At 34.8% G+C, this 115,343-nt stretch carries 99 protein-coding genes, 2 tRNA genes and 1 riboswitch (2 of these 102 only partly in view); of the genes, 67 read left to right on the top strand and 34 right to left on the bottom strand.

The genetic code is table 11. The features are described from left to right. Positions 1 to 414: the 3' end of a cytochrome P450 gene (locus BLQ19_RS01065; RefSeq protein ID WP_074537130.1), read on the top strand. Its footprint begins 915 nt before the window's first position; only the last 414 of its 1,329 coding nucleotides appear in the window; its start codon lies beyond the left edge, outside the window; its stop codon occupies positions 412 to 414. Between the two features lie 47 nt (positions 415 to 461). Here BLQ19_RS01065 and BLQ19_RS01060 read toward each other — a convergent pair whose 3' ends face one another. Both BLQ19_RS01060 and BLQ19_RS01055 read right to left on the bottom strand, forming a co-directional pair. Beyond that, positions 462 to 1,640 carry an ABC transporter permease gene (locus BLQ19_RS01060; protein ID WP_074537129.1) on the bottom strand — a complete coding sequence of 393 codons (1,179 nt, stop codon included), beginning with the start codon at positions 1,638 to 1,640 and terminating at the stop codon, positions 462 to 464. A 1-nt stretch (position 1,641) separates the two neighbouring features. Continuing rightward, positions 1,642 to 2,397 (bottom strand): ABC transporter ATP-binding protein, encoded by a 756-nt coding sequence (locus BLQ19_RS01055; protein ID WP_024481857.1) that lies wholly within the window; start codon positions 2,395 to 2,397, stop codon positions 1,642 to 1,644. Positions 2,398 to 2,525: 128 nt separating this feature from the next. On the opposite strand from BLQ19_RS01055, the gene queG reads away from it, so the two are divergent. The 9 genes from queG (at position 2,526) to BLQ19_RS01010 (ending at position 17,717) form a co-directional block, all read left to right on the top strand. Continuing rightward, positions 2,526 to 3,446, top strand: a complete 921-nt coding sequence (gene queG / locus BLQ19_RS01050) for a tRNA epoxyqueuosine(34) reductase QueG (RefSeq protein ID WP_074537128.1) — start codon at positions 2,526 to 2,528, stop codon at positions 3,444 to 3,446. A gap of 169 nt (positions 3,447 to 3,615) precedes the next feature. Continuing rightward, a complete protein-coding gene (locus BLQ19_RS01045) occupies positions 3,616 to 4,926 on the top strand; it encodes an MFS transporter (RefSeq protein ID WP_074537127.1) in 1,311 nt (436 codons plus the stop codon). Between the two features lie 124 nt (positions 4,927 to 5,050). Next, positions 5,051 to 7,336 carry an NADP-dependent malic enzyme gene (locus BLQ19_RS01040; protein ID WP_024481854.1) on the top strand — a complete coding sequence of 762 codons (2,286 nt, stop codon included), beginning with the start codon at positions 5,051 to 5,053 and terminating at the stop codon, positions 7,334 to 7,336. Positions 7,337 to 7,435: 99 nt separating this feature from the next. Next, positions 7,436 to 8,017 (top strand): Holliday junction branch migration protein RuvA, encoded by a 582-nt coding sequence (gene ruvA / locus BLQ19_RS01035; RefSeq protein WP_024481853.1) that lies wholly within the window; start codon positions 7,436 to 7,438, stop codon positions 8,015 to 8,017. 5 nt (positions 8,018 to 8,022) lie between these two features. Then, positions 8,023 to 15,180: a T9SS outer membrane translocon Sov/SprA gene (gene sov, locus BLQ19_RS01030; RefSeq protein ID WP_074537126.1), complete on the top strand. Its 7,158-nt coding sequence runs from the start codon at positions 8,023 to 8,025 to the stop codon at positions 15,178 to 15,180. 75 nt (positions 15,181 to 15,255) lie between these two features. Beyond that, positions 15,256 to 15,636, top strand: coding sequence for a glycine cleavage system protein GcvH (gene gcvH, locus BLQ19_RS01025; protein WP_074537125.1), 381 nt, complete (start codon positions 15,256 to 15,258; stop codon positions 15,634 to 15,636). Between the two features lie 37 nt (positions 15,637 to 15,673). Next, complete coding sequence (locus BLQ19_RS01020; RefSeq protein WP_029447136.1) at positions 15,674 to 16,021, top strand: VanZ family protein; 348 nt, start codon at positions 15,674 to 15,676, stop codon at positions 16,019 to 16,021. 61 nt (positions 16,022 to 16,082) lie between these two features. Then, on the top strand, positions 16,083 to 16,802 hold the full coding sequence (locus BLQ19_RS01015; RefSeq protein WP_024481849.1) for an energy transducer TonB: 720 nt from the start codon (positions 16,083 to 16,085) through the stop codon (positions 16,800 to 16,802). A 105-nt stretch (positions 16,803 to 16,907) separates the two neighbouring features. Beyond that, complete coding sequence (locus BLQ19_RS01010; protein WP_083332156.1) at positions 16,908 to 17,717, top strand: energy transducer TonB; 810 nt, start codon at positions 16,908 to 16,910, stop codon at positions 17,715 to 17,717. Between the two features lie 58 nt (positions 17,718 to 17,775). On the opposite strand, the gene BLQ19_RS01005 is transcribed toward BLQ19_RS01010, so the two are convergent. Next, a complete protein-coding gene (locus tag BLQ19_RS01005) occupies positions 17,776 to 18,672 on the bottom strand; it encodes an MBL fold metallo-hydrolase (RefSeq protein ID WP_074537124.1) in 897 nt (298 codons plus the stop codon). Between the two features lie 129 nt (positions 18,673 to 18,801). Between BLQ19_RS01005 and cyoE the strand changes: the two genes are divergently transcribed. The 17 genes from cyoE (at position 18,802) to tsaB (ending at position 34,451) form a co-directional block, all read left to right on the top strand. After that, on the top strand, positions 18,802 to 19,701 hold the full coding sequence (gene cyoE / locus BLQ19_RS01000; protein ID WP_074537123.1) for a heme o synthase: 900 nt from the start codon (positions 18,802 to 18,804) through the stop codon (positions 19,699 to 19,701). A gap of 9 nt (positions 19,702 to 19,710) precedes the next feature. Continuing rightward, positions 19,711 to 20,292, top strand: a complete 582-nt coding sequence (locus BLQ19_RS00995; protein WP_024481845.1) for a cytochrome c oxidase subunit 3 — start codon at positions 19,711 to 19,713, stop codon at positions 20,290 to 20,292. 149 nt (positions 20,293 to 20,441) lie between these two features. Further along, positions 20,442 to 21,416, top strand: a complete 975-nt coding sequence (locus tag BLQ19_RS00990; protein WP_074537122.1) for a cytochrome c oxidase subunit 3 — start codon at positions 20,442 to 20,444, stop codon at positions 21,414 to 21,416. A 55-nt stretch (positions 21,417 to 21,471) separates the two neighbouring features. Beyond that, positions 21,472 to 21,855, top strand: coding sequence for a cytochrome C oxidase subunit IV family protein (locus BLQ19_RS00985; protein WP_074537121.1), 384 nt, complete (start codon positions 21,472 to 21,474; stop codon positions 21,853 to 21,855). Positions 21,856 to 21,930: 75 nt separating this feature from the next. Next, entirely contained in the window at positions 21,931 to 22,569 is a 639-nt protein-coding gene (locus tag BLQ19_RS00980; RefSeq protein ID WP_074537120.1) for a hypothetical protein, read from the top strand. Next, positions 22,562 to 23,296 carry an SCO family protein gene (locus tag BLQ19_RS00975; protein WP_074537119.1) on the top strand — a complete coding sequence of 245 codons (735 nt, stop codon included), beginning with the start codon at positions 22,562 to 22,564 and terminating at the stop codon, positions 23,294 to 23,296. The genes BLQ19_RS00980 and BLQ19_RS00975 overlap by 8 nt, the downstream gene beginning before the upstream one ends. Next, on the top strand, positions 23,293 to 23,826 hold the full coding sequence (locus BLQ19_RS00970) for a DUF420 domain-containing protein (protein ID WP_074537118.1): 534 nt from the start codon (positions 23,293 to 23,295) through the stop codon (positions 23,824 to 23,826). Before BLQ19_RS00975 ends, BLQ19_RS00970 begins: the two co-directional genes overlap by 4 nt. Positions 23,827 to 23,838: 12 nt before the next feature. Further along, positions 23,839 to 24,063 (top strand): hypothetical protein, encoded by a 225-nt coding sequence (locus BLQ19_RS00965; protein WP_074537117.1) that lies wholly within the window; start codon positions 23,839 to 23,841, stop codon positions 24,061 to 24,063. 108 nt (positions 24,064 to 24,171) lie between these two features. Then, complete coding sequence (locus BLQ19_RS00960) at positions 24,172 to 25,419, top strand: ABC transporter permease (protein WP_074537116.1); 1,248 nt, start codon at positions 24,172 to 24,174, stop codon at positions 25,417 to 25,419. Positions 25,420 to 25,430: 11 nt separating this feature from the next. Continuing rightward, the gene (locus BLQ19_RS00955) at positions 25,431 to 26,690 is read left to right on the top strand and encodes an ABC transporter permease (protein ID WP_025615926.1); all 1,260 of its coding nucleotides are present in this window, start codon (positions 25,431 to 25,433) and stop codon (positions 26,688 to 26,690) included. 32 nt (positions 26,691 to 26,722) lie between these two features. Then, complete coding sequence (locus tag BLQ19_RS00950) at positions 26,723 to 27,835, top strand: efflux RND transporter periplasmic adaptor subunit (protein ID WP_074537115.1); 1,113 nt, start codon at positions 26,723 to 26,725, stop codon at positions 27,833 to 27,835. A 140-nt stretch (positions 27,836 to 27,975) separates the two neighbouring features. Then, positions 27,976 to 28,677: an ABC transporter ATP-binding protein gene (locus BLQ19_RS00945; protein WP_013550863.1), complete on the top strand. Its 702-nt coding sequence runs from the start codon at positions 27,976 to 27,978 to the stop codon at positions 28,675 to 28,677. Beyond that, positions 28,670 to 29,899 carry an ABC transporter permease gene (locus BLQ19_RS00940; protein ID WP_074537114.1) on the top strand — a complete coding sequence of 410 codons (1,230 nt, stop codon included), beginning with the start codon at positions 28,670 to 28,672 and terminating at the stop codon, positions 29,897 to 29,899. Before BLQ19_RS00945 ends, BLQ19_RS00940 begins: the two co-directional genes overlap by 8 nt. A gap of 1 nt (position 29,900) precedes the next feature. Continuing rightward, positions 29,901 to 31,157, top strand: coding sequence for an ABC transporter permease (locus BLQ19_RS00935; protein WP_024481835.1), 1,257 nt, complete (start codon positions 29,901 to 29,903; stop codon positions 31,155 to 31,157). Positions 31,158 to 31,181: 24 nt separating this feature from the next. After that, positions 31,182 to 32,291 (top strand): efflux RND transporter periplasmic adaptor subunit, encoded by a 1,110-nt coding sequence (locus tag BLQ19_RS00930; RefSeq protein ID WP_024481834.1) that lies wholly within the window; start codon positions 31,182 to 31,184, stop codon positions 32,289 to 32,291. A 41-nt stretch (positions 32,292 to 32,332) separates the two neighbouring features. Continuing rightward, positions 32,333 to 33,682 carry a TolC family protein gene (locus tag BLQ19_RS00925; protein ID WP_024481833.1) on the top strand — a complete coding sequence of 450 codons (1,350 nt, stop codon included), beginning with the start codon at positions 32,333 to 32,335 and terminating at the stop codon, positions 33,680 to 33,682. Positions 33,683 to 33,776: 94 nt separating this feature from the next. After that, a complete protein-coding gene (gene tsaB, locus BLQ19_RS00920) occupies positions 33,777 to 34,451 on the top strand; it encodes a tRNA (adenosine(37)-N6)-threonylcarbamoyltransferase complex dimerization subunit type 1 TsaB (protein WP_029447127.1) in 675 nt (224 codons plus the stop codon). Positions 34,452 to 34,453: 2 nt separating this feature from the next. Here tsaB and BLQ19_RS00915 read toward each other — a convergent pair whose 3' ends face one another. The 3 genes from BLQ19_RS00915 to BLQ19_RS00905 form a co-directional block, all read right to left on the bottom strand. Continuing rightward, the gene (locus BLQ19_RS00915; RefSeq protein ID WP_024481831.1) at positions 34,454 to 35,272 is read right to left on the bottom strand and encodes a mechanosensitive ion channel family protein; all 819 of its coding nucleotides are present in this window, start codon (positions 35,270 to 35,272) and stop codon (positions 34,454 to 34,456) included. A 186-nt stretch (positions 35,273 to 35,458) separates the two neighbouring features. Continuing rightward, complete coding sequence (locus BLQ19_RS00910; RefSeq protein ID WP_024481830.1) at positions 35,459 to 35,659, bottom strand: dodecin family protein; 201 nt, start codon at positions 35,657 to 35,659, stop codon at positions 35,459 to 35,461. 95 nt (positions 35,660 to 35,754) lie between these two features. Next, positions 35,755 to 36,657 (bottom strand): NifU family protein, encoded by a 903-nt coding sequence (locus BLQ19_RS00905; protein ID WP_074537113.1) that lies wholly within the window; start codon positions 36,655 to 36,657, stop codon positions 35,755 to 35,757. Positions 36,658 to 36,783: 126 nt separating this feature from the next. On the opposite strand from BLQ19_RS00905, the gene BLQ19_RS00900 reads away from it, so the two are divergent. After that, positions 36,784 to 37,800 (top strand): PorP/SprF family type IX secretion system membrane protein, encoded by a 1,017-nt coding sequence (locus BLQ19_RS00900; RefSeq protein WP_074537112.1) that lies wholly within the window; start codon positions 36,784 to 36,786, stop codon positions 37,798 to 37,800. A 71-nt stretch (positions 37,801 to 37,871) separates the two neighbouring features. Here BLQ19_RS00900 and BLQ19_RS00895 read toward each other — a convergent pair whose 3' ends face one another. Then, complete coding sequence (locus BLQ19_RS00895) at positions 37,872 to 39,077, bottom strand: VWA domain-containing protein (RefSeq protein ID WP_074537111.1); 1,206 nt, start codon at positions 39,075 to 39,077, stop codon at positions 37,872 to 37,874. A gap of 217 nt (positions 39,078 to 39,294) precedes the next feature. Between BLQ19_RS00895 and BLQ19_RS00890 the strand changes: the two genes are divergently transcribed. The 7 genes from BLQ19_RS00890 (at position 39,295) to BLQ19_RS00860 (ending at position 49,250) form a co-directional block, all read left to right on the top strand. Beyond that, the gene (locus BLQ19_RS00890; RefSeq protein ID WP_024481826.1) at positions 39,295 to 41,496 is read left to right on the top strand and encodes a histidine kinase; all 2,202 of its coding nucleotides are present in this window, start codon (positions 39,295 to 39,297) and stop codon (positions 41,494 to 41,496) included. A gap of 27 nt (positions 41,497 to 41,523) precedes the next feature. After that, entirely contained in the window at positions 41,524 to 42,255 is a 732-nt protein-coding gene (locus BLQ19_RS00885; RefSeq protein ID WP_024481825.1) for a LytR/AlgR family response regulator transcription factor, read from the top strand. Positions 42,256 to 42,289: 34 nt separating this feature from the next. Further along, positions 42,290 to 42,802 carry a gamma carbonic anhydrase family protein gene (locus BLQ19_RS00880; RefSeq protein WP_024481824.1) on the top strand — a complete coding sequence of 171 codons (513 nt, stop codon included), beginning with the start codon at positions 42,290 to 42,292 and terminating at the stop codon, positions 42,800 to 42,802. A gap of 63 nt (positions 42,803 to 42,865) precedes the next feature. Beyond that, complete coding sequence (gene fabD, locus BLQ19_RS00875) at positions 42,866 to 43,750, top strand: ACP S-malonyltransferase (RefSeq protein WP_074537110.1); 885 nt, start codon at positions 42,866 to 42,868, stop codon at positions 43,748 to 43,750. Positions 43,751 to 43,903: 153 nt separating this feature from the next. Next, complete coding sequence (locus BLQ19_RS00870; RefSeq protein ID WP_083332155.1) at positions 43,904 to 46,312, top strand: T9SS type B sorting domain-containing protein; 2,409 nt, start codon at positions 43,904 to 43,906, stop codon at positions 46,310 to 46,312. 19 nt (positions 46,313 to 46,331) lie between these two features. After that, the gene (locus BLQ19_RS00865) at positions 46,332 to 47,306 is read left to right on the top strand and encodes a PorP/SprF family type IX secretion system membrane protein (protein ID WP_226989962.1); all 975 of its coding nucleotides are present in this window, start codon (positions 46,332 to 46,334) and stop codon (positions 47,304 to 47,306) included. 9 nt (positions 47,307 to 47,315) lie between these two features. Next, positions 47,316 to 49,250, top strand: coding sequence for an OmpA family protein (locus tag BLQ19_RS00860; protein ID WP_254788163.1), 1,935 nt, complete (start codon positions 47,316 to 47,318; stop codon positions 49,248 to 49,250). A gap of 54 nt (positions 49,251 to 49,304) precedes the next feature. Here BLQ19_RS00860 and BLQ19_RS00855 read toward each other — a convergent pair whose 3' ends face one another. Continuing rightward, positions 49,305 to 49,940, bottom strand: coding sequence for a SanA/YdcF family protein (locus tag BLQ19_RS00855; protein ID WP_025615916.1), 636 nt, complete (start codon positions 49,938 to 49,940; stop codon positions 49,305 to 49,307). 218 nt (positions 49,941 to 50,158) lie between these two features. Here BLQ19_RS00855 and BLQ19_RS00850 point away from each other — a divergent pair, with 218 nt between their 5' ends. Continuing rightward, positions 50,159 to 51,652: a S41 family peptidase gene (locus BLQ19_RS00850; RefSeq protein ID WP_175444385.1), complete on the top strand. Its 1,494-nt coding sequence runs from the start codon at positions 50,159 to 50,161 to the stop codon at positions 51,650 to 51,652. Positions 51,653 to 51,923: 271 nt separating this feature from the next. Beyond that, a complete protein-coding gene (locus tag BLQ19_RS00845) occupies positions 51,924 to 52,145 on the top strand; it encodes a hypothetical protein (protein ID WP_024481817.1) in 222 nt (73 codons plus the stop codon). A gap of 86 nt (positions 52,146 to 52,231) precedes the next feature. Here the strand turns inward: BLQ19_RS00845 and BLQ19_RS00840 are convergent, their stop codons facing one another. The 7 genes from BLQ19_RS00840 to mutS all read right to left on the bottom strand — a co-directional run bounded on the left by BLQ19_RS00840 (position 52,232) and on the right by mutS (position 59,116). Continuing rightward, the gene (locus tag BLQ19_RS00840) at positions 52,232 to 53,206 is read right to left on the bottom strand and encodes a succinylglutamate desuccinylase/aspartoacylase family protein (protein ID WP_083332154.1); all 975 of its coding nucleotides are present in this window, start codon (positions 53,204 to 53,206) and stop codon (positions 52,232 to 52,234) included. Next, entirely contained in the window at positions 53,196 to 54,071 is an 876-nt protein-coding gene (rimK, locus tag BLQ19_RS00835) for a 30S ribosomal protein S6--L-glutamate ligase (protein WP_025615914.1), read from the bottom strand. Before rimK ends, BLQ19_RS00840 begins: the two co-directional genes overlap by 11 nt. 365 nt (positions 54,072 to 54,436) lie before the next feature. Then, positions 54,437 to 55,021, bottom strand: a complete 585-nt coding sequence (locus BLQ19_RS00830) for a phosphatase PAP2 family protein (RefSeq protein ID WP_074537107.1) — start codon at positions 55,019 to 55,021, stop codon at positions 54,437 to 54,439. Between the two features lie 45 nt (positions 55,022 to 55,066). Beyond that, entirely contained in the window at positions 55,067 to 55,945 is an 879-nt protein-coding gene (locus BLQ19_RS00825) for a phosphatase PAP2 family protein (RefSeq protein WP_074537106.1), read from the bottom strand. A 202-nt stretch (positions 55,946 to 56,147) separates the two neighbouring features. After that, positions 56,148 to 56,231, bottom strand: a tRNA-Leu gene (locus tag BLQ19_RS00820). A gap of 61 nt (positions 56,232 to 56,292) precedes the next feature. Continuing rightward, positions 56,293 to 56,364 (bottom strand) — tRNA-Gly (locus BLQ19_RS00815). 175 nt (positions 56,365 to 56,539) lie between these two features. Continuing rightward, positions 56,540 to 59,116, bottom strand: a complete 2,577-nt coding sequence (mutS, locus tag BLQ19_RS00810) for a DNA mismatch repair protein MutS (protein WP_139150189.1) — start codon at positions 59,114 to 59,116, stop codon at positions 56,540 to 56,542. Between the two features lie 151 nt (positions 59,117 to 59,267). On the opposite strand from mutS, the gene BLQ19_RS00805 reads away from it, so the two are divergent. Next, a complete protein-coding gene (locus BLQ19_RS00805) occupies positions 59,268 to 59,798 on the top strand; it encodes an RNA methyltransferase (protein ID WP_074537104.1) in 531 nt (176 codons plus the stop codon). 172 nt (positions 59,799 to 59,970) lie between these two features. Here the strand turns inward: BLQ19_RS00805 and folK are convergent, their stop codons facing one another. After that, entirely contained in the window at positions 59,971 to 61,116 is a 1,146-nt protein-coding gene (gene folK, locus BLQ19_RS00800; protein WP_074537103.1) for a 2-amino-4-hydroxy-6-hydroxymethyldihydropteridine diphosphokinase, read from the bottom strand. Between the two features lie 71 nt (positions 61,117 to 61,187). On the opposite strand from folK, the gene sppA reads away from it, so the two are divergent. From sppA to BLQ19_RS00785, 3 genes are all read left to right on the top strand, one after another. Then, positions 61,188 to 62,948, top strand: a complete 1,761-nt coding sequence (gene sppA, locus BLQ19_RS00795) for a signal peptide peptidase SppA (protein ID WP_025615909.1) — start codon at positions 61,188 to 61,190, stop codon at positions 62,946 to 62,948. A gap of 15 nt (positions 62,949 to 62,963) precedes the next feature. Beyond that, complete coding sequence (locus BLQ19_RS00790; RefSeq protein ID WP_025615908.1) at positions 62,964 to 63,674, top strand: queuosine precursor transporter; 711 nt, start codon at positions 62,964 to 62,966, stop codon at positions 63,672 to 63,674. A 133-nt stretch (positions 63,675 to 63,807) separates the two neighbouring features. Continuing rightward, positions 63,808 to 66,546 (top strand): AsmA family protein, encoded by a 2,739-nt coding sequence (locus BLQ19_RS00785; protein ID WP_074537102.1) that lies wholly within the window; start codon positions 63,808 to 63,810, stop codon positions 66,544 to 66,546. On the opposite strand, the gene BLQ19_RS00780 is transcribed toward BLQ19_RS00785, so the two are convergent. Beyond that, the gene (locus tag BLQ19_RS00780) at positions 66,536 to 67,333 is read right to left on the bottom strand and encodes a DUF2797 domain-containing protein (protein WP_074537101.1); all 798 of its coding nucleotides are present in this window, start codon (positions 67,331 to 67,333) and stop codon (positions 66,536 to 66,538) included. The genes BLQ19_RS00785 and BLQ19_RS00780 overlap by 11 nt on opposite strands. Before the next feature lie 108 nt (positions 67,334 to 67,441). Here BLQ19_RS00780 and BLQ19_RS00775 point away from each other — a divergent pair, with 108 nt between their 5' ends. After that, positions 67,442 to 68,956: a GH3 auxin-responsive promoter family protein gene (locus tag BLQ19_RS00775; RefSeq protein ID WP_074537100.1), complete on the top strand. Its 1,515-nt coding sequence runs from the start codon at positions 67,442 to 67,444 to the stop codon at positions 68,954 to 68,956. 72 nt (positions 68,957 to 69,028) lie between these two features. Then, positions 69,029 to 69,574, top strand: a complete 546-nt coding sequence (locus BLQ19_RS00770) for a hypothetical protein (RefSeq protein ID WP_025615904.1) — start codon at positions 69,029 to 69,031, stop codon at positions 69,572 to 69,574. Here BLQ19_RS00770 and clpX read toward each other — a convergent pair. The 6 genes from clpX to BLQ19_RS00740 all read right to left on the bottom strand — a co-directional run bounded on the left by clpX (position 69,571) and on the right by BLQ19_RS00740 (position 75,051). After that, positions 69,571 to 70,806 (bottom strand): ATP-dependent Clp protease ATP-binding subunit ClpX, encoded by a 1,236-nt coding sequence (gene clpX, locus BLQ19_RS00765; RefSeq protein ID WP_025615903.1) that lies wholly within the window; start codon positions 70,804 to 70,806, stop codon positions 69,571 to 69,573. The genes BLQ19_RS00770 and clpX overlap by 4 nt on opposite strands. 98 nt (positions 70,807 to 70,904) lie before the next feature. Continuing rightward, on the bottom strand, positions 70,905 to 71,585 hold the full coding sequence (clpP, locus tag BLQ19_RS00760; protein ID WP_025615902.1) for an ATP-dependent Clp endopeptidase proteolytic subunit ClpP: 681 nt from the start codon (positions 71,583 to 71,585) through the stop codon (positions 70,905 to 70,907). 87 nt (positions 71,586 to 71,672) lie between these two features. Next, positions 71,673 to 72,995, bottom strand: a complete 1,323-nt coding sequence (tig, locus tag BLQ19_RS00755) for a trigger factor (RefSeq protein ID WP_034664696.1) — start codon at positions 72,993 to 72,995, stop codon at positions 71,673 to 71,675. A 102-nt stretch (positions 72,996 to 73,097) separates the two neighbouring features. Beyond that, the gene (locus BLQ19_RS00750; protein ID WP_074537099.1) at positions 73,098 to 73,445 is read right to left on the bottom strand and encodes a phage holin family protein; all 348 of its coding nucleotides are present in this window, start codon (positions 73,443 to 73,445) and stop codon (positions 73,098 to 73,100) included. 107 nt (positions 73,446 to 73,552) lie between these two features. Next, the gene (locus BLQ19_RS00745; protein ID WP_074537098.1) at positions 73,553 to 74,323 is read right to left on the bottom strand and encodes an alpha/beta fold hydrolase; all 771 of its coding nucleotides are present in this window, start codon (positions 74,321 to 74,323) and stop codon (positions 73,553 to 73,555) included. Then, positions 74,323 to 75,051 (bottom strand): pyridoxine 5'-phosphate synthase, encoded by a 729-nt coding sequence (locus BLQ19_RS00740; RefSeq protein WP_074537097.1) that lies wholly within the window; start codon positions 75,049 to 75,051, stop codon positions 74,323 to 74,325. Before BLQ19_RS00740 ends, BLQ19_RS00745 begins: the two co-directional genes overlap by 1 nt. An 86-nt stretch (positions 75,052 to 75,137) precedes the next feature. Here BLQ19_RS00740 and BLQ19_RS00735 point away from each other — a divergent pair, with 86 nt between their 5' ends. The 8 genes from BLQ19_RS00735 to murI all read left to right on the top strand — a co-directional run bounded on the left by BLQ19_RS00735 (position 75,138) and on the right by murI (position 83,344). Further along, positions 75,138 to 75,794, top strand: a complete 657-nt coding sequence (locus BLQ19_RS00735; protein ID WP_024481798.1) for a CBS domain-containing protein — start codon at positions 75,138 to 75,140, stop codon at positions 75,792 to 75,794. Between the two features lie 5 nt (positions 75,795 to 75,799). Next, complete coding sequence (locus BLQ19_RS00730; RefSeq protein ID WP_024481797.1) at positions 75,800 to 76,681, top strand: NAD kinase; 882 nt, start codon at positions 75,800 to 75,802, stop codon at positions 76,679 to 76,681. A gap of 116 nt (positions 76,682 to 76,797) precedes the next feature. Beyond that, complete coding sequence (gene porG, locus BLQ19_RS00725) at positions 76,798 to 77,493, top strand: type IX secretion system protein PorG (protein ID WP_029447100.1); 696 nt, start codon at positions 76,798 to 76,800, stop codon at positions 77,491 to 77,493. A gap of 5 nt (positions 77,494 to 77,498) precedes the next feature. Further along, on the top strand, positions 77,499 to 78,239 hold the full coding sequence (gene uppS, locus BLQ19_RS00720; protein ID WP_025615896.1) for an undecaprenyl pyrophosphate synthase: 741 nt from the start codon (positions 77,499 to 77,501) through the stop codon (positions 78,237 to 78,239). Beyond that, a complete protein-coding gene (locus BLQ19_RS00715; RefSeq protein ID WP_074537096.1) occupies positions 78,211 to 80,868 on the top strand; it encodes a BamA/OMP85 family outer membrane protein in 2,658 nt (885 codons plus the stop codon). The genes uppS and BLQ19_RS00715 overlap by 29 nt, the downstream gene beginning before the upstream one ends. Before the next feature lie 197 nt (positions 80,869 to 81,065). Beyond that, positions 81,066 to 81,857, top strand: coding sequence for an OmpH/Skp family outer membrane protein (locus BLQ19_RS00710; RefSeq protein WP_024481793.1), 792 nt, complete (start codon positions 81,066 to 81,068; stop codon positions 81,855 to 81,857). Positions 81,858 to 81,933: 76 nt separating this feature from the next. Continuing rightward, on the top strand, positions 81,934 to 82,443 hold the full coding sequence (locus tag BLQ19_RS00705) for an OmpH/Skp family outer membrane protein (RefSeq protein ID WP_024481792.1): 510 nt from the start codon (positions 81,934 to 81,936) through the stop codon (positions 82,441 to 82,443). Positions 82,444 to 82,564: 121 nt separating this feature from the next. Beyond that, entirely contained in the window at positions 82,565 to 83,344 is a 780-nt protein-coding gene (murI, locus tag BLQ19_RS00700) for a glutamate racemase (protein WP_074537095.1), read from the top strand. On the opposite strand, the gene BLQ19_RS00695 is transcribed toward murI, so the two are convergent. Both BLQ19_RS00695 and BLQ19_RS00690 read right to left on the bottom strand, forming a co-directional pair. Further along, complete coding sequence (locus tag BLQ19_RS00695) at positions 83,333 to 83,833, bottom strand: dihydrofolate reductase (protein ID WP_074537094.1); 501 nt, start codon at positions 83,831 to 83,833, stop codon at positions 83,333 to 83,335. The genes murI and BLQ19_RS00695 overlap by 12 nt on opposite strands. Then, positions 83,830 to 84,219 carry a 2TM domain-containing protein gene (locus BLQ19_RS00690; protein ID WP_025615894.1) on the bottom strand — a complete coding sequence of 130 codons (390 nt, stop codon included), beginning with the start codon at positions 84,217 to 84,219 and terminating at the stop codon, positions 83,830 to 83,832. The genes BLQ19_RS00695 and BLQ19_RS00690 overlap by 4 nt, the downstream gene beginning before the upstream one ends. A 55-nt stretch (positions 84,220 to 84,274) precedes the next feature. Here BLQ19_RS00690 and BLQ19_RS00685 point away from each other — a divergent pair, with 55 nt between their 5' ends. Both BLQ19_RS00685 and BLQ19_RS00680 read left to right on the top strand, forming a co-directional pair. Then, a complete protein-coding gene (locus tag BLQ19_RS00685; RefSeq protein WP_074537093.1) occupies positions 84,275 to 85,363 on the top strand; it encodes an aminotransferase class V-fold PLP-dependent enzyme in 1,089 nt (362 codons plus the stop codon). 149 nt (positions 85,364 to 85,512) lie between these two features. Continuing rightward, complete coding sequence (locus BLQ19_RS00680) at positions 85,513 to 85,809, top strand: isoamylase early set domain-containing protein (RefSeq protein WP_074537092.1); 297 nt, start codon at positions 85,513 to 85,515, stop codon at positions 85,807 to 85,809. Positions 85,810 to 85,870: 61 nt separating this feature from the next. On the opposite strand, the gene BLQ19_RS00675 is transcribed toward BLQ19_RS00680, so the two are convergent. From BLQ19_RS00675 to BLQ19_RS00645, 7 genes are all read right to left on the bottom strand, one after another. Then, a complete protein-coding gene (locus BLQ19_RS00675) occupies positions 85,871 to 86,719 on the bottom strand; it encodes an energy transducer TonB (RefSeq protein ID WP_074537091.1) in 849 nt (282 codons plus the stop codon). Positions 86,720 to 86,725: 6 nt separating this feature from the next. Continuing rightward, positions 86,726 to 87,184, bottom strand: coding sequence for an energy transducer TonB (locus BLQ19_RS00670; RefSeq protein WP_052085070.1), 459 nt, complete (start codon positions 87,182 to 87,184; stop codon positions 86,726 to 86,728). A 7-nt stretch (positions 87,185 to 87,191) separates the two neighbouring features. Beyond that, the gene (locus BLQ19_RS00665; RefSeq protein ID WP_029447092.1) at positions 87,192 to 88,016 is read right to left on the bottom strand and encodes a thymidylate synthase; all 825 of its coding nucleotides are present in this window, start codon (positions 88,014 to 88,016) and stop codon (positions 87,192 to 87,194) included. Between the two features lie 145 nt (positions 88,017 to 88,161). Beyond that, positions 88,162 to 89,628, bottom strand: coding sequence for a NupC/NupG family nucleoside CNT transporter (locus BLQ19_RS00660; protein ID WP_029450023.1), 1,467 nt, complete (start codon positions 89,626 to 89,628; stop codon positions 88,162 to 88,164). A 24-nt stretch (positions 89,629 to 89,652) separates the two neighbouring features. Further along, positions 89,653 to 90,282: a bifunctional nuclease family protein gene (locus BLQ19_RS00655; protein WP_025615889.1), complete on the bottom strand. Its 630-nt coding sequence runs from the start codon at positions 90,280 to 90,282 to the stop codon at positions 89,653 to 89,655. Between the two features lie 90 nt (positions 90,283 to 90,372). Continuing rightward, on the bottom strand, positions 90,373 to 91,341 hold the full coding sequence (locus BLQ19_RS00650) for an electron transfer flavoprotein subunit alpha/FixB family protein (protein WP_024481781.1): 969 nt from the start codon (positions 91,339 to 91,341) through the stop codon (positions 90,373 to 90,375). A gap of 65 nt (positions 91,342 to 91,406) precedes the next feature. After that, a complete protein-coding gene (locus BLQ19_RS00645) occupies positions 91,407 to 92,147 on the bottom strand; it encodes an electron transfer flavoprotein subunit beta/FixA family protein (protein WP_074537090.1) in 741 nt (246 codons plus the stop codon). 177 nt (positions 92,148 to 92,324) lie between these two features. Between BLQ19_RS00645 and BLQ19_RS00640 the strand changes: the two genes are divergently transcribed. The 5 genes from BLQ19_RS00640 to BLQ19_RS00620 all read left to right on the top strand — a co-directional run bounded on the left by BLQ19_RS00640 (position 92,325) and on the right by BLQ19_RS00620 (position 100,172). After that, positions 92,325 to 93,302, top strand: a complete 978-nt coding sequence (locus BLQ19_RS00640) for a pyruvate dehydrogenase complex E1 component subunit beta (RefSeq protein WP_024481779.1) — start codon at positions 92,325 to 92,327, stop codon at positions 93,300 to 93,302. A 106-nt stretch (positions 93,303 to 93,408) separates the two neighbouring features. Beyond that, positions 93,409 to 95,904 (top strand): DUF5686 family protein, encoded by a 2,496-nt coding sequence (locus BLQ19_RS00635; protein ID WP_074537089.1) that lies wholly within the window; start codon positions 93,409 to 93,411, stop codon positions 95,902 to 95,904. Between the two features lie 138 nt (positions 95,905 to 96,042). Further along, positions 96,043 to 96,570 carry an inorganic diphosphatase gene (locus BLQ19_RS00630; RefSeq protein ID WP_024481777.1) on the top strand — a complete coding sequence of 176 codons (528 nt, stop codon included), beginning with the start codon at positions 96,043 to 96,045 and terminating at the stop codon, positions 96,568 to 96,570. 115 nt (positions 96,571 to 96,685) lie between these two features. Beyond that, the gene (locus BLQ19_RS00625) at positions 96,686 to 99,103 is read left to right on the top strand and encodes a sodium-translocating pyrophosphatase (RefSeq protein WP_074537088.1); all 2,418 of its coding nucleotides are present in this window, start codon (positions 96,686 to 96,688) and stop codon (positions 99,101 to 99,103) included. Between the two features lie 70 nt (positions 99,104 to 99,173). After that, a complete protein-coding gene (locus BLQ19_RS00620) occupies positions 99,174 to 100,172 on the top strand; it encodes an App1 family protein phosphatidate phosphatase (protein ID WP_074537087.1) in 999 nt (332 codons plus the stop codon). Between the two features lie 35 nt (positions 100,173 to 100,207). Here the strand turns inward: BLQ19_RS00620 and BLQ19_RS00615 are convergent, their stop codons facing one another. Next, on the bottom strand, positions 100,208 to 100,822 hold the full coding sequence (locus BLQ19_RS00615; protein WP_024481774.1) for a deoxynucleoside kinase: 615 nt from the start codon (positions 100,820 to 100,822) through the stop codon (positions 100,208 to 100,210). 298 nt (positions 100,823 to 101,120) lie between these two features. Between BLQ19_RS00615 and BLQ19_RS00610 the strand changes: the two genes are divergently transcribed. The 6 genes from BLQ19_RS00610 to BLQ19_RS00585 all read left to right on the top strand — a co-directional run bounded on the left by BLQ19_RS00610 (position 101,121) and on the right by BLQ19_RS00585 (position 112,523). After that, a complete protein-coding gene (locus BLQ19_RS00610; RefSeq protein WP_074537086.1) occupies positions 101,121 to 102,017 on the top strand; it encodes a GLPGLI family protein in 897 nt (298 codons plus the stop codon). Next, complete coding sequence (locus BLQ19_RS00605) at positions 102,017 to 104,713, top strand: carboxypeptidase-like regulatory domain-containing protein (protein WP_074537085.1); 2,697 nt, start codon at positions 102,017 to 102,019, stop codon at positions 104,711 to 104,713. The genes BLQ19_RS00610 and BLQ19_RS00605 overlap by 1 nt, the downstream gene beginning before the upstream one ends. Positions 104,714 to 104,932: 219 nt before the next feature. Further along, entirely contained in the window at positions 104,933 to 106,189 is a 1,257-nt protein-coding gene (gene metK / locus BLQ19_RS00600; protein WP_074537084.1) for a methionine adenosyltransferase, read from the top strand. Positions 106,190 to 106,344: 155 nt separating this feature from the next. Beyond that, positions 106,345 to 106,469, top strand: a riboswitch (SAM riboswitch). Positions 106,470 to 106,602: 133 nt separating this feature from the next. Next, the gene (locus BLQ19_RS00595; RefSeq protein WP_074537083.1) at positions 106,603 to 107,877 is read left to right on the top strand and encodes an O-acetylhomoserine aminocarboxypropyltransferase/cysteine synthase family protein; all 1,275 of its coding nucleotides are present in this window, start codon (positions 106,603 to 106,605) and stop codon (positions 107,875 to 107,877) included. Between the two features lie 48 nt (positions 107,878 to 107,925). Continuing rightward, a complete protein-coding gene (gene thrA / locus BLQ19_RS00590; RefSeq protein ID WP_074537082.1) occupies positions 107,926 to 111,312 on the top strand; it encodes a bifunctional aspartate kinase/homoserine dehydrogenase I in 3,387 nt (1,128 codons plus the stop codon). Positions 111,313 to 111,356: 44 nt separating this feature from the next. Beyond that, entirely contained in the window at positions 111,357 to 112,523 is a 1,167-nt protein-coding gene (locus BLQ19_RS00585; RefSeq protein ID WP_024481765.1) for a trans-sulfuration enzyme family protein, read from the top strand. Between the two features lie 75 nt (positions 112,524 to 112,598). Here the strand turns inward: BLQ19_RS00585 and BLQ19_RS00580 are convergent, their stop codons facing one another. Then, the gene (locus BLQ19_RS00580) at positions 112,599 to 113,867 is read right to left on the bottom strand and encodes an arylsulfotransferase family protein (RefSeq protein ID WP_074537081.1); all 1,269 of its coding nucleotides are present in this window, start codon (positions 113,865 to 113,867) and stop codon (positions 112,599 to 112,601) included. Between the two features lie 191 nt (positions 113,868 to 114,058). Here BLQ19_RS00580 and BLQ19_RS00575 point away from each other — a divergent pair, with 191 nt between their 5' ends. The 3 genes from BLQ19_RS00575 to BLQ19_RS00565 form a co-directional block, all read left to right on the top strand. Continuing rightward, positions 114,059 to 114,469: an RrF2 family transcriptional regulator gene (locus BLQ19_RS00575; protein ID WP_025615875.1), complete on the top strand. Its 411-nt coding sequence runs from the start codon at positions 114,059 to 114,061 to the stop codon at positions 114,467 to 114,469. Between the two features lie 177 nt (positions 114,470 to 114,646). Next, positions 114,647 to 114,910, top strand: a complete 264-nt coding sequence (locus BLQ19_RS00570) for a DUF2061 domain-containing protein (protein WP_074537080.1) — start codon at positions 114,647 to 114,649, stop codon at positions 114,908 to 114,910. Between the two features lie 12 nt (positions 114,911 to 114,922). Next, positions 114,923 to 115,343, top strand: the 5' portion of a protein-coding gene (locus BLQ19_RS00565) for a phosphoadenosine phosphosulfate reductase domain-containing protein (RefSeq protein WP_029447078.1). It continues 203 nt past the right edge of the window; 421 of the gene's 624 nt are visible here — the first part of the coding sequence; its start codon is at positions 114,923 to 114,925; its stop codon lies beyond the right edge, outside the window.

The following is a 115,343-nucleotide window of genomic DNA, read 5'->3' as shown; positions in this document are numbered from 1 at the left end:
GTGCAGCAATGTATTGAAGAGGCGATGCGCTTGTATCCGCCAGCCTATATCATAGATCGAGTGGCTATAGAAGATGATGAATTTGAAGGCTTAAATATTCCAAAAGACTCCTTGGTTTTAATGAGTATTTATGAGCTTCATAGAAATGAAAATTTTTGGGAAGCACCGAACGAATTTAACCCAGAACGTTTTGATGCCTCAAAGAAGAAAGAATATCAGGAGTATTATTACCCTTTCGGAGCAGGTCCTAGAATGTGCGTGGGGAATAATTTTGCTATGTATGAAATGATCATTGCGGCTACAGAGCTTCTGCAGAAATATGAAATGACTACTGCTCTACCAGAGGTAACAATAAATCCGTTAATTTCTTTAAAGCCGGAAAATGTCTTAATTAGTTTTACAGCTAGAAACTAAAAAAAGCCACAGATTTCTGTGGCTCTTCATCTAATCTAAATTCTAAGTTATTTTAGAATTGCATTCTCGTCAGAGAATTTTTTATAGCTGAAATAAACAGCTCCTATTGCAAAAGCAATAAGTGAAATTAATATCACGGAATATTGTACCATGTCAATAGTTCCAGCCATGATTTCTTTAACACCTAAACCAATATTTAATACTGGAATTAATACGGTAGTCCAATTTAATTCTATACCTGGCATCATAGCCATAACCAACGGAATAATTATCAACATGATAATTGGTGATGCTTTGCTTTGTGCTTCTTTAAATGAGGTAGCGCCAGCAACTAATGCGATAATAAATCCTGATAAAAACAAAGCAAAAGGAATTAGTAATAATAATATTAACGTGATAGACTGAAAGTTTAGCATTTCACTAATTACCGATTTAAAAGAATCTGGAATCCCGTCAAAAAGTTTCAGTCCAACTATAAGTCCAATTAAGTTTAATAGTGCAGGGATAAAACCAAGCAGAGACGCTACAATAGCTTTTCCTAAGAGTACCTTGAATTTTGAAATAGGTAGGGATAAGGTAGTTTCAATAGTTTTTCGTTCTTTTTCTCCTGTTACTAAATCTACAGCCGCAAGTAAACAACCGCCCCACATGGTTAGGATAAAAAGGTAAGGGATAAAGCCTCCTATTCTTTTTCCTATAACTTCCTTCTGTTCTCCTACCTCAACATAATTCTCTGTAAAAGGAGTCATCTTTTGTGTAGGAATGTTTAGAATGGCAATACGTTCTTCTTTTAGCCTCGTATTGTACGTTTCAATTAATTTAGTGACTCTTTTATTGACATTTTCTTTTGATCCGTTTCTAAAAATTTGAACTTCACCAGTACTTAATTGTTCCATTTGGGAGTTCCAATCTGCTGGAAAAACAATGGCACTTTGTATGGTCTCATCGGCTATCAGAGCTTTGAAGTCTTCTACTTTTTCATAGGTAGTAACTTTGTTTAGCGTATCTGTAGCAATTAAAGCTGAAAATTCTGCAGGAGCATTTACAAGGCCTATTTTGACTGTTTTTTCCTGTTGTTGTTTCTCAATCATTTCGGTTACTTTCATAGCTCCGAAAATTAGAATAGGAATTAATACTGTTGGTAAAACAATAGAGTTTATTATGGTTTTTTTATCTCTTAGAAGCTCCGTAAGCTCCTTCTTTATAATTATAAATAAGTCGTTCATCTTAAGCTTGTTTTACGCGATTAATAAATTCTTGAGTCAAATTTGCAGCTTTCATCTCGCCTTTGAAATTTTCAAAAGTGTCATTGTAGATTATAGCTCCTTTATTAATAATAGCAAGATCATCGCACAATAAATCTACTTCACTCATAATGTGGGAAGAAAAAATTACTGTTTTGTTGTTTTCTTTTGATTCACGAATTAAATCAATAATACTCTCGGCAGTAATAACATCAAGACCAGAAGTTGGTTCATCAAAAATTAAAACTTCAGGATCGTGAATTAAGGTACGTGCAATAGATACTTTTTGCTTCATACCCGTACTCATTTGTCCGATTCTTTTTTTTCTGAAATCATTGATTCCTAATTTTTCAAATAAATATTCTTTACGTTCAGAAAGTTGTGCTTCTGGTATTTTGTAAAGTTTTCCAAAAAATTCAATAGTTTCATCTGGATTTAAACGCTCATACAAACCAGTAGAGCCCGTTAAAAAACCAATTCTCTTTTTTACTTCATCATTTCCTTTTGAAATATCAACGCCGTCAACTATAGCAGTACCCGAGCTGGGATTGATAATTCCGGCAATCATGCGGAGTGTGGTGGTTTTTCCAGCACCATTAGGTCCTAGTAGCGAAAAGATTCTTCCAGGCTTGCAATCAAAAGAAATAGCGTTTACCGCATGTACTGTGGTAGATTCTTTTTTAAACCCTTTTTTCGTAGTAGCGACAAAAGATTTGGTCAGATTTTCAATATGTATCATCTTAGTTGTTTAATTTGGTACGCTTAGTTAGTATCTAAAAAGATTATTTGTTACAATATTAATTTTCTTTTTAGAAAAAAGGCGTAAAAAGCAGCACTTTAATTTATAAGCTACTATTCTATTTTTAAATGAGTATTAAAGAAAAACATAGCGATTTAATTAAGGCGGAAGCATTGCGTCTCGGGTTTCTATCCTGTGGAATTTCTAAAGCAGATTTTCTTGCAGAGGAAGCACCTCGCTTAGAAAAATGGTTAAGAAATAATGCGAATGGTGAGATGCAATACATGGAGAATCATTTCGATAAGCGATTAGATCCCCGTTTGTTGGTGGATGATGCAAAATCTGTTATTTCTCTTACGCTAAATTATTATCCAGAGGAGCAACAAACATCAGATACTTTTAAAATTTCTAAATATGCATACGGTCAGGATTACCATCATGTTATAAAAGGAAAACTTAAGCAGCTACAAGAATTTATCTCGGAAGAGATAGGGGAAGTAGGAGGCAGGGCTTTTGTAGATTCTGCGCCTGTATTGGACAAAGCTTGGGCAGCAAAAAGTGGTTTGGGTTGGATTGGTAAACACAGTAATTTATTAACCCAAAAAACGGGTTCTTTTTATTTTATTGCCGAGTTGATTGTCGATTTAGATTTAACTTATGACCACCCTGTAACCGATCATTGTGGTACCTGCACCGCTTGCATTGATGCCTGTCCTACGCAAGCTATTGTGCAGCCTTATGTGGTAGATGGTAGTAAATGTATTTCTTATTTTACAATCGAATTAAAAAACGAAATTCCCCAAGAATTTCAAGGTAAATTTGATGATTGGGCATTTGGCTGCGATGTGTGCCAAGATGTGTGCCCGTGGAATAGGTTTTCCAAACCACATCAGGAGCCTTTGTTTAATCCGCATCCTGATTTATTGTCATTAACAAAAAAAGATTGGGAAGAAATAACAGAAGATGTGTTTAGAAAAGTATTTCAAAAATCTGCTGTAAAAAGAACAAAATTCTCCGGATTGAAACGAAATATCGATTTTCTAAAATAGTTTCGTAAAAACTATAACGATTTCGTTTTTAAATTTCTGTATTTTTTGATAACAAAACTTTAGATATTTTATTAAAGTATTATCTTCAGTCGCAAATAATAAGGATTGTGTAAAATTCTAAGAGTATTGTTAGAATAACATAATTTCATTTGTTGCTTAACTACGCGTCATGAAAATAAAAAAACCAAACTTAACCTTTTGGCAAATCTTTAATATGAATGTTGGGTTCTTAGGAATTCAATATAGTTTTGGATTACAGCAAACAGCTATAAATCCAATATTTTTATATTTAGGTGCACCAGAAGAAATGCTTCCGATATTAAATATTGCAGGTCCAGTAACAGGGTTAATAGTTCAGCCAATTATTGGAGCAGTTTCCGATAAAACCTGGTCTGCAAAATGGGGACGTAGAAAACCCTTCTTTTTGCTTGGGGCAATTTTAGGAAGTCTTTGTCTTTTTGCTTTTCCTCTAAGTCCTACATTATGGTTTGCAGTTGGCTTACTTTGGATTTTGGATGTAGGTAATAATATGGCAATGGAGCCGTATCGTGCCTTTGTTGGAGATAAATTACCAGAGAAACAATTGAGTCTGGGGTACCAAATGCAGAGTTTATTTGTGGGGGGAGGTATTTTATTGGCCACCTTATCTATTGTCTTATTTCAGCAATGGTTTGGTGGTGATGTAGAGGTAAAAGGTGCTATTCCGCAATGGTTGTATTATTCCTTTTTTATTGGTGCTGTTTTATCCATTACAACTATTTTATGGTCAGTATTAAAAACACCGGAAATTCCGCCTTCTGAAGAAGAAATGAAAGACATAAATGCGCATAAAGCCTTGTCTTTTTTAGAGCGGGTTAAGATGCCATTCATAGAAATTAGTAAAGCAATTAAAGAAATGCCTTGGTTTATGTGGATGCTTTCTATTGTATATTTATTTCAGTGGTATGCGTTGTTTGTTTATTGGCAGTTTATTACCCCATTATTTAGAACTACCATGGGCTATGATATTTCTACAGCAGCATCTCAATCTGCAAAAATGAGTTTAACGTATAATATTGTAACCGCCGTAGTAGCCTTAGTTTTGGTACCATTAACCTTGAAATTTGGAGGCAAGAAAGTATACGCTTTGAGTTTGTTTGGCACGGGTATGGCCTTGTTTGCGATACCTTATATTTCTGATCCTATTTTAGTTTTAATCCCAATGGTTTTATTTGGTATTGGTTGGGCAGCAATGATGGGAATACCTTACACCATGGTTTCGAAGATTGTACCGCAAGACCGACGAGGGGTCTACATGGGGATTCTAAATATGATGATCGTAATTCCAATGGGAATTCAAACCGTGACTTTTGGCCCTATTTTTAAAAATCTTTTAGGAGGTAGTGCTGTAAATGCAATCCTTTTTGGAGGGGTATTCTTTATTTTGGCAGGTGTTTTTGCTTTCCGATTGAAAGTTCCAAAAACAGGAATGGACTCCTAATCATAAAATTATAAAACGATGATATATAAGAAAGGCTTTAACAATTGTTAATGCCTTTTTTTATTGTAAATAGGTGGGCACTTAAAAAGAATACGTGTAAATTTGTTATTCAATTAATTAGAATATGAGCACAGAATCTAAACGTAGAGAAGCATTAGTATATCATGCGAAACCTCAACCCGGAAAAATAAAAATTGTCCCGACAAAACCATATGCGACCCAGAGAGATTTGGCATTAGCATATTCTCCAGGCGTAGCAGAACCGTGTTTAGAGATTGCAAAAGATAAGGAGAATGCCTATAAGTATACTTCAAAAGGTAATTTGGTAGCGATAATTTCTAATGGTACAGCGGTATTAGGTTTAGGTAATATTGGTCCTGAAGCCTCTAAACCAGTAATGGAAGGGAAAGGATTGTTGTTCAAAATATTTGCTGATATCGATGGTATGGATATCGAAGTAGATACTGAAGACGTAGAGAAGTTTATAGAAACAGTAAAAATGATTGCTCCTACTTTTGGGGGAATTAATTTAGAAGATATAAAAGCACCCGAAGCGTTTGAAATAGAGCGCAGGTTAAAAGAGGAGCTAGATATACCTGTAATGCATGATGATCAACATGGAACTGCGATTATTTCGGCCGCGGCCTTGTTGAATGCATTAGAAATAACTGGAAAAAAAATAGATGAAGTTCGTATCGTGATTAGTGGTGCGGGTGCAGCTGCCGTTTCATGTACAAGACTTTATAAAGCCTTTGGTGCTAAAGATGAGAATATCGTCATGTTAGATAGTAAAGGGGTGATAAGAAAAGATCGTGAAAACTTATCTGTTGAAAAGTTAGAGTTTGCGACCGATAGAAAAATAGATACGTTAGTTGATGCCATGCAAGATGCCAATGTTTTTGTTGGGCTGTCTATTGCAAATGTGGTAACTCCTGAAATGTTGCTTTCTATGGCTAATGATCCTATCGTGTTTGCTATGGCGAATCCTGATCCTGAGATTGAGTACGATTTAGCGATTAAAACCAGAAAAGATATTATCATGGCAACGGGTCGTTCTGACCATCCTAACCAAGTGAATAATGTACTTGGTTTCCCATTTATCTTTAGAGGTGCGCTAGATGTTAGAGCAACTAAAATTAACGAAGCCATGAAAATGGCGGCCGTTAAAGCTATAGCAGATTTAGCAAAAGAACCAGTACCAGAGCAAGTAAATATTGCTTATGGCGAAACAAAACTTACGTTCGGTAGAGAGTATATTATTCCAAAACCTTTTGATCCTCGTTTAATTGGTGAAATACCACCGGCGGTTGCTAAAGCAGCTATGGAAAGTGGCGTAGCTAAAAATCCAATAGAAGATTGGGATAAGTATAAAGAAGAATTATTACAGCGCTTAGGGAATGATAACAAGGTGGTTAGATTATTACACAACAGAGCAAAAATAGATAGTAAGAAAATTGTTTTTGCAGAAGCAGAACATTTAGATGTACTAAAAGCGGCTCAAATTGCCTTAGAGGAGGGGATAGCAACTCCGATATTATTAGGAAATAGAGAGGTTATTCTAGAGCTTAAAAAAGAAATTGAGTTTGATGCAGATGTGCTTATTCTAGATCCTAAGGATAAAGAATCTAGTGAGAAAAGAGATCATTATGCAGCGCGTTATTTTGAAACTAGAAAAAGAAGTGGCGTAACACTTTATGGTGCAAAATCTAAGATGCGCGAGCGTAATTATTTTGGAGCCATGATGGTTTTAGAAGGTGATGCAGATGGTATGATTTCTGGTTATTCAAGAGCATATCCTACAGTGGTGAAACCAATCTTTGAAGTAATTGGTCGTGCGGCTAATGTTAAAAAAGTAGCTACGGTAAATATTATGATTACAGATCGTGGCCCTTTGTTCTTAGCAGATACCTCTATAAATATAGATCCTTCTGCTGGAGAGATTGCAGAGATTGCAAAAATGACCGCCAATGTAGCCACTACTTTTGGTTTTGAGCCTGTAATGGCATTGTTATCGTACGCTAACTTTGGTTCATCCAACCATCCTAATGCAACTAAGGTTAGAGAAGCGGCAAGAATACTGCATGAATCTAATCCTGAATTGATAGTAGATGGTGAAATTCAAATGGATTTTGCTTTAAATAAAGAGTTGAATCAAGGGAAATTTCCATTTTCTAAATTAGCAGGGAAGAAAGTGAATACACTAATTTTTCCAAATTTAGAATCGGCGAACATCACTTACAAATTATTGAAAGAATTGAATAAGGCAGATAGTATTGGTCCAATTATGTTGGGTCTTAAAAAATCTGTTCATATTCTTCAATTAGGGGCCAGTGTAGATGAAATGGTGAATATGGCTGCTATCGCAGTTATAGATGCACAACAACGTGAAAAACGTAAAAAAGCTAAATAATCAAATTACAAGTTGGGCTAAAGTCAAAGAATATTCTTTGACTTTAGCTTTTTTAATATCGAAATAACACAAACCATATACCATTAAATAAAAGCCATTATGATACATCATTTGAAAGGAAAACTAGTAGAAAAAAATCCGACTCATGTGGTTATAGAATGTGGCGGAGTGGGGTATTTTGTAAATATATCCCTCCATACGTTTTCAAAAATTACAGACGCTGAAAGTATTCAGCTATTTACACACCTTCAAGTAAAAGAAGATAGCCATACTTTATTTGGCTTTTCAGAAAAATCTGAACGAGAAATTTTCCGTTTATTATTATCCGTTTCGGGAATAGGAGCAAGCATTGCGCGTACCATGTTATCTTCAATGACACCGAAGCAAATTAGAGATGCTATTGCCACTGGTAATGTATCGGCAATTCAATCTATAAAAGGAATTGGCGCTAAGACTGCGCAACGTGTTATTCTAGATTTAAAGGATAAAATCTTAAAAATCTACGATATTGATGAAGTTTCGTCAATTTCAAACAATACAAATAAAGATGAAGCGTTATCAGCTTTAGAAGTTCTTGGTTTTATACGTAAGCAGTCCGAAAAGATTGTTGACAAAGTTTTAGCTCAAGATGCTTCGCTTAGCGTGGAAGACATTATAAAGCTTTCGCTTAAAAATTTGTAAAGAGTTTGAAAAATAGGGCAAAACCAACTCTTAAATCATATAGATTTAAGCTACTAATCGTATTCATTATTTTCTTCGGAGTATCGCAGCTAACCAACGCGCAAGATACTAACGAACAAGAAGTAGATTCTGTGAAAACAGGCTATGCACTTGGGCGTATTAAAATGGAGAACCCTAAAAGCATTATTTCCAAATATACGTACGACGCAAACTTAGACCGTTACATTTACACGGAAACAGTGGGCGATTTTGATATTAGTTATCCAATTATTCTTACACCAGAAGAATTTCAGGAACTTGTTCGAAAAGAAACGATGAAGTCTTATTTCAAAGATAAGATGGATGCTTATGTTGGTAAGAAAGAAGGTAGTGAAGAGGCTAGAAAAAATCTTTTGCCTAACTTCTATGTGAATAATAGTTTTTTTCAATCTGTTTTTGGCGGGAATACTATAGAGGTAATTCCTCAAGGTTCTGTTGCGATGGATTTAGGAGTTATTTGGCAGAAAAATGATAATCCATCTCTTTCTCCTAGAAATAGAACCAATCTCTCTTTTGATTTTGATCAGCGTATTAGTTTAAGTATGCTGGGTAAAATTGGAGAACGTTTGCAGGTAAATGCAAATTACGATACCGAAGCAACTTTTGATTTTCAGAATATTGTAAAATTAGACTACACGCCAACGGAAGATGATATCATTCAAAAAATAGAAATAGGTAACGTTAGCATGCCTCTTAATAGCTCCTTAATTCAAGGGGCTCAAAGTTTGTTTGGGGTAAAAACACAGTTGCAGTTTGGAAAAACGACAGTAACCGCTGTTTTTTCTGATCAACAATCTCAAAATAATACGGTAGTAGCGCAAGGTGGTGGTGCTATTAACGATTTTTCTATTACAGCATTAGATTATGAAGAAGACAAGCACTTTTTCCTTTCACAATACTTTAGAGATACTTATGATAGGTCTTTAGAGAATTATCCTTATAAAAATACCTCCGTTCAAATTACACGATTAGAAGTTTGGGTTACCAACAGAAGTCAGCAAACCCTTAATGTTAGGAATGTAGTGGGTATTCAGGATTTAGGGGAGGCGGAATCTGAGAAAACTAGAATAGGCAGTATGGGTGGAGCCCCGGCAGGCTTTTTTAATACGTCTAGCGCAGGTAGTTTACCAAGAAACGGTGCCAATGATTTTGATCCGGCCCTGATAGGGAGCGGAGGGGCTTTGACAACATCTATTAGGGATATTGCCACGGTAGAGGCAGGGTTTAATATTTCTGGAGCATACCAGATAAATCAAGGTTTTGATTACGCAATTTTAGAGAATGCTAGAAAATTAACCGAAAGCACAGACTATCAATTTGATCAACAGTTAGGGTATATATCATTAAACCAACGTTTAAGTAATGATGAGGTCTTAGCAGTTGCATTCCAGTATACCTATAAAGGACAAGTGTATCAGGTGGGTGAGTTTGCGACGAGTAGTGACGCAACTACGACCACCACCACAGGAGTTACCACAGAGGTGAATAATAATACCTTAGTACTAAAACTTTTAAAGAGTAATATTACCACTGTAAATGATCCAATTTGGGATTTGATGATGAAGAACATTTATGCTACTGGAGCATACAGTTTAAGTCAAGATGATTTCAAAATGAATATCCTGTATACGGATCCAACCTCACGTAATTATATTACTAAGGTTAATGATATAGGGTGGCCGGCCAATTTGGAAGGTCGTATTCTTTTAGACGTCTTTAACTTTGACCGACTAAATGTTTATAATGATGTGCAATCTGGTGGGGATGGTTTTTTTGATTTCTATGAAGGAATCACCATAAACTCTAGAAACGGAAGTATAATATTTACCAAAGTAGAACCTTTTGGTGAATATATGTTTGAGACACTTGGTGGTGGGGTGTATGATGTAGCTAATGATCAAGGGTATAATGACAATCAGAAAAAGTATGTGTACAGAAATATGTATGCATTAACAAAAGCTGCTGCATTAGAAGATTCTGATAAAAATAAATTCCTATTAAAAGGGGAATATAAATCTACAAGTAGTAACGGTATTTCTATTGGAGCCTTCAATGTGCCTCAAGGATCCGTTACGGTAACAGCTGGTGGGCGTCAATTACAAGAAGGGATAGATTATACGGTAAACTATCAAGCGGGTACGGTTCAAATTATAGATCCATCACTACAAGCTTCAAATACACCCATCAATATATCCGTAGAAAATACGGCTGTATTTGGCCAACAATCTAGAAGATTTACAGGAGTTAACATAGAGCATCAAGTAAACAAAAACTTTCTTATTGGAGGAACCTTACTTAATCTAAATGAACGTCCGCAAACTCAGAAAGCTAATTACGGATCAGAATCTGTAAACAATACCATTTTTGGATTAAATACTAATTTCTCAACGGAAGTTCCGTTTTTAACGCGTTTGGTAAATAAATTACCGAATATAGATACGGATGTTCCTTCTAATTTATCGGTTCGAGCAGAGGTGGCAATGCTTAAACCGAGTACACCTAAGAATGATGATTTTGATGGAGAATCTACAACATATATTGATGATTTTGAAGGAGCGCAATCTTCTATAGATATAAGATCTTCTTTAGGCTGGTCTTTAGCGAGTACACCTTTAGAATTTGCCACGGGTGGTCAATTATCAGGAAGTTCACCAGATGATCCTTTAAATTTGGAAAATGGATATGGAAGAGCTAAAGTGGCTTGGTATTCTATTGATCCAATATTTTATACCAATCAAAGACCGTCAGATGTTTCAGATAGTGATGTATCTAAGAACTCCACACGTCGTGTTTTTATAGATGAAGTATTTCCAGAAACAGATCAAGCACAAGGGCAAACTAGAGTACAGACTACTCTAGATCTTGCGTATTATCCAAATGCAAAAGGGCCGTATAACAACAATCCAAATTTTACATCAGACCAGCCTACAGATAAGTGGGGTGGTATTATGCGTCCTTTAAGTAGTACTAACTTTGAACAGGCGAATGTAGAATACGTTCAGTTTTGGGTGTTAGATCCTTATGTAGATGGTGATGCTACTACTTCTGGAGAATTAGTCATTAACCTTGGTAATATTTCGGAAGATATTTTAAAGGATGGTAGAAAGCAATACGAAAATGGATTACCAGGCGTAGATAGCAATGATTTAGTTGCAGAAACTTCTTGGGGTAAAGTGCCATCAACGCAATCTTTGGTATATGCTTTTGATGTTAGTGAGGCCAATAGGGGGTTACAGGATGTTGGTTTTGACGGTTTATCAGATACGGAAGAAACTTCTATATTTAGTAACAATACAGGAAATGACCCTGCCTTAGATAACTATCAATATTATTTGAATAGAGATGGTGATGTATTAGAGCGTTATTTTGATTACAATAACCCAGAAGGAAATTCACCTGTTCAGGTTACCGATACAAACCGTGGGTCTACGACCTTACCAGATGTAGAAGATATAGATCGTGATTTAACAATGAACACGATTAATAGTTATTATGAATACCGTATTCAGATAAAGCCAAATACTACGGTTGATGATAAATATGTAACTGATATACGTGAAAATGAACTTACAGGTACTGAGATTCCTGATGGAACTACCGTGAATAGCCGTTGGATTCAATATAAAATTCCATTGTCAGATTTTACGGATGCTATAGGTGGTATCACGGATTTTAGATCTATGAGTTTTATGAGAATGTATTTAACAGGATTCTCTAGTGATGTGTCTTTACGTTTTGCAACTCTAGATTTAGTACGTGGCGATTGGCGTTCATATACCAAGTCTCTACAACCAGATGTAGATGATGATCCAACAGATGACAATACGATTGTAGATGTAAATACGGTAAACATACAAGAAAATGAAAATAGAGCTCCAATTCCTTATGTATTACCTCCAGGTGTAATTCGTGAGCAGTTAAATAATAACAATACAATCATCAATCAGAATGAGCAATCACTTTCTTTTTATATAGAAAACTTAGAATCGGAAGATTCTAGAGGGGTGTATAAAAATATCAATATAGATATCCGTCAGTATGAAAAATTAAAAATGTTCATGCATGCCGAAGAATTGTTTGAGGCAGATTATTTAGATGGAGAAACTCCTTTAGTAGGTTTCTTAAGATTTGGAACAGATTTTACACAGAATTTTTATCAGATAGAAATTCCATTAGAATTTACACCACATAATGCAACATCAGAAAGTGAAATTTGGCCAGAAAATAATGAGCTTAGTATTACTTTAAGTGATTTAGGAAAAGTGAAATCTTTTGGAATAGCCAATCAAACCCTAGCAGATGTTAATTACTATGAGGTTATTGATGGTACTGTTTTTCGTGTGGATGAATTTGCGGCAAGAACTCCGGGGGTTACGCGTATAGGAATTAAAGGTAACCCGTCTTTAGGTAGTTTGCGTAGTATGATGGTTGGGGTAAAAAACCAAGACAATCAACCGGCAAGAGGAGAGGTATGGTTTAACGAATTGCGTTTAGCGGGTATCAATAGTGAAGGTGGTTGGGCTGCCGTAGGAGCGGTAGATTTAAACATGGCCGATTTTGCAAATGTATCTGCTACGGGAAGTAAGAGTACTTCTGGTTTTGGATCTATTGATCAAAGTACAACGGAGCGATCTTTAGAAGATGTGGTTTCTTATGATGTAGTTACCAATGTAAATCTAGGTCAATTGCTTCCAACAAAATGGGGGGTGCAATTGCCATTCAATTACGGAATTTCTGAAGAAATAGTGACTCCAGAATATGACCCTGTGTATGATGATTTAAAATTAGATGATCGTATTAATGCAGCAACAACCGCGGAAGATAAGGAGGCTATATTAGAGCAGGCAGAAGAATACACAAAAAGAACAAGTATTAACTTTATTGGTGTTCGCAAGAATAGAGGCGAAGAGGCTGAAGAGAATTTTTATGATATTGAAAACTTTACGTTTAACTATTCATATAATGAAACAGATCATAGAGATTTCGAAATTGCCAGTCTAAGAGAGCAAACGGTAAATACCGGTTTTGTATACAATCATAATTTTAAACCTTTAACCGTTGCACCATTAGCTAAGAAAGATTCTATATTTAATGGAGCATATTGGAAATGGTTAAAAGAATTGAATTTAAATTTATTACCAACATCTGTTTCTATAAACTCTAACATTAATAGAGCGTTTAACCAGCAACGTTTTAGAGATGTGTTGGAGCCAGGAGTAGAAGCGCTAGAATTGCCATTGTTGCAACAACGTAACTATTTGTTCAATTGGCAGTATGCTTTGAACTATACGCTGACCAAATCTTTGCGAATAAACTTGCAGGCTTCTAATAATAATATTGTTCGTAATTACTTTAATCAAGACGAAAATTCTGCATCACAAATAAATCAAGATTTAGAGTTGTGGGATGGTTTCTGGGATATTGGCGAGCCTAACAGGCATGCGCAACAAATGACACTAAATTATGAGTTGCCATTTAAATTAATTCCGGCTTTAGATTTTATTTCTTCCCAGTATACGTACACTAGTAACTTTGATTGGCAACGAGGAGGAGATGCCCTTAATGAAGTTGCAGGAGAGAATATCAATACAGTGCAAAATTCAGGAACACATTCGTTATCTGCGAATATGAACATGCAAAAGCTGTATGACTTAATAGGGCTTAAAAAAGTAACCGGTAGTGCAAGAGCTAAAGCTGCTAGCGGCAGAAATGTAAAAACGGGTAAAGAAGAAGATTCAAATAAAACGAGTCCTTTGTTTAATACGTTTGTAGACGTCGTAACTATGGTGAAGCGTTTGAATGTGAACTATACTCAAAATAGTGGTACCGTTTTACCAGGGTATACACAATCAATAGGCTTTATAGGTACTACTAGGCCATCTTTGGGCTATATTTTTGGTAGTCAGCAATCAGATATTAGGTATGAAGCGGCAAGAAATGGTTGGCTAACAACCTTTGATGATTTTAATGATCAATTTGTTCAGAATGTAAATAAACGATTGAACATTACGGCTACGGCACAGCCTATAAGAGATCTGACTATTGATCTTTCTGCCGATAGGCAATATCAAAATAGATATGAAGAAAACTTTACGGTAAGCAGTCTTGGTGATGATCAATATGCTTACGAAGATTTATTAGGCAATGATTATGGTAATTTCAGCATCTCTACGGTGATGATAGGAACTATTTTTGGTAGTAGTGATGAGTTTACTTCTGAAGCTTTTGAGACTTTTAAAGAAAACAGACTTACTATAGCAAATAGGCTTGTTGCAGATAGAGGGCAAACGCCAGGACCTTTAGATGACGATGGTTTTCCAGAGCAATATGGGAAATCTAATCAGGAAGTATTGCTTCCTGCATTCTTTGCAGCTTATACAGGTCAAGGAGTAGATCGTGTGAATTTAGATGCCTTTAGAGATATTCCAATTCCAAATTGGAACTTGAAATATACTGGGTTGATGAACAGTAAATGGTTTAAGAAAAAATTTAAACGTTTTTCTGTGAGCCATGGGTATAGAGCATCTTATAGTATTAACTCTTTTCAGACCAACTTAGAAAAAGTACAATTGCAGAACGAAGGTTTGCCAGCAATTAATGCGGAGACTTTTGATATTTTACCAGATGACATTATCAGTAATGTGGTGTTGACCGATGAATTCAATCCTTTGGTTAAGGTAGATTTTGAAATGAAAAATTCTATGAGTGTCCTTGCTGAAATTAGAACAAGCCGAGTTTTATCGCTTAGTTTTGATAACAGTTTGCTTACAGAGATTAATGGTAAAGATTATACTGTTGGTTTAGGATATCGTTTTAAGGATGTGCAGATGGTTACCAATATTGGTGGTCAGAAAACAAGATTAAAAGGAGATTTAAATATTAAGCTAGACGCAACCATGCGTGATAATATTACTTATATACGTAATTTAGATATCGATAATAATCAAATTACCTCTGGTCAGAACTTGTTTTCAATTAAGCTAGGTGTAGATTATGCTTTGAGTAAAAATTTGAATGCTTTATTTTTCTATGATCATTCATTTACAAAGTTTGCTGTGTCTACAGCATTCCCTCAAACAACAATTAATACAGGGTTTACGATTCGTTATAATTTCGGAAACTAAACACAGTCATCTTTTTCTTGAATACCTTATATTAATATTTTACATTTGTTTCTTAGAATTTTATAAATAAATGTTATGAATATACCGTCAGAATTAAAGTACACTAAAGATCACGAGTGGGTTAAAATAGAAGGTGATGTTGCAACAGTTGGTATTACCGATTTTGCTCAGGGTGAGTTAGGTGATATTGTGTATGTTGAGGTAGAGACTTTAGATGAGACCCTTGATAAAGATGAAGTTTTCGGTACAGTAGAAGCTGTTAAAACGGTATCTGATTTATTTTTGCCATTAGCAGGAGAAATTATTGAGTTCAATGAAGCTTTAGAAGATTCTCCAGAAGACGTTAATAGTGATCCTTATGGAAAAGGATGGATGATAAAAATTAAAATAAGTGACGCCTCTCAGGTAGATGCATTGTTAAGTGATGCAGATTATAAGGAGTTAATTGGTGCTTAAGAATTATATATTTACAATACTTTTTATAAGCTGGGTGATGTGTGTTACATTCCTCAGCTTATTTTCATTTAAAGATGTGTCTACAGACGGTCTTGATATTCCACATTTAGATAAGTTCGTCCACTTTACCTTTTATTTTGTTTTTGTTGTTTTAGGAAGTTTATCTTACGCGGAATACAAGGATGTTAAGAAGGACTTTAAAAAGGCAGCAATGCTGTTTTGTTTTATTGCAATAGGGTATGGTATGATTATTGAGGTCTTACAATATGTTGCAACGACAACTCGAAGTGGAGATGTTTATGATTTTTTAGCCAACTCTTTTGGGGCATTTTTCGGCTTTATTGCTGTTAAAACCTATTATTTTAGGAGAGTTGCTCAAAAATGAAAAAAATATTACCATTTTTATAAATAAATAATTAAATTAGCTCACGATAAATTTTTGAATTATGGAATTAAAAAAGAATCCAAAGGCGGATATTGGTAGAAATAGTGGTCTATATTTCGTAGCAGGTCTTGCTTTGGTTATGCTTATTACATGGCAAGCCTTAGAGTACAAAAAGTACGATGATGTTGCAAATTATGATATTTCTCAAAATGTTGATGATTTATTAGATGAAGAGGTGCCGATGACGGAGCAAATAAAAACTCCACCACCACCACCACCACCAGCTGCACCAGAAATTATTGAAGTTGTAGAAGATGAAGCAGATGTTCCAGAAACTGTAATTAAGGATACGGAAGCAAATGAAGATACTGAAGTTGCAGAAGTTGAAGAAATTGAAGTTGCAGAAGTTGAAGACGATTTAGATATTCCTTTCTCTGTTATTGAGGATGTTCCTGTTTTTCCAGGATGTGAAAGTGAAAAAAGTAAAGGAGCAAACGCTTTAAGAGATTGTTTCCAGAAAATGATGTTTAAGCATATCAATAAAAACTTTAGATATCCAGAGATTTCTCAAGAAATGGGTGTTCAAGGAAAAGTGAATGTAATGTTCGTTATCCAGAAAGATGGTAGTATTGGTAGTGTTAGAATGCGTGGACCGGATAAGAACTTAGAGGCAGAAGCAGCGAGAATTATCGGGAAGTTGCCAAAAATGACGCCAGGTAAGCAAAGAGGTAGAGCAGTAAGAGTGCCTTTTAGTATTCCAATTACGTTCAAATTACAATAAAAATATACTTATTTTAAGTAAAAATCCAGAACCTAGGTTCTGGATTTTTTTTTGGTACGTTTCTTGTGTTTTAACAAAATAGTAACAACATAAATATATACTATTATGAAAAACAGTAACACAAGGGCTGCAGATTCTCACGGCAATGAGAATAGCAGTGTAGCGTACAAATCTGCAAGCTCCAAAGGGAGCAAGCAAGATACAAATCTACGAAAAAACAGTTTTATCTATTTCCAAATTGGATTAATAGCGGCAATGTTTCTCGTTTATTTTGGATTAGAGATGGCTTTTGATAAATTTCAGCCCAAGGCATTGGTGAGTTCAGATCCTGTCGAAGAGACCTTTGAAATGTATCCGGAATTGGAAGATTTTGTGGTTGAAAAGCCAGTGGCAGAATCAAAACCTATAGTTAAGGTGGTAGTGCCTGAAGAATTAAAGGTGGTGCCTGACGATTTTAAAGTTCCAGAAACCAAGGAGTTTAAAAGTGAACCTGTAACGTCTAGCACTCCTAATCTGGATACAAAGAAGCTAGATTATGTAGATCCAAATGATGGAATTGATGAAACGATACCATTTGAGGCCTTAGAAAATGCTCCAATTTTCCCAGGTTGTGAGACGGTTAGTAAGTCGGAAAGAAAAGTGTGTTTTGAAGAAAGCATGCAAAAGCACATCTTAAAGAATTTTAGATATCCAGAAGCTGCTATAGAGACCCATACCCAGGGTAAAGTGTATGTAATGTTCACTATTGGTAAAGACGGTACTATAGAAGATGTGAGGCTTAAGGGGCCTGCTAAAGTCTTGGAGCAAGAAGCAGCGCGTATTATTGGAAAGCTTCCGCAAATGAAGCCAGGAATGCAGCGTTTGGAGCCTGTTAAAGTTTCTTTTAGCATTCCTATAAACTTTCGCTTGCAATAAGCGGAATTAAGTTTTAAAAAAATGCCTGCGCTGCTTTAATGCACCGCAGGCGTTTTTTTTATTTTAAACTGGTATAAAATGTAGCTCTCAAGCGTTCTGGGCTTATAAATCCGCCCCCGTAGTTGGCGTCATATTTTTTTGAAATGCTAGTATCTGTTTCAACTTCTTCAAGTGTAGCACCGCTTCTAATTGCTTTTAAGACGTTTTCTTTTATATCTTCTAGCATTAGTACATAAGTTTCAAGCTCTTTTTTAGTAGAAGATTTACCGTGTCCTGGAATTATCTTAGTTTCATTATCAATTAATACTAAGGCTTTTTTGTGGGAGTCAATATAACCATTTACACTTCCTCCACTTTTTAGATCTATAAAAGGATAGCCTTCTGAGAAATAGGTGTCTCCCATATGTAAAACATTATTTTGAGCAAAGTATACCATGGCATCACCATCGGTATGGGCCTTGTGTACATGAAAAGCCAGTATAGTTTCTTCTCCTTTGTGTAATGTTAAATCATTAGAAAAAGTAATTTCAGGTAACATCTTGTGGTAATAAATGCTGTCTATTTCCTGTGAATTCAATTTTTTTAGATTGTTTTCTTGGACTCTTTTTCTGGCGTTATCTTGGGAAATAAGGGTAATTTCATCGGTGTTAAAGTTTGCATTTCCGCCAGTATGATCTCCGTGCATATGGGTGTTAAATAGAACAGAGATTGGCTTAGGACTTAGTGTTTTTATGGTTTCTTTGATTTGATCACTTAAATGACTAAACTGATCGTCTATCATAAAAGTGTTATCTGGACCAATATAAATTCCAATGTTGCCCCCCTGACCTGTAAGCATGTACAAATCTTCAGTGAGTTTTTCTGAGATAATTTTAACTGGCTTTTCTTGTGCTTTTAGGGAGAAAAAGGAAGCGAATACTAGAGTTTTTAGTGCGAAAAATTTAAGAGATTGCATGTGTGGTTATTTTTAATTTAAATATTTGTGAATTAGTCGTCTATCATTTATAAATATTACATAAACATATCATTTTCGTTGCACAAATAGCATTCTGGACTTATCTTTGCACTCCAATAAAAATTCCGCATGAAAACGGCAGTAAGCTCGGTAAAAGAAGGGACTCAGTCTCATATTTTTGCTGATTTTAAAGAAATTACTAAAGCAAGGCTTTCTATAAGCGTTGTTTTTTCTGCTATCGCGGGTTACTTTTTAGGTGCTCCAGAACTTCAATGGTATCCTATTTTGTTGCTTGCTTTTGGAGGGTATTGCATGGTCGGTGCTTCAAATACCTTCAATCAAATTATAGAGAAAGATCTGGATGCGTTAATGAATAGGACTAAAGATAGACCTATTGCAGCAGGAAGATTATCAGTTCGTACCGCTTTAATAATAGCTGTTATATTAACAATTGTTGGTATTGCTACTTTGTATATTTTGAATCCTAAAACAGCAATGTTTGGGGCCATTTCTATTTTCTTGTACACAAGTGCATATACCCCTTTGAAAACTAAAACACCATTAGCTGTTTTTGTGGGAGCAATACCGGGAGCAATTCCTTTTATGTTAGGTTGGGTAGCAGCAACAGATGAGTTTGGCATTGAGCCGGGAACTTTATTTATGATTCAATTCTTTTGGCAGTTTCCGCATTTTTGGGCTTTAGGCTGGATGTTGGATGAAGATTACAAAAGAGGAGGCTTTAAAATGCTGCCTACAGGCAAAAAAGATAGAAGTACGGTATTGCAGATTATCATGTATACCATTTGGATGATTGTCATATCAATCATTCCAGTCTTTGGAATAACAGGAGCATTAACGCTTTCTATTCCTGCAGCACTAATTATTTTCATGTTAGGAATGGTTATGCTGGTATACGCTTTTAAATTATATGAAAAGCAGGATAATGGTTCGGCGAAAAAATTAATGTTGGCAAGTGTAACGTACATTACGTTCATGCAGGTGGTATATGTAGTAGATAAATTTTTATAAAAAAAATAAATGGATTTAACAGAAGGTTCAATAATAGAAAAAACGGGCAGAGCTAAGAAAATGATGCTCTGGTTTGGAATTGTAAGTTTGCTAATGACCTTTGCAGGTTGGACAAGTGCTTATATTGTTAGTAGTACAAGAGAAGACTGGTTGACAGATTTTCAATTGCCTACTACTTTTTTTATTAGTACAGGAGTATTAATCTTAAGTAGTTTAACGTTTATTCTAGCCAAGAAAGCAATGCAAGGAAATAAATCTTCTTTGTGTACAGGATTTCTAATGGCAACATTGGCATTAGGAATAACTTTTATCATTTTACAGTTTAGTGGTTTTTCTCAAATTGTAGCTCGTGGTTTTTATTTTACAGGAGAGTCTAGTAGTGTAACTACATCATACATTTACCTTATTGCTATGGTACATATTGTGCACGTTGTAGCGGGTTTAATAGCTTTAATTGTGGTAATCGTTAATCAACTTAGAGGTAAATATTCTCCTGAAAACCTTTTAGGAATTGAGTTAGGGGCTACGTTTTGGCACTTTTTAGATTTACTTTGGGTGTATTTAATACTGTTTTTCTACTTTTATAAGTAATAAATACAGCTATAATTGGTTTAGTATTTGGCAATTAGCCAAAAGATGATAAAGAATTGTATATTTTTTAAATTTTTTAAAACCAAAAATTTTGTTTGGTTAAAAAAAATGTAAATTTGTGAAAATTTTATTAACGCGATAATATATTTATGGATACTACGGTAACAACGGGTGAGGAACAAAATGTATGGGGTGGTGGTAATAAGCCACTAGGTGCGAGTTATGGGAAAATGATGATGTGGTTTTTCATCGTTTCTGATGCTTTAACCTTCTCTGGTTTTCTTGCAGCATATGGCTTCTCAAGATTTAAATTTATAGAAACTTGGCCAATTGCTGATGAAGTTTTTACACACGTTCCGTTTTTTCACGGAAACTTCCCGATGATTTACGTTGCTTTTATGACGTTTGTATTAATTATGTCTTCTGTAACAATGGTGTTAGCTGTTGATGCAGGTCATAAAATGCAAAAAAATAGAGTAATCTGGTATATGTTCTTAACTATTATCGGTGGTATTATTTTCGTAGGATCTCAAGGTTGGGAATGGGCTACCTTTATCAAAGGAGATCATGGAGCAATTGAAACAAAAGGGGGTAGAATACTACAGTTTGTAGATGCTAAATCTGGTGAGCGTGTTGGTATTGCAGATTTCGCTAAAGAGATTGCAAGCGAACGTACGCAGCATGAAAATAGAAGTGGTATCTGGTTTACAAGTGAGGGGTCATTGCCGTCTTATTCTGTTACAGAAGTAGTAGAAGGTTTTAAGGCAAATTCTAATTTATTAGTTCGTACAGAATTAAAAAATGAAGAGGGTCATAAAACAGTATTGTCTAGAGATGAATCATTGAAGAATTTATTAAATGCTTCGCAAGTAGTAGAAGGGGCTAATTTAATTCATAATGAATATGGAAGTAGATTGTTTGCAGATTTCTTCTTCTTCATTACTGGTTTTCACGGGTTTCACGTATTCTCAGGAATAGTAATTAATATTATTATTTTCTTTAACGTAGTATTGGGTACGTATGAAAAAAGACGTAGCTATGAAATGGTTGAAAAAGTTGGTTTGTACTGGCACTTTGTAGATTTAGTTTGGGTATTCGTATTCACATTTTTCTACTTGGTTTAATTTCAAATTAGATTTTTCATTACGCAAAGGGTTATAAAGAATAAAAAAATACAAAATGGCACACGATCATAAATTAGAAATATTCAGAGGCTTGGTTAAGTTTAAGTCTAATATCAGCAAAATCTGGGGAGTACTTATATTCTTATCTATAATTACTACGATAGAAGTTGTTTTAGGTATTATTAGACCTGCATTTTTAGTGGAGACTTCTTTTTTAGGAATGCATTTACTAAACTGGATTTTTATCATACTTACTTTAGTCAAGGCTTATTACATTGCTTGGGACTTTATGCACTTACGTGATGAGAAAACAGCACTGAGAAGAGTAATCGTTTGGACGCCTATATTTTTGGTGAGTTACTTAATCTTTATTTTATTGTTTGAAGCAGATTATATTCATGAAGTATATAAAGAAGGATTCATTAAATGGAACTTTTAATTCTTAATACTATTTAACACACAAAAAGACGGTTTAACGACCGTCTTTTTTTATTTTTGCACAATATTCTACGTTATGAAAAAAGCATTTGTACTTATCGTTCTTTTTGTACTTCCTATAGTTGCTTATCTCTTTTTTGCATCTGGTATTCATAACTTTGGTCAGCTCCCAATTATTACAGAAAACATCTCAGATGTAAGTGCTGTAGATTCTGCTGTCACCTTTAAAGATAAGATCACTATTCTGGGCTTTTTAGGAAATAATGTAGATTTCAAAAAAGGAAATGCATTAAACTTAAATCAGAAAATATATAAGGATTTTCATAAGTTCGATGATTTTCAGTTTGTAATGATGATGCCAAAGGGGACTGAGACAAACGTAGAAACTCTGAAAAAGGAATTATCAGAATTAGTAGAAATTGATAAATGGAAATTTGTATTTGGAGATCCTAATCAAATACAATTCATATTCAGTAGCCTTAAAACGGATTTAAAGTTAGATGAAAATTATAGTACTCCGTATGTGTTTATTATAGATAAAGATTCTGCGCTTCGTGGTCGTAACCAAGATGAAGAGCATGAAACTATATACGGCTTTGATGCAACCTCTGTAGCAGAGTTAACAAACAAGATGATAGATGATGTCCGTATTTTATTAGCAGAGTACAGGAGAGCGCTTAAGAAGAACAATAAAATTGAGAAATCTGATGGATAAAAATAAATATACATACGTTTGGGTTTCTTTCATCATATTAATTTTTGGAATTATTTTTATTCCTAGAATTATAGAAAGAGTAAATAAAGGTACGGTTGTAGAAAGTGACCGAATGAGCATTGATACCAATAATGGGGATTTAGCATACATTATTGTAAATAAGGAGAAGAGAAAAGTTCCAGAATTTGCTTTTATAAATCAAGATAGCCTTTTGATTACTAACAACGATTACAAAGGTAAAGTGTACTTGGTAGAGTTTTTCTTTACTACATGCCCTTCAATTTGCCCTATCATGAATCAAAACTTGGTTCAAATACAGAGCAAATTTGAAGATTTTGAGGATTTTGGGGTAGCGTCTTTTACTATAAATCCAACTTATGATACCCCTACCGTCTTAAAAGAGTATGCCGAAAAATACGGGATTACTAATTTAAACTGGAACTTGATGACTGGTGATCCGGAAGGTATTTATGACCTTGCAAATTCGGGATTTAATATTTTTGCATCCGAAGTGCCAAATGCTCCAGGTGGATTTGAACATGCAGGCTTGTTTGCTTTAGTAGATAAAAATGGCTATTTGAGATCTAGAGCAGATGAATTTGGAAATCCTATTATCTATTATAGGGGAGCTATCTCTGAAGAGGCTGGTGTAAATGATCATGGGGAGAAAGAACAAATTGGGATTCTAAAAGAAGATATACAAAAATTATTAGAGGAGAAATTATGAACGAGCTTGAGCAAAAAGAAAAGAAGTTTAATAGGTTGATAACGATTGTATCTATTGTTATTCCTTTGGTGGTCGTTATTTTGTTTGGTGTTAAATTACCTAATGTAGCGCCATTAAGTTTCTTACCTCCAATTTATGCTTCGGTTAATGGCCTAACAGCAATTTTATTAATAGTAGCCGTAGTGGCTATTAAAAATGGAAATAAAAAACTGCATCAGCAAATTATGGTCACTTGTATTGGTTTGTCATTGGCATTTTTAGTAATGTACGTGGCCTATCATATGACCTCAGATTCTACTAGTTTTGGAGGAGAAGGTCTTATTAAATATGTGTATTTATTTATACTAATTACCCATATTATTCTTTCGGTGGTAATTATACCATTGGTGCTTATCACGTTTTCAAAAGCGTACTTACAACAATTTGAAGCTCATAGAAAGTTTGCTAAAATTACATTTCCTATTTGGCTCTATGTCGCTATTACGGGAGTGGTGGTGTACTTAATGATTTCTCCTTACTATGCCTATTAATACCTAGTACTTATGAACTATAAAAAGCTTGTATTCGTATTATCGTTTTTATTGTTGTTGCCGAATTTGGCCGATGCGCAATGTGCTATGTGTCGCGCGGTCTTAGAAAGTGAAGAAGGGATGACCACAGCTAAAGGTATAAATGATGGTATTGTGTATCTCATGGCAATCCCATATATTTTGGTAGGCGTCTTATTTTTCTTTGTTTATCGAAAGATGAAATCATCAAAATCTTAATTTTAACATTTTTTTAGTATTTATCCTGTAACAAAAGTCGCTTTGTAGTAGTCTATTGTATGGAGAACTTGTTTTTTAAAGCAGTCTCATACCAACCAAAACAACTACATGTTTGATCTAGAAAGATGGCAAGAGATATTTGACACTATTCGTAAAAACAAGTTGCGTACATTTCTCACAGGTCTTTCTGTAGCCTCTGGTATTTTTATTCTTGTTATTTTATTGGGTTTTGGTCAAGGAATGCAAAACGGAATTGCTAAAGAATTTGAAAGTGATTCAGCTACAAGTATTTGGATTTGGACAGAAACTACACAAAAGGCGCATAAAGGTCTTAATCCAGGCCGTCAAATTCAATTCAGAAACGAAGATTACACCACCATTGTAGATAAGATGGATCTTACATTAGATCAAAAATCTGCCTTCTACCTTCCACAAAATATTACGACGACCTACAAAGATGATGCTTTAATTTATCGCGTCATGGGTACCACAAATGGAGCTCAATTCTTAGAGAACCAAGATATGTTGGAGGGGCGTTTTATAACTATTAAAGACGAGTCTCAAGTAGAAAAAGTTGCGGTAATTAGCGATAAGATTCAAAGAGAAGCTTTCACAGATGTTGATAATCCGGTAGGGGAGTACATTAAAATATCAAACATACCTTTTAAAATTATTGGCGTGTATAAAGATAAGGCAGGAGAGCGCGAGGAGAATCGTATTTTTATTCCTATCACCACCGCGCAGAAGGTATTTAATGGTGCAGATAAATTAGACAATCTAGTCTTCTCCTCACCACCGGCAGCTAATTTTGACGAGGCAGTACAACAATCCATAACACTAAAAACTAAAATTGACACTTATTTAAGGCAAGCACATAGCATTGCTCCAGATGATGAGGGTGGTATTGGTATTAATAACCAAATGGAGAATGCAAAAAGATTTTATGCGCTAACTGGTAACATAAAATTATTCTTTTGGTTTGTAGGCCTCTGTACTATAATTGCAGGAGTAGTTGGAGTAAGTAATATTATGCTAATCGTGGTGAAAGAGCGTACCAAAGAAATAGGCATCCGAAAAGCATTAGGAGCAAAACCTTGGTCTATTATTGGCATGATTTTACATGAGTCTGTTTTTGTCACCGCAATATCTGGTTTTACAGGTCTCATTTTCAGTATGGGTCTCTTGGAGCTTATTGGACCTAATATAGAAGTCGATTATATTGTGAATCCTTCAGTAGATTTTAATGTAGCTATGTCTACGGTTTTTTTATTAGTGGTTGCAGGTGCTATCGCAGGGTTTTTCCCGGCATGGAGAGCAGCAAGTATTCATACGATTGATGCCTTACGGGACGAATAAATAAAAACTATATGTTTAATAAAGATCGTTGGAAAGAAATTATAGAGGTACTGACAAGTAATATGTTCAGGACTATCCTTACGGCGTTTGGTGTTTTTTGGGGTATTCTTATTCTGATTATTCTTTTGGCGGCCGGAAAAGGCTTAGAAAACGGAATCAAGAGCGATTTTGGAGACATTGCGACCAATACCATGTTCATGTGGTCTCAGGCAACTTCAAAAGAGTATGAGGGCTTGCCAAAAGGAAGGCGTTTCGATTTTAAAGTGTCAGATGTAACTTCATTGAAGGAAAATATTAAAGAGCTTAGATTTGTTTCGGCAAGAAATAGATTGGATGGCTATCAAGGAGAAAACAATGTAACTCGTGGTATTAAAGTAGGAGCTTTTAATGTATATGGTGATTATCCTGAAATAATTAAGCAAGACCCCATGACCATCACTTCGGGTAGATTCATAAACCATTCTGATATTGTTGAGAAACGTAAAATTGCGATTATTGGACAGGGCGTAAAATCTTCTTTATTTGATAAGGGAGAAACAGTACTTGGTTCTTTTATTAAGGTTCAGGGGGTTAATTTTATGGTAGTAGGTACTTATAAGAAAAAGAGTAATGAAGGGGACGGCGAAGAAGGGCAAAAAGAAATATTTGTTCCGTTTACCTCATTCTCTCAGGCATTCAATAAAGGCAATGATGTTGGGTGGATGGCGATCACGGCAAAAGATGGTTCTTCAATTACAAGCTTAAAAGAACGGATTATCACCTTAATGAAAGTAAATAGGAAAATACATCCAGAAGATAACAGAGCTATCGGGAATTTTGATTTGTATGAACAATACAATAGGGTCGAGAGCTTGTTTGTTGCCATGCGTTTAATCGCTTATTTTGTGGGGATTTTGGTACTGATTTCTGGAATTATTGGAGTGAGTAATATTATGCTCATTGTAGTGAAAGAACGTACCAAAGAAATAGGAATTCGCCGTGCACTAGGTGAGGACCCTTGGTCTATAAAAGTTCAAATTCTCTTAGAATCAATTTTCTTAACTATCATTTCAGGTATGGCAGGAATTATTTTTGGAGCCTTATTTATTTTCGGAATTAATTCATTGTTAGATGCGGTAGGGCCCGTAGATATGTTTGTAAATCCTAGTGTAAGTTTAGGAGTGGTACTCATCGCATTAATCATATTAATTATTTCAGGATTATTAGCAGGTTTTATTCCTGCTCAAAGTGCTATTAAAGTAAAACCAATAGATGCTCTTAGAGCCGAATAGAATACTTAAATCATCAATCAAAAAACGAACACATGAAAAAACGAGTAACCATTATTATTTTAGTTTTAATAGTCATTTGCTTCGGGGGCGCTATGTATTATTTATATCAAAAAAATGCAGAAAATCCTGTAACCTATGAAACAGAAACTCCGACTACACAAACTATCATAAAAAAAACGGTAGCTACAGGGAGTATTTTACCTTTGGAGGAAGTGCTTATAAAACCAAATATTTCGGGGGTGATTGAAGAGATTTATGTAGAAGGCGGAGACTATGTAAAATCTGGAGATTTGTTAGCCAAAATTAAAATTGTACCTAATTTAAACGCATTAAATGATGCACGTAACTCCATAGATGGAGCTAGAATAGGATTAGATGATCAAAAAAGAAATTTAGAACGCCAAAAAACACTATTTGAAAAAGGAGTTATTTCTAAAGTAGATTTAGAACGCGCCCAGGTTTCTTTTGATCAAGCAAGACAGTCTTATGGTGCAGCAAATAAAAGATATGATATTGCAAAAACGGGTACGACTAAAGGTTTTGGTAGTGCTGCCAATACGCTTATTAGAGCAACAGTTAGTGGTATGGTGTTAGAGGTTCCCGTAGAAGTTGGAAATCAAGTAATAGAAAGTAATAACTTTAATGAAGGAACTACTATCGCAGCTATTGCAGATGTAGATAAAATGATTTTTGAAGGTAAAATAGATGAATCTGAAGTGGGTAAAGTAAAAGAGAATTTGCCACTAGAGATTACAGTAGGAGCTATAGAGAATACTATTTTCCCTGCCGTGCTGGATTATATTGCACCCAAAGGAAAAGCAGAAAACGGAGCCATTCAATTTGAAATTAAAGGAACCTTAAAAAAACAAGATTCAGTATTCATACGTGCGGGTCTAAGTGCTAATGCTTCTATTATCTTGGCAAAAGTAGATAGCGTGCTTTCTATTAAAGAAGCTTTGGTGCAATATGATGCTAAAACTAAAAAACCTTTCGTAGAAATTAGTTCTGGAGATCAAGTCTTTAGTCGAAAAGATATTGAGCTGGGTATTAGTGATGGTATTAATGTGGAAGTTAAATCTGGTCTTACTTTATCTGATAAGATAAAAGTATGGAATCAGATAGAGAAAGAGGATGAAGACAACTAATTGAGAATAATTAGTATGGAAAGAAATATTTAAAAAAGCTGAATTTATTTTAACATAATTTTTAGAGTTCAAATTGTAACAATAGGAATCAGACGAAGTCTAACTAGCGGAGTAAAAACCAAACAACTAACAAAACGAGCATGATTGAAATTAAAAATCTTCACAAATCATATAAGATGGGAAGCAATTCCTTGCATGTATTAAAAGGAATAAATTTTTCGGTAGAAGAAGGAGAGCTCGTTGCAATTATGGGTTCTTCAGGTTCTGGAAAATCTACCTTATTAAATATCTTAGGAATGTTAGATGAGCTAGATGAAGGTTCTTATACGTTAGATGGTGTTCCTATTAAAAACTTAAACGAAACGAAAGCGGCACAATACCGTAATAAGTTTCTGGGGTTTATATTTCAATCTTTTAATCTTATTAATTACAAGACTGCAGCAGAGAATGTGGCTTTGCCTTTGTACTATCAAAAAGTAGGGAGAAAAGAACGTCATGAAAAAGCGTTGAAATATTTAGAGCGTGTAGGCTTAAAAGAATGGGCTACGCATTTACCTAGTGAGCTTTCTGGGGGTCAAAAACAACGTGTGGCTATTGCGAGAGCCATGGCGGCAGAACCAAAAGTATTATTAGCAGATGAGCCTACGGGAGCATTAGATAGTAAAACCTCTTATGAGGTTATGGATTTGATTCAGAAAATTAATGATGCAGGAAATACCATTCTTATTGTAACTCATGAACCAGACATTGCAGATATGTGTAAGCGTATTGTGCATTTAAAAGATGGAGTTATTGTGGAGGATAAAAAAATTGAGCAAGTAAGAGCATCGCAATATGTTTAATAGAGACAATTGGCAGGAAATATTTCATAGCATCAAAAACAATAAGTTAAGAACCTTCTTAACGGGTTTTTCTGTGGCTTGGGGTATTTTTATTTTAGTATTATTACTAGCATCTGTGAATGGAATGAAAAACGGATTCACAGGTCAGTTTGGTAATGATGCGGCAAATTCAATTAATATGTATGCCAGGGCTACGACCGAGCCTTATGGAGGTTTTGAAGCGGGCAGAAGAATTCAATTTACCAACAACGATATCGCCTATATTAGAGGGAATTTCGCAGATTCATATGAGCATATTTCTCCGATATTTAATAAACAAGTTACCGCGCGCTATAAAAGAGAAACAGGTTCTTATAGTGTTATAGGCGTCAATGAAGAATATCAGCATATAGAAATTGTAGATATTGATAAAGGAAGACAATTAAATACAGCAGATGTAAGAAGTAAGTCTAAAGTAATGGTGGTGGGCAGGCTTGTTGCAAAAGATCTTTTTGACGAAGGAGATCCTATCGGTCAGTTTTTAGAAATAAATGGTATTACCTATAATGTGGTAGGTGTTTTTTCGGATGATGATGATGATAGGTCTGAAAGAAATATATACGCACCTTATACTACTTTACAGCGTATTTATGGCAATACGGACGATATTAGTTCTATTGCACTTACATATAACCCTCAATTTAGTTTAGCGCAGGCACTAACATTTTCAGACCAACTGGAAGTACTTTTTAAACGGAAGTATAAGGTTAGTCCAGATGATCAATCGGCCATTGGAGTACGTAATCGTGCACAAGGCTTTTCGGATGTAAACAGTTTTACAGGTCTTTTGTCTATGATGAGTATTGGCGTAGGCTTTTTAATCTTAATAGCTGGGATAGTTGGGATTGGGAATATACTCGTCTTTATTATCAAAGAGCGTACTAAAGAAATAGGAATTCGAAAAGCACTTGGGGCTAGACCTAATCAGATTTTAAGTTTGGTATTGTATGAGTCTATTGTCATCACCACCATATCTGGATTTGTAGGGTTATTATTTGCTATGGGAATATTAGCAATAGTAGCACCGCTTATAGATACTCCAGCATTTTCTAATCCGTCTGTAGATGTTTCTACCGTGGTAATAGCAACATTAGTATTAATAATTTCAGGAGTAGTTGCGGGTTGGGTTCCTGCGCGAAAAGCTTCTAAGGTAAGACCTATTGTAGCACTAAATTCTGATTAATATGTGGTTGTTTGATAGAGATTTATGGAGCGAAGTTTTTAGTACACTAACTAAAAATATGTTGCGAACGGTACTAACAACCTTGGGTGTGATATTCGCTATAATTATTTTGATCTTACTTTTAGGATCTGCTACAGGGATGATTAATGGTTTTGATCGGATATTTGCAGGTAAAGCATCTAACAGCCTTTTTGTATGGGGGCAAGAAACCTCTATGCCATATAAAGGTTTTGAAAGAGGTAGGCCTGTAGAATATGAGATGGATGACATAACCATGCTTTCTAAAAGAGTAGAGGAAGTAGATGTTATTTCTCCGAGAATAGAATTAGGCGGTTTTCAGCAAGCTGTAGTGGTTAAGCGAGAAGGAAGAACAAGCGGATCTAGAGTTTTTGGAGATTTTTCAACTATAGATTTGGTTAATAAAAAGAAAATTGTAGAGGGCAGGTTTATCAATTTAAATGATGTTAATAATGGAAAGAAAGTATGTGTCATTGGCCTAGAAACTTATGAATTACTTTTTGATAAAGGCATCAGCGCTATTGGGAAAGATATAAGTATTAATAATATATACTTTACAGTAATTGGGGTGTATGAGAAGAGTGGCGATTTTGATTTTGACGGCGAAAATTCGGTAATCATTCCGTTTACTACCTTTCAACGTTCTTTTAATTCTGGAGAGAGAGTAGGTTGGATGGCAATATTGATTAAGCCAGAATATCCTGTGGCACAAGCAGAAGCTAAAATAAAAGAACTGCTAAAGGTAAAGTATGATATACATCCGGATGATAATAGAGCGATAGGGTCTTTTGATTTTTCTCAAATATTTACAGCAATATCTGCTTTTACTATGGTCTTACAAGGCTTTGCTTTTTTTGTGGGTATTTTTACCATGTTAGCAGGGGTTATCGCGGTATCTAACATTTTATTGATTACAGTAAAAGAACGTACAAAAGAAATAGGAGTTAGAAGGGCTCTAGGAGCAACTCCTAAAGTAATTAAACGTCAGATAATATTAGAATCTATAGTATTAACAGTCGTCGCTGGAGCTGTAGGTTTTATTATTGCGGTAGGGTTTTTATACATTCTGAATGTGCAAACAGCATCTAATACAGATGTTCCTTTTGTTAATCCAACCGTAAGTATGACACAGATATTAGTATCCTTTACATTGATGACCTTGTTGAGTATACTCATAGGGCTTATTCCAGCGAGAAGGGCAGTAAGAATTAAACCAATTGAAGCATTAAGAGAAGACTAACAAACAACTAAATAACTAAGAAACATGAATAAATTTTTAAAATACACCCTGATCGCAATTTTTGTGTTGGCACTTCTGGCTGCTGTTACTTGGGTTATGAAATCTAATAGTAAGCCTTTAGAACTTTATAAAACAGAGACGGCTACAAAAGAGAATATCATTAATAAGGTCGTGGCTACCGGTAAGGTTATTCCCGAAGATGAGATTGAAATAAAGCCTCAAATCTCAGGAATTATAGAAGAAATTTATTTGGAGGAAGGGGTGAAAGTTAAGGCAGGAGATTTAATTGCTAAAATTAAAGTAGTGCCTAATGAGCAGTCTATGAACCAAGCAGGGGGTAGAGTAAAAAATGCACAACTAGCTTTAAACAATACTAAGATTGAGTATGACCGTAACAAAATTCTTTTTGATAAGGGAGTAATTTCTAGTCAAGACTTCAATAGCTTACAACTGCAGTATAATCAAGCAAAGCAGGAATTAGGAAATGCGCAAGCAGATTATCAAATTATAAGAAAAGGTTCTGCTGGAGGTTCTTCAACGGCCAATACGAATATTAGAGCTACAGTTTCAGGAACTATTTTAGAAATTCCTGTGAAAGAAGGAGATCAGGTAATTCAGAGTAACAATTTTAATGATGGTACAACGATTGCCACCATTGCAGATTTGAGTAAAATGATTTTTGAGGGAAAGGTGGACGAAGCTGAAGTAGGAAAGTTAAAAATAGGAATGCCTTTAAATATTACGATGGGTGCAGTTCAAGATCAAGAACTAAAAGCTAAATTAAAATTTATAGCTCCAAAAGGCACCGAAGATCAAGGAGCTGTACAATTTAAAATTGAAGGTGATATTGATATGAAAGACGATTTTCTTATTCGCGCAGGATATAGCGCAAATGCGGCAATTGTTTTAGAACAAAAAGATAGTGTTTTGGCGGTTAAAGAAGCATTGCTACAGTTCGATACAAAAACGGAAAAGCCCTATGTAGAGGTGCTAAAAGGAGAAGATGAATTTGAAAAGAGAGATGTGGAGATTGGCGTGTCTGACGGAATTTTTGTAGAGATATTATCAGGAATTACAAAAGAGGATAAAATCAAAGTTTGGAATAAAACGGTTAAAGACGAAAAAGAAGACTAATGCTTCATCAATCTAATTAAGCAATCAAAAAACACAATCACATGAAATTCAAAATAATACTAACAGTGTTCTTATGTTCCGTAGGAATAGCCAGTGCGCAATCTAAGAAATGGACACTTCAAGAATGCGTGGAATATGCTGTAGAGAATAACTTAACTATTGAACAGTTTGAGTTGGACTTACAAAATGTGCAACTTGAAAAATCGGATGCCCTAGGTGATTTTTTACCTAACTTAAATGCATCAAGTTCTGTTTCAGGGAATACAGGTCTTTCTTTTGACCCTACAACAAACCAAGCGGTAACCACGACTATTTTTACAGCTACTGGAGGTTTCTCTTCTAACGTAACCTTGTTTGACGGACTCAGAAATTTGCACCGCTATAATAGAGCTAAGTTGAATGCTATTTCTAGCCAATACCGCTTAGATAATCTAAAAGATGATATTCGTTTAAATGTTGCCAATGCTTATTTACAAGTATTGTCTAACAAAGAATCTTTACGTGTATTTAATGCGCAGTATGCCGTGACGCAGCAAGATTTAAAGCGTACGAAGGAGTTGGTAGATGCTGGCGTGGTGGCGCGTGGAGATTTATTAGAGGTTGAAGCCACAGCAGCTACACAAGAGCAACAAATAGTAAATGCAGAAAATTCAATCATAATCTCTAAAATTAATTTAGCACAGTTGCTGCAAATTACAGCATATGAGAATTTTGATATTGTTGATGAATCTTTTGAAATTCCGCCATCAGAAGTATTGACTAATTCTCCAAAGACCATATATGACAAGGCGCTGACCTTCAGAAATGATATTAAATTATCAGAGATGAATGTAGATATAGCAGAAAAAGATTTAAAAATAAGTAAAGGAGCTTTGTTGCCTACTTTGGGGGCTTTCTTTAATTACAATACTAGATATTCTAGCCAACAGCAGTTTGATGCCGGTACGGGTCAGTTTTTCAGAGATAGTTTTAGAGACCAGTTATGGATCAATGATGGTATTTCTTATGGAGCGCAATTAAGCATTCCAATTTTTAATGGCTTTACAGTAAAGAATAATATCAAACGATCAAAAATTAGCATTGATAGAGCAAAGAATCAGTTAGAGCAAGATAAATTAGCGCTAGAAACCACAATTAATCAAGCGTACGTAGATGTTAAAAGTTTTGCTAAAGCCTATGAAGCTGCAGAAAAAACGGTGGAAGCAAGACGCTTGGCCTTTGAATATTCTAAGGAACGTTTTGATGTTGGTTTAATGAACTCGTTTGATTATAGTCAAGCACAATCTAGAGTAGATGATGCAGAGGCGCAATTGATACGTACAAAATATGATTACATTTTTAGACTTAAAGTATTAGAATTTTATTTTGGGATGCCTATTACCTTAGATTAATTCTCAGTTCAAAATGATATAAAAGATCCATATTAAATTATGGGTCTTTTTTTTGTTTTTAAATTTCATTCATGCATGTATCTTTGCAGCTATTATGGCACTACTTTTAAATTTAGAAACAGCGACTACAAACTGTTCTGTGAGCATAGCTGAAAATGGAAACTTGTTGGCAATTAAAGAATTTGATAGCGCGGCATATTCTCATGCAGAGCAATTGCATGTATTTATAGAAGAAACATTGCAAATGGCTTCTTTACAAATGGCTGATATAGACGCTGTGGCAGTGAGTAAAGGTCCAGGATCTTATACAGGTCTTCGTATTGGAGTTTCTGCTGCTAAAGGCTTGTGTTTTGCATTAGACATTCCATTAATAGCTATTCCAACTTTAGAAAGTATGGCTAGCCAAGCTAACGATGCTGAAGTAAATTTTGTTATTCCAGTTTTAGATGCGCGCCGCATGGAAGTCTACTCCAGTGTTTTTAATCAAGATATGGAGGAGATTAGAGAAACGAAAGCTGAAATTATTGATGAAAATTCATTTCAGGAGTATGCAGCAAAAGGTAAAGTGCTCATATTAGGGAACGGCGCTCAGAAATGTAAGGAGACATTGACCCACCCTAATTTTAGTTTTGATACCACAGTGGTACCATCAGCAAAAGAAATGGCTATGCTATCCTATAAAAAGTTCAAAGAAAACAACCTTGAAAATGTTGCTTACTTTGAACCTTATTATTTAAAAGACTTTATTCTTCTTAAAAAGAAAGCCTAGATTTACTTGTTGTATTGTACCACTTGTGGGAAAGGAATTTCAATACCTTCCTCGTCAAATCTAAGTTTGGTTTGTTCCATCACAAAGAAATGTGCTTCCCAGAAATCAGCATTATTAGCCCAAAAACGCAGCGTAAGATTTACAGAACTATCTGCCAATTCATCTACATAAACTACAGGCGCTGGGTCTTTAAAAATAGTTTCATTATCAGCACAAATTTTTAAAAGTACATCTTTAGCCTTTTTTAAATCAGAGCTATATCCAATACCGATAGATATTTTATCCCTACGGGTATCTTGTGCGTTATAATTAGTAATGTTATTATTTGAGAGTTGCCCATTAGGAACAATTACAATTTGATTTCCAAAGGTGCTTAATTTTGTAGTGAATATAGAAATTTCTTTAACGGTACCATCTACTCCTTGAGCAGCAATAAAATCACCAACCTTAAAGGGTTTAAATATTAAGATTAATACGCCACCTGCAAAGTTTGCTAGAGAACCTTGCAAGGCTAAGCCAATAGCAAGACCTGCAGCACCAATTATGGCAACCAGCGAAGAAGATTGCACGCCTAGCTGTGTAATAACAAGTACGAATAAGGTTATTTTTAATCCTATACTAATAAGACTTTGTAAGAAGCTTTCTAAAGAAGGATCATAGTCATGCTTAACAAAGAATTTGCGGACCATCTTATTAATCACTTTAATGAGCCATAATCCGATTATAAAGATTAAGATGGCAAGAATTAGATTGGGTAGTGCTGCCCAAATCCAATTAATGGCATTATCTATATGTTCTTGATAATCTGTAAGTTTTTCCATATTATTGTTTTAGTATGTTGTACTTTCTCTTTCAGGGCAAAGTAACTTCATAAGAAATTAAAATCCTATCAAACCGTCGGATTACGGCAAAAGTTGTCTTATTAGCGTCATTTATACGGTTATTGTAATTTTAGGGCATAAAAAAAGCGCATAAAATGCGCTTTTCATACTTTTTTTGAGATGGAACTATTTTATTTCAAAGGTAATTTTTACATTCACTCTAAAATCTTTTACTTCCCCGTCTTCAACAGAAGCACTTTGCTCGTTAACATATACAGAACGAATATTTTTCACACTTTTTGATGCCTGAGCTACTGCTTTTTTAGTTGCATCTTCCCAACTTTTCTCAGAATTTGCTAAAACTTCAATTACTTTTAAAATTGCCATAATGATTATTTGTTTTTTGTGTTTCCTTAAAAGTAAGAAATTTCAAATCGATTATGGTGTTTTTGTAGGAAAATTATTTACTGTAAAAGAAAATCTTAGCCATTTATAGCAACAACGTGCTCCACGTGATCTGTCATCATTTCCTTTAGCATGTTTTCAATTCCATTTTTAAGGGTAAAAGTAGAAGAAGGACAACCGCTACAAGCACCTTGTAAAATTACATTTACCGTCTTACTCTCTTTATCGTAGGACTTAAACATAATATTACCACCATCACTAGCAACAGCGGGTTTTACATACTCTTCTAAAATGTCAATTATTTTTTTTGAAGTATCGTCAACATTAGCATCTTGAAGCTGAGTTTTTGGAGCTTCAGCCTTTTTCTTAACCACACTTTCTGCAGAGACTACTTCAAGACCGTCTCCTATGAAATTTCTGATTAATTCTCTGATGTCAAAAGTAACCTCATTCCAATCTGCCACTTCATATTTAGTAACGGATACATAATTTTCATCAAAGAAAACTTCTTTTACAAAGGGAAGGTGAAATAGTTTTTTCGCTAAACCAGAGTCTTTTGCCTCGTCAATATTTTTAAACTCAAAAGCTGTCGGTACAATAGTTTTGTTAGAAACAAATTTCATTACCGCAGGATTGGGTGTGCTTTCAGCGTAAACTGTAGCGGGTACTTTTTTAGGGTCTTTATCTTCAAAAACTATAGGCTCTCCACTGTTTAAGTACTCTACTAGTTGTTGTGCAACTTCGTCCTGAACATCACTCCATTCTACAATGCTGAAGCGTTCTAAAGCAATGAAATTTGCAGAGATATACACGGTTTTTACAAAGGGTAAATAAAATAATTGTTGTGCTAAAGGAGAATTTTTAGCCTCATCAATATCCTTATATTCGTAATTGTTGCTTTTAGTAATAAAGTGGTTCGTATCGAACTTAAGTATGGCTGGATTATTAGTTTCTACAATAGTTATCGTAAACTCTTTCATCTTGATTTTATTTTTACAGCAAAAATACAAAGTTATTGGCACTATAGCTATATATAATAATGTTGTATTTAAGACGTTATACTTTATATTTGGAAAATTAGAACACACTACTCTTTAAACCTATAAATGAAAAAGTTTTACTTAATAACGCTACTCTTAGTATTGTTTGTAGCTCCGACCAAAGCACAAGAAGGTATCCCAGTTTATTTTGATTACTTATCTGATAACTATTACTTAGTTCATCCTGCTATGGCAGGTATTGGTGAAGGTGGTAAAATTAGACTTACAGCTAGAAAGCAGTGGTTTGATGTAGACGACGCACCAAATTTACAAACCTTAAATGCTCATTTTAGAGTAAGTGAGAAAAGCGGTGTTGGTGCTATAATTTTTAATGATGCTAATGGGTATCATTCACAAACAGGTGTAAAATTTACCTATGCGCACCATTTAAGATTTGGTGGCGATGCACGTAATTTAAACCAGCTTTCTTTTGGCTTAAGTGGTACAGTTTTACAAAGTAGTTTAGATGAATCAGAGTTTAGATCAGTAATACCAGATCCGGCAGTGGTTGGTTCTAAGATAAGTGCAACCTATTTTAATACAGATTTAGGAATGTCTTACAATTACTTAGAGTTTTATGCGCATGCCTCTATTTTAAATGTATTAAGTAGCAAGCGTAATTTATATTATAAAGATAGAGATGATAACCCTGCGGTGCCAGAAATTGATAATTTAAGAAGATACTTATTTTCTGTTGGGTATGTTTTTGGCCGTGGAGAGTGGCAGTTAGAGCCTTCGTTAATGTTTCAAATGACAGATTTTACGCAAGAAAAATCAATGGATTTTAATGCGAAAGTGTATAAGGATGTAGACTTTGGAAAAGTTTGGGGGGGTATTTCTTACCGCAGAAGTTTTGATGGAGCGCAGTATACTACGGGAACCGATTTTGGAGAACAACGTTTGCAGTTAATTACGCCAATAGTTGGGGTTAATTATAAAAATTTCATGGTATCTTATAACTATTCATATCAAATGGGAGATATCCGTTTTGATAATGGTGGTTTTCATCAAATTACTCTAGGATATGATTTCTTGCAATCAGAGAAAAGATATGATTGTAAATGTCCAGCCGCTAATTACTAATAAAATAAAAAACATATAAAAAAACCTGTAGCGAAAGCCACAGGTTTTTTTGCATTTTGTACGGTTATGAATTAGTCATCCCATTTGTAATTCTTTCTTTCAGCCTGCTTTTTTATAGCAGATAGCATCGCATTTTCTAATTCTCCTTGATTTCCGTCAGTTTGATTTTTTGTGATAAACTGCTCACGTTTTTTATTCAGTTCTCTAATTTCAGATTGAATAGCAGTCCGTTCTTCCTTTTTTATACTGATGTATTTCACGATTTCTTTATCAGATTTATTTTTTAAAGCAGCAGGTAGTTGCTCTTTCTTTAATGTTGAAGCATCAAATTCTTTATCGTCTGCAGCATCCACTAAATCCCAAGTTGCGTTGTTATACAGTCTAGAACTCTTGCTAACCGCTCTTTTTACCGCAACAGCTTCTTCAACTTCCATGGCATTGCTATCTTGTGTATACTGCTTTTCTAATTTAGCTTGCCCCAAACTACCGTAAGCAATATAGGTAGCATTTAATTTTGTATTTAAGCTTACAATTTTAGCATCATAAGGGGTGTCAATATGTACAATATGTTTGTTATGATCAATAGCCATGTAATCACCACCTGTTAGGGTAGCGCCATTTTTCCATTGGCTAGAAACTCCTTGTTGGTAGTTGCCACAAAAAATAGTATTGATAACCACATCTTTTTCGGTAGCATTAGTAACCGCATCTTTGTAGTTTAATTTTCCTTGGGTAAAAGGCTCATTCCCAGCAATGAAAATCATTTTTAAATTATCTGCATTTTTACCCCAATCCAATTGGTTTAAGGATGTTTGAATTACTTGTCCGCAATATTCTTCACCACCATTGGTATTCAGAGAGAATAGTTTTTCTGATATTTCATCAAGATCACCACTGAATCCTAGTACTTGTTGGATGTATCCTTCGCTCGAAGATAAATTGTCATTGCCATATTGGTACAAGGCAATTTCTAAATTAGGCCGTATATAATCATGATTTGTATCATTTCCGCAGCGTGCTTTTACATAGGCAAATTTATTAACGATATCCCAAAGCTGTGATTTGGCCTGATCGATTAATCCGTCCATACTATTACTAGTGTCTAATAATAATGCAATTTTAACGGTATTATTAATGTGCTTGTGTGCTACTGTAGTATGCGCTTGTGCAATAACCGGTGTTGTGGGATCTTTTTTTACTTTTAGTTCGCAGCCATATACCGTTGTGGCGGCAAGAGCCATAAAACTTAATCCAATAATTCTTGTAATATTTTTCATGTTATTGTATGTTTAAATTGTTTCTGTCTTAGTGTAAAACTAGCGGCAAACTTTTTTAAATAAAATGAATACTGAGGGAAGTAGCTATTTGGGTGAGGGAAGTTGTTGCTTCACTTTGTAAAGCCTGCTATTCCATGCTTATTTTATAGGAATCAATAATTTCAGCATTTTTTAATGCCATGAAAAACAACTAAGTTTATCCTCTAGTTAAGTAATGATGTATAAAAGGCAAAATCTATTTTTTTTAATTTTCTTCTGCTGCTTTGCCGCTTTTTTACAAGCGCAAAACAGGGGTTCTAGTTTTGAAATAAAAGGTTCTGTAAAAGGAGAGGATAATAGGGAACCTATATCAGGGGTAACCGTAACCACCAGTAGCGGTAGCTATACGGTAACAAATGGTTTAGGAGAATTTAAAATCAAAGCTATTATCGGAGATGAGTTAATGTTTGAAAGCGCTTCTTTTGAAACCGTTACACATGTAGTTAAGAGTTCAGAAGATGTAGACGTCCGTGTTAGAGATTACATTCCAGAGAGCAAAACATCTTCCGCCGCTTCAAAAAGTAGAAATACAACCTCTATTCAGCAATTATTAGACAGTGCAAATTCGTATAAGAAAACAGATATTGAAAAAAGTATCGATTTTGTAACTAAAGCTATCGTGCAAATAGGAAAAAATGGAGATAAGACCTTGCTTTCAAAATCGTATACAACCTTAGGTGAAATTTACCAATACCACAAGCAGTATGATTTAGCTATTAATAGCTTTAAAGAGTCGCTTTTAGCTCACGAGTCTATTAAAACAGAGCTTTTGTTGGCTCAAAGTTATCTAGCTAATAAAGAGTATAAAAATGCACAATCCTTATTTTCAGCCTTAGCAAATAAAGGCACCTTATCTAGTTTTCAAAAAGCGCAAGTTTATGAAGGTTTGGGGGATGTAAATAAAGGGTTAGGGGCTACCGATAAAGCTATTGAAAATTATACATTAGGACTTAATTTGGCTAAAACCAAATCAATTACTCCTAAGATAACAGATTTAAATTCTAAAATAGCCGATGCTTATGCCGCAGATAATCAATTAGAAGAAGCAGAGGAGTATTATGATAATTCCTTAGAGCTGTCTAAAAATGAAGCGCCACAAAGGGCCGTACAGGAAAAGGAAAAAGTGGCCGACTTTTATAATAAAAGAAACGAATATGATAAAGAGGTTAGTCTTCGTAAAAAAAGTTTAGAAGATTTAAAAGATATCAGTGCTCCGCAAAAACGAGTAGCAAAAACCTCAGGAGTCAACGCAGGGTCCGACTCTATTTCTTCACAACGTATTAAATATAAAATTGGAAACGCTTTATTATCGCAACAGAAGTATGACCAAGCAATACCTTACCTGCAAGAAAGTATTGTTGAAGCGGGTGTAGATGATGATTTGGTCGTGCAAAAAGATGCGACAAGAAAGCTATCAGAGGTCTATAAATATCAAGGAGACTTTGATAAGGCATTAGAAACCTATCAAGAATATGTAAGTATTGTAGATACTCTCTATGTTAGAAAGGAACAAGAAATTTCTAGAGCTACGCGATTAAATAGAGAGATAGCTACAAAGCAGAATAGAATTTCAGGATTAGAAAAAGAAAGAGAATTGTACCAAAGTAAGTATGATTTGGTATTGACGAGTGAGCAATTGGTGGAGCGACAAAAGTGGCTGATATATTCTTTAGTTTTTGGGATGTTACTATTGGGGCTAACTACGTACTTCTTTTATAGAAGCAACAAACAACAGAAACTGGCTAATAATTTACTAGCCTTAAAATCATTGCGTTCACAGATGAATCCACATTTTATCTTCAATGCGCTAAATTCCGTAAATAATTACATTGCTAAGAGCGATGAAAGAAGTGCAAATCGCTATCTAAGCGAGTTTTCTACGTTAATGCGTGCTGTTTTAGAAAATTCAGAAGAAGATTTTATCCCATTAACTAAAGAAATAGAACTCTTAGAACTCTATACCAAATTAGAGCATTCTCGCTTCTCCGATAAGTTTGATTATGAAATAAAAATAGATAAGGATATAGATGTAGCTTCCTATCAGATTCCTCCTATGCTATTGCAGCCTTATATTGAAAATGCTATTTGGCATGGACTTAGGTATAAAGACGAAAAGGGTTTTTTAATGGTTGATGTTAAGAATAAAACCAAAAATAGTATTGAGATAACTATTTCAGACAATGGAATAGGAAGAAAAAGGTCAGCCGAATTAAAAACAAGTAATCAGAAAAAGCAAAAATCTAAAGGCATGGGGAATATCAAAAAAAGAATTGATATTCTTAATGATATGTACAAGGATAAAGTAGATGTGTTTATCACTGATTATAAGGAGGATGGCACAGGAACAAAGGTCTCTTTTTTATTAAAGAAAGACCAGTAATAAAATCAATCTTATAAAATAATTCATATGAAATTGAAAGCAATTCTCGTAGAAGATGAAGCGAATAGTAGAGAGATTTTACGGAACTATTTAGCTAAATATTGTCCAGATGTTACACTTGTTGGTGAGGCTGCTACAATTAAAGAAGGCTTAGCTTTAATTCATGATAATGAATTAGATTTGGTTTTTTTGGATGTAGAAATGCCCTTTGGGAATGCTTTTGATTTATTAGAACAAGTGCCCGAAAGAACCTTTGAGACTGTTTTTGTTACGGCTTATAATAATTACGCCATGGATGCTTTAAACAATCATGCGGCTTACTATTTAATGAAACCTATTAGTATAGATGAATTAATTAAGGCCGTAGATTATGTGAAAGAAATTAGGCAGAAGGAAAATGCTTTGGAAGACAGAATTTTAAAGCCTAAATTAAGTACGGTAGAAGGTAAAATAACTATTCCCCAACAAGATGGTTTTCAGGTATTAAATGTGGCAGATATTATGTACTGTAAAGCAGATGATAACTATACCGAGATTTATATTAATGACAAGCGGATAGTGGTTAGTAAAACGCTCAAGTATTTTGAAGATGCCTTAGCAGACTTTTCTTTTGCAAGAGTTCATAAATCATATGTAGTAAATGTAAATGAGGTGGTTAAATATGTAAAAGGAAAAGGGGGGAGCGTTATTCTATCCAATGGCAAGGAACTTTTGGTTTCGGCTTCTAAGAAGAAAGATTTGCTGGCTTATTTTGAATAGGCATTTATATTAAAATGGATAAAAGATAAATAGGATGATTATAAAAACAATAAACGGAAATACCCCTAAAATAGGCGAAGACTGCTTTATAGCAGAGAATGCAGTTATTGTAGGAGAAGTTTCTATGGGGAATCAATGTAGTGTATGGTATAGTGCCGTACTTAGAGGAGATGTGCATTATATAAAAATGGGAAACAAAGTAAATATTCAAGATGGTGCCGTAATACATGCTACCTATAAAAAGTCACCAACCACTATTGGGAATAATGTATCTATCGGGCATAATGCTATTGTTCACGGGTGTACTATACATGATAATGTACTGGTAGGTATGGGGAGTATTGTTATGGACGATTGTATCGTTGAGAGTAATAGTATTATTGCAGCGGGAGCAGTAGTAACTAAAGGAACTCATGTACCTAGTGGTACTATATTTGCGGGAATGCCGGCAAAAAAAATAAAAGATATAAGTCCAGAACTAAGTTCTGGCGAAATAGATCGGATAGCAGAAAGTTATGTGATGTACTCCGGTTGGTTTAAAGAGTAGCCTGTTTCGATTCAAAATAAATATTATCACTATTTTTGCGGCATAATTAAAAGAATTAAAACGATGAATGCATATATTTTTCCGGGGCAAGGAGCACAATTTGTAGGAATGGGTTTAGACCTTTATGAAAATTATCCTGTTGCTCAGGAACTTTTTGAAAAAGCAAATGAAATTTTAGGCTTTAGTATTACAGACATTATGTTTGAAGGTACTCCAGAAGCCTTAAAGGAAACAAAAGTAACGCAACCAGCTATTTTTCTTCATTCTGTTATATTGAGTAAGGTGATGGGGGATGCTTTTAAACCAGATATGGTTGCTGGGCATTCATTAGGGGAGTTTTCTGCTTTGGTAGTAAACGGAACCTTAAATTTTGAAGACGGACTTAAATTGGTTTCTCAAAGAGCTTTAGCTATGCAAAAAGCTTGCGAATTACAGCCGAGTACTATGGCTGCAGTTCTAGCATTGGCAGACGACGTCGTGGAAAAAATATGTGCAGAAGTACCTGGTGTTGTTGTAGCTGCAAACTATAACTGCCCAGGGCAATTGGTAATTTCTGGTGAAGTAGAAGCGGTTACTATTGCTTGTGAGAAGATGAAAGAAGCTGGTGCTCGTAGAGCGCTTATGTTACCGGTAGGTGGTGCTTTTCATTCTCCCTTAATGGAACCTGCTAGAGAAGAGTTGGCAGCGGCAATCGAAAATACTGTTTTTAATACACCTTCGTGCCCTATTTACCAAAATGTAAGCACAACAGCAATTATGGATCCAGAAGAAATTAAGCAAAATCTTATTTCTCAATTAACGGCTCCTGTAAAATGGACGCAAAGTGTTCAGAATATGATTAAAGGTGGTGCTACTCAGTTTATTGAAGTAGGACCAGGAAAAGTTTTGCAAGGTTTGGTGAAGAAAATAGATTCAAGTGCTGAAGCTAAATCTGCTGAAATTGTTTAAACTCTTTTGAGTTATTTTTTATACCGATAAAAGAGGTATTTCACCTCTTTTATCGACTTAATAATCAATATTTTGAGTAATATTGGGGTCTATTTTAAATGAAGCAAAAATTAGAGAGATTTTTGTTTTTCTAAGAAATAAAACACTATAACCATGAATACCCTATACCAACCAATTGATAGGACTAGTTGTGCCAATTATTTTACGCGCGTAGTACTTGTCATCGGATTTATATTTTTACCACTCTTCATGTCTGCACAGTCTACCGTAGTTGTAACTGCAACAGATGCCATAGCAACAGAAGGAACACCAGCAGATGATATAGGTGTTTTTGAAATAGATTTAGGTTCTGTAAATACTACAGGAGGAAATGTGGTGGTTAATTTTGTTTTCAGCGGTACCGCAACTTCAGGTACAGATTATACAGATCTTGGATCCAATGTCAGTATTCCAAATGGTGTTAGAACTGCTCAATTAACTTTAATTCCTACGGATGATGCCTTATTTGAAGGGAATGAAAGTGTGCAAATTAGATTAACAAGTACAGATAATACAGAATTTACAATAGCAGGGAATTCTAGTAGTGATGCTTTAATTACCTTAGTAGACAATGATGGGTGTAGCGCTGGAGCAACAGCTCCGCCAGTTATAAATAATATCCCTACACGATATTGTTCAGGGATTGAGGTAGATTTATCTAGTTTTGTAACAAGAGCAGCTCCGTCCGGAACCACTTTACGTTGGAGTACAGACGCTACTCCTGATCCAGACGATGAAGCTTCATTTCTAGATGCTTCAATTATTACTTCAGGAGGAAATTTTTACGGATTCTATTATGGTACAGAAAATGGAAACGCTTGTATCTCTCCAGTTGTAAGCTTACCAACCATTAGTTTTGATACTGCTCCTTCTTTAGGGACTTTAAGTAGTAATAATCAAGCGTGTAATCAAGGCTTTTTTAGTACAACTTTAGATTTGGACTCGGCCCTTACGGGAGAAACCACCGGTGGGGTATGGAATTTAATAGAAGCCCCTTTGGGTCAGAGTACTTCCATCAATGGGTTAAATAGAGTAAATTATTTCGGGCAGCCATCTGGCTCCTATATATATACGTATACACCAAGTTATGCAGGTGCACCTTCTTGTCCTGTAGAGAGTATAGAGGTTACTATTTTTGTAACAGAATGTACTCCTTGTGATGCAGGAAACACACCTCCTCAGTTAAATACGGATGTGCCAACAGAATTTTGTGTGGTTGATGGGGAAACGATAAGTCAAGATTTAGCAGCATATACAGATAGCACAGCGCCAGCTGGTACGCGATTGGTTTGGAGTAGAAGTAATGATTATACCAGAATGGATGTGTACTTAACCTCTACGGTAGTTTCCCAAGAGGGTACCTTTTATGCTTTCTTTTTAAATGATGAAGGAACTCCAGATGATAGTGATGATGATTGTGCAAGTCCAGTACTATCTGTTTCACTTGTAGTCAATGAAAAGCCAGAAATAGCAGCAACAGAAAATGCTTTATGTTCTGAAGGGATTATGACTTTAGAAGCAACAGCAACGGCAGGTAGTGTTATCAATTGGTATGCTACTATGGATAGTACAACGCCATTAGAGGAAAATACGGGTAGATTTACAACGCCAAACTTAACACAGACAACTACTTATTATGCAGAAGCAGTATTGGGGAGTTGTCCTTCAGATCGTATTCCGGTTATCGCAACCATTAGTAATGAACCTGTAGTTCAGGCATCAACAACACTGCTTAATGTATGCAATGTTGCCGGTGCAGATCTTCCGAATGTAATAGATTTAAATACAGGACTTACTCAAAATGTTTCAGGAACATGGGTAGTCACGTCTGACCCTACCAATGGATTAACAATTACTGGAACAGATACTGTAGATTTTATAAATGCTCCGGAAGGTAATTACACCTTTACATTTACAACAGATACTGCCGTTGCTCCTTGTTCAGATGCTTCTGTTACGATTACCGTAACCGTGGTAGAATGTATTTTAGATACTGATGAAGATGGACTAACAGATAGTCAGGAAAATGAACTAGGGACCAACCCAAATAATGTAGATTCTGATGACGATGGTATTTTAGATGCTATTGAAGTAGGTGACGATTTGGAAAATCCGCTAGATGAAGATAATGACGGCATTATAGATGCTTTAGATTCTAATACACTTGATAGTGATTCGGATGGTATTGTAGATCAGTTAGATCCTGGAAATTTTAATCCTTGTATTCCTAACACTTCTGCAGGAGCATGTGATCGTGAATGTGGTGTGCTATTTAATCAGTTTTCGCCAAATAGCGATGGAATAAATGATTCCTTAACGATCAGTTGTATAGAAAGCTACCCAAACAATAGCATAGAAATATTTGACCGCTACGGAAATCAAGTATTTAAAGCAGAACGCTATCAAAATAACTGGAGTGGGACGAGTAAAAACGGAGACCTTCCAAAAGGAACATATTATTACGTATTGAATTTAGGTGATTCGTCACCAATAACCAAAGGGTGGATTCAAATTATTAGATAATATGCAAAGCACTTTTAAAATGAAAAATTTGAATATAAAAATAGGTAGTGTACTTGTGCTATTGCTAGGAGCGCTAAACTTTTCCTATGGCCAACGTGAGCCTCAGTACACACAATACATGTATAATATTGGGAGTTTTAATCCAGCATATGTAGGTACCGTAGAAAATACGGAAATAACAGGCTCTTATAGAGCACAATGGATCTCTGTAGATGGGGCGCCCACTAGTATGCGTTTAGGGGTTAATTTGCCTTTTTCTAATGAAAAAAACGGACTTGGATTTAATATTATCAATGATGAATTAGGGCCATCTACACAAACATATTTTGATGTAGCGTATTCATTCCAAATAAAAGTTTCCGATAATGCAAAACTCTCTTTTGGAGTAGATGCGGGTGGTTCTTTGTTGAATGTGGATTATAATAAAGGTAGTTTTGAAGTTATGGGAGAACCGCTTCTTAACTCAGAAACCTCCTTTAACAAGTTTTATCCAACAATAGGGGCTGGACTATTTTTATATGGTGATAACTGGTATACGGGTGTTTCTGTTCCGAATTTCTTGACCGATATTGTTTACAATGATGAGGTTTCTGTGTTTATTGAAGATAAGCCTCAATTCAATTTTATTGGAGGGTATGTTTTTGAGTTGTCAGACGAACTTAAGTTCAAGCCTGCTGTACTATTAAACTATTTAGAAGGCTTGCCGTTAAATGCGAATATTTCTACTAATTTCTTAATTAGTGATGTTGTAACCTTAGGAGCTGCCTACAGGTTTGATAATGCAGTGAGTGGTTTAGCTGGAGTGCAGCTGTCCAATAGTATGTATGTAGGGTATTCTTATGATTACTCTGTAAATGGTTTTTCTAACTATAATGACGGGTCACATGAAGTAGTTCTTAAATTCTTCTTTGGAAGAGGTGGTGATGCAAAGAATAAAAATAATGGGAATACCAAAGGCAAACCAAAACAGATAGATACACCAAGATTCTTTTAATACTAAAGCATGAAAATGAAACTAAAAGCCATCCTATTATTTTTACTGATGTTTAGTGCATTTACCAATGCACAGAAGAAATCTAAAGGCGACTATTTCTTTTTTGAGTATGCCTATAAAGATGCTATTAAGGAGTATACCAAAGAGTTGTCTAAAAATAGCCTCTCTAATCAGCAATATTTAAACCTTGCAGATTCTTATTTGAGAGTCGGGAACTATACGAAGGCTGCTCAGTTATACGAGAAGCAATATCAGAAAGATACTACGCTAGCTACTCCTTATATTAATAAACTGTTACTGTCTATTAGCAAAACTAAAAGCAGGCAAGAATTTACAAGTTATACGGAGAATTTTTCTAATTTCTTTTCTAAAGAATTAAAAGATAACGCCGACTTTAACTTTGAAATTTTAGAGGATAATACCAATAAAGAACAAGATTTTCTTCTTTTTAATTGTTATTTAAATAGTCCGCAAGCAGATTTTTCTCCTGCATTTTATAAAGATGAATTGCTGTTTACTAGCGGTCGTACTAAAGCTAAAGGAAAAATCTATGAGCCTTCAGGAGAATCGTATTTAGATATTTATTCTGGAAAAGTACAAGCAGATGGAGATGTGACGGTTCCTACAGTATTTAAAAGGGTAGCAAATTCTAAGTACCATAAGGCAACCCCTTTTTATTCTGAAGCATTAAAAGGTATTATCTATATGCTGTCAAATGCAGATGGTGATAATTTACTCTTTGATAATAAAGGTAAAAATACGCTGGCCATTGGATTGGTGAGTGAAAAAGGAAAGTTTGAATATTTACTAAGAGATTTAAGTACTTCTTTTTATTACCCATACTATGAAGCAGCAACAAGCAAGCTTTATTTTGCAGCAAATTTTGAAGGCGGTTTTGGAGGTACAGATATTTACTACGTACATACAAATAATGGGCAAATTATGTCTGCTCCTATTAATTTAGGACCAAAAATAAATTCTTCTGGGAATGAAATTGCACCTTTTATCTTTGAAGGTAGTTTGTTTTTCTCGTCTGATATTTTTTACGGTCTAGGAGGTATGGATATGTATACTTCAAATATAACTGCAGATGGTTTTAGCACTCCTGTGAACCTTGGTAAAGGAATTAATAGTACCTATGATGATTTCGGATTTATCATTAAAAAGAACGAAGCAGATAATCTATATGTAGGATATTTTTCTTCTAATAGAGAAGGAGGTAAGGGTAAGGATGATATTTATGGTTTTAAAGTAACGGAAAAACCAGGTTTAAAAACTATCGTTATTAAAGGCGTAGTTGTGAATCCAGCTAATAACCGTGCTATAGAAGAAGCTAGTATCACCTTGTTAGATGAGGATGAAAATATTCTTAAGCAAGCGGTTAGTGATGCTGAAGGTAATTATGAATTCGAAATTCCGTTTAGAAAAGGCTATGCTGTAAAAGCGTATAAGAAAGGGCACGGACGTTTTTATGAAAAGTTCCTTCAGGAGGAAGAAGTAAAAGCTGTTACGCAAAATGTAAAAATTGGTTTGCCTTTTATTCAAGATGTTGTAGAAGAAAAAGAAAATAAAACAGTCATCAAATTACAGAAATTCTATTTCGCTAAGGGTTCAAGTACCATTACACCTGCAATTGCTTCAGAATTAGATAAGGTGGCTGCTGTCGTTGTGAATTTTCCTAATATTAGACTTAAGGTAGAATCACACACCAATAGCCGTGGAAGCGATTCTAGAAACTTAGCATTGTCACAAGACAGAGCTACAGCCGTTAAAAATTACCTACTTAGTAAAGGTGTGGCGACTGATAATGTAGCAGAATACATTGGATATGGAGAAAACCTAGTGATAAACCAATGTAAAAATGGTGTTTATTGCTTAGAGTTCTTGCATAACCAGAATGATAGAACTTTAATTACCGTGCTAAACTATGATGAGTTGAACTAATAGATTTGTAGCGGTCATTGAAATTCGGCCTGTCTTATTGAGATAATTGATAGCTTATTTTATCTCAATTTTTTCGCCGTAAAACTTAGGTTGCTTATTTGTTAGTAGATCCAAAAATACTTTTACACGTGCAAAATATTCTCGTATTTGTACTTTGAAGCCGTTTTTTCCGGTGATGTCTTTGGCATTGAACCCTATGGCCTTTAAGCCTTTTTTATGCGCTAGGTAAATGGCTCGGTCATTGTGAAATTCTTGAGAAATTACTGTAACGCTAGTTAGTCCAAAAATATGTTTTGCGCGCATCATGGAATCTAGCGTTCTGAATCCGGCATAGTCTAAAAATATTTTGTCTTCAGGAATTCCGCCTTTTACCAGATCCTTTTTAATGGCTTTAGGCTCATTGTAATAAATACTTCCGTTATCTCCACTTACGAGTACGAATTTTATTTTATTAGCCTTATATAAGGCTATGGTAGCTGTAATTCTATGCGTGTAGTAGGGGTTGGGTTGACCGGATACAAGCTTCTTCGCGGTTCCTAAAATTAGGCCAACTCTATTGGCCGGTATTTTTTCTACTGATGTGTATGTTTCTTCTTCTGTAGACACATCAATAATGTAATTACAACTAAGTAGTATCGCAAAAAATAACACGATACATACGGCAATTACTTTTAGAATTCTTTTAAGCATATTTTATAAACTTAGGAATAAAGATAATTAAAACCTTATTCTGTTAGTCTTTTTCAAGTAAAATAGTAATTTCAGGGTTTATAGTTTTACAAATCATTCTGTAGCATAGGGTGACACTTAGAAGTGTATTTATGAGATATAAATGTTTAATTTTTTTATTGTTTTTGGTGATCACATCATGTGTGAGTATAAAGAGCTATAACCGTCAAATTACAAAATTGCATACAGTAGAGGAGCTGCACCAAGATGTAGATCATGTCTATGCCAAATTAAAAAAGCTACATCCCAGATTGTACCAATTTATAACAGAGGAAGATTTAGATCGTAAATTTGACAGCTTAAAAGGAACCATAGACGCGCCAATGGCTAGTACTGATTTTTATAAGAAGTTGGCGCCTGTAGTTTCAGAGGTGAGACAAGGTCATATTTCTATAAGTCCGCCATTTCTAAGATTTACAAAAAAAGAACGTAAACTTCGTAGAAAAGATAAATTTGAATTTTATGATGTTGCTTTTGAAAAGGTGGATGATGCCTTTCTAATAAGAGATAATTATGGTTTAGATAGTACGCTTGTAGGAGCAGAAGTATTAGCGGTAAATAAGGAGCCTATAGATGATTTGGTGTCTAATTACCAGCATGTATTTTCTTCAGATGGGTATAATACTACGTTTAAAGATAGGTTTGTTGCCTTGCGTTTTTCGGGTTTCTATTTACGAGATAAGGGACGGTTAGATAGCTTGGAGTTAAAACTTAGGCATAAAGATTCTATTTTCACAAAAATGCTGAGGACTATTCCGAAAGATTCTTCAAATGTAAAGAAAATGCCAAAAGACTCTACCGTAAAAGAGCTTGTGCTAGCAAAGCAAGAAAAGAAGGATGAAAAGCGTTTAGATAAAATTAGGAGAAAGGATAATTCTAAATATGGTTTTGACAAAAGTAAAAACCAGTGCACGCGTAATTTTAGGTTTCTAGAGCAAGACAGTACGATAGCGTATATGAAAATCAGAGGATTCTCAAATGGTCCGTACTCTAATTTTTATGAAGAATCTTTTCAAAAGATAGCATCGGCTAAAGCTAATACACTTGTATTAGATCTCCGAGATAACACAGGAGGTAGATTAGATGAGATAGCTCTTTTGTATGCGTACTTAACAGATAAAGAGCATCAATTTATACGTAAGGGAGAAAGTAAAACCAGAATTCCTTTTCATAAAGGACTTATATCCCGTAGAAGTCCCTTTTTGTTAAATGTGCTTGGTGTTATTGTGGCACCGGTTACCATACCGTTAGAATATACAAGAACGCATAAGAAAAATGGTGTATTATATTATAAGTTTAAAACATCTAAAGAGAATAAAAAGCCAAAAGAGCTCCATTTTGATGGAGCATTATATGTTTTAATTAATGGAAATTCCTTTTCTGCATCTTCAATTCTTTCAACGGCCTTAAAAGGCTCGGGTAGGGCTACATTTGTGGGCGAAGAGACAGGCGGGCATTATAACGGAACAGTTGCGGGAATTAGTAAGTTTATTCAATTGCCAAATTCAAAAGTAACGGTAAGTTTTGGAATGTTGCACATACAATCTCCCTTTGAAAATCAAGAAATAGGGTATGGTATAAAGCCAGACGTGCGTATTGTTCCCAATAAAGAAAATAGAGCTGAGAATGAAGATCCAGAGCTAGAATGGGTAATAAAAAATCTCAAGCAATAGTTTTTTTAGTTATATTTAATTAACTTATATTAGATTGATAAGATCTTCTTATATTCAAATAGGGTTAAAATATTACTAATTGCAAATTTCATGGTTTGGTATAATTAGGTATTTTGTAGATTTGTTTATAAGATTTTATACTTTTGACCTTATTTATTTGCATTAATTGTGGAACTAAAATATGTTTGAATTTTATAATAAAGGGTCTTAAATTATCGTTGTATTTGAACAAAATGAATTTATAGACAAGGTAGATTTAAAAAATGTAGCTATGGATGTATTAGAAAAAGCATTAGAATTTGAAGGGCGAAAAATGTCAGGTATGACAACTAGCGATAGAGTAGAGGCTTCAAGAGAAGCAAAAACCTTGATATTGGCACTTAACGAAATATACAAGGAAAGTAAAGATACAGAGTTAATGGACGTTATGAAGCGTTTAACGGTAATTAAGCGTAAGATAGATAAGCGTCTTAACGGAAAGCTTGTTGTTTAAGAAGATTCAGAATTGTAAATACAAAAGGCTCAAGAATAATTTTCTTGAGCCTTTTTTGTATTTACCTAAGTTTTGCAAAAGTTAAGTTATAGGGCTTCATTTTTGGTAATATGTACAATAGCATCTCCTTGGTTAACGATAGGTGATTGATTAACACAAATGATGTGACCCGCAAAAGTTGCTTTTTGTTTTTTCTCAAAATAACCAAACGGATCAGACAGGCTTCCTAAATTATCTCCAACATTTACAAACTGCCCTAGTTGTATTGTTGGGTGAAAAAGGCCGGAGAATTTTGCTCTTATCCATGCAGAGTCGCTCACCAAATAGGTAGTTTCTTTCAGCGGTTTTAGAGTGGCTATTTCTTTTTGAAAATTACGAATCCCTAATTGCTGCATGACTTTAAGAGTACCTGTTAGGCCAATTTTAGAAACTTCATTATTGATGTTTAAAGATTTTCCTCCTTCAAATAAGAGTACTTTTTTGTTCAACTTATTTAAGGTCTCTCTAAAAGATTTTTCTCTTTTGGCTGAGGTAATGATAAATCTAGTGCCAAATATTTTAGCTAGCTCTAGGCTTTCTGCATCATTTTTTCCAATTCTGATTTGCGGTGCGTTAAAACGACTATCGCCTCCCGTATGAAAATCGATACAGTAATCAATATGTGGAACAATCTCCTTTACGATATGGTACGCAAACCTGCTGGCAAGTGATCCGCGTAGACTTCCAGGGAAAACACGATTCAAATCTCTACCATCAGGAAATTCTCTGGTTTGGCTTAGAAATCCAAAAACATTCACCACAGGGATGCAAATAGTCATGCCAGCTGTGGGAATATGATATTTTTCTGATATAATTTTTCGAACAATTTCAACACCGTTAATTTCATTACCGTGAATACCGCCGGTTAGTAATAGTGTTGGGCCACTTTCTTTAGCTCTTGAAACTATAACAGGTACTTCTATAGTAGAGCCTCTATGTAGTTTTGCTATATTTAGCGATAATTGATGTGTTTCACCAGGTAAGATAAGTTGGCCTAGAACTCTAATTTTTTTATTCGGCATTTCTTTCAACGTATTTTATAATATGTCCTGCAATATTCTTTCCAGTAGCAATTTCAATACCTTCTAATCCGGGAGAAGAATTTACTTCTAATATTAATGGGCCACGAGAAGACTGTAGCATATCTACACCTGCAATACCTAAGCCTAAACATTTAGCGGCTTTAAGAGCTGCATTTTCTTCTTCATCTGTTAATTCTATAATATTGGCTGTACCTCCACGGTGTAAGTTAGATCTAAATTCACCTTCTTTACCTTGTCTTTTCATAGCGCCCACAACAACCCCGTCAACAACAAAAGCTCTAATATCTGCGCCTTTTGCTTCTTTGATGAACTCTTGAACGATAACTCGTGCTTGTAGCCCATTAAAGGCTTCTAAAATAGATTCAGCAGAATTTCGATTATCTGCTAGAACAACACCTAAACCTTGAGTACCTTCTAATAGTTTTATTACCAGGGGTGCGCCACCTACTTTATCAATTACACCGCTAACGTCTTTAGAGTAATTACTAAAAACGGTTTTGGGCAAGCCCAATCCTGCTCTAGATAAAATTTGTAAGCTTCTTAATTTATCTCTAGATCGTACCAATGCCTGAGATTCCGTAGCGGTAAAGACTTTCATCATTTCAAATTGCCTAACAACAGCTGTACCATAAAAAGTTACAGAAGCTCCAATTCTAGGAATTACGCCATCTACATCAGTAATTTCTTCTCCTTTGTAAACAATACAAGGTCTTTTTTTTTCAATGACTAAGTCGCATTTAGTATGGTTAACGACAACCATTTCATGTCCCTTTTTTTCACCTGCTTCAATGAGTCTTTTCGTAGAATACAGATTTTGATTTGCGGATAGGATTACAATTTTCATGTTTAATTTGTTAAGTATGGAGTTTAGGAATTACAGAATAGAATCCTTTTTCAACTATTTATTATTTAAAGTGATTAGGTGTTTCAATAGGTGGTAAGGGAAGCAAATGAATACGGGAAAGTATCTGTTGCTTTTTCTTTTTTAACTGATGTTGGTGCTCAATAATTAGTGTTTATGAAGGTTATAGAAGCTATTGAATGGTAATTTATACTAGTAAGAAATAGTTATTCAGATAAGGTAGCCAAAATAAACTTAAAATAAAATTCTCAGTAGTTTTTTTAGAAGTATTTGTCAAATGTAAAATTCACGTAAACTGTTACACCAACTGCATCGCATTCTTTACTTTATTGCAAGGTAATAATGCCTTAAATAAAATATGAGCTCTTGAAAATAGGTAGTTTTTTGAGTAGAAAAATGTATAGGAGACTCAATGTTGTGCCAACAGTTAATCCAGTAATGATATCTAAAGGGTAGTGTACTCCTAGATAAATGCGACTATAACTGACAAGGAGTGCCCAAGATGTTAATCCTAAAAGTATCAATTTATTTTTTTTGTAAAAAAGTAAACTAAAGAATCCCGCTAAGGCTGAAGAGTTAGCTGCATGGGCAGAAAAATACCCAAATTTACCGCCACAATGATTTCTTACATTTCGCATGAGAAGACTAATTTCTTCGTCATGACAAGGTCTTAATCTGGCTACGCTGTTTTTTACAATAATGGATAGTTGTTCTGTGCTTAGCAGTAGTGCTACTACTGTAATTACAATATAGATGGTTTTTATGAGTCCAAAACTTCTATAGGTGTAATATAGCATGAATAGGTAAATAGGAATAGTAACAAAGCTTAATGTTCTAGATAGGTATATCCATAATCCGTCCCAGGTAGGTGTGCCAAGTCCGTTTAAATATAAAAAAATGTCTTGATCAATTTTAACAAGCTCTTCTAGCATAAAATAGGATAACTAGTAATTTTTAGGGTACTATAATTTCTTGGATTAAAACCGACCAACAATTCCAATTTTACCTGGTCCTAAGTCTAAATTCCAACTTACTTTCTTAGACTGATCATTATACTTTTCATCGTATCGTCCATCAAGATATCTATCTATAGATTCTACAGTGAAGATACTGATGGCTACTCCTAGTGCTACATCAGTTAACCAATGCTGGCCGTCCCACATTCTAGAAACACCAGGGATGAGCCCTACGGTATAAATACCTGCTTTTGTCCACGGATTTTTAAATTGCTTTGCAATAGCGTAGGCGTTGGTAAAAGCTAACATGGTATGACCGGAAGGAAAAGAATGAAAATTTCTACTAGGATTAAAAGGATCAAAAGTATCTTTTGTTTTTCCGCTTACAGGACGTGCTCTACCTACAAGAGATTTGGTTAATTGCTGCAGTAGTCCGGCGGAAGTAGCAGACGCGATCAAGAGAACTCCAGTACGTCTTAATTTTTCGTTTTTGGTGACTAAGCCTGTTAAGTAGACTCCTCCGGTAAACATGTAGTTGTATTGTGGACTCCCAAATTCACTTCCGTAGTCTCTTATAAATTCAGGAATTCCTTCTTTTTGGCGTATCGAAAAATTAGAAGTTTCTTCATCAAAAATATAAAGTATTCCTGTTCCTGCAGTGATAGCTCCAAGAGTAGCCCATTGTTTGCCTTGCCAATGTAAGGGTCTGGTGTAAGAATAGCCTACGCCTCCAAAAACACTGCCTAAATCATATTTGAAAGACTGCCATGTAGTTTCTGTAGAATCAGAAAAAGGCTGTGTTTCTAAAGATTGTTGTCCTTGTAGATGGCGTAAGCCAATAAGGAAGAAAATTACGATAGGGAGTATTTTTACCTTCTGAGTTATTTTATGATTTTGCATAGAATTTAATGGGTGTATTGTACAGCTATAAATTACAAAAATAAAGGTTATGGGTTATACTTAGGGATTTTTTAGTCGTAGCTGACAGATAAAATTGTTAAGTGTGCTCAACTACCAGCTCTTTACGGCTACAGACTTTATCAATTAAAGTTGATGTGAAATAAAAAACCCTTGAAAATCATAAGATTAACAAGGGTTCTTGTACTCGAGGCGGGACTTGAACCCGCACGGACTAATGTCCATTGGATTTTAAGTCCAACGTGTCTACCAATTCCACCACTCGAGCCTATTTGCCACTACGGCTAGGATCATTGTTTAAACGTATACAAATATACTGTTTAATACAGAGCGAAAAAAGGGATTCGAACCCTCGACCTCCACCTTGGCAAGGTGATGCTCTACCCCTGAGCTACTTTCGCAGTTGATGTTTTATTTTAAAGAACTTCACATTCGTTCCAAATGCGGATGCAAATTTAATATAATTCTATAAAAACCAAAGAAAAAAAGCAGAAAAGAATTAAAAAAAATAATTAACTGCTTTTGTTCGTTTGCTATGCATTAAAATACAGCTATTTAGCTTTTTTTGATTTTAGCTTAAGCATTTTCTTTTTTGGTTAAAAGACGTTTAATTTCATTCAATTTCATCAAAGCTTCTACTGGAGTAAGCGTATTTATGTCTAAATGAGTAATTTCTTCTTTGACTTGTTGAAGCAATGGATCATCTAAATTGAAGAAACTTAATTGCATTTCTTCTTGGGCATCTTTTAATTTTCCGGTGAGTTCTTCACTAGAATGCGATTTTTCTAGTTTTTTTAGAATCTTATTGGCTTTAGTAATTACCTGTTGTGGCATTCCGGCCATCTTTGCTACATGTATTCCAAAACTATGTTCACTGCCACCTGGTGTAAGCTTACGTAAAAAAAGTACATTGTCTTTAAGCTCCTTCACAGAAACATTGTAATTCTTAATACGCTCAAAGGTGGTGGCCATTTCATTAATTTCATGGTAATGGGTAGCGAATAGGGTTTTTGCTCGCGCAGGGTGTTCGTGTAAGTATTCAGAGATTGCCCAAGCGATAGAAATACCATCATAGGTACTCGTTCCTCTACCAATTTCATCCAAAAGTACTAAACTACGTTCAGAGAGGTTGTTTAGGATAGAGGCGGTTTCGTTCATTTCTACCATAAAAGTAGATTCTCCCATAGAGATGTTGTCGCTAGCACCAACGCGTGTAAATATTTTATCTACAAAGCCAATTTTGGCTTGTTCTGCAGGAACAAAGCTTCCCATTTGAGCTAGAAGTACAATAAGTGCTGTTTGCCTTAAAATGGCAGATTTACCACTCATGTTAGGACCAGTAATCATAATAATCTGTTGCTCGTCCCTATTTAAAATAACGTCATTGGCAATATAAATTTCACCTAACGGAAGTTGCTTTTCAATAACAGGATGCCTGCCATTGATAATTTCAATTTCTGTCGTATCATTTATAATTGGTAAGGTATAGTTGTTTTCTTTGGCTAATTGGGTGAAGCCACAAAGACAATCTAATTGCGCTATTTGAAAAGCATTATTCTGTACCGGAGAAATATATTCTTGCATCCACATAATAAGTTGCGCGAATAGTTCTTGTTCTAAAGTCAGAATTCGTTCTTCGGCGCCTAAAATTTTGCCCTCATATTCTTTTAATTCTTCTGTAATATACCGCTCTGCATTTACGAGTGTTTGTTTTCTAATCCACTCTTCAGGAACCTTATCTTTATGTGTATTACGTACTTCAATATAATATCCAAATACATTATTTGAGGCTATTTTTAAAGAACTAATACCAGTACGTTCTGTTTCTCGCTCCAGCATTTTGTTGAGGTAATCTTTGCCGGAAAAGGCCAAGCCTCTTAATTCGTCTAATTCTTCAGAATAACCTTTGGCTATGGTAATGCCTTTAAGCATATTTACAGGAGCTTCTTCATGAATCATCTCCTTAATTTTAGAACGCAACAAATCGCAAGCATGCAATTGGTCTCCAATAAATTTTACGGCCTCATTTTTACTCTGCACGCACAGTTGCTTGATGGGTACAATTGCTTCAAGAGAATTTTTTAATTGGATGACTTCTTTGGGATTAATTTTACCAGTAGCGACTTTAGAAATTAACCGCTCTAAATCTCCAATTTGTTTTATATGGTTTTGAAGTTTGGTGTGTATGGTTTCATTGCTTTTTAAATAAGAAACAACTTCATGTCTTCTTTTAATTTTTTCAATATTTTTTAGCGGTAGGGCTAGCCAACGTTTTAACATTCTCCCTCCCATAGGAGAAATTGTTTTATCTATGATATCAAGTAGCGTAATCGCATTACTATTGTTGGCGTGGTATAATTCTAGGTTACGAATGGTAAAGCGGTCCATCCAAATGTACTCTTCTTCTGCAATACGCTCTAATTTACTAATGTGTTGCAATTGCCTATGCTGAGTTTCTGTAAGGTAATGCAGGGCTACTCCTGCAGCCGTAATACCAAGATTTAAATGGTCAACGCCAAAACCTTTTAAGCTTTTAGTCTTAAAATGATTGGTGAGTGTTTCCAAAGCATAGTAATCTTGAAAAACCCAATCTTCCATAAAAAAAGTATGAAATTGCTTTCCAAACGTGTCTATAAATTCTTTTTTATGAGACTTGGAGACTAGAATTTCATTGGGGGCAAAGTTTTGCAATAGTTTATCTACTTGGTCTTCTGTGCCTTCAGAAGTTAAAAATTCTCCAGTAGAGATGTCTAAAAATGCAACGCCTATGCCTTTTCTTCCAAAATGTATGGCCGCAAGAAAATTATTGCTTTTTGCATTTAAAATATCATCATTAAAAGCTACTCCGGGAGTTACTAATTCTGTAACGCCACGCTTGACAATGGTTTTTGTTTGTTTAGGGTCTTCAAGTTGATCGCAGATTGCCACGCGATGTCCTGCTTTTACTAATTTAGGTAAATAGGTATTTACAGAATGATGCGGGAACCCTGCCAATTCTGTTTTTTCACCGCCATTATTTCTATGGGTAAGTGTTATCCCTAATATTTGTGAAGCTTTGATAGCGTCATCTCCAAACGTTTCATAAAAATCACCTACACGAAACAATAACAAGGCATCAGGATATTTCTTCTTGATGGTGTTGTATTGATTCATTAAAGGAGTTACCTTCTTTTTTTCTGTCTTTGCCAAAAGCTATATAATTAACCTATTTTTGCATCAAAATAATGAAAAACGAATGTACTATTTTCTTTAGGGAATATACATTATTGTTGATATTTTGAAATAAGTTTTTGATTTAAGAAACATGCGAAAATTAAAGAATAGTGAACTAGAGCGTTTAGATGTAGATGGATTTAAAGAAGCCGATAAAACTCCATTGATTATTGTTCTAGATAATATTAGAAGTTTAAATAATATAGGTTCTGTTTTCAGAACGGCCGATGCATTTTTAATAGAAAAGATATACCTATGTGGTATCACAGCCCAGCCGCCTCATAAAGATATTCATAAAACAGCCTTGGGAGCAACAGATAGTGTGGTTTGGGAGTACGCAGAAAATACCATGGAGGTGATTAAGTCTTTAAAGAAAGATAAAGTAACCACTTTAGCTATTGAACAGGCAGAGAATGCTGTTTTTTTAAATGATTTTCAAGTGTCTAAAGACCAAAAATATGCCTTAATTTTTGGGAATGAAGTAAAAGGGGTTTCTCAAGAAGTGGTTTCTAGTAGCGATGCAGTTATTGAAATTCCCCAATATGGTACAAAACATTCTTTAAATATTTCCGTAAGTGTAGGTGTGGTAATTTGGGATTTATGGGCGAAGTTAAAAGTGTAATTAGCTTTCCAAATTAGAGATATAAAAAACCCTAACTTTTCAGTTAGGGTTTTTTGTATAGTTTGAGTTAGTTAGTTCTAAAACCAGCAATTAAACGTTGCTTAATTGCAGTTTTAATAGATGCAATTAACTAAAACCATTCTAACTATGCAAATAAAATGTGAATATTGTCTTAATTATTTACTCCTACGCTGCATTCAATTATTTGGTCTACAATAAAATTGTAATCCTTTTCTTTCTGAACGAAATCCAATTCGCTAATATCAATAATTAAAGTATTGTGATCGGGAGCACTTTTAATGAAATCTAAGTACCCACGATTAATTTTTTCTAAATAATCAGAAGGGATATTTTGTTCGTAATCGCGATCTCTTTTCTTGATGTTTTCTAAAAGGCGTTCTGTATTTTGATATAAGTAAACGTATAACCCTGGTTTTTTAACTTCTTTATGCATGAAATTAAAAACTTTTCGGTACAGTTTAAACTCTTCTTCCTGTAGGGTTACTTTGGCAAAAATCAACGATTTAAAGATATCATAATCACTCACCATAAAACTCTTAAAAAGATCAAATTGTGAAGTGTCATCTGTAAACTGTTGGTATCGCTCTGCTAGAAAAGACATTTCTAACGGGAAGGCATAACGCGCTTGATCTTCATAAAACTTAGGAAGAAAAGGGTTGTCTGCAAAGCGTTCTAAAATTAACTTGGCATTAAAATCGTCCGATATTTTACTTGCTAACGTTGTCTTTCCTGCTCCAATGTTACCTTCAATGGCAATAAAGTTTAGTTTGGAGAAAAGTAATTCACGCGTTTTATATAGCTTTAAATTAGTTTTCGTAACCGTACTTTTATCACGGCACATCTGTATCATGTTGCGCGTATCTTTATTAAATATAGGATGGTAAAATTGCGGGGCAATATCACTTAACGGTTTTAAAACAAACTTTCTATCCTGTAATGCTGGGTGTGGTAATGTTAGGGTGTTAGAGTTGATGATGTCATAGTCATAATAAAGTATGTCTATATCAATACTTCGTGCAGCATAACCTTCTGTGGTATTTCTAACGCGACCTAAGCTTTTTTCAATCGCATGTATTTTCTGGAGCACAAGCTCTGGTAGCATGTTGGATTGTAAAGCAATGCAACAATTATAGAAATCTTCAGACTCAAAGCCCCAAGACGGACTCTCGTACACATTGGAAATAGCAGCAACCGCGCTAATATCTTCAGAAATTTTGAAAATTGCGCTTTGCAGGTTGTAGAGCTTGTTGCCAAGATTACTACCTAACGATAAATATATTATTTTGGGGTTGTTCATAATAGCGGAACAAAATAAATAAAACAATTTAACATTAGTTATCTTTGTGGCGAATTTATAACGAAATTTTAATGAAATTTTTAAGAAATCTTTTAGCAGCCATTATAGGGTGCTTAATTGCGTTTGGTGTTTTATTTGGGATGTTTTTAATTTTTGCAGCACTTCTGGGCAGCGAAGATGGTGAAAAAACAATTAAAAGTAACTCAGTTTTAGAAATTCAAATACAAAATCCGGTACAAGACTATGTAGGTCGTGATGAATCAGATCCTTTTGCAGGTTTGTTTCAGCAAGCGCAGGGTTTAAATGAAATCATACATGCAATTAAAGTTGCTAAAAACGATAGCAAGATTAAAGGGATTAGTATTAATAATAACTTTATAATTGCGGGTTTGTCACAAACACAAGCCATTCGTAACGCTTTAGAAGATTTTAAAACTTCGGGTAAATTTATATATGCCTATGCCGATATATATGTACAGAAAGATTTTTATTTAGCATCTGTCGCAGATAGTTTGTTTTTAAATGAAGTAGGTTCATTAGACTTTAAGGGGCTTTCTTCAGAAGTTCTTTTTTATAAAGACTTGCAAGAGAAAACAGGAATTAAAATGGAGGTTATTCGGCATGGAAAATATAAGAGTGCTGTAGAGCCTTATTTGACTAATGAAATGAGTGAAGCCAACAGAACTCAAATAAAAGAATTGCTTAATTCTCTTTGGGGTTCCATGGTAGATGAAATTGCGGTAAGCAGAAATATGTCTTCTGAGAATTTAAATGTTATCGCGGATACTTTAGGAGGTAGAATGCCACAATTGGCAAAAGAATCTGGTTTAGTAGATGACGTATTGTTTTTTGATCAGTATGAGCATAAACTTAAAAATGCGGCAAAAATAGCGATAGAGGAAGATATTAATTATGTCTCTCTTGAAGATTATATTGATACGGCAAATAAAACCAAGTTGTATAAAGGTGATGATAAAATTGCTGTAATTTATGCGCAAGGTGAGATTTTGTACGGAGAAGGTGGGCCAGATATAATAGGTCAAGGAATTATTAATTCATCACTTAAAAAAGCAAGAGAGGACGATGCTGTTAAGGCAATTGTACTTCGTGTAAACTCTCCAGGAGGTAGTGCCTTAACTTCCGATATTATTTGGAGAGAAATAGAACTTACTAAAGCAATTAAGCCTGTGGTGGTTTCTATGGGAGATGTGGCGGCTTCAGGAGGATATTATATTGCGGTAGGTGCAGATAAGATTTTTGCAGAGCCTACAACAATAACAGGGTCAATTGGGGTCTTTGGTACTATTCCTAATGCGACAGAATTAGCTGAAAATATAGGGATAAATGCAGAGCAAGTAGGGACTAATAAGAACTCAGTAGATTACTCTTTGTTTGAGCCTATGACAGACGGATTTAGAAATATGATGCAAGAAAGTGTAGAAGGCACTTATAATACGTTCTTAGAGCGTGTGGCGGAAGGAAGAAAAATTACCGTGGCAGAAGCAGATAGTATGGCGCAAGGTAGGGTTTGGAGTGGAATTGATGCCAAGAATCTTGGTTTGGTAGATGAATTAGGGAGTTTAGATGACGCTATTAAAGGCGCAGCAGAATTGGCTGATGTTGCTAGTTATGGCATAAAAATATTTCCAAAATATAAGTCTGGTTTTGAGCGTTTCATGGAAGATTATGGAGGGGCTAGCTCTAAAATTAAGCAAGATTTTATTCGTGAAGAACTTGGTTTAGAAGCGTATTCAATCCTAAAAGAAGTGAAAGCGGCAATGGGTCAAGAAGGGGTGCAAGCTAGGGTGCCTTTTGTGTTAAGTATAAAATAAGAGTAGATTATTTAAATGACTACAGCAGATAAAAAGTTCGCTTTTAAACTATATTTATTTTTAGCAGCATTGTTTATTACCTCTCTGGTGGTGTCTAATCTTATTTTTCAAAAGTTTTTCTATTGGAAACCTTTTGGAGATGTAACAATTTTTGGCGCAAGTTTATTTGAGGTTTCTGTAGGTATTTTGCCGTACCCTATTACTTTTTTAATTACAGATCTTATCTCAGAAATGTATGGTAAGAAAAAAGCGAACCAAGTAGTTACTGCAGGTATTTTTGCGTCGTTCTTTTCTATGGGGATTGTTTTATTGGCCAATTATGTTCCTGCTATTGAAGGTTCCCCTGTGCAGGATGATACTTTTAGTCATGTATTTGCTTTGTCTCCCATTGCGGTCTTAGCTTCCATGATAGCCTACCTGCTTGCGCAATATATAGATGTAGCTATTTATCATTTCTGGAAAAATTTAACTAAAGGAAAGCATTTGTGGCTCCGTAATAATTTTTCAACATTCTTATCTCAGTTTATAGACACTTTCGTGGTGGTAGGTTTGTTATGTATTTTCGAAGTTTTGCCATGGAGTCTCTTTAAAGGGCTTGTAATTAGTGGCTTTATTTTTAAGATAATTATAGCATTTCTAGATACCCCTTTCCTGTATTTTTGCGTATATCTATGTAGAAAACGATTCAAGCTAAAGGTTGGTGAAGAAATAGTTTTCGATTATTAAAATAATACGTGGCGGATTGAGTTATAACAATTAGTAATTCAATTAATTAAGGTGGTGATTTACCGCTAATTTTAACCTTCGGTTTAAAATGTAAAAATTTAAACGAATACAAATCTTATAAGAGGCTTAGTAGATGAAAAAGAAAATATTAAAAATTGTAGGTATTGTTTTATTGCTATTTATAATTACGCTAATCGCAGCGCCCTTTTTTCTAAAAGGTAAAATAGCTGAAATCATAAAAAATAAAGTAAATAATAGCATCACGGCTACCTTTGATTTTGAGGATGCAGATTTAACGCTATTTACTTCCTTCCCGAATGCTAAGCTGACCATGAACAATATTTCCTTGGTCAATAAGGCCCCTTTTGTTGGTGATACTTTGTTTTCTTCAAAAGAAGTGGCTTTGAACATGTCTATTAATGAACTGTTTAAAGGAGCCGATGAGGCCATTGCAATTTCTAGTTTAACTATAGATGGTGCTTTGGTAAACATCTTGGTAAATGAAGAAGGTGTTGCCAATTATGATATTGCAGTAGAAGATGCTAACGCTCCGGCAGCAGAGGAATCTGAAGCTTCTAGCAATTTTACTTTTTCAATGGATTCTTACGCGATTAATAATGCTAGGATAAAATATCTAGACGAAGCGACAGGAATGCGTTTTGAACTTGTAGATATGAATCATTCTGGAACTGGAGATTTGTCTTTAGAGAAATCAGAATTAGATACAAAAACAAGTGGGTTGGTGTCTTTTGAAATGGATAGTACAAATTACTTGAATAAAAATCCTATAAAATTAGATGCGCTTATTGGGGTAGATTTAGCGACAAGCACGTATAGTTTTTTGAAGAATGAAGCTTTAATAAATCAACTTGCATTAGTTTTTGATGGTTTTATAAAGTTGAATGATGATAGTCAAGAGATTGATATTAGCTTTAAAACACCTTCGTCTGACTTTAAAAACTTTTTAGCAGTTATTCCTGAAGAGTATTCTAAGAACATAGAAAATGTAAAAACTACCGGAAACTTTAGTATCGCAGGAAGATTTAATGGTATTGTTGATGATACTCATATTCCAAAATTTAAGATTGATATTAATTCTGATAACGCTTCATTTAAATATCCAGACTTACCTAAAGCGGTGCGTAATGTTTTCATAGATACGGAAATTACGAACGAGACTGGAATTGTTGATGATACGTATGTAGATATTAGAAAACTATCTTTTATGATTGATGAGGATAAGTTTAATATGGTGGCTAATATTAAAGACTTAATGGGAAATACCAAGGTAAAGTCTCATATAGATGGTAAAATGAATTTAGCGAATATCGCTAAGGCGTACCCGGTGCCTGTAGATTTAAAATTAGAAGGCTTATTAGCGGCAGATGTAAATGCAGCTTTTGATATGGCATCTATTGAAAATGAAAAGTATGAGAATACGAATATTAATGGGAATCTTAGTTTAAAGAATTTCGTATACAATTCAGAAGAGCTTAAAAATCCTGTAAAAATTACCTCTACGGCAGTAACTTTCAACCCTAAAACGGTTTCTTTAAATGAGTTAAGTGGTGTTACAGGTAAGACAGATTTTAGTGCTACAGGTACTATTAATAACCTTTTGGGTTTCATGTTTAATGATGAAAATGTAGAAGGTAATTTTAATTTAAAATCAAACACCTTTGCGGTAGATGATTTTATGGTAGAAGAATCGGTCGCGGAGGCTGAAGAAGTAGCTAGAACTACCACAACAACTACTGCGGGTACAGAGCAAATAAAAATACCATCTTTTTTAGATGCTACTATTAATGCTTCAGCAGGAACAGTATTGTATGATAATCTTACCTTAAAAGATGTATCAGGTACTATGATAATTAAAGATGAAAAAGCAACTCTGCAAAATATGACGTCTTCAATTTTTAATGGAAAATTAGCCTTCAATGGTGAGGTTTCTACTAAGAATGAAACACCAACGTTTGCTATGAAACTAGGAATGGATAGTTTTAATATTAGCGAAACTTTTAAAGCATTAGAATTGTTTAAAGTACTTGCGCCAGTAGCGAATGCCATCCAGGGTAAATTAAATTCCGATATCTCTATATCTGGAATGTTGAACAATGACTTTACGCCAAATTTAGCAACGATTTCGGGAAATCTTTTAGCGGAGATATTTGGTACTGAAGTAGATCCAAATCAAACCAAAGTATTGTCAGCTTTAAATAGCAAGCTTAGCTTTTTATCTTTAGATAAATTAGATTTAAAAGGATTAAAAACGGCCTTATCTTTTGATAATGGAACGGTAACAGTGAAACCTTTTACAGTTAATTATCAGGACATTGCCGTGACGGTTAATGGAAGCCATACATTTGATCAAAAAATGAATTATGCGGCTGTGCTTAATGTGCCGTCAAAATATTTAGGAAAAGATATAACAAGTTTAATTGCTAAGATTGATGACAAATCTTTGGATAATTTAACGGTTCCTGTTACGGCTTCTATTGGAGGTAATTACACAAGCCCTACGGTAACAACCGATTTGACTTCGGGGGTGAAAGATTTAACGTCTAAGTTAATCGAGATAGAGAAGCAAAAGCTTATAGCAAAAGGAAAAGATAAGGCTACAGATTTAATTGGTGGTCTGTTGTCTGGAAACCAAGCTAAGAAAGATTCGTCGGCTACAGCAGTAGATACAAAAACGCAAGTGAAAGATGTTTTAGGCGGAATCTTATCTAATAAAAAGGAAACAACTACGACTACAACAACCAAAACTGATTCTACAGCAGCGGCTACAAAAAATACGGCAGTTAAAGATGCTGCAAAATCAGTTTTGGGTGGATTTTTAAATAAAAAGAAAAAGGATACTACTAATAATTAATCGTTAGTGAGACATAAAGTCCTTCATTACTGCGGACATTAAAAACAGTGTCGTCTGAAAATATTAAGTATTGGCCTTTAATCCCAATCAAAGTTCCAGTGAAAGTTGGAGTTTTGCTGAGGTTAAGGCTTTTTACTTTTTTAGGATATTGAGAAACCGGGAAATTTAAATGAGTTTCTGTGTTAGATGTTATAAAATACGGTAAGGCCTCCTCTGGGATGTATTGCTTGAGCTTGTTCCGCCATTCAATAAGATCCTCATCTGCTATTTCATTCTTAAGCATGGTTCTCCAGTTGGTTTTATCGCCAACATAATTTTTTAAAGCAACCTCGGTTATTCCGGCTAAATAGCGGTTGGGTACTTCTACAATTTCAATGGCTTCATGCGCGCCTTGGTCAATCCAACGCGTGGGAACTTGAGATTTTCTTGTTACACCTACTTTAACGTTGCTAGAGTTGGCTAAATAGACAATATGAGGTTGTAATTGTACTTTCTTTTCGTAGGCAAGATCTCTGTCTTCTTGGTCTAAATGTGCTGTACTTAATTCTGGACGCATAATCCAATCTCCCGCAGAAGGAATATCAAAAAAACAACTCTTGCAAAAGCCTTGACGGTAAATGGGCTTGTCAAGTTTGCAGTTTAAACACTGGTATTTTATAAAGCTAATCGTAACTTCTTTGTTTAAGATTTGATTGACATTGAGAAAATCATTCTCAAATAGCATATAATATTGAATAGGCTGCCCTATTTCTGTTTGCATTTTTTGTAAAACACCTTGGTACTGCATAAAATATTTCTCTGTAAATTTTTAATCGAAAACCTTAAAGTTTAAAACGATTTCTTAAATTGTTAAACTCAAATTAATGAAACTAATTAAGGCTTAAAGATACCTAAAATGTCAATACCATTATTTAATTCTATTGCTTCTTGGCTATTGAAAAAGCGCTATCATCAGATAGAACTTTTTTTAAAATACCCAGAAGAAGTGCAGCAAGAAGTGTTGATGCAGCTGTTATCTTTTGCAAAAGATACGGAAATAGGGAGGAAGCATGAATTTGGTTCTATATTAAGTTATAGGACTTTTGCAAGCAGAGTGCCTGTAACTTCTTATGAGGAAATGGAACCTGATATTGAGCGTACACGCAGAGGGGAGCAGAATATTTTTTGGCCTACAGGAATTAAATGGTTTGCAAAGAGCAGTGGTACTACCAATGCTAAAAGCAAATTTATTCCGGTAAGTACAGAAGCTTTAGAAGATTGCCACTATAAATCGGGTAAAGATTTACTTTGTTTGTATTTGAATAATAATGAAAATTCTCAATTGTTTACGGGTAAAAGTTTGCGCTTAGGAGGGAGTAAAGAGCTCTACGAGGATAATGGTACGTTCTTTGGGGACCTGTCTGCCATATTAATAGATAATATGCCTTTCTGGGCAGAACTTAGTAGTACACCTAGTAATAAGGTTTCTCTAATGAGTGAATGGGAGTCTAAGTTAAAGGCTATTATCAAAGAAAGTACGCAAGAGAATGTTACCTCCCTTGCGGGAGTGCCTTCGTGGATGCTTGTTTTGTTAAATAATGTGATAAAAGATACGGGTAAGGATCATCTTTTTCAAGTTTGGGAGAATTTAGAAGTCTACTTTCATGGCGGGGTTAGTTTTAATCCATACAAGGAACAATATAAAAAACTATTACCTCGAAAAAGTTTCAATTATTACGAAATATATAATGCGTCTGAAGGGTTCTTTGCAATACAAGATCGAAACAATTCTGATGAGCTCTTATTAATGTTAGACTATGGTATCTTTTATGAGTTTATTGCCATGGATACGTATTACGATGAGGAGCAGAAAATTGTACCGCTTTGGGAAGTGCAAAAGAACAAGAATTACGCTATAATTATAACTACCAATGCTGGTTTGTGGCGTTACAAAATAGGGGATACTATAAAGTTCACATCTATTAGTCCGTACCGCATTAAAGTTACAGGGAGAACAAAACATCATATTAATGTGTTTGGTGAGGAGTTAATTATAGAAAATGCGGAGGAAGCGCTGCGTAATACGTGTATGAAGACTGATTCAGAAATAAAGGATTATACTGCGGGGCCTATCTTCATGGCGGGCACAGAGAAAGGGGGGCATGAGTGGATTATCGAATTTAGAAAACCGCCAAAAGAGGTCGCTTATTTTACAGAAATCTTAGATAATGCTTTAAAGTCTCTTAACTCAGATTACGAAGCAAAGCGCTATAATAATATTACCTTGAAAATGCCTAAGGTACATGTGGCTCGGGAAAATTTGTTTTATGATTGGTTGAAATTGAAAGATAAATTGGGAGGACAGCACAAGATTCCTAGGTTGTCTAATAAAAGAGATTATGTTGAGGAATTATTAGGGATGAACCAATAAAATAGTTTTTCTTCCGTTTTAGAGTAGCATTTATTGTAATAACTAACCAATCAATAAAAATTAACTATAATTATGGCAGAAAGATTAGTAATAGTCTCTGATATGTGGGGCACCAAGAAAGGACAGTGGATTACGTCCTATTTAGGATACCTTCAGCAGCATTTTGATATTGTCTTCTATGATTGTCAAGAACTGGCTAATATAAATTTGGTGGTAGAGAATCAAGAATCTTTACATCATGAGTTTGTAAATGGTGGTATAGAAACAGCTGTGGCTCATTTGTTAAAAAGAGAAATAATTCCAAGTCATTATTTGGCTTTTAGTACCGGTGGTACTATTGTGTATAAAGCGGGATTGCAAGGATTGCCTGTAAAATCCTTACATGCCATATCTCCAACAAGAGTACGTTTTGAAAAAATGAAACCTAATTTTCCGTTCAAATTAGTATTTGGAGCCAATGATCAATATAGGCCAGAAAAAGAATGGGGAGATAATTTAGATATTTCCGTTACTGAAGCTTCAGGTTTTGGACATGAACTGTATTCAGACGAAAAAATTATCAAGCAAGTCTGCTTAGAGTTGCTTGATAAAGTTATAAAAAAGCAGTTTCAAGATTAAGAAACTGCTTTTAATTTTTTGATTGTATCAAACGATAGTTTTTTCTCTGCGTACGATTTAGATACTTTTAATTGTTTTTCATCACTGCTAGGTAATTCAAACATTGCATCTGTAAAAATAGCTTCGCATAAAGAGCGTAAACCACGTGCGCCAAGCTTGTATTCAATGGCTTTCTCTACAATATAGTTTAAGGCATCCTCGGTAACCGTAAGTGTAACGTCATCCATTTTAAACAACTTTTCATATTGTTTTATAATGGCATTCTTAGGTTCTGTTAAGATGGCTCTCAAGGTTTTTGTGTCAAGAGGATTCATGTGAGTTAATACCGGAAGTCTACCAATGATTTCAGGGATTAAACCAAATTCTTTTAAATCTCTAGGGATAATATATTGTAAAATATTGTTTTCATCTGGTCTGTCTTCATTTTTAGAAGCACTATAGCCAATAGATTGCATGTTTAAACGCTTGTTAATTGCGCGCTCAATACCATCAAAAGCACCACCAGCAATGAAAAGAATGTTTTCAGTGTTGACCTCTATAAATTTTTGATCTGGATGCTTACGGCCTCCTTTAGGTGGAACGTTAACAACAGTTCCTTCCAATAATTTTAGCAAGCCTTGTTGTACTCCTTCGCCAGAAACATCTCTTGTGATAGATGGGTTGTCGCTTTTACGAGCAATTTTATCAATTTCATCAATAAATACAATACCGCGCTCTGCTTTTTCTAAGTTATAATCAGCAGCTTGTAAAAGTCTCGTTAAGATACTTTCGACATCTTCACCAACATAACCAGCTTCTGTAAGGACGGTTGCATCCACAATAGCCAAAGGAACATTAAGCATTTTGGCAATTGTCTTAGCCATTAATGTTTTACCAGTTCCTGTCTGGCCCACCATGATAATGTTACTCTTCTGGATTTCTACATCATCTTCTTTCGAAGAAGGTTGTAAAAGTCGTTTATAGTGATTGTAAACAGCAACGGACATAACTTTCTTGGTGCGTTCCTGTCCAATGATAAATGTGTCTAAAAAGTCTTTTATTTCAAGAGGCTTTTTTAATACTAATTCTGAAGATAAATCTTCATTTTTAGTTTGTTTGGACTCTTCTGCAACAATGCCATGAGCTTGCTCAATACATCTGTCACATATGTGGGCGTCTAAACCAGCGATTAATAAATTCGTCTCTGGTTTTTTTCTTCCACAAAAAGAGCATTCTAAACTTTCTTTTGCCATAATTTTAATACCATTAGTAAACTAAAACGTTTAAAAAGGTCGTTTTAGTTTACTTTTTTATGTTACTACTGTTTTTAGTAGTTTATATTTTGTCGAAATTACTTTGTTTCTCTTACAAGAATCTCATCGATCATTCCATAGATTTTAGCTTCATCAGCTTTCATCCAATAGTCACGATCACTATCATCACGAACTTTTTCTAAATCGTGATTAGAGTGCTTAGCGATGATTTCGTATAATTCATCTTTAAGCTTTAAAATTTCTCTAGCAGTAATTTCAATATCGCTAGCTTGTCCTTGAGCGCCACCCATTGGTTGGTGAATCATTACACGAGAGTGGGTTAATCCACTACGTTTTCCTTTTTCACCAGCACATAGAAGTACGGCACCCATTGATGCTGCCATTCCTGTACAAATTGTAGCTACATCAGGCTTTATATATTGCATTGTATCGTAAATACCTAAACCAGCATATACGCTACCTCCTGGAGAGTTAATATAAATCTGAATGTCTTTTGATGCATCAGCACTTTCTAAGAATAATAATTGTGCTTGAACAATGTTTGCTACTTGATCATTTATTCCAGTACCTAAAAATATGATCCTGTCCATCATTAATCTTGAAAATACGTCCATAGCAATTGCATTTAGTTGACGTTCTTCTATAATGTTAGGAGTCATGTTTGTAGGGTACATGCTACTCATGATTTTATCGTAATACATGCTACTAATACCTTGGTCTTTTATAGCATAGTTCTTGAATTCTTTTCCGTAATCCATAGATATCTAGATGTGTTTTTAAATAAAAAAAAGGTGTTGAAAACAAGTTTCCAACACCGTAAAGATACTTATTTTATCTTTCAAAAACTACCCGTAAACTTCCTTGACAAAGTTTTCGTAAGTAACCTCTTTAGTTTTTAGATTTGCTTTTTCTTTGTAAAGCGTTAATAATTTTTGACTCATTAACTGCTCAGACAAACGCTTCACTTCATCTTGGTTAGATAAAACTCTACCAGCGATGTTTTCTAATTCTTCTTCAGCAGGATTCATTTGGCCAAATTGTGCCATTTGAGATTTAATAAAACCTTTAGAGAATTCTTTTAATTCATCAAACTGAACTTGAAGTTTATTTTCTGTAATGATCTTACCTTCAATTAATTGGTAGCGCAAGCCTTTTTCAGATTTTTCAAACTCTTCAGTAGCTTCTTCGTCTGTTAAAACTTTTTCACCCGTTAATTTGATCCATTTTTTCAAGAAATCTGTAGGCAAGTCAAACTTTGTAGTATCAATGAAATTTTCAGTGATATCATTCAGTAATTTTTGGTCTGCTTGTTGTGCAAACTGCTGCTCAGAATCTTCTTTGATTTTTGCTTTAAGCTCTTCTTCTGAAGAAACAACATCTTTGCCAAAAAGTTTGTCAAATAAATCTTGATCTAATTTTGCAGGTTCTCTTTCGTTAATTTCTTCAATAGTGAATGTTACATCGATAGCAAGTTTTTCTGCTTTCTCTGCTTGGATTCCTAAAGCAGAAGCTAATTCTTGATCTTCACTAAACAAACCTTTAGTGTTGATTGTGATAACATCACCAACTTTGCTTCCTACTAAAGCGTCTGTTGCTTTTTTGCTTTTAAGCGTACTTATTTCTAAGGTAGCTTTGTTTTCAATTTCTTCTTCTTCATTTTTGAAAACACCAACAACTTCGTCTTTTTTACTTACTTCAGCTTTGCTAGTAAGTGTGCCATATTGCTTCTGAATACGCTCAACTTGTTCGTTGATCATTTTATCATCCGCAACTATTTTGTATTCTGTGATTGCTTTCTTAGATTTTAAATCTACTTCAAAACTAGGTGCTAAACCTAATTCGAATTCGAATTCAAAATCTTCAGCATCCCAATTGAAATTATCACGTTGTTTTGGTAATGGATTACCAAGAACATCTAACTTTTCCTCAGTAAGATACTTATTAAGGTTGTCTTGTAATAATTTGTTTACTTCATCAACTAATACGGCTTTTCCGTATTGTTTCTTGATAAGACCCATAGGTACTTGTCCTTTTCTGAATCCAGGAATATTTGCTTGTTTCCTGTAGTCTTTAAGAATACTTTCTACCTTGTCTTGGTAATCATCTTTTGTAACGGCAACCTTTACAACAGCATTTAATTCGTCAATCTGTTCTTTAGTGATATTCATACTCTATATCTAATTTTACTTCAATAAAATGGTGTGCAAAAGTACTACATTTTGTCAATTCTGCCAACTTTTTAAGTTGCTGAATTTCAAAAGTATAACTTCTTATTGCTTGTCATCATTTAATAAGGAGAATAATATAGATTGTAAAAATGATAAGCATAAACTAAATAGTATCGCCCATAAAACGCCATCTACCGTAAAACCACCAATTAAATTGCTTGCTAATAGGATTATGATTGCATTGATAATCAAGAGGAATAAGCCTAGTGTAATGATGGTGACCGGTAACGTAAGGATGACTAAAATTGGTTTCACGATGAAATTTAATAAGCTTAAAACAACAGCTACTATAATTGCCGTAAAAAAGCTGTCAACATTTACATGCGGTAATACATAAGATAAAATAACTACCGCCAGTGCGCTTAATAATATTCGGAGTATAAATTTCATAAGAGTTAGATTTTGAATTTAAAAATGTACTTAGTACATTAAAGTTAGGAATATAAAATGATATTGTTTTAAGTTATTATTTAAAATAATTAAAAGTGTACCTGTTTTTAATTTTTCATAAAAGCGAATGAAAGTTCATAAAACTGCTTTGGGTTTTCGGCATGTAGCCAGTGCCCTGCGTTTTTTATTTCTGCTACTTGTGCTTCAGGAAAATGCCTTTTTATTTCGGGATAATCTTCAAGGGCAATGTATTCAGATCTGTCTCCTCGTAAAAATAGGGTAGGACCAGCGTAACTATCGGTGTTGTTAATGTTTTCACCTACTTCTTCCATGCGCTCACTTAATACCTTCAGGTTAAACCTGAAATCTAATTTTCCTTTTTCTCTCCAATACAAATTCTTTAATAGAAATTGTCGTGTCCCAAAATCTCTGATGTGTTTTTTTAATGCAGTGTCTGCGTCAGTTCTAGAGCTTAAGGTTTCTAAGTCTATTGCATTTAACGCGTTGATAATTTCTTGGTGATGTGGTGGATAATATTTTGGAGCTATATCTGCAATAAGTAATTTTTCTACTTTCTCAGGATAGGTGCAGGCAAAAAGCATGGCTGTTTTACCACCCATGGAATGGCCTAGTAAGATTGTTTTATCAATCTTGTGATGCGCCATATAATGCAGTAAATCTTCCGCTAATACATCATAATTAAACCTGTCCGATTGAAAGCTTTTTCCATGATTTCTTTGATCAACAAGGTGTACTTCAAAACCATTTTCTGAATACTGGGTGCCTAGAGTTTTCCAATTGTCAGACATGCCTAAAAATCCATGAAGGATAATTAAGGGCTTGCCGCTGCCTAGTATTTGAGAGTGTAATATCTGCATTATTTTAATTTGTGTAAATACATGTTAATCACATTATCTATTCCAAGATATAAAGCTTCGCAAATCAAGGCATGACCAATAGATACTTCTAATAAGTTAGGAACGTTTTCTTTAAAGTAACGTATATTATCCAAGCTTAAATCATGACCTGCATTTATGCCAAGGCCTACAGAGTTCGCGGTGAGTGCGGCTTTTGTAAAGGGGGCAATGGCTGCTTCCTTTTCTTCAGCAGTTGTTGCTAGGCTGTAATTATGTGCATAGCTTTCGGTGTATAATTCAATACGGTCTGTACCTGTTTTTGCTGCATGTTCTATAATGGTACTTATAGGGTCAACAAATATGGAGGTTCTAATATTGTTACTTTTGAACGTTTGGATAACCTCTTTTAAAAAGTCTTGGTGCTTTATAGTGTCCCATCCGGCATTAGAGGTGATCGCATCTTCAGCATCAGGAACCAGTGTTACTTGTGTGGGTTTTATTGCTAAAACTAACTCTATAAATTTCTGATTAGGATTGCCTTCAATATTGTATTCTGTAGTCACAATATTTTTTAAATCACGAGCATCGGCATATCTAATATGCCTTTCGTCTGGTCTTGGATGAATAGTAATTCCCTGAGCCCCGAATTCTTCAATGTCTTTGGCAACAGTGAGTAAATTTGGCACATTGCCACCTCTTGCATTTCTTAACGTTGCAATTTTATTTATATTAACACTTAATTTTGTCATTGGTTCCAATTTCTTGAAAACAAAAATACAAATAAGGCATGCTTTTTGCCATATTTAATTAGTAATTTGCAGTAATTATAAGGAATATGAATATACAATCACATATAATAACAACACTTCCCATATTTGCATTGGAAGGATCCATGAAAGATGTCGTGAAATTTTTCAAAGACACAACGCATTCTCATGTGGCTATTGTTGCTCAAGAAAAATTCTTAGGAGTTTTGGCAGAGAATGATATGGAGCTTTTTAATATTTCTACTAAAATAGAAGATTACAAGTATAGCCTAGAATCTGTTTTTGTGACGAAAGAAACTTCTTGGTTAGATGTTCTGGAATCTTTTGCTAGAAATGAAGCTAATATTCTTCCTGTTTTGGATGAGAACTCTCAAGTAATTGGGTATTATTTGCTAACGGATATTGTTAGTGTTTTCATAGATACACCATTTTTTACGGAACCTGGTGGTATTTTGGTGGTAGCTAAAGGCATTAAAGATTATTCTTTTAGTGAGATTGCCCAGATCGTAGAAAGTAATAATGCAAAGTTAATTGGAGGCTTTATAACCGATTCTAAGAATGATGTTATTCAGGTGACTATTAAGATTGGAAGTTCTAATTTAAACGATATTATACAGACCTTTAGAAGGTATAATTATAGCATATTATATGGTAACAATGATGATCAATTCTTAGAAGATTTAAAAGAACGATCTGATTATTTGACTAAATATTTAAACGTATAATTTTTATGAAAGTTGCCATTTACGGACAAACTTATTCAGATAATGCACTTGATTACGTAGTTGAGTTATTGGATGAATTGAGCACCATTCCTGCCGAAATTTATTTTGAAAAGGAATTCTATCAGTTATTAGAAAAATCTAGAACAGTAAAAGAATTTGAGGTGTTTACTGCGGAAAGTGGTTTGGATAATTCTTTTGATATGTTCGTAAGTTTTGGGGGAGATGGTACTATACTACGCGCAATTACCTATGTCCGAGATTTGAATATTCCTATAGTGGGGGTTAATACGGGGCGTTTAGGGTTTTTGTCTACTTTTAAGAAAGAGGATGTACGTAAAGTGGTGAAAGAATTTGTTTCTGGAGACTATACTATCGTAGAAAGAAGCTTGGTAGAAGTGCATACGGAACCTCAGTTACCAGAATTTGAAAATTTAAATTTTGCATTAAATGAGGTGACGGTAAGTAGAAAAGATACCACATCTATGATTACGGTTGAGACGCATTTAAATGGGGAATATTTGACATCTTATTGGGCAGATGGGCTTATTGTAGCTACACCTACAGGGTCTACTGGGTATTCCTTGAGTTGTGGAGGTCCGGTGATAGCTCCTACCGCAAAATCATTAATATTAACACCTATTGCACCTCATAATTTAAATGCTAGGCCATTGGTAATTTCTGATGATACGGAAATTAGATTAAAGGTTTCGGGAAGAGAAGAAAATCATTTGGTGTCTTTAGATTCTAGGATTGCTACGGTAGAAAATGGCAGAGAAATTAGAATCAAAAAATCAGCGATCACAATTAAAATGATAGAATATACTTCTGAAAGCTTTTTGAAAACCCTACGTAATAAATTATTATGGGGTGAGGATAAGCGTAATTGATTGGTTTTAAAACAATAAATAGTGCGAATTGTTGTTTATCATTTAGAGAACATCAATCTAATAATTTCAGTTTTATAAACTGTTGGAATTGTTATATTTGCAAACTTTTAAAATACATGAGGACATTTTTGGTGCTAATTGTTGTCTTTTCTTTTTTTGAAATGAAAGGACAAACGTTCGAGGTTGGAGTAATGGCTGGTGGATTGAATAATATAGGAGATGTAGGACGTACAAATTATATATTACCATCTGGTCCGGCTTTTGGAGGTATTTTTAAATGGAATAAGAGTAAACGATATGCATGGCGTGCAAGCGTCTTGTATGGAGAGTTCACGGCAGACGATACTAAATCGAGTATGACCTCTAGGCAACAAAGAGGGTATGTAGTTGATAATAGTATATTGGAATTTTCTGCGGGATTAGAGCTTAATTTTGTGGAGTACAACTTACACCGGTTAGGACCTGCATTTACACCGTATTTATATACAGGGATTACCTACTTTAGGTATGATTATAATTATATAGATGCTAACCAGGTTATAAATTATGATGATCAAAGGGATGGTGCTTTTGCTATACCAATGACCATAGGATTTAAATATAGAATTAGCCAAGTGCTTATCTTAGGAGGAGAAATTGGTGCGAGATACACGTTTACGGATAACTTAGATTTTAGTAATCCTGAAGATGATAATCTAGATTCGTTAGATGTAGAATTTGGAAATATTTTTAGTAACGATTGGTATGTTTTCTCTGGGTTGACCTTAACATATACCTTTAAAAGAAAACCTTGCTCTGATTGTTTTGATTGATAGATATGAACACACTAGAGAATATTGATAAAACAAAAGTACCTAATCATCTAGCCATTATTATGGATGGTAACGGAAGATGGGCGAAACAACATGGCAAAATGAGAGTTTTTGGGCATGAAAATGGCGTAAAAACAGTACGTAATGTTGTGGAGTCTTGCGTTAAAATGAAAATTCCTTACCTAACACTTTACACATTTTCAACCGAAAATTGGAAAAGGCCAAAATTTGAAATTGATACTTTAATGAGGCTCTTAGTGTCATCACTACGAAAAGAACTGCCTACCTTTATGGATAATGGTATTAAGCTTAATACCATAGGAAATATAGCTTCTTTACCTAAAAGAGCACATAAAGAATTGTTAGAAGTAATTAAAAAAACTAGCAATAATACAGGTATGACTTTAACTTTAGCATTAAGTTATGGTGCTAGAGAAGAACTCAAAAACGCTATACAAGAGATAAGTAGCAAAGTTAAAAATAATATAATTTCCTCAGAAAACATTGACGAAACCATTATTAATAACCATCTTTACACGCATGATTTACCAGATGTAGACCTGCTTATACGTACAAGTGGAGAACATAGGATCAGTAATTTTTTACTTTGGCAAATTGCATATGCCGAACTATATTTTACGAATGTTTTATGGCCCGATTTTACAGAGCAACATTTGGTTGAAGCAATTTTAAATTACCAAAATAGAGAACGAAGATTTGGAAAAACTAGCGAACAACTTATCTAGAGGTGTAAAAAAGATCACCTCTCCCCAATTAGCATTTACTTTTATTTTATTTCTAACCGCACTAATTTCTACCGCACAAGAAGCATCTTCTTATGAGGAAGGGAAAAAGTACATTTTAGGAGGTTTAGAAGTAACGGGGCTCCAAAGTTATAATGAGCAAACGGTAAAAACCTATACGGGTTTAAGAGATGGTCAACCTATCACCGTTCCTGGAGAAGAAATTAGTGCTATCATTAATAAGTTATGGAACTTAGAACTTTTTAGTGATATAAGTTTTTATATTACGAGAATAGAAGGAGAAAGTATTTTTCTAGAATTAAGTATTTTAGAAAGACCTACGCTATCTAATGTTACTATTTATGGGGTTAAAAAAGGAAAAATAGATGACATCTTAAAAGATACCGATCTTAAAAAAGGTAAGAAAATTACAGAGAACCTAATCTCAAACACTAAAAACTACCTTCAGAACAAATACAAGAAAAAAGGGTTTTTAAATACTAAAGTGGCTATTGCTACTGCAGTAGATACTTCTGAGGCTAATGCGCAGAGCATGGTGATCAATATAAAGAAGGGAACAAAAGTAAAAATCAGCAATATTAATTTTGAAGGCAACGAAAAATTATCTGATAAAAGACTTAAGAAGGCGCTAAAGAAGACCAAAGAAAAATCATTAAAAAATATTTTAACCCTAAAAAGGTCTAAGTATATTCCTGAGGAATATGATGCAGATTTGGTAAAGTTGGTAGAGACGTACGCGGAGAAAGGGTATAGAGATGCCCGTATTATCTCTGATTCTGTTTCTAAAAACGGAGATGACCTTATTGATATTACTATTAAGGTAGAAGAAGGAGATAAGTATTATTTTGGGGAAATAGATTTCGTTGGAAATACAGTATATACAGATAGACAGTTGAGCTCTGTTTTAGGGATTAAAAAAGGAGATACCTATAATGGGGTATTACTTAAGGAAAGAATTGCTGATAATACCAAGCCAGATCCAAATGATATTACAAGCTTATATCAAAACAATGGCTATATGTTTTCTAGTATTAATCCTGTAGAGATGTCTGCAGCAAATGATACTATTAATTTTGAAATTAGAATTATAGAAGGTAAGGAAACATTCCTTAACCATGTTACTATAGATGGTAACGATAAAACAAATGATCATGTAGTGTATCGTGAATTACGTACAAGACCAGGTCAGAAATATAATAAAGCAGATATTATTAGAAGTATCCGTGAGCTTGGTGCTTTAGGATATTTTGATGCAGAAAATGTAAAGCCAGATGTTTTAAACCCAGATCCTAACTCAGGTACGGTAGATTTAAATTATAGTTTGGTAGAATCTGGTTCAAGTCAGATAGAGTTGCAAGGTGGTTATGGTGGTGGTGGTTTCATCGGTACATTAGGATTGTCTTTTAGTAACTTCTCTATAAAAAACTTATTTAACGGCGAGTCTTACAAGCCGGTACCTATGGGAGATGGTCAAACATTTGCCTTACGTTTGCAAGCAAGTCAGACGTATAGAGTATACAGCTTAAACTTTTCTGAGCCTTGGCTAGGTGGTAGAAAGCCAGTTGGTTTTAACATGTCTTTATCAAGAACACAGCAGTTTAGAGCGTCTTATAATAATAGCGGAAGTTTTGATGTAGACAAAGATCAACAATTCTCTATTACGGGTATTACTTTAGGGATTGCAAAACGTGTGCAATGGCCAGATGATTTCTTTACCATATCACATTCGGTAGGATATCAATTGTATAATTTCCAAGATTATAATTTAGGACTTTTCAATTTTGGCGATGGTAAAGTTAATTCTTTAGCGTATACCCTAGGAATTTCTAGGAGATCAGCAGGAACAAACCCAATTTTCCCAACATCAGGATCTAACTTTGAAATTAAAGCAAAGTTCACACCGCCATGGTCTTTATTAAACGGGAAAGATTATAATCAATTAAATGAAGATGAAGCTGCGGTTTATGCAAGTACTGAATCTGATGCTACTAGGACAGAGGAGATAGAGCGTATTGAACGTGAACGTTTCAAGTGGTTAGAGTTTTATAAAGTAAATTTCAAAGGAGATTGGTATACTACCTTAATTGGTAATGTAAGTAATAAATCTTTAGTATTAAGAACAAACGCTGAGTTTGGTTTCCTAGGAAACTACAACAGTAAAGTGGGCGATGTGCCTTTCGAACGTTTCTTTGTAGGGGGAGACGGTATGGGGAACTTTACCCTAGATGGTCGTGAGAATGTTCAGCTTAGGGGGTATGAGAACCAATCAATAACGCCTTATGTAACCAATGAATTTACAGGTCAAACAGATCAAGCTGGGGGACTTATCTATAACAAGTTCTCTATGGAATTAAGGTATCCTTTAACGCTTAAGCCATCTGCTTCTATATATGGCCTTGTGTTCGCAGAAGGAGGTAATGCTTTTACGAGCTTTAAAGAATTTAATCCTTTTGAAATTAAAAGATCAGTAGGTGCTGGTTTACGTATATTTATGCCTGCTTTTGGTTTGTTAGGTATTGACTTTGGATACGGTTTTGATACCGATTTAAATCCTGGTTCTGTAGGGCCAAGTGGTTGGCAGACTCACTTTATTATTGGTCAGCAGTTTTAAAAAATTGTATAATTAAAAACACGTATTACCATCAACCTAATTAATAATAGTATTAATTTTGATAGTAGTACGTGTTTTTTTTTGTTATTGGTGAGATAAAGACTGTTTTTTGCAGTTAAATCGTAGAATCTAATAACATTCTTAAATAATTTAATTATTTTGGCACGATATTTTCTATTATAGTAAATGTAAACGAAATGAAAACAAAGGTTCTTTTAGTTATCAGTACAATTCTATTAGCTATCAATGGCTTCTCTCAAACCCGTGGAGTGAGAATAGCGTATATAGATATGGAGTATATTTTAGAAAACGTTGAGGAGTATAGAGAGGCAAACGATCAGCTCGATACAAAGGTTCAGAAATGGAAGTTAGAAATTGAGCAAGAGAAAAGCGCTGTAGATCAAATGAAGAAAGATTTGATGGCAGAAAAGGTACTGTTAACAGCAGAACTTATTGAGGAGCGAGAAGAAGAGATTAGTCTTCTAGAAAAAGAAATGTTCGATTACCAACAAGATCGATTTGGGCCAGGAGGAGATTTGTTTTTATCCAAACAACGTTTAATACAGCCAATACAAGATCAAGTATTTACGGAAGTACAGAAAATTGGTCAGAGTAAGAATTATGATATGATTTTTGATAAATCTGCTGATGTTGTTATGTTGTATGCGGAGAAGCGATTAGATATCAGTGATTTAGTATTAAAAGCAATTTCTAGAACACGTAAAGTAAGTGCTGCTCGTGAGAAAATGAACAAGCGTGATGAAGAGCCTGTAGAGCGAGAAATGAGCGATGCCTTAAAAGAGCGAAAAGAGCAAGCGTTGGATGCGCAAGAGACCAGAGAAAAGTTAGCGTCAGATAAAAGAGAAGAGCAGTTAAAATTACGCGAAGAACGCAAGAAAGCGTATGAAGCAAGACGTAAGAAATTGTTAGAAGAGCGTGAGGCAAAGAAAAAGGCAGCTCAGGAAGCAGAAGAAAAAGAAAATAATTAAATAATTTTAAACTCAAAAAGTGCCCGTACGGGAATAAACCATTAATTTAACACTCAAAATAAGTAATTTGAAAATCATGAAACATTTAAAAGGAATAGTAGTAGCAGTAGTCTTATTTGTAACAGCTACAAGTTTTGTAAACGCACAAAATAAAATGGCTCATATTAACGTAACAGAGTTAATGTCTGCAATGCCAGAGATGAAAGCTGCTGAAGCTGAGCTAAAGAAATTAGAGCAAACTTACGGTGCTGATATTCAAAGTTCAATGACTTCACTTCAAAGTAAATTTAAGCAGTACGAAAGTGAGGCTCCAAGTAAGTCAGATGAAGAAAATCAGAAAAGAACATTAGAGTTACAAGAAGCTCAAAAAAATATCCAGAGTGCACAACAAAAAGCTAGTCAGGAATTACAAAATAAGCAAGTTGCTTTATTAGGTCCTATTTCAGATAAAGCTAAAGCTGCTATTGAAAAAGTTGCCGCTGCACAAGGTGTAAACTATGTTTTAGATTCCTCTCAAGGTAGCGGTGTTATCGTTGCTAAAGGAACAGATTTATTAGCATTAGTAAAGAAGGAATTAGGTTTCTAGTACAGGAATTTAACATACTAAAAAAGCCCACTTTATGTGGGCTTTTTTATTTTTAGAAGGTATCTAGTTTTATTTAAATAGGTTTTTAATGTAACTTTAATCTCTATTCTTTATTTGTCTTATGAGTTTACAGCCTATAGGTATTTTTGATTCTGGAGTTGGTGGTACTTCTATATGGAAGGAAATACACAAATTATTGCCAAATGAGCATACGATATATTTAGCAGATAGTGCTAACGCCCCTTATGGGGAGAAGTCTGCTGATGATATTTTACAGCTGAGTATTAAGAATACAGAATTTCTTCTAGGTCAGGGGTGTAAACTAATTGTTGTAGCGTGTAATACAGCCACCACAAATGCTATAGCCTACCTTAGAGAGACTTATGATGTTCCTTTTATAGGAATAGAGCCAGCGATTAAACCAGCAGCTTTAAATAGCATTTCTAAGACCATTGGCGTGTTAGCAACAAAGGGTACACTAACAAGTGCACTGTTTAATACCACCTCAAAAAAATATTCTGAAGGCATAACCATTATAGAACAAGAAGGGGAGGGTTTGGTACCTTTAATTGAAGCTGGTAAAATAGAAAGTTCTGAGGTTAAAAATCTTTTGGAACAATACTTAAATCCTATGATGGCAAAAGGAATGGATTATTTAGTTTTAGGATGTACGCATTATCCTTATTTAATTCCATTGATTAAAGAAATTGTAACAGATAAAGTAGCTATTATAGATTCTGGTGAGGCGGTTGCAAAACAGACTAAGAGTATTCTAGAGCAGCATAAGATGGCTGCCAACAAGCAGAAATCAAGTCATCAGTTTTATAGTAACAAAAGTGCTGAAGAGTTAAATTATTTCTTAACAGCATATGAAGTTTCTGTGACGTATTTAGATTTTTGATTGGTAGGTCAAGTAGGTGAAATCATACTTGTGCTTATCATCTTTAGCATGATGCACTTCCTTAATCAATTCCCAGTTGTTCTTATCAAAATCCGGAAAAAATGCATCGGCTTCAAAAGTGGTATGAACTCTAGTAAGTTCTATATGTGTTGCTTTCTCAAGTCCTAAAGCATATATTTCTCCTCCGCCTATAATAAAAATATTTTCATCAATTTCTCTAGCAACAGCTAAAGCAGCATCTAACGAGTGTACAATCTGGCAGTTTTCAAATGTAGTAGAGTAATTTTTATCTCTGGTGATGATAATGTGAGTTCTATTGGGTAGTGGTTTAGGGAAGCTCTCAAATGTTTTTCTTCCCATTACTATAGGATGACCAGTAGTAAGCGCTTTAAATCTTTTAAAATCATCAGGAAGATGCCATAGTAAGTCGTAATCTTTTCCTAAGGCATTATTTTCAGCTGCAGCAGCTATGAGTGTAACTGTTTTCAATCTTCTTTTTTTTTATTAATTTGAGAAATAGGGAAATCTGTTTCTATTTCTTTCTGTAATTCTGAAATCCTAAGTTTTTGTTTTTTTACTAATTTTTCTCGTTGACTGCGTTCCCAATCTACACCCATAAATTTTTGGGTGACAAATACATTGATAAGATGCATTATAAATAGAAAGGCCCAAAAGGTAATAGCCCAAATAAACCAGTTATAGGTATCGCCGTATTTTAGAATTTTATTGATTAATACCAAAAAAACACTTCCTACTAAAAAGATAATAAAATGCGCATAAAGGCGCTTCTTTTGCTTAATACGTACTTGTGCATGTTCTAGTAGTTCATGCTGTTCCAAATTTATTTCCGAATCTTTTTTAGCTTTTGAAAACATCTCAATTAGTATCTTTACTAACAAAGATAGTATAATCCTATTTCAAGAGATCATCATGCAAAAGATAATTAAAGAGTTTCCAATTTTAGACCAATCTATTTATGTGAATACTGCTGCATACGGAATTATGTATGATGGCCTTTTAGATTGGCGGCAAGAACATGATTTAGACTATTTAATTGGAGGTAGTAATTTTAAACTTAAAGCTGCAAAGTTAATAGCACAGGTGAGAGCCACTGTGGGAACTTTTTTCAACTGTAAAAATGAGAATGTAGCTTTGGTTCAGAATTTCTCATTAGGAATGAATATGCTTTTAGAAGGCTTAGATACTTCAAATAAGGTATTGTTATTGGATGATGATTACCCGTCTCTTAAATGGCCGTTTATGAGCCGTGGTTTTGATGTGCACTACGTAGCGATACTTCAAGAAAATTTAGAACAAAAAATTATAGAAAAAATTAAATCAGAGAATATTACCGTTTTAGCAATTAGTATTGTGCAATGGGTAAACGGGATTAAGATCGATTTGGATTTTCTTGCTAAACTTAAAGTAGAATTTCCAGAATTATTAATTATTGCCGATGGAACTCAATTCTGTGGTACGGAAGATTTTGATTTTGATAATTCCGCTATTGATGTATTGGGAGCAAGCGCTTATAAATGGTTGTTAGCTGGTAGTGGAAACGGATTTATGCTTTTCAAAGACCATGTGAAAAGTATTTTTAAATTAAAAAGTGCAGGATTTAATTCGGCTGATGGAGATGTAGATGGATTTGAACATATTGATTTTATTAAGCATTTTGAACCAGGGCATTTGGACACTTTAAGTTTTGGAAGTTTAAAATGTTCACTTGATTTTTTATCTCGGGTAGGTATGAAAACGATTGGGGAAACAAATAAAGCGCTGAGTGAATTTGCATTCCAAGAGTTTACTAAATTAAATCTATTAGAGGATATTGTAGTGTCTAGAGGAAATCATAGCACTATCTTTAATATTAAAGGCAATCAGAAATTATTTGATGCATTACTTAATAATGATATTATCTGTTCACAACGTGGAGAGGGTATACGACTTAGTTTTCATTTTTATAATACCTTGAAAAATGTTTCTAAAGTTATAAATGTCATAAAAAAACAGATGTAAAGACTTTGTAAATACAAAAAATTCCTACATTTAATTGAGAATTCTAATTTTTTGTAAATGTAAATTTACCAATTTGATAAATCGTCGTTAACTTATTGTTTATCAATTATATATTGATTTGCTTTGTATAGAACTTAAATGAAAACGCTATGGCTATCACAAAACAGTATTTAAAAAGTAAGCCGGTATGTAAAGTAACTTTTACAGTGCCAGCAGAAGAGGCTTCTAAGGTTTATGTAGTAGGAGATTTCAATAATTGGAATCCTAAAAAAGGAACTTTAAGAAAATTAAAGAATGGTACTTTTAAAGGTACTATGGATTTACCGAAGGAAGCATCTTATGAATTTAGGTACCTTATTGATGATACTTATGTGAATGACGCAGAGGCAGACCGGTACCAATGGAATGATTTTGCTGGAGCAGAGAATGCTGTTTTAGAATTGTAATTATCTTATTTTATTTTATACAAAAAGGCCGAAACAAATTTGTTTCGGCCTTTTTTGTATGCTATTCGAGTCTAAATGTAATAGGGAGAGAGAAGGGAACCTTAACAGGTTTTCCACCTTGTTCTCCGGGCTCCATTTGAGGTAGTTTAGAGATAATTCTCCTTGCTTCTAACTCCATTACAGGATGGGAACCTCTGGTTTTTATACCTGTTATATTACCTTCTTTGTCTATAACAAATAAAACGGATACTCTTCCTTGTATTCCTTTTTCTTGTGCAAATTCTGGATACCTAAAATTTCGCATGATGTGTTTCATCATTCTTTGCTGAAAGCATTGTTTTCGCTGTTGCTCAATTTCTATTTCGCAACCAGGAAATGCAGGTACTTTATCTATGACGTTAAATTCAAAGGTTTCTGCGTTTTCTTTTTCCTTGGTTTTTGGCTTTTCAAATCTAGTTTTAATATCTACAACTTTAAATAGTGCTCTTTCCTCAGGAATAATTTTTAATTCTAAAATAAAGGTGGTGTTGCCTTCAATGCCATCTTCTGTAGGGGGTAACATTCTTGGTAATTGCGCTATGGAGCTTTCTAAAGGCTCTCGGATTTTTTTATCATCAGAGTCATAGAAATCAACCTTATGTATTTCGCCAATGGAATCTACTTTAAAATTAAAATAAACAGATCTTCCGTTAGTATTAGTTTCTGTCTTTTCTTCCTGGTAGCTAAATGAAGCGTCAAAGTTTTTCATCAAAACTTTTCTAAAACATTCTTCCGCAGCACTACTTGTTGGTGCATTGCAATCCTTAAAGTTTGCAAAGTTGTTTTCTGAAAAAGGGTTATAATCTGTAGTTTGTGATAGAGCATTGAAAGAGATAAGTACTATGGCTACGCGTAAGAAATTGGTCTTCATGTTAGATTAGAGTTTAAAGGTTAATGGAAGAGAGTATGGAGTTCTAACAATTTTGCCTCCATGTTGAGCAGGTGCTAGCATATTAGGGATTAACTCCGTTATTCTTCTAGCCTCATTTTCCAATAACTCGTGAGATCCTCTGACAGTTATGTTCGTTATTTTTCCTGTTTCATCGATTAAGAATCCACAAAAAACATGCCCTTGAATGTTTTCTTTTTTAGCTTCCTCGGGATACCTGAAGTTTGCGCTAATATGATCGTATAATTTTTGCTGAAAACAAGCTGTTTTATCTGGAATGTCTTCACTTTCGCAACCTGGGTAGATGGGGGCTTGATCTAAAACGATAAAGGGAATTTCCTGAATTGCGCCGTCCTCTTCAACTTCTTGGATGCTTATTTCTTGTTGTGCTATTGCTGCGTATTGAAGAGATAGGAATAATAGAAGGAATGCATAGATTTTTTTCATGGTGTAGTTATATAGCAACCACGCCTTTGATGTGTGGGTGCGGATTATAATCTACTAAGGTAAAGTCTTCAAATTTAAAATCAAAGATATTCTTCACTGCTGGATTTAGAACCATTTTTGGTAATGGTTTCGGATCCCTACTTAATTGCAGCGCAACCTGATCCATATGGTTATTATAGATATGAGCATCACCAAAAGTGTGTATGAAATCTCCTGCCTCATAACCGCAGGCTTGTGCCATCATCATGGTGAATAAAGCATAAGAGGCGATATTGAAAGGGACGCCTAAAAATATATCTGCACTACGTTGGTATAATTGACAGGATAATTTGCCATCAGCAACATAAAACTGGAAGAACGCATGGCATGGTGGTAAAGCGGCTTTTCCGTTGGCAACATTTTCAGAGAAGGATTTGGTGGTATCTGGTAACACACTTGGGTTCCAAGCAGAGATAAGCATTCTTCTACTGTTTGGATTGTTTTTTAGTGTCTCAACTACCTCCTTTATTTGATCTATTTCTTCGCTATTCCAATTACGCCATTGGTGTCCATAAACAGGACCTAAATCGCCTTTTTCATCAGCCCATTCATTCCAAATACGTACGCCATTTTCTTTTAAATAATCAATATTGGTATCCCCTTTTAAGAACCAAAGCAATTCATAGATTATAGATTTTAAATGTAGTTTTTTGGTGGTTACCATAGGAAAACCTTCACTTAGATCAAAACGCATTTGATATCCAAAAACACTCTTAGTTCCCGTACCTGTACGGTCGCCTTTTTGATTTCCTGTTTCTAGAACATGGTTTAATAAATCGTGATATTGTTTCATAATAGTACGGTAACTTATGTAATTGCTGTGAACGCTTATCTGAAATCAAAAATAAGAAATCAAACGGAATGTGATTCTATTTTAAAAATAAATAGAATTCATGGCTTCGTCTATTTTTTTAGGATTTATCCGTTTTGATAATGAATTATCCTAGAATCATCCCTGCAATAGTTGCAGAAAGTAAAGAAGCTAAAGATCCTCCTAGAACTGCTTTAAGTCCAAACTCAGAAAGTGTTTTGCGTTGTCCTGGAGCTAAAGACCCAATACCTCCAATTTGAATTCCAATAGATGCAAAATTCGCAAATCCGCAAAGCATATAAGTAGCCATAATTACAGATTTGTTATAGGTGAAATGAATGCCATTTGTAGCATCTTTCAAATCGGCAAGTTGTATGTATCCAATAAATTCACTTGCGGCTAATTTTATTCCTAGCAGTTGCCCCATGAGCATAACATCTTCTTTAGCAATCCCAATAAGCCACATTAATGGGGCGAAAATGGTCCCTAAGATAGATTCAAGCGATAGCTTTTCGTATGAAGAGTTTGCTGCAATCCAACCATTTAAATGAGTGAAATCTCCAAGCTCTCCAAATACCCAATTTATCATAGCAATAAAAGCAACGAAAACCAGAAGCATCGCTCCTACGTTAACAGCAAGCTTTAAACCTTCTGTAGTTCCATTAGCAATAGCATCTAAAAAGTTGGATCCAATCTTTTCAGTAGATACATGTACATCGGTATTTACAGCTTCGGTTTGTGGATATAGTATTTTAGAAATTACAATTGCTCCAGGAGCTGCCATTACAGAGGCTGCTAAAAGGTGCTTTGCAAATTGTAAGCGAAGTATTTCATCATCTCCACCTAAGAATCCTATATATGCCGCTAAAACAGCGCCGGCAACGGTTGCCATACCACCAATCATAACTAATAAGATTTCGGACTTATTCATTTTCTCTAAATAGGCCTTAATCAATAAGGGAGCTTCTGTTTGTCCTAAAAATATGTTTCCGGCAACACTTAAACTTTCTGCTCCTGAAATACCTAAGGTTTTGGTTAACATCCAAGCTAAAACCTTTACTACTTTCTGGATGATGCCTAAATAAAATAGCACAGAAGTTAAAGCAGAAAAGAAGATAATGGTGGGTAGTACTTGAAAAGCAAATATGAATCCGAAGGTATCCATATCAACAACAAGGCCTTCAAATAAAAATTTACTACCAGCCGTGGTAAATTCTAAAACTTTTACAAAAAGTTTACCAATCTTATCAAAAATGTATTGAATAAATGGAACTTTTAAAACACCAATAGCGATGATTACCTGCAGGCCTAAACCAATCCCAACTGTTTTCCAATTAATTGCTTTTCTGTTTGCACTGAATAGGAAAGAAACTAAGATTAAAGAGACCATCCCTAATAGACCTCTAAAAAGGCTATTCAGGGTAAACCCTTCATTTGGGCGTATGCTAGGGGTGTTTAATGCGGTAGGAGTAATATCATTTATAGTGCTCGTGTCTATAGATGATGTTATAGTATCTAATGGGGTAATTTCTTGGGCAAATATAGGGAGGGCTAATAGTAATATAATTAGCGTTAACCAAAGGCTTTTTTTCATCAAAATAAAATTAAAATAAAGTAATTATTGGCGTTTGGAAATTTCATCCCTTAATTTGGCAGCTTTTTCATAGTTTTCACTGGTGACTGCATTTTCTAATTCTTTGTAGAGCTCTTCAATAGAAAGCTCAGAATAGCCATCAGAGGCAGATCCTGTAATCTCTACAGTTTCGCCTTCTTGTAAAATTTCATTGACCATGATACTGTCATCAGCGTTTTCGTCTTCTTTATCCTTACTTGAGAATTTTAAAAAGATACCTGCTTTGTCTAAAATGGTTTTATAAGTAAAAATTGGAGCATTGAAACGTAGGGCCAGTGCAATGGCATCACTAGTTCTAGCATCAATTATTTCTTCAATTTTGTCGCGCTCACAGATAATACTAGAATAGAAAACACCGTCTACAAGTTTATGTATGATCACTTGTTTTACCACAATATCAAACCGATCTGCAAAGTTTTTGAAAAGATCGTGTGTTAAGGGTCTAGGAGGTTTTATTTCTTTTTCTAAGGCAATAGCTATGGATTGAGCTTCAAAAGCACCAATTACAATAGGCAACTTTCGGTCGCCTTCAACTTCATTCAATATTAGGGCATACGCACCATTTTGCGTCTGACTATAAGATATCCCCTTTATTTTTAATCTAACTAAGCTCATAAATATTAAGTAAACGCTAAGGGCTGTTTAAATAAAAGGCAAGACCTATATATTTAAACAGCCCTTTTAAGAGGCACAATTTAACAAAAATTAAGCGTTTTGAGCTTTAAATTCTTTTAATTTTTCGATTAATTGAGGTACAACTTCAAAAGCATCACCTACAATACCGTAATCTGCTGCTTTGAAAAATGGTGCTTCTGGATCAGAATTAATCACCACTTTTACTTTAGAAGAGCTTACCCCTGCTAAATGCTGTATAGCTCCAGAAATACCAATAGCAATGTATAAATTACTCGCTACCGGTTTACCAGTTTGACCCACATGCTCTCCATGAGGTCTCCATCCTAAATCAGATACAGGTTTAGAACAAGCGGTAGCTGCACCAAGTACCTCTGCTAACTCTTCTATCATTCCCCAGTTTTCTGGACCTTTCATTCCTCTACCTGCAGAAACTACGATGTCTGCGTCTGCTATTGTTGCTTTACCAACAACTTTATCAATTTCTACAGATTTTGTAGCAAAATCAGCATCACTAACAGCAGCATCAAAAGCTTCTACAGCTGCTGTAGTACCATTTTCATGGATACCAAAAGAGTTGTTAGAAACGCCTATAATTTTAACGTCGGTGCTTATTTCAGAAAAAGCGAATCCCTTGTTACTAAAAGCCGTTCTTTTTACGGTAAATGGCGAAGTGCTTTCTGGAGCAGCTACGACATTAGGAACGTAACCTGCTTTTAAGTATCCAGCTAATAAAGGAGCTAAATATTTAGTATCGGTGCTTGAGCTTAAAATAATAACTTTAGCGCCTTCTTTTTCAACGGCCTGGTGAATGCTGTTTGCATATGCTTTTGCGTTGAATGTTTTTAGAGTGTCATTGCTAATGTTTAATACTTTTGAGATACCATAGGTACCTAAGCTTTCATTTTCAGTAGCGTTGAAAGAAACTGCTGTAGCAGTAGTTCCCATTTGTTTTGCAACTTCGGCAGCATAAGAGGCAACTTCAAAAGCATTTTTCTTAAACTTTCCGTTTTCAGATTCTGTATATACTAATACTGACATAATAATATTATTTTTTTATTCCCTAGAAAAGGGAGACTAGTTTAGACTTAAAAGAGAATTATGGGTTAGATTACTTTTGCTTCGTTATGCAATAAGGTAACCAATTCATCTACAGAAGAAGCTAATTTTACAGCTCCTTTAGCAGCGGGCTTCGTGAATTTTGTGTCTTGAGTGGCGTTTAATGCATCAATAGGTTCTATTACTGTTAATTTTTTCTGACGCGCCATCATGATTCCTCTCATATTAGGAATTCTTAAATCGCTCTCTTCTACAAGACCTTTTTGACCTCCAATAATTAAAGGTAAGCTTGTTGCTATTTTTTCTTTTCCTCCGTCAATTTCACGTAATGCCGTAGCACTTGTTCCATCAACATCTAAACTAATGCACGTGTTCACAAAGTTGATATCTAAAAGGCTGGCCATGATTCCAGGAACCATACCTCCATTATAATCAATAGATTCTCTTCCCGCAATTATTAAATCATAAGCACCTTCTTTAGCGATATTCGCTAGTTGTTGTGCTACAAAAAAACCGTCTGTAGGTATCGCATTTACACGGATAGCTTCATCTGCACCAATAGCAAGAGCTTTACGCATGGTTGGTTCTACACTTGCTTCACCTACGGTAGCGATATGTACTGTTGCACTTTGTTTTTCTTTAAACCACATGGCTCTAGTTAGGCCAAATTCATCATTAGGGTTAATAACAAATTGAACACCAGCAGTGTCAAACTTTGTATCATTATCCGTAAAGTTTATTTTAGACGTAGTGTCTGGAACATTACTTATACAAACTAATATTTTCATTATTTATGGAATTTTATGTTTCTAAAGACTGCTAAGATAGCCAATATTTTTCAAATTTACTATGCATGCATAGTAAATTTTATAACTTTTTTTGCGAAATACAACGTTTATTATGACATATATTTTCCTATTTTTGCTATCCTTTTGGGAATACAATTATAAAGAAACGCCGTTTTAATGAAAACAATACAATTTAGAGAAGCTATTTGTGAGGCAATGTCCGAAGAAATGAGAAGAGATGAATCTATCTATTTAATGGGTGAGGAAGTCGCTGAATATAACGGAGCTTACAAAGCCTCAAAAGGAATGCTTGATGAATTTGGTGCAGACCGTGTAATTGATACACCTATATCTGAGCTTGGTTTTGCAGGAATTGGAGTTGGTTCTGCTATGAATGGGAACAGACCTATTATAGAGTTCATGACGTTCAACTTTGCTTTGGTAGGGATTGATCAGATCATAAACAATGCTGCAAAAATTCGTCAAATGTCAGGTGGGCAGTTTAATTGTCCTATCGTTTTTAGAGGTCCTACAGGTTCTGCGGGTCAATTAGGAGCAACGCACTCTCAAGCTTTTGAAAGCTGGTTTGCAAATTGTCCTGGTTTAAAAGTGGTGGTTCCTTCGAACCCAGCTGATGCTAAAGGATTATTAAAAGCTGCTATACGCGATAACGATCCCGTTATTTTTATGGAATCTGAACAAATGTATGGTGATAAGGCTGAAGTGCCAGAAGGAGAATATTTAATTCCTTTAGGTGTTGCAGATATTAAAAGAGAAGGTACAGATGTTACTATTATCTCTTTTGGTAAAATTATCAAAGAAGCTTACAAAGCTGCAGACGAGCTACAAAAAGAAGGTATTAGTTGTGAGATTATTGACTTACGTACGGTTAAGCCTTTAGATTATGAAGCAATTCTTAAATCTGTAAAGAAAACAAATAGAGTGGTAATTCTTGAAGAAGCATGGCCTTATGGTAATGTTGCATCAGAAATTATCTACCATATTCAATCTAATGCATTTGACTTTTTAGATGCTCCAATTGAAAAAATAAATACGGCGGATACGCCAGCACCTTATTCTCCTGTTTTATTGGCGGAATGGTTGCCTGATTATAAAGATGTAATAAATTCAGTTAAGAAAGTATTATATAAATAAAATACCTTTTGTAAGATTAAAGTAGCTTTACTGACTAACCTGGTCGGTAAAGCTTTTTTGGTTTTTTAAAATAAAAGCTAGTGTAATTGTAGAACCCCATCTTTCAATGAAAAAAATACTTTTATTCTTATTCACGCTATATTCATTTTCACTACTATCACAAACAAAAGTTAGTGGTGTGGTTATAGATGAGGCAGGGATCCCTGTAGCTTTTGCAAATATAATTTTCAAAGGATCTTCAGAGGGTACCATCACCAATGATGACGGTGTTTTTTATATGGAATCTGATAATACCTATGAGACCCTTCAGGTGTCTTTTGTAGGTTATGAAACCAAAGATATCACTTTAGATAGTAAAGTTACTTACCAAATGAAAGTGGTATTGGCTGAAGGTGGTGAGCAATTAAAAGAAGTGGTGGTTTATTTTGGGAAACAGTCTAAAAAGAACAATCCAGCTATAGATATACTACGTAAAATTTGGGAACGTAAACGCAGTAATGGAGTAAAGCATTACAAGCAATACAATTACGATAAGTACGAAAAAGTAGAGTTTGATTTAAATACAATTGATAGTGCTCTTATTAAAAGTAAAATTTTTAAAGGCTTAGAATTTGTTTTTCAAGATCTTGACACCTCAAGAATTACCGGCAAAACTTATTTACCTATCTTTTTGAACGAAACCTTTTCTAAGGTGTATGGTGATAATTTAAAAGGAGAAGAGAAAGAAGAATTGCTAGGAACAAAAAACTCAGGTTTCAGTAACAATCAGGCATTGACGGCTTTTGTAGAGGATCTGTATTCCGATTACGATATTTATAATAATTACTTGAAATTTTTTGACAAGAGTTTTACGAGTCCGCTCTCTAAGACCGGGATAGATGTCTACAATTACGTTTTAGCAGATAGTAGTTTTATTGATAATAAATGGTGCTATAATATTATTTATTACCCAAGACGAAAAAACGAGCTTACTTTTAAAGGTAACTTCTGGGTGAATGATTCTACCTACGCCATCAAAAAAATAAATCTTGAGGTTACTAAAAGTGCAAATATAAACTGGGTCAAAGAGATTTATATAGAACAAGATTTTGAAGTGGTGAATGATTCTGTTTTTCTTTTGAAAAGAGATTACATGCTGAGTGATTTTAGCTTGAGTAAAAAAGAGGAATCCAAAGGGGTGTACGGCAAGCGTACTACGGTCTATAATAATTACGTTTTTGATCAATACAAAGACCCTAAGTTTTATAAAAATTTATCCAATCAATTTAATTCTGGAATTGTAGAGCGAGATACGACCTTTTGGCAAAATAATAGGTTAGAAGCGCTCAATAAAGATGAAGCGGGTGTTTATAAGTTGTTAGATACCCTTAAGACAGTTCCGAAATTTAAGAGTTTTTACAATATAGCCAGTATCTTAGGTTCTGGATATGTGGAGATTGATAAATGGAATTTAGATATCGGTGATGTCTACAGTACATTCGGTTTTAATGATGCGGAAGGTATTCGTGTGAGGGCAGGTGCCAGGACATATTTTGGGCAAAATGATCCTTGGCGAATAGAGGCATATACCGCATATGGTTTTGATGATCATAAATTTAAACATGGTATTTCTGGGAAGTTTTTATTAGATAAAAAATCACGTTTAATAATATCAGGAGGTAACCGAAGAGATATTGAGCAGTTGGGCTTAAGTCTTACGGCCACCACAGACGTTTTGGGCCGAAGTGCGGCGTCATCGTCCTTGTTTTCTGTGGGCTCTAATGACCGTTTGACCAATATAAACTTATCTACATTTCAGGTAGAAGCAGAACCCTTGCATAATTTTATATTTAGAGTAGGTGGCTCCTTACGTACCTTAAGCTCGGCATTGCCAGATGCATTTAGTTTAGATTATTTGGATCCAGAAGCTCCTACAGGAATTTCTTCGGAGTTAAAACAGTTTGATTTTAATACAACCCTAATTTACACGCCAGGAAAAAGAACCATTGGATATGGCGTAGAGCGCAGAAATATCAATGATAATTACAGCACTTTATTTTTGACGTATACGAAAGGGGTAAAAGACTTTTTGGAAAGCGATTTTAATTACGAGAAAATTCAATTTTCATATACACAACCTTGGCAAATTGGAGGGTTTGGTAGATTGTTAAGTACAGTAGAGTTAGGTAAAACTTTTGGTGATGTACCTTTAGGCTTATTAAATGTCATTCCTGGAAACCAAACCTTATTTTCTATCTATGGTACGTTTCCTAATTTAGATTTTTATGAGTTTGTCACAGATACGTATGCTTCCGTTCATTTAGAACAGAACTTTAATGGCCGCTTATTTTCTAGAATTCCCATATTAAAAAAATGGAATCTTAGAGAAATTGTTGGGCTAAGAGGTGTATGGGGAGATCTTTCTAATGAGAACATCTTATTAAATAGTCCTACAAATATTCCTTTACAAGCACCAAATGATACTATTTACTGGGAATATTCGTTTGGAGTAGGGAATATATTTAAGATTTTAAGAATCGATTTTAATTTTAGAGGAAATTATTTAGAGAGTCCAGAAGCAAGACCATTTAGTGTTACGGGGTCATTTGGATTTAATTTTTAATAGGAAACTGTTAAATTTACTACACCGTTTTCGTAAGATTATACTTGAAATTGCTTGTTAAATCCTTAGATATTTAAACCATTTACAGAGGTAAAATAAATTATTCAAGTATCTTTGTGTGCAAATTACAGTATTATTATGAGCGAAAAATTAGAAATAACTTTCGATGTTCTAATCGAAATTCCAAAAGGAAGTAGAAATAAATACGAGTACGACTTTACATTACACAAAATTAGATTTGATAGAATGCTTTTTTCATCGATGATGTATCCTGGTGATTATGGATTTATTCCAGAAACACTTGCTTTAGATAGTGATCCATTAGATGTATTAGTTTTAGGACATCAGCCAACTTATCCAATGGTGGTTATGGAAGTTAGACCTATTGGTGTTTTCCATATGACAGATGAAAAAGGGCCAGATGAAAAAATTATCTGTGTTCCTGTTTCAGATCCTATATGGAGTAGTAATCATGATATCAGTGATCTTAATCCACATAGGTTAAAAGAGATAGAACATTTCTTCAGAGTCTATAAAGATTTAGAAAAGAAAAAAGTAGATGTTGGTGGATGGGGAGATGCTAAAGAAGCTCTTGAAATTTACGAGCAATGTGTACAGCGTTACGAAGAAAGTGACCATAAAAAGAAACGCACTTTCACCATATAATTTTGAAATTGTCAGAATAAAAAAAAGTCATGCTATTAAAAAGCATGACTTTTTTTGTTATGTTTAAATTTTATGCGTTTTTTTGAGAAATAATTAATAATTAACGGACTAATTTATGAAATCAATGATTATCTATATGCCTATAGTGATGGCACTTTTAGGTTTACTTTACATGGTTATTAAGAAATCATGGGTACTAAAGCAAGATGCGGGAGATGGAAAAATGAAAGAAATTTCAGATCACATCTATGAAGGTGCACTTGCATTTCTAAATGCTGAATATAAGCTTTTAGCAATTTTCGTAGTAGTCGTTAGTGTGTTGCTGGCTATTGTCTCTTTTATAGTGCCAACCACACATTGGTTAATTGTTATTGCGTTTATTTTTGGTGCTATTTTTTCTGCTTTTGCAGGGAATATAGGAATGAAAATAGCGACTAAAACAAATGTAAGAACAACACAAGCCGCAAGAACTAGTTTGCCTAATGCTTTGAAAATCTCTTTTGGAGGTGGTACTGTAATGGGGCTTGGGGTTGCTGGCTTAGCTGTATTAGGTTTAACCGCATTCTTTATTTTCTTTTTCCACTATTTTATGGGAGGTATTTGGACCAATACGATGGATATGACTATCGTTTTAGAAACCTTAGCAGGTTTTTCATTGGGTGCAGAATCTATTGCACTCTTTGCACGTGTAGGTGGTGGTATTTATACGAAAGCGGCAGATGTAGGAGCAGATTTAGTAGGTAAAGTAGAAGCAGGTATCCCAGAAGATGATCCTCGTAATCCTGCAACTATAGCAGATAACGTTGGAGATAATGTAGGTGATGTTGCAGGTATGGGAGCAGATTTGTTTGGTTCTTATGTAGCTACCGTATTAGCTGCAATGGTATTGGGTAACTATGTGATTAAAGATATGGGCGGAGCTATTCAAGATGGCTTTGGAGGTATCGGTCCCATTTTATTACCGATGGCAATTGCAGGTGTAGGTATTATCATTTCGATTATAGGTACCATGTTAGTGAAGATTAAAAATGATGATGCTAAAGAGTCTCAAGTTATGGGGGCTTTAAATATTGGAAACTGGACATCTATAGTTTTGGTGGCAGTTTCTTGTTTTGGCTTGGTTACTTGGATGTTACCAGAAACCATGAAAATGGAATTTTTTGGTGAGGGCTTACAGGACATTTCATCCATGCGTGTGTTTTATGCTACGTTAGTTGGCTTGGTGGTAGGCGCCGTGATTTCTTCGGTTACAGAATACTATACAGGTCTAGGTAAAAAACCAATATTAAAAATTGTACAGCAGTCAAGTACAGGAGCAGGTACAAATATTATTGCGGGTTTAGCTACGGGTATGATTTCTACATTTCCTTCCGTATTATTATTCGCAGGGGCTATTTGGGCATCTTATGCCTTTGCTGGTTTTTACGGGGTATCCTTAGCAGCTTCTGCGATGATGGCAACTACAGCAATGCAATTAGCTATTGATGCTTTTGGCCCAATAGCTGATAATGCAGGAGGTATTGCAGAGATGAGTGAGCAAGAACCTATCGTAAGAGAGCGCACAGATATTTTAGATTCCGTAGGGAATACAACAGCAGCAACCGGTAAAGGATTTGCAATTGCTTCTGCGGCTTTAACATCATTAGCACTTTTTGCGGCCTATGTTACCTTTACGGGTATAGACGGTATTAATATTTTTAAAGCACCAGTTTTAGCCATGTTATTTGTTGGAGGTATGGTGCCTGTAGTTTTTTCTGCCTTAGCAATGAATGCGGTAGGTAAAGCGGCCATGGAAATGGTGCAAGAAGTACGTAGACAGTTTAGAGATATACCTGGAATTATGGAGGGCACAGGAAAGCCGGAATATGATAAATGTGTAGCTATTTCTACAAAAGCATCTTTAAAAGAAATGATGCTGCCAGGGTTGTTAACTATTGGTTTTCCATTAGCAATAGCTTTTATTCCAATGATCTTTGGGATGAATAATTTAGCGATAGCAGAAATGCTTGGAGGCTATATGGCAGGTGTTACTGTTTCTGGTGTGCTATGGGCAATTTTCCAGAATAATGCCGGTGGTGCTTGGGATAATGCTAAAAAATCTTTTGAAGCAGGTGTAGAGATTAACGGAGAAATGACATTTAAAGGTAGTGAGGCGCATAAGGCGGCTGTTACTGGAGATACTGTTGGTGATCCATTTAAAGATACTTCTGGTCCTTCTATGAATATCCTAATTAAACTTACTTGTTTGATAGGTTTAGTGATAGCTCCAATATTAGGTGGGCATGCAGAAGAAGGCATTTCTAGAGTTCAAGAAGAAATAAATATAGAGGTAAATACAAATAATACAGACGTGGCAGAAGCGAATGTTACTTATACCACTATAGTAAATGGAGTGTCTAAAACAGATGAAAAGATATTAAGTGGAACGCCAGAAGAAGTAAGAGTGCAGGTAGAAGCTTTTAAGGAGACTAGCGTTAAATCTGATGATTCTCAAATAGAAGTTGAGATAGAAAATGTGACCCTTAGAAAATAGATTTATTTTTTTTATTTTTAAACCTGCTAATAACTAATATTAGCAGGTTTTTTTGTATTATTTTAGTGTGATGTTATTTAAGAAAGATCCTTTACAAATAATTACATTTGATGCTTACGGCACCAATTCTCATTTCTATTTAAGGGGGAGAGCGCTTGAAGATGAGTCTATTAACTTAGATGATAAAGGCTGGTTTAATTTGATGTTGAATACCTGGAAACGGTTAGAAACAGATGAAGTAAAGCATACCAACATAGATATTACTTTGCCAAACGGCCAAGTTTTGCAAACATCAACCGATAATCATGGATATTTTAAAATGGAAACGGCTGTTCATGATTTGCAGAAATTAGCCAATGAAGAAGACTGGGTGAACTTTCAAGTCTCTTACTCAAATCCAAATATTAAACGAAAGATTACCCATGAAAATAGATTTCCTGGTAAAATTCTAATCCCATCTAAGAAGGCTGTTTTTGGGGTGATTACAGATATTGATGATACTATTTTGCATACGGGCGTAGTCTCTACATTAAAATGGCGCGTATTGTTTAATACTGTTTTTAAAACTGTAAAAAATCGTTTACCGCTTACTGGAGCTCCAGATTTTTATAACCAATTACATCGGGGAACATCAGGAGAGAATTCTAATCCAATATTTTACGTGAGTCATAGTCCTTGGAATTTATACCGTTATTTAGAACTGTTTCTAAAGCAGAATGATTTCCCTAAAGGACCTATTTTACTTCGTAGTTTCAATTCTTTCTTTAAAATGAAAAGAGACGGGCACAAACCACAAAAGCAAATAGAGATTCTTGGTATTTTAAAAACGTACCCAGCGTTGCCCATAATTTTAATTGGAGATAGTGGCGAGCGTGATGCAGATATTTATAAGGAAATAGCAGAACAATTTCCAGACAGAATTTTGGCCATCTACCTAAGAAGTGTAAATCATAAAAAGAGAATGATACGGGTAAAAAGTCTATTTGATAATTATAAAACAACACCTGTTTTATTTGTGGAAAATAGCGACCAAGCAGTGGCGCACGCAAAAAAAATGGGATTCATATAAGATACGAACCCCATTTGTAATTGTAAGATAGATGTTTAAAACAAGCCATTTATCTCTGCATCAATTCTATTTATTATAGTACCTAAATCCTCAGGATTATCTACAAAGTCTAAATGGTCAACATCAATAATTAAGAGTTTTCCTTTTTCATAGCTCTGACTCCACGCTTCATAACGTTCATTAAGTCTGCTTAAATAGTCTATGGAAATCGTATTTTCATAATCGCGTCCACGTTTGTGAATCTGACTTACTAAATTGGGAATAGAACTACGTAAGTAGATTAATAAATCTGGCGGTTGAACTAATTTTTCCATTAGCTCAAATAAGCTAGAGTAATTGCTAAAATCTCTGTTCGTCATCAAACCCATCGCATGAAGGTTTGGTGCAAAAATATAAGCATCTTCGTATATGGTACGATCTTGAATGATATTTTTCCCCGTTTCTCTTATTTCTAAAATCTGGCGAAATCTACTATTTAAAAAATAAATTTGAAGATTAAAACTCCAACGTTCCATTTGATTGTAAAAATCATCTAGATAGGGGTTGTCTACAACATCTTCAAAATGTGGCTCCCAGTTAAAATGTTTTGAAAGTAATTTGGTTAAGGTTGTTTTTCCTGCGCCAATATTTCCTGCAATTGCAACATGCATAATTTGTCTTCTTAATGGTTTTATTTATAAGCGTTGGATTCTTACTATTTAAAATACTACTGTACGCTCGTGGCACTTTTAATTTTAAAATAGATTTAATACCTCACTTTGTACTTTCCCAAAGGGGCACACAATATACAACGATTCTTGGGTAGTAGAAAAAATAGTTGCTGAAATGCACGAATGTTTTTTGAGGCTATGATCTATTAGAAATAATACAATAAAATTTATTTATCACCTTAGTTTTAAACCTTTTCTATTTTTTTTAGTCACAGAAGGACAATAACCTAATACGATCATGAAAAAAATTCTACTATTTATCGTTACCTGTCTTCTTCATTTTTCTAGTACACAGGCTCAAGACTTTCAAGGAAAGGCAATCTATCATTCTAAAACATCTGTGGCCGACTTTAATTTTGGGGGGCGTGAAATTTCTGAAGAACAAAAGAAAAGATTCATGGCGCGCATGAAAGAACAGTCTGAAAAAACATTTATACTGACGTTTGATAAAACTGCTGCAATTTATGAGGAAGAAGAAAAGCTAGAAACTCCAGGAAGAGATAATGGAGGAAGAGGTAGATTTAGATTTGGAGATTTTTCTGGAGGCAAATTATATAAGAATATTAAAGACCAAAATTATGCTAAAGAATCAGAAATGTTTGGTAAAGTATTCTTAATCAAAGATGACCTGAAGCAATTAAATTGGACGATGGGTTCTGAAACAAAAAAAATTGGCAATTATACGTGCTATAAGGCAACGGCTATACAAGCGATTGATTCTACAGATTTCGAAACTTTAAGAAGAAAAAGAGATCAGGAAAGAAGAAAAGAGAATGCCACCAAAAAGGATACTACGCAAAATAAGACGCGTATTTTTAAAGAGACAGAAGCGGTAAAAGAAATTGAAATTACAGCTTGGTTTACTCCTGAAATTCCTGTAAGTCAAGGACCAGGAGAATACTGGGGCTTACCAGGTTTAATTTTAGAAGTTAATGCAGGGAATACCGTATTGCTTTGTACTAAAATTGTTTTAAATGCAGATGAAAAGGTAGAGATAAAAGCACCTACAAAAGGAAAGGTTATATCGCAACAAGAATATAATGAAACACTTTTGGCTAAGATGGAAGAAATGTCAGAACGCTTTAGGGGTGGTAATAGAGGTCCAGGTGGTAACTCAAATCGAGGAAGAAACTAATGAGAAATCTATTTATAAAAAAGCAGGTACTGGTGCTTATTGGCTTAATTGCTTTGGTGAATGTTGCTAGTGCTCAGAAAATCACTATTACGGGAGTCTTAAAAGATTCACTAGGAAGCCCCTTAGAAATGGCAAATGTGGTGGCTGTAAATCAAGAGACAAAAAGTTTAGATGGTTTCGGAATTACAGATCCTAATGGAAAATATAAGGTTAGCGTGAACCAAAACAGTACTTATAGCTTAAAATTCAGCTATATCGGTTTTCAACCTAAAGAACTATTGATTAAAACCCTAGAAGAAGACCTACAACGCGATATAATATTGGCAGAACAGGCACAGAGCTTAGATGAGGTTGAAGTAGTTTATGAGATGCCTGTGGTAGTGAAAGGAGATACCATTGTGTATAATACAGACTCTTTTGTAACGGGAACGGAAAAGAAATTAGAAGATGTACTAAGTAAGCTGCCGGGAGTAGAAATAAATGACGATGGCGAAATAGAAGTAGAAGGAAAGACCGTTACTAAAGTGATGGTCGATGGAAAAGATTTCTTTGATGGAGATTCTAAACTAGCAGCAAAAAACATTCCTGCAAATGCTTTGGATAAAATAGAAGTGCTTAGAAATTATAGTGAGGTGTCGCAATTAAAAGGCGTAACAAATAATCAGGACAATGTAGCTTTAAATATTAAATTGAAATCAGGAAAAGAAAAGTTTTGGTTTGGAGAAATTACGGCTGGTTTAGGGTTAGATAGTAGGTATCTGGCGCATCCTAAACTATTTTTTTACAGTCCTAAATACAGTATCAATATCTTAACAGATCTTAATAATATTGGGCAATTGCCATTTACCTCTAGAGACTACAGAAATTTCACAGGTGGTTTTAGAAGTAGAACAGGAAATACAGGCACTAGTTTTAACGTTGGTGATGGTGGTTTGGGATTGTCTCAGCTTCAAAACAACCGTGCTAAAGAAATAGAAACAAGATTTGGAGCGGTTAATTTTAGTTATGCTCCAACAGAAAAACTAGATTTAAGCGGATTCGCCATTTATTCTTATGCGAATACAGACTTACAGACGGTGGCTACGCGAACGTATATTAGTAGCAATCAGCAAGAAGTAACTACAACAGGTACAGAACAAACATCTAATTTAGGGTTATTAAAGCTAAGTGCCGCTTACAAGCCAAATACAAATGTACAGGTGGAATATGATGTTCTTGCAAAATTTTCTGATGAGAATGAAGATGTAGGAATATTGTCTGTAGCAGATGTTACAGATCAAATTTTTGAAAACAAACAGCAAACTCCTTCTAGCCTTAATCAAAACGCTAATGTGTATTACACGATAGATGAAAAAAATATATTGGCTGTTGAAGCTCAGTATTTAATCCAAAATGAGGATCCGTTTTATAATGCAATCAGAGAAATACAACCTTTTGAAAGTATTCTTCCTTTGAACGAAGACCAAGCGAATTATAACATCAATCAAGATCGAAAAATAAAAACGAATAAGTTTGATTTTAAAACCGATTACTATTTTATTACAGGGGCAAAAAGTAATATCAACTTTACGTTAGGAACCACACAAAGTAGTCAGAAATTCAATTCAAATATTTTTCAAATTTTAGATAACGAGTCAACCTTAGCGTTTACAGAGGATGATTTAGTTAATGATGTGGAATATAAGTTTTCTGATATTTTTGTAGGATTTCATTATAAATTAATCGTCGGGAAATTTACATTTAATCCAGGATTTAAAGTTCATGATTATACGGCGAAAAACACGCAATTAGCTACATCGGTTACAGATGATTTATTCAACGTTGTTCCAGATCTTTTTGTAAACCTTCAATTAAAGCAGTCAGAGAGTATTCGGTTTAATTATACGGTTAACCGACAGTTTTCTGATATAGATAAATTTTCTAGAGCCTATATTTTTAGTAATTACAATTCCATGTATCAAGGAAATCGTGATTTAGAAAGTGCTTTGTTTCATAATTTATCACTTAATTTTTTCAGCTTTAGCATGTTTAACATGCAAAACATTTTCGCTACTGTTAATTATAGTAAACGTGTAGATGCTTTTAAAAATAATAGTGCTATCGTTGGCATTAATCAAGTAAGTTCAACCATCAATTCTAATTTGGAAGATGAAGTGTTGTCAGGATCTGCTAATTTTCAAAGAACATTTGGTAAGATAAAGGTGAGTTCCAGAGGATCGCTTTCCTATTCTAATTTAAATAATATTGTTAACGGTAGCCCTAGTACGTCAGAGTCTTTAACACAAAGCTATAGAGCATCCTTAGCCACAAGCTTTAGAGATGCCCCAAATGTAGAGGTGGGTTATAACTATGCCCTTAATAATTACGATAATGGAGGAAATTCTTCTACGTATTACACAGATACTCCATTTCTTAAAGTTGATGCGGCTTTTCTAAAAAGTTTTATTTTTCTAGCAGATTTAGATTACTACCATTATAGAGATAAAGCAAATACTATTGATAATGAATATGGTAATTTAGATACCAGTTTATCTTATCAAAAAGAAGATAGTAAGTGGGAGTATAGTGTAGAAGTGACTAATTTGTTGAACAATACAGAACTCAATCAAGATAGTTTTAATGAGCTTTTTTATAGAACCTCATCGTATGTGGTGCAACCACGATATGTAATGTTTAAAATTAAATATGATTTATAAATCTGCAAATTGTTGTTAAACCATTTTTCAGACTCCATCTTTTATTTTACTTTTGTGCCATTATTAATTGAGGACGGATTTGACTGATTGCAACCTCAGCTGCTAAATTATATTTGGCACAAGAAAAATGCTAAAGCAGTTATGACCGAAATTCCTTTTTCGGTTCATAAACTTCTTTTAACCTTTCTGTCAAGTCTATTCTAGAAAATAAAACCATTTATGGCTTATTTATTCACATCAGAATCTGTTAGTGAAGGACACCCAGATAAAGTAGCAGATCAAATAAGTGATGCGCTTTTAGATAATTTTTTGGCTTTTGATCCAGAAAGCAAAGTAGCATGCGAGACATTAGTAACTACAGGTCAAGTTGTATTGGCAGGGGAAGTTAAGAGTGATACCTATTTAGATGTTCAACAAATAGCAAGAGATGTTATTAATAAAATTGGATATACTAAAGGAGAATATCAGTTTAGCGGAGATTCGTGTGGTGTTATTTCCTTGATACATGAGCAGTCTAAAGATATTAGTCAAGGGGTAGATCGCGGTTCTAAAGAAGAGCAAGGTGCAGGAGATCAAGGAATGATGTTTGGCTATGCTACTAAAGAAACGGAAAACTACATGCCTTTGGCTTTAGATATTTCGCATAAAATATTACAGATCCTAGCAGATTTAAGAAGAGAAGGTAAAGAAATTTCTTATTTAAGACCAGATGCTAAGGCGCAGGTAACTATAGAGTATAGTGATGAAAATGTACCTCAACGTATAGATACTATTGTAGTTTCTACTCAGCATGATGCTTTTGATGCTGATGATGAGAAAATGTTGGCGAAAATTAAATCGGATATCATTTCTATCTTAATTCCGAAGGTAAAGGAACAATTACCAGTTCATATTCAGGCATTATTTGATGATGCTATTACCTACCATATTAACCCAACAGGAAAATTTGTTATCGGTGGTCCTCATGGAGATACAGGATTAACAGGACGTAAGATTATTGTAGATACATACGGTGGTAAAGGTGCTCACGGTGGTGGTGCATTTAGTGGTAAAGATCCTAGTAAGGTAGATAGAAGTGCAGCCTATGCTGCGCGCCACGCCGCTAAAAATTTGGTAGCTGCGGGAGTGGCTGATGAGATTTTAGTACAAGTGAGTTATGCTATTGGAGTGGTAGAACCAACTTCTATCTATGTAGATACGTATGGTACTGCTAAGGTGAATTTAAACGATGGGCAGATTGCAAGAAAAGTAGCTGAGTTATTTGATATGCGTCCGTTTGCCATAGAAGAGCGTTTAAAATTGCGTAATCCTATTTATTTGGAAACAGCAGCTTACGGTCATATGGGTAAAGAACCAATAACAGTAACAAAAACTTTTGAATCTCCTTACAATGGTAAAGTAGAGAAAGAAGTAGAATTATTTACTTGGGAAAAGTTAGATGCTCAAGAGCAAGTGAAAACTGCATTTGGTATATAAATATTTAATGGTTTTAGCGGTCTGGTTTAAATAATTAGAGTAGACCGCCAAAATCTTAACAAAAAAGTATCTTTTTATAATTATTGGTGAATAATTAGGATTTTAAAAACTTCCGATGTTATATTTGCACCGCACAAGTTCAAACACGTATTGAATAGTTATCAAGAAAGGTGGAGGGAATAGACCCTTTGAAACCTTAGCAACCCTTTGTTCTTTTTAAGAGCAATGAAGGTGCTAAATTCTACCAAAAATTGCATTATGCATTGGCGGCAGATAACGAAAAAATTAATTACTATCTCTAGCAATTGAATATTTCTTCTTAATAACTTTTTGATTTTTATCTAGCTCGACTACAGGTCTGATGTTAGAGTTTGGCTTTTTATTTTAGTATTAATTTAAAAAACAAAAAAATCATGAGTACTCAAAAATTAGCAACAAACGCTTTACATGCAGGGCATGACACTACGCAAACAGGAGGAACAAGAGCAGTGCCTATCTATCAAACATCATCATATGTTTTTAGAGATACGGACCATGCTGCAAAATTATTCTCATTAGGAGAATTAGGATTCATCTACACCCGTTTAAATAACCCAACAAATCAAATTTTACAAGATCGTTTGGCGGCTGTTGAAGGTGGTGTAGGTGCTGTTGTTTTCGCTTCTGGTACTGCAGCAATTGCTACAGGTTTGTTAACTTTATTAAAAGCAGGAGATCATATTGTTGCTTCTAGTAGTTTATATGGAGGTACGTTTAATTTATTGAATGTAACCTTACCTAGATTAGGCATTACCACCACTTTTGTTGATGCTGCTCATCCAGAAAACTTTGAGAAGGCTGTTCAAGATAATACCAGAGCTATTTTCGTAGAATCTTTAGGGAATCCTAAATTAGATGTTTTGGATTTAAAAGCAATTGCGACCTATGCAAATGCAGCACAAGTGCCATTTATTGTAGATAATACCGTGGCTTCACCTGTATTGTTAAACCCAATTGAACATGGAGCAAACCTTGTTATTCATTCGCTAACAAAGTACATTGGCGGTCAAGGAACATCATTAGGAGGTGCTATTATAGATGCCGGTACTTTTGATTGGACCAATGGGAAATTTCCTGAATTCACGGATCCTTCTGCGGGGTATCATGGATTGGTGTATAGCGAAGCTTTGGGAGCAGCAGCATTTACGTTTAAGCTAATTTTAGAAGGTTTACGTGATTTTGGTGGTGCTTTGAGTCCGTTTAATGCATTTCAGATTATTCAAGGATTAGAGACCTTACCTGTGCGGATCAAGCAACACAGTGCAAATGCATTAGAGCTAGCAACATGGTTGGAGGGTAGAGATGAGGTTGCTTGGGTAAACTATCCTGGATTAAAGAGTAGTGCCTATTATGATTTGGCTAAAGAGTATTTGCCAAAAGGGCAAAGCGGTTTAGTGACCTTCGGTATAAAAGGAGGTTTTGAAGCGGCTCAAAAAGTAACCGATGCTACTAAAATCTTCTCGCTATTAGCAAATATTGGTGATACAAAATCATTAATTATTCATCCAGCGAGTACTACCCATCAACAATTAACAGCAGAACAACAAGAAGCTGCAGGGGTGCCACAAGATTTAATACGCCTGTCTGTGGGATTGGAAGATATAGAGGATTTAAAGGCAGATTTAATTCAGGCTTTTGCCTCATTGTAAGTAAGCTTAACCTTTGGTAAAGCAAAAAGATTGAAATAAAAATAAATTATGCTACAGCATTTAACAATACCCAAGTATACTAATCACGGCGGATCGACTCAGGCTATTAAATTGTCTTATCAAGTTTTTGGGCCTGCGTTGCACACAGCACCAATTATAGTGGTAAATCATGCCTTAACAGGCAGTTCAGATGTTGCTGGAGAGCAGGGTTGGTGGTCTGCATTGATTGGAGATGGAAAATGTATTGATACTCAAAAATATACCATTTTAGCTTTTAATGTACCCGGTAATGGGCATGACGGTTTTGTGGTAGAGAATTACAAAGATTTTGTGGCGCAAGACATCGCAAAAATATTTTTAATAGGATTAAAAGAACTGCAAGTAAACAAGCTTTTTGCACTTATAGGTGGCTCTATGGGAGGTGGTATTGCTTGGGAAATGGTTGCTTTGGAACCTAATTTGACCGAAAATTTAATCCCTGTAGCGTCCGATTGGAAATCTACAGACTGGTTAATTGCGAATTGTCAGATTCAAGAGCAGTTTTTGTTGAATTCTAGTCAACCTGTACATGATGCGCGTATGCATGCGATGTTGTGCTATAGAACTCCAGAATCATTTAAAGAGCGTTTTAAGCGTAGCACAAATGAAGAATTACATGTCTTTAATGTAGAGAGTTGGTTAACGCATCATGGCGCAAAATTGCAAGAGCGTTTCCAATTGTCAGCCTATAAGCTGATGAATCAGTTATTAAAAACAATTGATATTACAAGAGATGCTAAAGATGCTTTTTCAACTATAGAAAAAAGCGCAACCAATATTCATATTATAGGGGTTGATTCTGATCTGTTTTTTACGGCCCAAGAGAATAAAGATACCTTTAAGCAATTGGCGCAAGTTAATAGCAATGTTACCTACGGGGAGATAAGGTCGCTGCATGGCCACGATGCTTTTTTAATTGAATTTCAGCAAATGGAACAGTTATTAAAAGGCATTTTTGATCAGAATGGAAAGAGTAAGCGTATCAAAATATTAAAATTCGGAGGGAAATCGTTGGCTAATGGTGATGGTTTACATCGGGTTTTAGAAATTGTAACTACGAAAGTAAAACAGGGAGAAAATATTGGAGTAGTATTGTCTGCACGCGGTAAAGCCACAGATCAGCTAGAAACTATTCTTAAAAAGGCAAGTAAAGGCAAAGAGTACGCTAAAGATTTTGATGCTTTTAAAGCGTATCAACAATCAGATTTTAACGTTGATTTGTCTTCAGAATTTACAGATTTAGAAAAGCTTTTTGAAGGGGTTTCTTTATTAGGCGATTATAGTGTAAAAATCAAAGATCAAGTATTGTCTTTTGGAGAATTGATTTCTGGGAAAGTGACTACGCAATTATTAAATGCGAAAGGCGTACAAGCTAAATTCATAGATTCCCGAGAATTGATAAAAACAGATAGCAATTTTGGTGATGCTCAGGTATATGAGGCATTGTCTAAAGAGCATGTTTTAGAGGTTATCTCTAAATTAGATACTAGTGTGGTTCCAGTAATGACTGGTTTTATAGCATCAAACAAAGCAGGGGAGACCACAACCTTAGGACGAAACGGAAGTAATTATTCGGCAGCGCTAATTGCTAATTTCTTAGATGCGGCAGAATTGCAGAATTATACTCATGTAGATGGGATTTATACGGCTAACCCTGATTATGTAGCAGATGCAAAACGTATTGCAGAGCTGTCTTACGGGGAAGCAAATGAATTGGCAAATTTTGGGGCGACCATCTTACATGCAAAAACGATTATCCCTTTAATAGAAAAAAATATTCCATTGCGGATATTAAATACATTTAATGGAGATAATGAAGGAACGCTAATTAGTGCAAAGACAAGTAAAGAGGGGATAAAATCGCTTTCAGTAATTGAAAATGTGGCCTTGGTAAATTTTGAGGGGCGTGGTTTATTAGGTAAAGTCGGAGTAGATGCACGAGTTTTTAAAACATTAGGAGCAAATAATATTAGTGTGAATATCATATCGCAGGGGTCATCAGAACGTGGTCTTGGTTTTGTGGTAGATGCTGATAAAGCAGAAAAAGCGAAAGAGGTTTTAATTGATGAATTTAGCTCAGATTTTCAAACCAAAGATGTGAACATGATTACGGTAACTACTGATGTTTCTGTGATTTCTATTGTAGGTCAGGATTTGAGTTCTTTTCATAAGCCTTTTAATGAGCTGATAAAAAACCAGATTGTTCCCTTGTTATTTAATAATACAGTAACGGGTAAAAATGTCAGTTTAGTTGTACGGCGCAAAGACCTTTACAAAGCGTTGAACGTAATGCACGGTCAAGTTTTCGGAATTAGTAAAAAAGTGAATCTTGCTATATTTGGTCATGGAAATGTTGGAGGAACACTGATAGATCAAATTTTAAAATCGGCTCAAAGCATAGAAGAACGTAAAGGGATTCAATTAAATGTTTTTGCAGTGGCGAACTCTAAAAAAGTGTTGTTAAATAAAAGCGGAATTTCGGAAAACTGGAATGCTGATTTAGATAAAAATGGTGTGCCATTTGATCTAACTACAATTTTCGATTTTGCAAAAGCACATCATTTAGAGAATTTAATAGCGGTAGATAATACGGCAAGTAAAACCTTTGTAACATCATACTTAGAATTGATAGAAAATGGGTTTGATTTAGTCTCCTCAAATAAGATCGCCAACACCTTGAGTTTTGATTTTTATCAAAATTTAAGAACAGAACTCGTAAAAAGTCAGAAGCAGTATTTGTATGAGACTAATGTGGGAGCGGGACTTCCATTAATAGATACTATTAAGTTATTGCATTTATCGGGTGAGAATATTACGCGTATTAAAGGAGTATTTTCAGGGTCGTTGAGTTATATCTTCAATACTTTTTCAGAGGTAGATAGGCCATTTTCATCGATTTTAAAAGAGGCGATGGAAAAAGGATTTACAGAACCAGATGCTCGTGAAGATCTTTCAGGGAATGATGTAGGAAGAAAACTTTTAATACTAGCTAGAGAATTGGATCTGAGTAATGAATTTGCGGATATTAGTATTCAGAATTTAATTCCAGATTCTTTGCATACTGTAACGGTAGCCGAATTTAAAAATCAGTTAAGTACGCTTGATGCTATTTTTGAAAAGATTAAAAAAGAACAAAAGCCAAATCATGTATTGCGCTATGTATGTGATTTGTCTGGAGATTTGCAAAAAGAGAAAGGGCATTTAGAAGTAAAATTGGTTTCGGTACCTAAAGAAAGTGCATTAGGACAAGTAAAAGGCTCAGATTCTATTATAGAAATATATACGGAGTCTTATGGTGAAAATCCGTTAGTGATCCAAGGAGCAGGAGCGGGAGCAGCAGTTACTGCTCGTGGCGTTTTTGGTGATATATTAAGGATTATAGAAAAAGGTAAATAGCGATAAAGAATCAGTAACGCGATTACTGATCTAATAATAAAATTATGAAAAACAAATTCGAAACAGAAGCTATAAGAACACAAACAGAACGCTCACAATTTCTGGAACATTCTACGCCCATGTATGTAACCTCAAGCTTTGTATTTGAGGACGCTGAAGATATGCGCGCTTCGTTTAGTGAAGAAAAAGAACGTAATATTTATTCTAGATATTCTAACCCGAATACCAATGAATTTATAGAAAAAGTATGTAAAATGGAAGGAGCCGAAGCTGGTTTTGCTTTTGCATCTGGTATGGCTGCAGTGTTTTCTACTTTTGCCTCTCTTTTAGATAGTGGAGATCATGTGGTTTCTGCACGGAATATTTTTGGTTCTACGCATAGTTTATTTATGAACTTTTTACCCAAATGGAATATTAGCTCAGATTATTTTGAAATTGATGATTTAGAGGGTATTGATAAATTAATAAAACCAACAACAAAATTTATCTATGCAGAATCTCCCACCAACCCGGGGGTAGATGTATTGGACTTAGAAAAGTTGGGCAAAATTGCAAAAAAACATAAGGTACTATTAATTATCGATAACTGCTTTGCAACGCCTTACTTACAACAGCCTATTAAATTTGGTGCTGATTTGGTGATTCATTCGGGGACAAAATTAATGGATGGTCAAGGACGTGTTTTGGCAGGAATTACCGTAGGAAGTGCAGAATTAATTGATAAGGTCTATCGATTTTCGCGCATTACGGGGCCTGCGCTTTCTCCTTTTAACGCTTGGGTAATTTCTAAAAGTTTAGAAACTTTAGCAGTTCGGGTAGATCGTCATTGTGAGAATGCTTTAAAGTTAGCAACATTTCTCGAAGATCACCCGAAAGTAAATTGGGTGAAATATCCCTTTTTAAAATCGCACCCTATGTATGAGGTGGCTAAAAAGCAGATGAAAGCTGGGGGTACTATTGTTGCTTTTGAAGTGAATGGAGGAATTGAAGCTGGACGAAAGTTTTTTGATGGGATAAAATTATTATCGCTCTCTGCAAACTTGGGAGATTCTAGAAGTATTGTGACCCATCCTGCATCTACAACCCACAGCAAGCTAACAACACAAGAACGTGAAGCTGTAAATATTACGGATGGAACCGTTCGGGTATCTGTTGGTTTGGAACATATAGATGATATTATTTCCGATATAAAACAAGCCTTAGAATCGTAGTAGAACGGTCTAAGTTAAAAAGCCTCAATAGTAGAAACTATGGAGGCTTTTTTGTTAAATAAGAGTCTGTATTTTTTATAAACCTAAGGCTAGTATCGCCGGAGCATCGACTGTAAAAGCATATGCTCTCCAGGTGGTATTGTAATCTGTATTTTGCCATAGAACCTCGCCGCTAGCACTTACTTCCCACAATGTACCATCTCTGCCTTCGGCGATTAGGGTGTTTCCATTGCTCATACGGACTCCACTACCCAAGCCTGCAGTGTATAATTCAGGATCCGTAAAACTCCATACTACTTCTGGTTCATTGTCTTCTCCTGCATTAAGTTCGTATGGTGGGTTTAATTTGTATTCAACAACTTCAGACTGGTTGTCGTAAATATCATTGGCAAAGACAATCATATTTCCAGTAGTCAGTAAATTTGGGTAATGAACATTGTTCAAGGTAACCTCGCCAACATTGTCATAGGCAAGCGGATTTCCGTACCGGTATACCAAATCTCCGCCTAAATTATAATTTCCACCCGTACTTGTACTCGCTTCTTCCGTAGTTGTGCTGTGGTCTAGCACCCACACTTCACTATAATTATTTACGGTTATGTAAAGAACATCATTCGTTTCATCTAAGGTTAGCCCATTAAAATGCATCAAGTCTCCATTGGTTTGAGAACTGTTGTAATTGATATCTACTTTATTTGGATGTTCTACTACAACGCCAAAATTTTCTTTGGAAGCATCGTGGTTTTGAATCACATGATCTGTAACATGCCATTCCCAAACAATCTCTTCGGTTAGTGGGTTCATTTCTATAATGGCTTCGGGAAAAATATCATAATTCTCAGAAAAACCGAGTTCCGCAGCTTCATCAGCCGTTATTTTTTCCCAAACTGGAAAAATAATATTTCCATTTGATAAGTATTCCACATCGTGATGCGCCATGTAATCATCACCAGAACTATAGGAAACTTCCCATTCAATAGATTGATCAACGTTTATTTTTCTCATAATGCCACCATAACCACCTAGCGTTATACCTGCATTGTCTGCTTTAAGGCAAACAACTAAACTACCGTCGTCTAATAAGTTCACATCATTACCTAGATCTCTGTCAAATTTCCAGCTAAATAATTGATCTCCATCATGGTTTATGATATAGGCACCTTGACTATTGGTGTCTGCCACTAGGATATAAGAATTGGTGTCAATAGTGCTTTCATCTGTTGTTTCTTCTTCACTTGTATCTTCAGAGGTATTAGTGTCATCAGAACTACATGCGGTAAAAGCTAACAATAGAGCTAATAAGCTTACTTTTAAAAGCGGTGTAAAATTTTGTTGCTGTTTCATTGTGTTTGTTTTCATTGGGTTCTTACTACTAAGTAAGGACTTAAATTAGGTTTTTAGTAGGCCAATCAGTGAAAGGCGGTTTTAATTCAGTGAAACCATAAAATTTAAGATATGCCTATTTGTCTAATGGTTTACTTGTAAAGCATGTACCTAGATATTTCGATATCTAAATTTTAATTATCTTAGCAGCCATGCTATCAAAAAAGACGAAATACGGATTAAAAGCACTTACCTTCTTGGCACAACAGGAAGATAAGAAACCAGTGCAAATTTCTGAAATAGCAAACGCTGAAAACATCTCTCAAAAGTTTTTAGAAACCATTTTATTATCCTTACGAAAAACAGGCTTTTTAGGAAGTAAAAAAGGTAAAGGTGGTGGGTATTATTTAATAAAAGACCCTGCAGAAATTCAGATGGCTTCTGTGATGCGGGTATTGGAAGGTCCAATTTCTATGGTGCCTTGTGTAAGTCTTAATTTCTATGAAAAATGTGATGATTGTCCTGATGAAGCTGCATGCGGTGTGCATAAATTAATGCTTCAGGTGAGAGATAGTAATCTCGAAATATATAGAAATACCAGTCTAGCAGATTTGATAGCTTAATTTTAACGCTTCCGCTTTTTTGTTGTCAAATTGATAATAAACTTCTTCTTTTTTTATAAATCCACTAAAACTATAGGGTAATAGTAATTTTAGTAATCTTTTGGCGACTTACTTTGCAAAATATTTTTATTTTTGCTTACTCTATTAAATCGATAGGGTAATAGAAACATTAATCACATGATTGCAGATCAATTGATTTTAGATAAGAAAACAAGTAAAGAGGATTTCACAACAGATAAAAAATCTGAGAAACCATTACGCAGTATTATTAAGTCTATAAGCTGGAGAATAATTGGTACTATAGATACTATGATTATTTCTTGGTTAGTAACCGGGGAATTAAAATTAGCTTTATCTATAGGTGTAGTTGAATTGTTTACTAAAATGTTGTTGTATTTCTTTCACGAGAGAATTTGGAACAGCATTAGTTGGGGTAGATAAAAAAGAAAGACAATGGCTTTTACAGAAAACGATATACAAAAATGGAATACCGATTTTGCATCGGCAAGTCCAGCAGAAATTATAGCATTTGCATTGGAACAGAATTCTAATGCCGTAGTGACTACCAATTTTAGACCTTATGAGGTTAATATTTTACATGCAGTCACTGCTGTAGATAACACTATTAAAGTTATTTGGTGTGATACGGGGTACAATACTCCAAATACCTACAAGCATGCAGAAGATTTAATAAAATCATTACAGCTAAATGTAAAATTATATGTTCCTAAACAAACATCATCACATAGAGATGCAGTTATGGGAATACCAGGTATTGAAGATCCGAACCATGCAGTCTTTACAGAGCAGGTTAAATTGGAGCCATTTGGTAGAGCAATGGCAGAACACAAACCAGAGGTTTGGTTTACAAACC

This window comes from Cellulophaga baltica, from assembly GCF_900102165.1.
Classification (GTDB): Bacteria; Bacteroidota; Bacteroidia; order Flavobacteriales; family Flavobacteriaceae; genus Cellulophaga; species Cellulophaga baltica.
The sequence above is the reverse complement of the archived record's forward strand: the minus strand, read 5'-3'. Positions and strand labels throughout refer to the sequence as shown.

Coding starts and splice junctions, on each gene's coding strand:
- BLQ19_RS01060 (WP_074537129.1), bottom strand. CDS start 1,640: ATGAACGACTTATTTATAATTATAAAGAAGGAGCTTACGGAGCTTCTA.
- BLQ19_RS01055 (WP_024481857.1), bottom strand. CDS start 2,397: ATGATACATATTGAAAATCTGACCAAATCTTTTGTCGCTACTACGAAA.
- queG (WP_074537128.1), top strand. CDS start 2,526: ATGAGTATTAAAGAAAAACATAGCGATTTAATTAAGGCGGAAGCATTG.
- BLQ19_RS01045 (WP_074537127.1), top strand. CDS start 3,616: ATGAAAATAAAAAAACCAAACTTAACCTTTTGGCAAATCTTTAATATG.
- BLQ19_RS01040 (WP_024481854.1), top strand. CDS start 5,051: ATGAGCACAGAATCTAAACGTAGAGAAGCATTAGTATATCATGCGAAA.
- ruvA (WP_024481853.1), top strand. CDS start 7,436: ATGATACATCATTTGAAAGGAAAACTAGTAGAAAAAAATCCGACTCAT.
- gcvH (WP_074537125.1), top strand. CDS start 15,256: ATGAATATACCGTCAGAATTAAAGTACACTAAAGATCACGAGTGGGTT.
- BLQ19_RS01020 (WP_029447136.1), top strand. CDS start 15,674: ATGTGTGTTACATTCCTCAGCTTATTTTCATTTAAAGATGTGTCTACA.
- BLQ19_RS01015 (WP_024481849.1), top strand. CDS start 16,083: ATGGAATTAAAAAAGAATCCAAAGGCGGATATTGGTAGAAATAGTGGT.
- BLQ19_RS01010 (WP_083332156.1), top strand. CDS start 16,908: ATGAAAAACAGTAACACAAGGGCTGCAGATTCTCACGGCAATGAGAAT.
- BLQ19_RS01005 (WP_074537124.1), bottom strand. CDS start 18,672: ATGCAATCTCTTAAATTTTTCGCACTAAAAACTCTAGTATTCGCTTCC.
- cyoE (WP_074537123.1), top strand. CDS start 18,802: ATGAAAACGGCAGTAAGCTCGGTAAAAGAAGGGACTCAGTCTCATATT.
- BLQ19_RS00995 (WP_024481845.1), top strand. CDS start 19,711: ATGGATTTAACAGAAGGTTCAATAATAGAAAAAACGGGCAGAGCTAAG.
- BLQ19_RS00990 (WP_074537122.1), top strand. CDS start 20,442: ATGGATACTACGGTAACAACGGGTGAGGAACAAAATGTATGGGGTGGT.
- BLQ19_RS00985 (WP_074537121.1), top strand. CDS start 21,472: ATGGCACACGATCATAAATTAGAAATATTCAGAGGCTTGGTTAAGTTT.
- BLQ19_RS00980 (WP_074537120.1), top strand. CDS start 21,931: ATGAAAAAAGCATTTGTACTTATCGTTCTTTTTGTACTTCCTATAGTT.
- BLQ19_RS00975 (WP_074537119.1), top strand. CDS start 22,562: ATGGATAAAAATAAATATACATACGTTTGGGTTTCTTTCATCATATTA.
- BLQ19_RS00970 (WP_074537118.1), top strand. CDS start 23,293: ATGAACGAGCTTGAGCAAAAAGAAAAGAAGTTTAATAGGTTGATAACG.
- BLQ19_RS00965 (WP_074537117.1), top strand. CDS start 23,839: ATGAACTATAAAAAGCTTGTATTCGTATTATCGTTTTTATTGTTGTTG.
- BLQ19_RS00960 (WP_074537116.1), top strand. CDS start 24,172: ATGTTTGATCTAGAAAGATGGCAAGAGATATTTGACACTATTCGTAAA.
- BLQ19_RS00955 (WP_025615926.1), top strand. CDS start 25,431: ATGTTTAATAAAGATCGTTGGAAAGAAATTATAGAGGTACTGACAAGT.
- BLQ19_RS00950 (WP_074537115.1), top strand. CDS start 26,723: ATGAAAAAACGAGTAACCATTATTATTTTAGTTTTAATAGTCATTTGC.
- BLQ19_RS00945 (WP_013550863.1), top strand. CDS start 27,976: ATGATTGAAATTAAAAATCTTCACAAATCATATAAGATGGGAAGCAAT.
- BLQ19_RS00940 (WP_074537114.1), top strand. CDS start 28,670: ATGTTTAATAGAGACAATTGGCAGGAAATATTTCATAGCATCAAAAAC.
- BLQ19_RS00935 (WP_024481835.1), top strand. CDS start 29,901: ATGTGGTTGTTTGATAGAGATTTATGGAGCGAAGTTTTTAGTACACTA.
- BLQ19_RS00930 (WP_024481834.1), top strand. CDS start 31,182: ATGAATAAATTTTTAAAATACACCCTGATCGCAATTTTTGTGTTGGCA.
- BLQ19_RS00925 (WP_024481833.1), top strand. CDS start 32,333: ATGAAATTCAAAATAATACTAACAGTGTTCTTATGTTCCGTAGGAATA.
- tsaB (WP_029447127.1), top strand. CDS start 33,777: ATGGCACTACTTTTAAATTTAGAAACAGCGACTACAAACTGTTCTGTG.
- BLQ19_RS00915 (WP_024481831.1), bottom strand. CDS start 35,272: ATGGAAAAACTTACAGATTATCAAGAACATATAGATAATGCCATTAAT.
- BLQ19_RS00910 (WP_024481830.1), bottom strand. CDS start 35,659: ATGGCAATTTTAAAAGTAATTGAAGTTTTAGCAAATTCTGAGAAAAGT.
- BLQ19_RS00905 (WP_074537113.1), bottom strand. CDS start 36,657: ATGAAAGAGTTTACGATAACTATTGTAGAAACTAATAATCCAGCCATA.
- BLQ19_RS00900 (WP_074537112.1), top strand. CDS start 36,784: ATGAAAAAGTTTTACTTAATAACGCTACTCTTAGTATTGTTTGTAGCT.
- BLQ19_RS00895 (WP_074537111.1), bottom strand. CDS start 39,077: ATGAAAAATATTACAAGAATTATTGGATTAAGTTTTATGGCTCTTGCC.
- BLQ19_RS00890 (WP_024481826.1), top strand. CDS start 39,295: ATGTATAAAAGGCAAAATCTATTTTTTTTAATTTTCTTCTGCTGCTTT.
- BLQ19_RS00885 (WP_024481825.1), top strand. CDS start 41,524: ATGAAATTGAAAGCAATTCTCGTAGAAGATGAAGCGAATAGTAGAGAG.
- BLQ19_RS00880 (WP_024481824.1), top strand. CDS start 42,290: ATGATTATAAAAACAATAAACGGAAATACCCCTAAAATAGGCGAAGAC.
- fabD (WP_074537110.1), top strand. CDS start 42,866: ATGAATGCATATATTTTTCCGGGGCAAGGAGCACAATTTGTAGGAATG.
- BLQ19_RS00870 (WP_083332155.1), top strand. CDS start 43,904: ATGAATACCCTATACCAACCAATTGATAGGACTAGTTGTGCCAATTAT.
- BLQ19_RS00865 (WP_226989962.1), top strand. CDS start 46,332: ATGAAAAATTTGAATATAAAAATAGGTAGTGTACTTGTGCTATTGCTA.
- BLQ19_RS00860 (WP_254788163.1), top strand. CDS start 47,316: ATGAAAATGAAACTAAAAGCCATCCTATTATTTTTACTGATGTTTAGT.
- BLQ19_RS00855 (WP_025615916.1), bottom strand. CDS start 49,940: ATGCTTAAAAGAATTCTAAAAGTAATTGCCGTATGTATCGTGTTATTT.
- BLQ19_RS00845 (WP_024481817.1), top strand. CDS start 51,924: ATGGATGTATTAGAAAAAGCATTAGAATTTGAAGGGCGAAAAATGTCA.
- BLQ19_RS00840 (WP_083332154.1), bottom strand. CDS start 53,206: ATGCCGAATAAAAAAATTAGAGTTCTAGGCCAACTTATCTTACCTGGT.
- rimK (WP_025615914.1), bottom strand. CDS start 54,071: ATGAAAATTGTAATCCTATCCGCAAATCAAAATCTGTATTCTACGAAA.
- BLQ19_RS00830 (WP_074537107.1), bottom strand. CDS start 55,021: ATGCTAGAAGAGCTTGTTAAAATTGATCAAGACATTTTTTTATATTTA.
- BLQ19_RS00825 (WP_074537106.1), bottom strand. CDS start 55,945: ATGCAAAATCATAAAATAACTCAGAAGGTAAAAATACTCCCTATCGTA.
- mutS (WP_139150189.1), bottom strand. CDS start 59,116: ATGAATCAATACAACACCATCAAGAAGAAATATCCTGATGCCTTGTTA.
- BLQ19_RS00805 (WP_074537104.1), top strand. CDS start 59,268: ATGCGAAAATTAAAGAATAGTGAACTAGAGCGTTTAGATGTAGATGGA.
- folK (WP_074537103.1), bottom strand. CDS start 61,116: ATGAACAACCCCAAAATAATATATTTATCGTTAGGTAGTAATCTTGGC.
- sppA (WP_025615909.1), top strand. CDS start 61,188: ATGAAATTTTTAAGAAATCTTTTAGCAGCCATTATAGGGTGCTTAATT.
- BLQ19_RS00790 (WP_025615908.1), top strand. CDS start 62,964: ATGACTACAGCAGATAAAAAGTTCGCTTTTAAACTATATTTATTTTTA.
- BLQ19_RS00785 (WP_074537102.1), top strand. CDS start 63,808: ATGAAAAAGAAAATATTAAAAATTGTAGGTATTGTTTTATTGCTATTT.
- BLQ19_RS00780 (WP_074537101.1), bottom strand. CDS start 67,333: ATGCAGTACCAAGGTGTTTTACAAAAAATGCAAACAGAAATAGGGCAG.
- BLQ19_RS00775 (WP_074537100.1), top strand. CDS start 67,442: ATGTCAATACCATTATTTAATTCTATTGCTTCTTGGCTATTGAAAAAG.
- BLQ19_RS00770 (WP_025615904.1), top strand. CDS start 69,029: ATGGCAGAAAGATTAGTAATAGTCTCTGATATGTGGGGCACCAAGAAA.
- clpX (WP_025615903.1), bottom strand. CDS start 70,806: ATGGCAAAAGAAAGTTTAGAATGCTCTTTTTGTGGAAGAAAAAAACCA.
- clpP (WP_025615902.1), bottom strand. CDS start 71,585: ATGGATTACGGAAAAGAATTCAAGAACTATGCTATAAAAGACCAAGGT.
- tig (WP_034664696.1), bottom strand. CDS start 72,995: ATGAATATCACTAAAGAACAGATTGACGAATTAAATGCTGTTGTAAAG.
- BLQ19_RS00750 (WP_074537099.1), bottom strand. CDS start 73,445: ATGAAATTTATACTCCGAATATTATTAAGCGCACTGGCGGTAGTTATT.
- BLQ19_RS00745 (WP_074537098.1), bottom strand. CDS start 74,323: ATGCAGATATTACACTCTCAAATACTAGGCAGCGGCAAGCCCTTAATT.
- BLQ19_RS00740 (WP_074537097.1), bottom strand. CDS start 75,051: ATGACAAAATTAAGTGTTAATATAAATAAAATTGCAACGTTAAGAAAT.
- BLQ19_RS00735 (WP_024481798.1), top strand. CDS start 75,138: ATGAATATACAATCACATATAATAACAACACTTCCCATATTTGCATTG.
- BLQ19_RS00730 (WP_024481797.1), top strand. CDS start 75,800: ATGAAAGTTGCCATTTACGGACAAACTTATTCAGATAATGCACTTGAT.
- porG (WP_029447100.1), top strand. CDS start 76,798: ATGAGGACATTTTTGGTGCTAATTGTTGTCTTTTCTTTTTTTGAAATG.
- uppS (WP_025615896.1), top strand. CDS start 77,499: ATGAACACACTAGAGAATATTGATAAAACAAAAGTACCTAATCATCTA.
- BLQ19_RS00710 (WP_024481793.1), top strand. CDS start 81,066: ATGAAAACAAAGGTTCTTTTAGTTATCAGTACAATTCTATTAGCTATC.
- BLQ19_RS00705 (WP_024481792.1), top strand. CDS start 81,934: ATGAAACATTTAAAAGGAATAGTAGTAGCAGTAGTCTTATTTGTAACA.
- murI (WP_074537095.1), top strand. CDS start 82,565: ATGAGTTTACAGCCTATAGGTATTTTTGATTCTGGAGTTGGTGGTACT.
- BLQ19_RS00690 (WP_025615894.1), bottom strand. CDS start 84,219: ATGTTTTCAAAAGCTAAAAAAGATTCGGAAATAAATTTGGAACAGCAT.
- BLQ19_RS00685 (WP_074537093.1), top strand. CDS start 84,275: ATGCAAAAGATAATTAAAGAGTTTCCAATTTTAGACCAATCTATTTAT.
- BLQ19_RS00680 (WP_074537092.1), top strand. CDS start 85,513: ATGGCTATCACAAAACAGTATTTAAAAAGTAAGCCGGTATGTAAAGTA.
- BLQ19_RS00675 (WP_074537091.1), bottom strand. CDS start 86,719: ATGAAGACCAATTTCTTACGCGTAGCCATAGTACTTATCTCTTTCAAT.
- BLQ19_RS00670 (WP_052085070.1), bottom strand. CDS start 87,184: ATGAAAAAAATCTATGCATTCCTTCTATTATTCCTATCTCTTCAATAC.
- BLQ19_RS00665 (WP_029447092.1), bottom strand. CDS start 88,016: ATGAAACAATATCACGATTTATTAAACCATGTTCTAGAAACAGGAAAT.
- BLQ19_RS00660 (WP_029450023.1), bottom strand. CDS start 89,628: ATGAAAAAAAGCCTTTGGTTAACGCTAATTATATTACTATTAGCCCTC.
- BLQ19_RS00655 (WP_025615889.1), bottom strand. CDS start 90,282: ATGAGCTTAGTTAGATTAAAAATAAAGGGGATATCTTATAGTCAGACG.
- BLQ19_RS00650 (WP_024481781.1), bottom strand. CDS start 91,341: ATGTCAGTATTAGTATATACAGAATCTGAAAACGGAAAGTTTAAGAAA.
- BLQ19_RS00645 (WP_074537090.1), bottom strand. CDS start 92,147: ATGAAAATATTAGTTTGTATAAGTAATGTTCCAGACACTACGTCTAAA.
- BLQ19_RS00640 (WP_024481779.1), top strand. CDS start 92,325: ATGAAAACAATACAATTTAGAGAAGCTATTTGTGAGGCAATGTCCGAA.
- BLQ19_RS00635 (WP_074537089.1), top strand. CDS start 93,409: ATGAAAAAAATACTTTTATTCTTATTCACGCTATATTCATTTTCACTA.
- BLQ19_RS00630 (WP_024481777.1), top strand. CDS start 96,043: ATGAGCGAAAAATTAGAAATAACTTTCGATGTTCTAATCGAAATTCCA.
- BLQ19_RS00625 (WP_074537088.1), top strand. CDS start 96,686: ATGAAATCAATGATTATCTATATGCCTATAGTGATGGCACTTTTAGGT.
- BLQ19_RS00620 (WP_074537087.1), top strand. CDS start 99,174: ATGTTATTTAAGAAAGATCCTTTACAAATAATTACATTTGATGCTTAC.
- BLQ19_RS00615 (WP_024481774.1), bottom strand. CDS start 100,822: ATGCATGTTGCAATTGCAGGAAATATTGGCGCAGGAAAAACAACCTTA.
- BLQ19_RS00610 (WP_074537086.1), top strand. CDS start 101,121: ATGAAAAAAATTCTACTATTTATCGTTACCTGTCTTCTTCATTTTTCT.
- BLQ19_RS00605 (WP_074537085.1), top strand. CDS start 102,017: ATGAGAAATCTATTTATAAAAAAGCAGGTACTGGTGCTTATTGGCTTA.
- metK (WP_074537084.1), top strand. CDS start 104,933: ATGGCTTATTTATTCACATCAGAATCTGTTAGTGAAGGACACCCAGAT.
- BLQ19_RS00595 (WP_074537083.1), top strand. CDS start 106,603: ATGAGTACTCAAAAATTAGCAACAAACGCTTTACATGCAGGGCATGAC.
- thrA (WP_074537082.1), top strand. CDS start 107,926: ATGCTACAGCATTTAACAATACCCAAGTATACTAATCACGGCGGATCG.
- BLQ19_RS00585 (WP_024481765.1), top strand. CDS start 111,357: ATGAAAAACAAATTCGAAACAGAAGCTATAAGAACACAAACAGAACGC.
- BLQ19_RS00580 (WP_074537081.1), bottom strand. CDS start 113,867: ATGAAACAGCAACAAAATTTTACACCGCTTTTAAAAGTAAGCTTATTA.
- BLQ19_RS00575 (WP_025615875.1), top strand. CDS start 114,059: ATGCTATCAAAAAAGACGAAATACGGATTAAAAGCACTTACCTTCTTG.
- BLQ19_RS00570 (WP_074537080.1), top strand. CDS start 114,647: ATGATTGCAGATCAATTGATTTTAGATAAGAAAACAAGTAAAGAGGAT.